We start from the raw sequence: 112,724 nt of genomic DNA, 5'->3' as shown, positions 1-112,724 counted from the left end.
CCGCGTCCTGGACGACAGGGCCGACCTGCCGCCGCAATTCTTCCGCGCGCGGTGTCGCCACCAAGCCGCGCCCGGCGCGAACCAGCAGGGGATCGCCTGTTGCCTCGCGCAGCCGTGCCAGTGTCCGGCTCATGGCCGAAGGGCTGAGACGCAAACGGCGCGCGGCTCGTGCCACGCTGCCTTCCGCGAGCAGAACGTCTAGCGCAAAGAGCAGATTGAGATCGGGTGACGTCATCGGCCAATCATAGCACATGATATGGCGTTTGGTGCACGAATATGATGCAAATGCTGCGCCTTCCGCCATATCAGCCGCAGGACTAGATCTCCGACAGCTCCGGTACCGGAGCCGACAAAAGGAGATCGTCATGGCTGTCGCCGAGCAAAATGGGCTGATATCAGCGCCGCAACTGAAAGAATCCGCCGGCTGGGCGCTGGCAAGCCTGTCGCTCGCCACGCTTTTGTCGTCACTCGGAACCAGCATTGCCAGTGTCGGGCTGCCGTCGCTGATGCAGACGTTCGGGGCCTCGTTCCAGGCCGTGCAATGGGTGGTCCTGGCCTATCTCCTTGCCATCACCACGCTGATCGTCAGCGCCGGACGGCTGGCCGACATGGTCGGGCGCCGGCCATTGCTGCTTGGCGGCATCGCGCTGTTCACAGCGGCGTCCGTGCTCTGCGGCCTGGCGCCGACGCTGTGGCTGCTGATCGCCGCGCGGGCCGTGCAAGGGCTGGGGGCGGCGCTGATGATGGCGCTGACCCTGGCCTTTGTCGCCGAAACGGTGAGCAAGGACCGGACCGGCAGCGCCATGGGCGTGCTCGGCGCCATGTCCGCGATCGGCACGACACTCGGCCCTTCGCTCGGCGGGTTGCTGATCGCCGGCCTCGGCTGGCGGGCGATCTTCCTGGTCAATGTCCCGCTGGGCCTCCTGACCTTCGCGCTCGCCTGGCGTGCCCTGCCCGCTCGCAGCAATGGAACGCAAGCTGCTGGAGGCAAGTTCGACGCGACAGGCACGGCGCTGCTCGCCCTGACCCTGGGCGCCTATGCGATGGCGATGACGCTTGGCCGGGGCAGTTTCGGCGCGCTCAACATCGGCCTGCTGACCGCGGCCGGCATCGGCGTCATCCTGTTTGCCGTTGCGCAGGCGAGAGTGAAAACACCGCTGGTCCAACTCGCCAACTTCCGCGACCTCCAGCTCGGCGCCAGCCTGGTCATGAGCCTGATCGTCGCCACGGTGATGATGGCGACCCTGGTGGTAGCCCCGTTCTATCTGTCGCGCGGTCTCGGGCTGGATGCCGCGATGGTCGGCCTGGTGCTTTCCACCGGGCCGCTGGTCTCGACCCTGTCGGCGCTGCTGGCGGGACGTCTTGCCGATCGCTTTGGAGCTCACAGGATGATGGTCGCCGGCCTGCTCAGCCTCGCCATGGGCACCTTCCTGCTGTCGCTCGCGATGACGAAGCTTGGCATTGCCAGCTATGTCGTTCCCATCACCGTCGCCTGCTTCGGCTACGCCCTGTTCCAGACATCCAACAATGCAGCCGTCATGGGCGGTGTCGGCGCCGGCGAACGCGGCGTCGTATCAGGCTTGCTCAACCTGTCGCGCAATCTCGGCCTGATCACAGGCGCATCCTTGATGGGGGCGATATTCGCGGTCGCGTCGGGGCAAGGCGCTGCGGACACGGCGATCCTGTCACCGGCCGCGGCCGCGCAGGGAATGCAGACCACTTTCGAAGCGGCAACCGGCATGGTGCTAGCTGCGCTGGTCCTGGCAGTTCTTTCGGCCCGTTTTGCCAGCCGGATACCTAGCACGTTGGCCTCACAATAGTGGTGGTTTCCGGGAACCGGAGCGGTGCGTACTGAAGTATGTGAGCACCGGAAGCGCAGGAAGCCAGCGTTTGCAGGCCGGCCTCACCCGAATATGGATATACTCTCAGGCCCCTGCCCGTTTGCGGCGCTCGTAGAGCAAGACCAATGTTTCAGCGGTCAGCGCCGGCTTTTCCTCGCCTTCGATCTCGACCGTGTTGGCGGCCTTCATCAGATACTGGCCGGGCCCCCTGTCTTCCATGGACAGCAGCACCGTGCGCAGCCTGATGCGCGCGCCGACCTTGACCGGCGCCAGGAAGCGCACCTTGTCGAAGCCGTAGTTGAACGCAGCCTGCGTATTCTCCGGCACGATGCCCATGCCGAGCGCCAGCGCGCCGATGATCGACAGCGTCAGGTAGCCATGCGCGATCGTGGTGCGAAACGGGCTTTGCCGCCGCGCCCGTTCCGGATCGACGTGGATCCATTGATGGTCGCCGGTGCATTCGGCGAACTGGTCGATACGGTCCTGGTCGACAGTGGTCCATTCCGAGACGCCGAGTTCCTGCCCGGACATCATCCTTAACTGCTCGTAGGTCGGCGGCGTTTTAGGCCGTATTTCTGTCATTCCTGCTTTCCCGATCGCTTTCAGCGCCTCCGGACCACGAACTGACGGCCTCTGTCAATTCGCCCTGCGCGAATCCGTTCCGCCGAATTCCAGCGGAATCGTGCCATGTCTTGTGACTCAGTGGCAGGGTCGAATTCGGATTTTCGGGCCTCCCGGCCCTGCTGGTGCTTATTCCATGGCGTGGATGCAACTACGCGCAAGGTTGCGGAACTGCGAGCCGGAGTGCCCGGATGAAGGCGGAGCGACAGGCCTCAGGAGCCTATTTTTGCCCATAGCCGGCGCGGATTTCCTCCATCGCCTCCTTGATGCGCGCGCGCAGGATATCGATCGATTCGGTGCCGGATTTCCGGGCCAATTCAGCCACTTCCCCGGCATTTTTCAGCGCGGCCTCGAAGGATTTCTTGGCGAACTCCGTCTGCTTGGCCATGATCTCCTGCGGATTGCCCGGCGCCCGGTAGCCCTGCGCCATGTCGGCAACCTCGCGCAGCGTGTCCTGCAGCATCTCGCGTTGCCTCGACAACAGCAAGGTCGCGCCCGCGGCGCCGGCTCGCGCCGATTTCTCCAGGGCTTCGAGGTTCTTGCGATGATGGGCAAGGATCGCCTCGACATCGACATTGGGCACCTTCAGGTCGCGGCCGAACCTGCCGAACATGTCCATGAAGGAATCGGATTCCGGTTGTTTGGCCATGATGTCTGCTCCCCTGTGCCGCGGATGCGGGTGCCTCGTCGGGAGCATAGCACTCGGCTGCCGCGTGTCCATTTCGAACACGGGCATGGCGACCGATGCGCATCAATTGACCGGGAGCAGCAGTTCGATCGTGTAGAGCGCGATACCCGCCAGCCCGCCGATGATCATGCCGTTGAAGCGGATGTATTGCAGGTCCCTGCCGATGTTCATCTCGATCAGCCGCGTCAGTTGGGCAAGGTCCCAGCGCTTGACCTGATCGGCGATGAATTTCGACACGCCGCTCTTCTGGCTCTCGACGAAGGAGGCGAGCGCCACGACGAACCCCTGGTTCATGTCGGCCCGGATCTGCGCGTCGCCGGCAAGATGGCGCCCGACCTCGACGAACATGTTGGCGAGATGCGCGCGGATCATCGAATTCGGCGCCTTGGCGTCCTGCTCGATGAACAGGCTGAGGCTTGCCCACATGTCGCCGGCCAATCCCTTGACCTCCGGCCGGGCCAGAAAATCCCGCTTCATCTGCTCGGCGCGCTTGGCGTATTGCTTCGATGTTCTGAGTTTTTCGATGAAGCCTTGGGCGAAACGGTCGAATTCGGCGCGCATCGGATGCTCGGGATCGGCCCGCACCTCGTCGAGCAGCGAGCCGGCCGAGGCGACGATCTTCTTCAGGAGATAGGCGTCGGCCCGGAACAGGTTGAACAGCGACGGCAGCTCCTCGCGGATTTTTTCGCGCATCGTCGCCAATGCCTGTTCGTCATTGAGGAACCGCCCGATCACCTTGGTAAATTCGTCGAACAGTTTCTGGTGGCGGCGGTCGTCGGTGAGCGCGGACAAGAGTTCGGCGGCGAGCGGCGCCAGCGGCACCTTCTCGATCTGCTCCAGCATGCGGCTGGTGACGAAGCCACGCAGGCCGGATTGTTCTACGGCAGCCAGCGTCTGCGGCACCAGCCGCACAACGAAGCGCGACAGCCCGGCTGCGCGTTCGCCGTCGGCCAGCCAGTCGGCGACCAGCGCCGAAAAATCGACCTCGGCAAGCTTTTCACGCACCGGTTCCGGGGCGAGGAAGTTCACCTCGATGAAGCGGCCGAGATTGTCGGCGATACGGTGCTGGTTCTCGGGAATGATGGCTGTATGCGGGATCGGCAACCCGAGCGGCCGCTTGAACAGCGCCACCACCGCGTACCAGTCAGCCAGACCGCCGATGGTCGCCGCCTCGGCGAAGGCCGCGACGAATCCCAGCCACGGATAGGAGTGTTCGAACGATTTGGCCAACGCGAACACCAGCACGCAAAGCGCCAGCGCGGCCGTGGCGACGAACTTCGTCCGCCGCAGCGCGGAAAGCTTGGCGGCAGCGTCGGCATCGAAACGGACCGGCGCCAGGGACGAAGCCGATTGTGCCATGGATGAACTGCTCCTCATCGAACTCGCAGGGCGATCCCGAGCCTATCTAGTGTTGCGGCCGCCGAAATGCCCGTGACAGCCACATCGCACCGCGTTTTGCCCGGCTCCGCACATAAAGTTGACGCGAATATTCATCTATAATGCCCGGCTAGTCTGGAATTATTCCAAGGTATAGGCCATATTCGGCCGAGGCCAGCGTGGCGAATCCCAAATTCGGGTGAGAGCCGCGCCGGCAAATCTGGCGCGTTGCACCGCACCAGCGCTGAGTGAGGACGAAATGCGGCTTACACGCCAGACCAACTATGCCATGCGCATCCTGATGTATTGTGCCGCCAACAACGACCGGCTGAGCCGCATTCCGGAGATCGCGGCCGCCTATTCGGTGTCGGAACTGTTCCTATTCAAGATCCTGCAGCCGCTGGTCGAGCACGGCCTTGTCGAGACCGTGCGTGGTCGCAATGGCGGCGTCAGGCTTGGCCGCGCGGCCGAAGCGATCAGCCTGTTCGACGTCGTGCGGGTGACGGAAGAGAGCTTCGCCATGGCCGAATGCTTCGAGAACGATGCCGCCGAATGCCCGCTGGTCGACAGCTGCGCGCTGAATTCGGCGCTGCGTGAAGCGCTGAACGCGTTCTTCGCGGTGCTGGAGCGCTACACGATCGCCGATATGGTGGCGGCGCGCCCGAATGTCCGCAGCCTGCTTGGCATCGACATGCTGGAGCGCCGCGCCCCGGCCGCCTGAGCTTCTTTCTCCCCGTTCTACGGGGAGAAATGCCCGGCAGGGCAATGAGGGGCGGCGCCAACTTCCACAACTAGCGTCAATGTTGGAAGCGCAGGAAACCTGCCGTTCGCAGGCCGGCCTCACCTGACTGTCAACCGACCGACGATTGCGGCAGCACGAACGGCATGTTGCCGGCCGGCAGCACGCCGACCCGGAGCCGGCAGTCGAAAACCTTCTCGATCAGATCGTCGCTCAGCACATCCCGTGGCGAACCGGTCGCGGCCAGCCGGCCGCGATGCATGACGAAGATGCGGTCGGCATACATGGCCGTGAGATTGAGGTCGTGCAGGATAGCGACCACGCCGCCGCCCCTTCTGGCGAAATCGCGGGCGATGTTCATGATGATCAGCTGGTGCTTGATGTCGAGGCTGGAAACCGGCTCATCGAGAAACAGATAGCGCGGTCTGCCGTCGAGCACCGGCGCCCAGACCTGGCACAGCACACGTGCAAGCTGGACGCGCTGCTGCTCGCCGCCCGAAAGCTCCTGGTAGAAACGCCCGGCAAAGCCGTCGAGATCGACACGCGCCAGCGCCCGCTCCGACAGCCGCGCATCCTCGCCCGGCAAGGCACCCGAGCGGCCAACGACAAGGCCAAGCTTGACCACCTCGCGCACGGTGAACGGAAACGACAGCGTCGTCGCCTGCGGCAGCACCGCCCGCTGGACGGCGATCTCGACCGGCTTCATGGCCGAGAGATCGCAGCCGTTGAGAACGACGCGTCCGGTAAAGGCAAGTTCGCCCGACAGGGCCTTGAGGAAGGTCGTCTTGCCCGACCCATTGGGACCGACGATCGCCGCCACCTCACCTGGCCGTGCATCGAAATCGACACCGCCGACGATGCGCTTGCCGGCGATATCAACCGAAACATCCCTCGCCTCGATCATAAAAACCTCACAATCCCAACCCTCATCACCCAAGCCTCACAAATCAATCACGCCGCGCTTGCGCAGCAGGATCCACAGGAAGAACGGTGCACCGGCTATCGCGGTGACGATGCCGATCGGTAATTCGGCCGGCGCCACGATGGTGCGGGCGACAGCGTCGGCGAGCAGCAGCAGCGAGGCGCCGAGCAGCGCCGAAGCCGGCAGCAGGTAACGATTGTCCGGGCCGATCAGCAGGCGCAGCAGATGCGGCACCACGATGCCGACGAAGCCGATGCCGCCGCTGACGGCGACCGATGCGCCGACCGCCGCCGAAACGCCGACGATGGCCGTGTACTTCAACCGCTGCACCGGAATGCCGAGATGGCCGGCGGTCGCCTCGCCCAGCGCCAGTGCGTTGAGGCCGCGCGCCAGGAACGGCATCGCCGCCAATGCCAGCACGATGATCGGCCCGACCGAAGCGATCTTGCCCCAGGTCGCGCCGCCGAGCGATCCGAGCGACCAAAAGGTCAGGTCGCGCAGCTGGCGGTCGTCAGCCGTGAAGATCAGGATGCCGGTCAGCGCCATGGCAAGGGCTGCCAGCGCGATGCCGGCCAAAAGCATGGTGGCGACCGAGGTTTGCCCGCGCCGGGTGGCAACCTGATAAAGCACCAGCGTCGTGGCAAGGCCGCCGAAGAACGCCGCCAGCGGCAACGCAAGCGTGCCGAGCAAGGCCGTCACTGGAGCTAACATTGTCCCACCGAGCACGATGATGGCCACCGCGCCGAGACTGGAGCCGGCCGAAACGCCGATCAGGCCGGGGTCGGCCAGCGGATTGCGGAACAGGCCCTGCATGACTGCGCCGGACACCGCGAGTGCCGCACCAACCAGCATGCCGAGAATGACGCGCGGCAGGCGGATGTCGTAGACGATCAGGCTGTCGCGCGCGCTCAGCGTCGCATCGCCTGGAACGGCTCCAGTCAGCCAGTCCCCGATGACGTTGACGGCGGATGCGTCCGACGCGCCCGATGTCAGCGACAGGAACACGGCAGCCGCGAGCCCCACGCACAGCAGCAGGATGACGATGCGGGCGCGACCCGAGCGGTCGCCTTCGGATGCATTCGCCATCATCTTTACCGGGCCGGCGATCGACTGATCGACCATGATGCTCAGTCCGTGACCTGCGCGCCGTAGAACGAGACGGTGAGATCGTGGATGGCATCCGCGGTGCGCGGCCCGAAGCCGAGCAGATAGCCGCCATCGATGCGGATCAGCTTGCGCGCGGCACCCGCCGGCGTCGAGGCGATCGACGGATTGCCGAACAATTCGTCGTCCGACACCGGCGGCCCGGCATTGCTCATCATCAGGATCACGTCCGGCCTGGCGGTGATGATCGCTTCGTCGGACATTTGCTTGTAACCGGAGAAGCCCTCGATTGCATTGACCCCGCCCGCCAGCCTGACCATGCCATCCGCCGCGGTGTCGCTGCCGGCCGCCAGGATCTTGCCGCCCTGTATGGACAGCACGAACAGGACGCGCTTGCGCTCCTTGATCGAGGCCGTCCGCCTTTCGGCGGCGGTGAGCTTGGCATCGAGCTCCTTGGCCAGCACCTCGGCCTTGGCGTCGACGCCGAGTGCCTTGCCGACAATGCGGACCTTCTCGAGAATGCCTTCGTGACTATAATGCTCGGGCACTTCGATGAACGGAATGCTGGTCTTCTTCAGCACATCGACGGCTTCCCTGGGGCCGCTGCCATGCAGCGCCAGGATGCCGGTCGGATTGACCGACAGCACACCCTCGGGCGAGAGCGCGCGCATATAGCCGACATCGGGCAGGTCGAGCGCAGCCTTTGGATAATTGCTGGTGGAATCGCGAGCCACCAGACGTTCCTCCTCGCCGAGCGCATAAACGATTTCGGTGATCGAACCGCCTATCGCAGCGATCTTCGACCGATCGGAGAAGACCGCGATGCCTTCGGCGGCGCCGGCCGGCTGCAGCGCGGCAAAAGCAAGGGAAAGGCCGATCATCGGCGCAAGGATTGATCCGCGTACTGCCGGCAGGCTCAGGGCCGGCATGTTCAGGAAAGAGCGCATCACACTGTCCTCAGGCTGCTGTGGGGTTTGGGATGCGCGGCAGGTTCTCGGCCAGGAACCGCCAATCGTCGCGCTCGCTTTCGCCTTCGTGGCGCTTGCCGAAGAACTGGATGATCATGCTGCCGTCGGCGGCGTAGACCTCGAGCGATGTGACATGGCCATCCCTGGTCGGCTTGCGCACCGCCCAGACCTCATGAATGTGGTCGGTCCGCAGGTGCAGGTGGAAGGTCTCGTCCAGCACGTTGATCCACGGCCCCATCGGCTTGATCGACTTGACTGGCCCGGAATGGATCTGGATGCAGCCGCGGTTTCCGACAAAGCACATGATCGGCATCTCGCCTTGGGCGGCGTGATGGAACATGGCCTGGACCGCGTCATTGTCGAGCAGCCAGGCATAATCCTGGCCGACCATGCGCACCGCCTGGCGGCGGCTGAGCTTCAGCGTCTTCAGCATGCCGAAGAACTGGTGCACATCCGTCAGCCGGCTCCAGCGGTCGCGCAGATCGTCGAGACTGGCGGTGGCCGCCGAGGCCTCGCTTTCTTCGGAGATTGGTCCTGAAATGTCGATCGTCGGCTCCTGGTTCGAAGATTCCAGGGAGGCAACCAGCTTCTGGTAGGCGTAGAGGCTGGAGGATGGCCGCAAATGCACCTTGTGCACCGCCTCGCCCGCCGCGTCGAAGAACTGCAGGCTGCGGCGGATCTCTTCGCCATCGCGCTTTTCAACGGCAAAGCCGTGCGCCCAGATTTTCGGGAAGATGCGCAGATCGATGTTTTCGCCAAGCACCATGGCATTGTGGTTGCCGGTGACGACCTTGTCGTAGACGCCGATCTTTTCATGCACGGCGCTTTCGTTGCGGGTCAACGCCATTACCTCCCCGACGGCCTCGAGACCGGTCAGTATATCGTTGACGCGCGGCTCGATGCGGACCACGCCGTCGCCGCAATGCGCGGCGACCAGCTCGGCCTCCGAAATGCCGAGCTGTCTCGCCAGGTCACGCTCGCGCGTTTTCGGATTCTCCATCCGTGCCCGCCGGATTTCATGTGGGGCGGGTTTTACGCGCTGGTCCATGTCTTACCCCTGATAGCTTGTTACTTGTTCAAAATGAGCTTGCCCTGCCGGGTGATCTTCAGCCTGTAGAGAGCACCATGGTGCTCGATGCCGATCTCGTGCTCGCCCTGGAACAGAGTGTTGCTGGAGAGCGTTCGCACCGCCAGCGGGATCCGATCGAAACGGACTGCGGTGTCGTCGGAACGGCGGACGCGATGGCGAAAGTCATTGGGATTGTGCGTGTTCATCTGGGTCGATCCCTTTCCTGTGCCGGGCATCTGGCTAGGCGTTGGATAATTACCGATTCATTTCTTGACTCGAATAATCATGTTTACTAGTCAGTGCAATACCGGAGCAAACGAGTCAAGATTTAAGACGCCGGACACGATCAAAAATGCCAGCCAGCCCCGGGCGAGCCAGCATCGAACCTGGATTTTGGAGTTGGGGCATGGGGTTGGTGAATTGGGAACGGCGCGGCAGGTTGGCGGCGAACGGTGCGGCGGTTTTGCTGGCAGGCGTGGCGGCGATCGCGTTATCGGCGCAACTTGCCAACGCTCAGCAGGCAACACAGCAGACGGACGAGGCGAAGAAGGCCGACCAGGAAAAAGCGGGACAAGCGGGCGCCACGCTGCTCGACAAGGTGCTGGTCATCAGCCGCACCGGTGAAACGGCGATCGAATCGCTGGCCTCGGCGAGCCATGTCGACCAGGAACAACTCGACCGCCGCATGGCGACGACGCCGAACGAGATGCTGCTCGGTGTTCCCGGTGTTGCGACACAGGCCGACGCCAGGCGCGTCAGCACCAGCATCAACATACGCGGCCTGCAGGATTTCGGCCGCGTCGCGGTCATCGTCGATGGCGCGCGGCAGGATTTCCAGCGTTCGGACCACGGCACCCAGTCGACCTTCTATATCGACCCGGAGCTCGTCAAATCCGTCGACGTGATCCGTGGTCCGGTCGCCAACACCTACGGCTCGGGCGCCATCGGCGGCGTCGTCTTCTTCGACACCAAGGACGCCGTGGACTTCCTCAAGCCGGAGGAAACATGGGGCGCTTCGGTAACCGGGCGCTTTGAAAGCAATGGCAAGGGCTGGACCACCAGCGCCTCCGGCGCCTACCGTTTCAACGATAATTGGGATGCGCTCGGCAATATCGTCTACCGCAACCACGACAACTACAAGGATGGCGGCGGCGATACCGTCAACGGCACCGGCTTCGACGTGCTGAGCGGCCTGCTCAAGACCACCATCCGTCCGACCGACAACAGTGAATTGAAGCTCGGCTGGGTCGGCTCCAGCGACAGTTGGGACGAAACCAGCGGCGGCGTTCCGGTCAACGATGTCGACCTGAAGTCGAACACCTTCACGGCCCGTTACAACATCACGGATGAGGACAAGAGCTGGCTCGATCTCCACATCAACACCTCCTACAACAAGACCAATCTCGATTTGACCAGCCTCGTTGCGCAAAACCGCTTCGATCCGGTGACCGGCCTGCCCGTGGTTCTCCCGGCAGGATCGCAGTCGACATTTGACGTCGGCACGAGCGGCATCGACATCTGGAACACGTCCCGGTTCGAAACGGGCGGCGTCGCCCATGAACTGACCTATGGCGGCGACTGGGTCGGCGACAACGTCAAGACCGGCGGCGCTGCCGGCGGCGACAGCTTCTATACGCCTTCGGGCAAGCGCAACGTGTCCGGCGCCTATGTCCAGGACAAGCTCACCTGGGAGTGGCTCGAGGTGATCGGCGGCCTGCGCTACGACAGCTACAGCCTGAAGGACGATACCCACGACATTTCCGGCGACAGGGTATCGCCGCGCATCACCGTCGGTGTCTCGCCGTTCGAATCGGCCGGGCTTGCAGGCCTTCAGTTCTATGGCACTTATGCGGAAGGCTATCGCTCGCCATCGATCACGGAGACGCTGATCAGCGGCAATCATCCGGCCGGCGTGAGCTTTCCTTTCCTGCCCAACCCCAATCTGCGGCCCGAGACAGGCAAGACCACCGAATTCGGCGTCAACTACAAGCAGAATGACATCCTTGAGGCCGGCGACGCGTTCCGTCTCAAGGCGGCCTATTTCAACAACGACGTCGATGACTATATCGATGGCGTGACGCTATCGCCGTTCGACCCGACCAGCGGCTGCCCGTTTGGGCCGGGCCCGATCTGCTTCCAGTACCAGAACTTCGCCAAGGCAAAGATCAACGGCTTCGAATTGGAAGGCGTGTACGACGCGGCATGGGGTTATGCAGGTCTCTCTGCCTCGATCACCAACGGCCATACCACATCGTATGAAGGCGACCGGGCGGACCTCGCCACCATCCCCTCCTCGCAGGTCACGGCGCAGCTCGGGCTGCGCTTCCTCGAAGACAGGCTAACCGTCGGCGGCGAAGTGCAGTACAATGGCAAGCCGAAGGGCAATGCGGTGGCCGAGGACTATACGCTGGTCAATGCCTTCGCCAGCTACCAGGCCACCGACAATCTCAAAATCGATTTCCGCGCCGACAATCTGTTCGATGTCAAATACGTCAACCCGTTGAACGGCAGCACGACAGTCGCCGTCTACGAGCCCGGCGTAACGTTGAAGCTGGCGGTAACCATGCGCTTTGGAGGCTGATGACCATGACGGGCTTGACGACATCCCTTCGTCTGCTGACCTCGATGCTGGCGATGTCGCTTGCGACGGCTCCGGCGTGGGCTGAAGAGCCCGCGCCGGTTCCCGCGCTCACCCTCGAACTCAACGCCGCGCAGCCTTCCGACAAGGGCTGCCGGCTGACTTTCCTGGTCAACAACAATCTCGGCGCCGACCTCTCCAAGGCGGCGTTCGAGATCGCGCTGTTCAACGAGGCCGGTGTCGTCGACCGGCTGACCGTGCTCGACTTCAAGGACCTGCCGGCCGGCAAGACCAAGGTGACGCGTTTCGATCTCGCCGGCACCGACTGCGCCAAGATCAGCCGCGTGCTGATCAACAGCGCCACGGAATGCGCCGGCACCGGCGTCGAACCGAACGCCTGCATGCGCAAGCTGAAGACAGGCACCAAGACCGGCATCGCGTTCGGCGTCTGAGAACGGCGTTGGGACTGCATCCCGCATTCACGCGAAATACCGTGGCCTGGCCGATGGCTGCCTATGACCAGCAGCCGCCGTCAGCGAACGAACTTGATTTGACAATTCTGCTCAGGTCGCTGCAGGTCTCGTCGCGAGACATGCAGGACATCAGCTCGCTCCCCGACGCCAGCGCCGAGCTGGCTATAAAACCAATCGAACCGCTTGCGTTGGTGGGGCCGACCGCTGGCACCGGCAAGTGGGCGACGGCGATCGTCATCTCCGGCCTGCTTCATGCCGCCGTGGCGGCGGCTTTTCTGATTTCATCCTCGGGATCATTCGATTCCAAGGATGCGGTGCAGCCGGAAGGCAGCGATCAGGTCGGAGACAAGATAGCTGGCAGCGCACTGGACAAGAATCCGGCGGCAGTGAATGTCAAGCTGGTGCCGAGCCCGCCGCCGGCCAAGCCAGAACCCCCAAGGGCAGCCAGGCCGGTACCGCCCACAAAACCTTTGCAGCCTGAGCAAGAAATCGTGAAGCATGCTCCCGAGCCTGTCCGGGACGCGGCGAAGCAGGCATCGGAGCCCTCGCCGGAACCAGCCAAACAGTCTGTGGCCACGCCGGACATACTGGTGGCGGCAACGCCGCGCCCTGATAACCAGAGCGTCGCCGCTGAGAATATGACTGCCAAGACCGAAGCGCCGGCACAGCCGGGCGTCCAGGCCGAAACCGTCGAAATGCCTGTCGCCGTTCCAGACCAACCGCCGATCCCCAGCGCCAGGCCAACCTCGGCTGCCGCCCCTTCAAAAACAGCGGACGAGAAGCGCGGCACGGCGGATGGCCGGGATGAGCTGGCGCAGGCGGCCAGCAAGGGCAAAAAGCAGAAGGAAGCAGGCAGCGACGCGGAATTCAGCTATCGCAGTGACGTCGTCAGAAAGCTTAGCCGTGTCAACCGCAGCGTCCCGCCTTCGGTGCAACTGACCGCACGCAACAACGCCGTGGTGACGTTCGTCATCGGCAGCCGAGGCGGCATCGATGAACTGCGCATCCTGCAAAGCTCAGGATCGCCCAACTTCGATCAGACCGCCCTCGGCATCGTGCGCAAGGCCGCGCCCTTCCCTCCAATTCCGCCGCAGGCCGCGAGCTCGAGTTTGGAGTTCGAGGCTGAAATCGGCCCATTTTGAATACGCCCCGAACGAACTGCCGCGGCGCCAACCATCAACGTACGCATGAAAGGAACCCCATGTACATCGCCATGAACCGCTTCAAGGTGCAGGCCGGCTCGGAGGCCGATTTCGAAGCCGTCTGGAAGAACCGCGATTCCAGCCTTGCCGGGATGAAAGGCTTCCGCGAATTCCATCTGCTGCGCGGCCCAGTCAACGAGACCGAGGGCTACACGCTGTTCGCCTCGCACACGGTGTGGGCGAGCCACGACGATTTCGTCGCCTGGACCAAGTCGGAGAACTTTCGCGCTGCCCACAGGAATGTCGGCACCACGAAATTCCACTATCTCGGTCACCCGCAATTCGAGGGCTTTTCCGTCGTCGAGGGTGCCTGACGACGGAAAAGTCGTGCAAGCCGCCTGAAGTCTCGTCCTGCTACATCAAGGCGGCGAAGTGCCGTCGCTGCATTTTCGGTTGCGCCCCGGAAGAGGCGTAGGTCCCAGCGACCACGACACCAACTTTTAGGCTTGGCCGAACAAGCGCCGCAGATGCCGGACGGCACTCTTGCGCCACCATCGCCAACGGTTTCTTGGGCTGAGAAAGGGCGCTATGCGTGGATCGTCAAACAGCCTGCCAAATCGCCTTAGATGATGGGCAAGCACCTCTGACACGAAGCCCTTGCCGTGTATCGAGTCGAGGCGTTCGGCATCGGCCAGGACATAGTCCAGGACTTCGGCGCCCAGCTTGATGTGGCTGGCGTTATGCGCCGGCGTCTGCTGGACATGTCCACCCGCGTAGGCATCGTTGGTGGAGGCGTTGGCCCCGTGCAGCCGGTAGAGGCCCAGACATTCCGACAGGAGCAAGCTGCCGGCCGCCAAATGCGCGCAGGTCGCCGTAAGATAGTCGGTGCTCATGCGGGACTGGAACGGGAAGGCCAGAACCGGTTCCAGCGCTCCGCGTCGGAAAACCATCGAGGATGTCGGCGCCCATAGCCAACCATAGGTTCGGGGTCCGAAGTAGGTGATCGCGTGTTCCGTGGAATAGCCGATGTCTGCGGCTATTTCGCCGAGCCGACTGGTGGGCGGCACGGCGACACCGCGTGGGTCCATCTCCGAACGTGGCTTGCGCATCATAACGTAGGTGCCACCAAGGACGACGCGATCGCGATCGACCACAAGGACGTCGGAACTCGACAGAGATGCCGGGTGTACCAAGTTCAGATGAGCCGACAGATGCGCGACGAGAAAATTCGGTAGCCAGACATCGTCAGCATCGAGGAAAGCCACGAACGGCTGATCGCCGGCGGCAAAACCGTCACGGAACGCTGCGATCTGGCCGCCATTTTGCGGCCGCACCAGTAGACGCAGGCGTGGGTCGCCAATCGTTTCGAGAAGCTGGCGCACATGTTCGGCCGAACCATCCGTCGAGGCATCGTCAACGATGACGCAATCCCATTTCTGATAGGTCTGCGCCAATACCGAGCGGATCGCATCCCCGACATAGGCGCGATAATTGTGACAAGTGATGATGACGCCTACTCGAGGAAGCTCGAATAGCACGGTCGTGCTTGGCATGCGTGGCTTGCCCCGATGGACGCCCAGGTTTTCGGGCTCTTGCCCTTTGCACCGGCCCGAAGCCGATGACAAGGGACCCGAAGCCGATGGCAAGGGAAAGCCTTCCTCCTACGCCGCGGCGAGCAGGCTCGCATTGCCGCCCGCCGCCGTCGTGTCGACGCAGACGGCCCGCTCATGCGCATAGGCCGCCGGATTGAGCACCTCGCTGACCAGCGGTACGATCGGACCAGCCCTGTCGGCAATGACCTTGCGCACGATGCGCGCGGCTTCAGCCGTGCCCGAAAAAGCGACGACATCGACGCGCAGCGAGCGCGCCTCGACTGGATCCGGCCGGCCGTCGATCGCGGCCAGCGGCAATCCCTTGCCGGTCAAAGCCGAGAGTGCGGCCGGTGCGCCCGGCGCCACGGCCAGGACCGCATTGCCGGCGGCAAGCGCCTGGATCGTCTGGGCAAGCAGCGTATCGGCGTCGGGACCGAGGCACAGCACGCGTCCGCGCGGCGACAACGATAGCGTGTTGGCCTCGCCGGTCGGCCCGGGAAGGTCGACCTGGCCGAAGTCGATACCGGCGGCGGCTCCAATGGCGGCCGCGCCCTTGCCGCGCAGATGCTTCCTCAGGATGGCGATGCGATCAGGCCGCGTCGACCAGCCGCCGAGTGTCGGATCGGGAAGGTTGTCGGCCAGTTCGGTCGCCGTCACCTTGTGGCCCTCGCCAACTTCGGTGCCGGCTTCCGGCCCCCTGCGGAAGCGCCGGAGATAGTGCGGTCCGCCGGCCTTTGGCCCGGTGCCCGACAGCCCCTCGCCGCCAAACGGCTGCGAGCCGACGACGGCGCCGATCTGGTTGCGGTTGACGTAGATGTTGCCGGCATGGATGCCGTCGACGAAATGTTGGACACGGCCTTCTATGCGGGTGTGCAGGCCGAAGGTCAGGCCATAGCCCTTGCGGTTGATGGCGGCGATCACCGTATCGATCTCGTCGGCGTCGAAGCTGGCGACATGCAGCACCGGGCCGAACACCTCGAGCTGCATCTCCTCGATGCCTTTGACCCGGAAGACATGCGGCGCGACGAAGCGTCCGTCTTTCGGCGCCTCGAGCTTGGCGATCAGGCGGCCCTGCAGGCCCATCGTGGTGCAATAATCGCGGATCGAAGCCTGCGCCTCGTCGTCGATGACCGGGCCGACATCGGTCGAGATCCGCCAGGGGTCGCCGATGTTGAGCGCTTCCATCGCGCCCTTCAGCATCTCCAGCATCTTCTTCTCGACGTCCTTCTGCACATAGAGCACGCGCAGCGCCGAGCAGCGCTGGCCGGCACTCTGGAAGGCCGAGGCCAGGATGTCGCGCACCGCCTGCTCGGGCAGCGCGGTGGAATCGACGATCATGGCATTGAGCCCGCCGGTCTCGGCGATCAGCATCGCGTCGGGTGCGGCGGTCTCGGCCAGCAGTTTCTCGATCAGCTTGGCGACCTCGGTCGAACCGGTGAAGCAGACGCCGGCGATGCGTGGATCAGCAGTCAGCGGCCCGCCGACCGATGGGCCGTCGCCGGGCAGCAACTGGATCACATCTTCCGGCACGCCGGCCTCGCGCAGCAGTTCAACGGCGCGGAAGGCGATCAGCGGCGTCTGCTCGGCCGGCTTGGCGATCACCGAATTGCCGGTGACCAGCGCTGCCGCGATCTGGCCGGTGAAGATGGCGAGCGGGAAATTCCACGGCGAAATGCAGACGATGGCGCCACGCGCCTGCGTGCCCGGCTCGGCATTGGCCGCCTCGGCCGCGTAGTAGCGCAGGAAGTCCACGGCCTCGCGCACTTCCGCCACGCCGTCGGCCAGCGACTTGCCGGCCTCGCGGGTGGCGAGCGCGAAAAACTCGACGGCATTCGCCTCATAGAGATCGGCGGCGCGGTTGAGGATGGCGGCACGCTCGGCCACTGGCCGCCTGGCCCAGGCCGGCTGCGCCTCGACCGCGATGCGCACGGCGGTCGCGACTTGCTTGGCGGCGGCCTCGTGAACCGTTCCGACCACTTCGTCAGGCTTCGCCGGATTGACGATCGGACGCTGCTTGCCGTAGCCGGCGGCGCGCGTGATCGGCTTGGCATGCCAGCGGTCGGGACCGGCAAAGGCCGCCCTGGCCTTGTCGATCGCCGCCAGCGTCTCGGTGTCGGAGATGTCGAATCCCCTGGAGTTGCGGCGGCCGGCCCCAAAAATCTGGGATGGCCGGGCAATCGCTGGATTGGCGGCAGGGCCCTGGCTCTCGACGGTTTCCAGCGGATCGCGCGCGATGTCCTCCGGCTCGACGTCCTCGTCGGTCAGTTGGTGCACGAAGGAGGAATTGGCACCGTTCTCCAGCAGTCGGCGAACCAGATAGGCAAGCAGATCCGAATGCGCGCCGACCGGCGCATAGATGCGGCAGCGCGTGCGTTCGGACCGGCGCACCGTCTCGTGCAGCGCCTCGCCCATGCCATGCAGGCGCTGGAACTCGAAGGCGTCGCGGTTGTCGGCCATCGACAGGATGGCGGCGACGGTGTGGGCATTGTGGGTGGCGAATTGCGGGTAGATCCGGTCTGTCATGCCAAGCAGCTTTTTTGCGCAGGCGATGTAGGAGACGTCGGTGTTGGCCTTGCGGGTGAAGACGGGATAGCCCGATAGTCCGAGCGTCTGCGCCCGCTTGATCTCGGTGTCCCAATAAGCGCCCTTGACCAGCCGCACCATGATGTTGCGGTCGTATTTCTTGGCCAGCGCGTAGAGCCAGTCGATGGCAAAGGCCGCACGCGGCCCATAGGCCTGGACGACGACGCCAAAGCCGTTCCAGCCGGCGAGCTCCGGCTCGGCCAGCACCCGCTCGATGACGTCGAGCGACAGGTCGAGCCGGTCGGCTTCCTCGGCATCGATGTTGAGGCCCATGCGAGAATGCCGTGCGGCCAGCGCCAGCGACAGCAGCCGCTCGGCCATCACCGGCAGCATCTCTTCCTTCTGCGCCACCTCGTAGCGCGGATGCAGCGCCGACAGCTTGACCGAGATGCCATGGTTCTGGCGGATGTCGGGGCCGTTCGAACCGCTGTCGAGCGAGGAAATGGCGTCGGCATAGGCCTTGTGATAGCGCAGCGCGTCGGCCTCGGTGCGAGCCGCCTCGCCCAGCATGTCGAAGGAATAGAGATAGCCCTTCTGCGTCATCGGCCGGCCGCGCTTGACTGCCTCGGCGATGGTGCGGCCGAGCACGAATTGTTCGCCCATTTCGCGCATCGCGGCCGCCACCGCCTTGCGGATGACCGGCTCGCCCAGCCGCCGCACCATCGATCGCAGCGTGCCTTCGATGCCGCCCTCGCCCTCGTCGAGGACGCGGCCGGTCAGCATCAGCGCCCAGGTCGAGGCGTTGACGAAGATCGAGCTCGAACCGCCCGAATGCGACGACCAGTCGTGCGGTGCGATCTTGTCGGCGATGAGATCATCCATCGTCTCGGTGTCCGGCACGCGCAGCAGCGCCTCGGCCAGACACATCAGCGCCACGCCCTCTTTGGTGGAGAGGCCATAGGCGGAGAGAAAGACTTCCATCAGCCGCGGATCGGACGAGCCGCGCACCGCGCGCACCAGATCGGCCGCGCGGGCCGAGATCGCCTTGCGGTCCTTCGCCGAAAGCCCCGTCACCTCGGCCAGCCGCTTCACGGCCTCGTCCTCGTCGGGCAGGTAGTTGGCACGGATCTGCTGGCGGATGGTGTGGAGCGGCATGGCGGTCCTGCGGAGCGAGCATCGGGGAGCGGGCCGGCGGTCACCGGACCGAATGGCGCAAGCTAGCACAGGCGCGGAATTTCAGCCGGTCCAAAGAAATCGACATGGCAGGTCATTTGATCTATCATTGCGGCCAAAATCTAACAAACAGCCTGCCACTTTAATGACAGAAGACCAATTGGACCGCATCGACAGGAACATCCTGTCGGCACTGGCGAGCAATGGCCGGCTCTCCATGTCCGAACTGGCGGCAAAGGTCGGTCTGTCCAAAACGCCGGTGCAGGCACGGGTGAAGCGGCTGGAGAAGGACGGCTATATCAGGGGCTATCAGGCAATCGTCGACCGCGAGCGCATGGGCGAAGGCCACGTCGCCTTCGTGCAGGTGAAACTGTCCGACACCCGCTCCGCGGCGCTCGACGCCTTCAACCGGTCGGTGCAGGGCGTAGCCGAGATCGAGCAGTGTCATATGATGGCATCGAGCTTCGACTATCTGCTGAAGGTCCGCACCAAGGACATCGCCGCCTATCGCCGCGTGCTGGGCGAGCGCATCTCGGCCCTACCCCATGTCGCCCAGACCTCGACCTTCGTGGCGATGGAGACGGTGAAGGATCGATAGAGTTCAATGACCGATACGCGATTTCGACTTTTCAGGCTCGAAGCTGATGCGAAGCTTCGAGCCTGTCGCCTTGGCGAAACGCTGCAGGGTTCGGGTCGAAGGCATGTTTCGACCGCTCTCCAGGCGAGCAATCACTGCCTGCGTCGTTCCCATGGCGGTAGCGACCTCTTCCTGCGTCATGTCGGCCTCACCTCGGGCCTTGATCAGAGCTTCGGCGATCGCGAACTCCTCCTCTAACGCCTCGTATTCCGCAACGAATTCCGGATCTCTGAACCATTCCTTGGCGACATCCTCAACAGGGATTGTTTTCCGGCTCATAGAACCTCCTTTGCTCGTTTAAGAGCCAACTCGATCTCGCTTCGTGGTGTCTTCTGGGTCTTTTTAGCGAACACACGCACCACAATCACACGGCGTTCGGCCGCAGTCACATAGACCGCACGGCCGATGCCATCCCGGCCCTTCATGCGCATTTCCCAAAGCTTGCCTTCCAGATGCTTTACATAGGGCTCGTGGACTTTTTGCAGTCCATGCGCCTCAATCAAACGCGATATCCGGAGAAAACTGGCCAAGATATCTTTCGGTTGGGCCTCAAGCTCCCGCCTCACCTCGATATTGAGAAATGCGACTGACCAACTCATCCCGCCCAGTATACCTTTTTTGCAATATTTTTCAATCGCCGATATTCTCGGCAACCTCACTCCGACAGCGTCTTCAGGAAAGCCACCAGCGCCGCGCGCTCTCGGTCGGACAGCTCCAGCGGGTGAATCTCGGATATCCCCTCCACGCTGGGCGCGGCCTTGGCATAATGCGCCACCCCTTCGTCGAGCGACGAGAATTGCCCGGCATGCATGTAGGGCGGCCGCGTTGCAGCGCCGCGCAGCGAGGGCGTCTTGTAGGCGCGAACCAGTTGCGGCGCATCCTTGACCATGAAGCGCAGCTCGCCGCAGGCGCCGGCACCGCCGTCGCGATAGGCGCCGAAGCAATTGAACGGATCCGCCTCGACCTGTGTCACCGCGTCGACGCGGCCGCGATCCGGCGGCAGGCCCGTCACGGGCGGCACGCCAGTGTTGTGAAAACTGTTGTCGGTGAAGCGCGGGCCGTCGTGGCAGGTCACGCAATTGGCCTTGCCGATGAACAATTTCAGCCCGAGGATTTCCTCCCGGGAAAAGACAGCATCGCCCTTCGGCTCTGCGCCGGTGGCAAGGTCCAGTGCAAAGCGATCGAAGCGCGTCTGTGCCGGCTCGATCGACCGCTCAAAGGCGGCGATCGCTTTGCCGATATTGGAAAAGACGCGGTTGATCGCGTCGCGCTGCGTGTCGCTCATCGCGCTCCAGGCCGCCTTTTCGGCATCGGTGCCAAGCGGACTGGCATTCGCCGGAATGCCGGAAAAATCGGGCAACGGCCCGAAGATGCGCTCATAACGCTCGCCGAAGCGCGCCTTGATGTAATGGGCGTAGGCGGCGCGGTTTCCCGCTTGCTCCAGCGGGTTTTCAAGCGGTGTCAGCGCTTGCGCCCAAAGGCTGTCGCGGCGGCCGTCCCAGAAGAACCAGGGATCGCGCGCCACGCCGGCCAGCGGCATGGTGCGCCGGTTGGTGCGGCCGACACCGACGGCTTGCGGCAGATCGTCCTGGAACTGGCGGTCGATCTTGTGGCAGGTCGAGCAGGAGACCGTGCCGTCACGGCTCATGCCGAGGTCGAAGAACAGTGTCGAGCCGAGCGCGGCTGCCGCCGGCACATCGGCAAACCGGTTCGTCGTGTCGGGCTTCAGTGGCGGCAATGTGTTCAGCGCCAGCGAAGCGATCTTCTTCTTCTCAGCGTCGGAAAAATCCGGCTTGCCGCAGCCCGCGAGGGCGACGGCCACCATCAGCGCCAGAAAATAGAAAAGGCGCCTCATCGCTCGCTCACAGCACCACGTTGAACAGCACCGTGTCGGAACCGGCGGTGGCCGATATGGCGAAATGCAACTGCCACCAGCCGCTCATGGTGAACTTGACCCCTTCGATCCGGTAACGCCCGTCGCCGAGATAGTCGGTCGCTTGCGGGCTGGTCGGCAGGCCGTGATTGTGCAGCGGCATGCCTCCGGAGATCGCGATCGCGGCCCCTTCCACCGGCGCGCCTGCCTTGGTCTTCAGGGTCAGCAGCCAGGATTCCAGCTCGCCCTGCCGCACGACGCCCCGCTCCGGCGAAAAACTCGCCGTGAACAGCCCGTTGTCGCTGTTCCTCGTGCGCGACACATCCGGGCGGGCGGGCAGCGCCGAGTGCGGCGCGGTCAGGTAGACGACCGCCAGGATGCTGACCAGCAAGGCAGCCAGACCAAGCCCCGCCAAGAGATAACGCCATAACGATGCCAAACCGGTTCCTCTTCTGCAGACAACGTTTGCCGGGCGGATCGCATCCCGTCGGCTGTGGGAAAACGCTGTGGCGCAAAAAAGCCTGCTTGCCAAGCATGGCGCTGCCGGTGGCAAAAAGCTACAGCACCGAAATCACTGGAGGATTCTGGATGGCTGGAAACGGTGTCGCCTCGATCGGCGAATGCATGCTCGAACTGTCGGGTCAGACGGGTCCGAACTGGCGCATGGGTTTTGCCGGCGACACATTCAACACGCTGTGGGCGCTGCATGCGCTGAGCGGCGACCGGCCGGCAACCTATGTCTCGGCCTTCGGCGACGATCCCTTCTCGCAAGGACAGATCGGCTTCTTCGCCGAAAACGGCATCGGCATCGGCTCCAGCCCGGTCATACCCGGTGCACGGCCCGGCCTCTACGCGATCACGCTGACCGGCGCCGAGCGCTCCTTCACCTATTGGCGCAGCGACGCCGCTGCCCGGCAGCTTGCTTCGGATCCCAAAGCCCTTTCAAAAAACCTTGAAAATCAGTCTCTTGTGTACTTTTCCGGAATCACTTTGGCAATTCTGGACGATGCCGCGCGCGCCACATTGCTGGCGGCCATCGCCAAGGCGCGGGCGGCAGGCTCGCTGATCGCCTTCGACCCCAACTATCGGCCACGGCTCTGGCGCCGCCGCGAGGACGCCCAGGCAGCGATCGTCGAAGCCCTTGCCGCCACCGACATCGCATTGCCGACCTTCCCCGACGAGCAGATGCTGTTCGGTGACGAAACCCCGCGAGCGACGGCGGACCGCCTCGGCAAATTGGTCGGTGAGGTGGTTGTCAAGAACGGCGAAGCGCCGGCGCTGATTGCCGGTAAAGGGACACGGCACGACGTGCCGGCGATCCATGTCGCGGCCCCTGTCGACACGACCGGAGCCGGCGATTCCTTCAACGGCGGCTATCTTGCGGCGCGCCTTGCCGGCCATGAGCCGGTGGAAGCCGCGCGCCGCGGCCACCGCGTCGCCGCCGCCGTGGTGCAGGTGCGCGGCGCGCTGGCGCCATTCGGGACACTAAGAGCGGCCTTCGACGGCTGAGGTCTGCTGATCTTAGGGCAGTCTGAAACGATATTCCGTCACGTGGTGATAAATAGCGCCCGGCCACAGCGTCGCCTGCGGGAAATACGGCCGGTTCGGCGCATCCGGCCATATCTGCGGCTCGAGGCAGAAGCCGGAAAAGGCCTTGTAGTCCCGCCCTTCCAGGCCAGTGCGCGGCGTCACATACTGGCCGGTATAGAGCTGGACGCCTGGTTCCGTGGTCCAGACTTCCATCTCGACGCCGGAACTCGCCCCTTGCGTCCATGACGCTTGCCGCAGCGGCCCGCGCGTCGCACCGAGGCAGAAATTCTGGTCATAAGGCAGCTGTTCGCCCTCGGTCTCCATGCGTAGCGGCCGTGCCTGGCGGAAATCGAAGGGCGTGCCGTCGACCGGCTTGACCACGCCGGTTGGAATCATATCGCTGTCGACAGGCAGATAGGCGCCGGCGTTCAGCATCATCCTGTGGTCGAGAACGTCGCCGGCACCGCCATCATCCAGGTTGAAGTAGGAATGCTGGGTGAGATTGCACAATGTCGGCTCCTCGCAGGTCGCCGTCAGCTCGACGCTGAGCGTGCCGGGGATCTTCAGCCGGTAGGTGCAGGTGACATCGAGCGCGCCGGGAAAGCCCATCGCGCCGTCGGGATCATGTAGCGTCAGCGTAACGAAGTCCCTGCCATGCAGCGAAACCGCCCACGAGCGGCGCGCATAACCTTGCGAGCCGCCATGCAGCGTGTGCTTGTCGAGGAAATTCTGCTCGGTCTGGTAGCGGTTGCCGCCGATGGTGAAGCGGCCGTCGCGGATGCGGTTGGCATAGCGGCCGACAACCGCGCCGAAAAAGGCGTTGTCGGCCTCATAGGCTTCCAGGGTGTTGTAGCCGAGCACCAGCGGTGCATCATGCCCGGTCAGCCGCAAATCCTGGATGACGGCGCCGAGTCCGATGATGTTGGCGGTGAGACCGCCACCCCTGATCGTAAAGCGGCGCACCGGTTCGCCCGCCTGCGTCGTACCGAAAACCTCGCCGTCTTTCATCGCCATGCCCGCAAATGCCAAATTGATCCAGAGGGCTTCGGCTGGTTTTCTTAAGCCCAGGTGGGCAGGTCACCGACCCGCCCGTCTCAGAGCAGTCTATCAGAGGCCGAGGCCGCCGATGCAGACATATTTGGTATCGAGGTAATCCTCGATGCCCTGATGCCCGCCTTCCTTGCCGAGGCCGGATTCCTTGACGCCGCCGAACGGCGCTTCCGGCGTCGTGATCAGGCCCTCATTAACGCCGACCATGCCGTATTTCAGCCCTTCCATAACCCGGAAGGCACGGCCGAGATCGCCGGTGTAGAAGTAGCAGGCAAGGCCGAATTCGGTGTCGTTGGCGAGCGCGACAGCCTCTTCCTCGGTCTCGAACTTGAACACGGGTGCTACCGGCCCGAAGATCTCTTCCTTCATGAAGCGCATCTTGGGCGTGGCGTTGGCGATGACGGTCGGCTGGAAGAACGAGCCGCCCAGCGCATGGCGCTTGCCGCCGGCGACGACCTTGCCGCCCTTCGATGTGGCGTCGGCGATCAGTTCCTCGACCTTCTCGACCGCTTTCTCGTCGATCAGCGGTCCCTGCTGCACGCCCTCTTCGAGGCCGGAACCGACCTTCAGCCCGTTGCTGGCGGCGGCGAGCTTCTCGACGAACTTGTCGTAGACGCCGGCCTGAACCAGGAAGCGGTTGGTGCAGACGCAGGTCTGGCCGGAGTTGCGGTACTTGGCGGTGATCGCGCCGGCGACCGCACGCTCGATGTCGGCATCGTCGAAGACGATGAACGGCGCGTTGCCGCCCAGTTCCATCGACACCTTCTTGACGGTCACCGACGACTTCTGGATGAGAAGCTTGCCGACCTCGGTCGAGCCGGTGAAGGTGATCTTCGATACCAGCGGGTTGGCACAGATCTCGTCGCCGATCTCGCTGGCCGAACCGGTCAGGATGTTGACGACGCCCTTGGGGAAGCCGACTTCCTCGGCCAACGCACCCCAGGCCAGACCCGAATACGGCGTCTGCGAGGCCGGCTTGACGACCGCGGTGCAGCCGGCGGCAAGGGCCGGGCCAAGCTTGCGGGCCAGCATCGAGGAGGGGAAATTCCACGGCGTAATGGCGGCAATGACGCCGACCGGTTCCTTGGTCACCAGGATGCGGCGGTCCGCCCACGGCGACGGCACGACGTCGCCATAGGTGCGGCGGCCTTCCTCGGCGAACCACAGTATGTAGGCCGCGGCCGAGCCGATCTCGCCTTTCGATTCGAACAGCGACTTGCCCTGCTCGATGGTGAGCAATTCGGCCAGCACATCCTGATTATCCATCATCGCGTCATGCAGCTTGCGCAGCAGCTTCGAGCGCTCGAGCGCGGTGGTCCTGCGCCAGCTCCTGAAAGCTTCGCTGGCGGCTTCGATGGCGCGGCGGGTCTCGGCCTTGCCCGACTTCGGCACGGTGCCGATCTTGAGGCCGGTGGCCGGGTTGTTGACGTCGACCGTCTGGCCGCTGTCGGCCTGCACCCAGTCGCCGTTGATGAGATTGGCCTGCCGCATGAAATGGCTGGTTTTCTGAAGCATGGTCTATCCTCCGTTCGGCGCACTGACGGGCCGGCCTGTGAATTCTTCGGTGAGCGGGCGCCACGCCTCTGGAAAAGCCGGCACGCCGGAGCCACTGCTCTTTACCTAGGGCAAGGCCCGCAAGCAATCGCAAGATGGCATATAGGGCTTGGGCCAGCGCGAGACGAGAGCTACCCGAAAACGTGCAAGACAACCGTCAGCCAGAAAGCCGTGGTGACAGCGGCGCTGGCCGTGGCGATGGTCATCTGGTTCGACGCCAGCGCCTGGCCAGTGTTGAACTGAACGGCGATGAGATAGGAATTGATGCCGGACGGCAAGGCGGCAACCACGACAGCGACCTTGGCCGTCAACGGCGGCAGCCCGAGCAACCAGACCAAAGCAAGAACCAACGCCGGCATCAGGAACAGCTTCAGCACCGAAAGCGCCAGTGCCGGGCGGACATTGCCGGATATGCCGAAGCGGCGCAGGCTGAGCCCCATGGCAAACAGCGCTACCGGCCCTGCCGTGTCGGCCAGCGCATCGACCAGCCGCATGACGAGGTCGGGCAGCGGCACGCCGCTCAGCCGCCATGCCAGCCCCAGGAGAATGCCGATGATCAGCGGATTGATGAACAACCGCCGCAGGAAACTGCGCAGCACCCGCAGCGGATGCACATGCTCGCCACCGCCGCGGCCGAACATCTCGAACAGCACGATCGATGACATCATCATCACAGGCAAATGAACGGAAACCAGCAGTGACAGCACTTCGAAGCCGCTCGGGCCGAATATGCCGAGAATGAAGGGCGCGCCAAGCAGCACCACATTGGAATAGGCCGACGATACGCCCCCGACGACGCCAGCGCGTGCATCGCGCCCGAAAACCCGTGCGGTGACGACATGACCCGCCGCCCAGGTGATCGCCACGGCGGTGAAGTAGGCGCCCCACAGCGGCCATGGCGCCACGCCGTGGAAATCGGCGTTCACCATCGTCTGGAACAAAAGCAGCGGCATCGCCACCGAAACGGCGAAATCGGCTATCCCCTCGCCGCTCGCCGGTCTGAGATACCCCGTGAGCCCGGCGAGATAGCCGAGCGCCGCGAGACTGAAGACAAAAAGCACGGTTTCGGTAAGCGGAGACATTTTTCAGGGATAGGCGAGCAAGGCCGGTGGCGCAATCGCGCCCAAATTTGATCATGGTCCGCTGGCAGCGTTATACAGGGTTTGGAACATCAGGGCGGACGCGGGCGACAAATGGGCTTTGTCGAGATCTCGAGGCGTAATCTTTTCCGGCAGACATGGCGGACGGCTTTCGCCGCCACGCTGTTCTGCCTTGCCGCGACCACGCTTTCACTTGCCGAGACCAAAAGCCTCAAAGGCGTGGCGCTGATTATCGGCCAGTCGCAATACGAGCACATCGCCGCCCTCCCCAATCCGGCCAACGACGCCCGCGACATGGCCAAGATGCTGACCGACCTCGGCTTCGACGCCCGCAATGTCAGCAATCGCGATGCCGCCAAGCTCAAGCGCGACCTCGAGCGTTTTACGGAAGATGCCGAGGGAGCCGACGTCGCCCTCATCTATTATTCCGGCCACGGCATCGAGGCCGGCGGCGAGAACTACCTGGTTCCGGTCGATGCGGACGTGTCGTCGCTCGCAGATGCCGACCAGGCGTTGGTGCCGATATCGGCGGTCATGGATGCGTTGAAAAAGACCGTGCCGGTGACGATCGTGCTGCTTGATGCCTGCCGCACCAACCCGTTCCCGGCCAACGCCATGGTCCGGCGGGCGCCGACCGCCTCCGCCGAGCCGATTGGCGCTGGCGGACTGGAGCCGGTGCGTGGCGCCAAGGCGCTCGGCAACGCGCCGGCGGCCGACGCCAGCCTCGGCACGGTGGTCGGCTTCGCCGCCGAACCCGGCCGCCCGGCGTTGGATGGCGCTGCTGGCGAAAACAGCCCCTACGCGGCAGCGCTGCTGCGCCATCTCGCCGCGATGAAGGGCACCGAGTTCGGCTCGGTGATGCGCATGGTGACCGAGGAGGTCTATCTCGACACCAAGGCAAGGCAGCGCCCCTGGGTCAATGAAAGCTTGCGCCGGCTGCTCTATTTCGGCGTGGCGCCGCCGGAACCGACGGGCGACGATGGGCTGATCACCGGCGAACGGCGGCAGCTGCTTTTGACCATATCCGACCTGCCCGACCCGAAGCGGGCGCAAGTGGAATTGGCCTCGCTGCAGGAAAATGTGCCGCTCGACGCGCTCTACGGCGTGTTGAGGGCACTTGGCACGGAAAAGATCCCCGAGGATCCGACCGACTTGCAGAAAGTGCTCGACGCGCAGGCCGAGCGGCTGAAGAAGATGATGTCGGAGCGCGCCGCGCTGCGCACCGACGATCCGGAGATCAAGCGCCTGGTCGCCTCCGCCGACAAGGCCATTGGCCAGGGCGCGATCGTGACTGCGCGCAAGTTCCTCGACGACGCGGTCGGCCGGGTCGAGCGGACCAGCGATGCGGTCGACGAGGCCGAGGATCTCGTCAAGCAGAAGCGCCTTGCCGACGCTGCGATCTATGCCAGGCGCGCCGATGCCTCGGCGCTGGTGTTCGACTACAAGTCCGCCGCCGGCGATTACGCCAAGGCGTTCTCGCTGGCGCAGAAATGGGACGACAAGCTGCGCTGGAACTACAAGAACCAGGAGGCGGAGGCGCTCAACGCCTATGGCTATGCCACCGGCGACCTCGACGCGCTGCAGCATTCCATCGAGGCCTATCGCGTCATCCTGAACTTCATCCCCAATGGCGAACAAAATCGCGACTGGGCGATCACCCGCAACAATATGGCGGTGGTGCTGCAGACCATCGGCGAGCGCGAGACCGAGACCGCGCGCCTCGAAGAGGCAGCGCGGATCTTCCGCGATTCGCTTGTGGTGTTCGATCGCGTGAAGGACGATCTCAACTGGGCCGCCGCGCAGAACAATTTGGCCAATGTGCTGCTGAAGATCGGCGAGCGCGAAAGCGACCCGAAGCGGCTGAACGAAGCGGTGGCGGCGATGCGTGCCACACTGGAGAAGCGCCCGCGCGACAAGGTTCCGCTCGACTGGGCCTCGTCGCAGAACAATCTCGGCCTCGCGCTTTATGCGCTCTCCGAGCGTGAACCCGCCGGCGAGCATCTCAGCCAGGCGGAAGCGGCCTATCGGCTGGCGCTTGAGGAATACACGCGTCAAAAGGCACCCGTGGAATGGGCGATGGTCGAGAACAATCTCGGCAACACGCTTGTGACGCTTGGCATCCAGCTCAACGACAAGGCCAAGATCAACGAGGCGGCCGACGCCTTTCGCGCCGCGCTCGAAGTGCGAACCCGTGAAACCTTCCCGGTCTCGTGGGCCACCAGCCGCCTCAACCTCGGCAATGCGCTGAGCGGCGTCGCTCGCTTCGACATGGGAACCGGCACGCTCGAAGAGGCAGCGGAAGCTTATGACGATGCGCTGACGGTATTTACCCGGCAAAGGTTCCCGATGGACTGGGCGTCAGCCCAGAACAATCTCGGCTCGATCTATCAGACGCTTGGCCAGCGCACCCGCGACGCAGCCAAGCTCGAGCAGTCGGCAGCAGCGTTCCAGGCCGCCCGGCAGGTCTATGTCAGGCGGAAATTCCCGCTGGACTGGGCCATGAGCTACTACAATCTCGGCAACACGCTGCAGCTTCTTGGCGGCGTGACCGACAAACCCGGGCATTACAGCCAGGCGGTCGACGCCTACCGCGATGCTTTGCGCGAGTACAAGCGCGAGACGAACCCTCGGCAGTGGGCGCTGACCCAGGCCGGCATCGGATCGACGCTGCACTGGCTGAGCATGAGCAATGCCGATCCCAAGACCTTGCAGGATTCGATCGCCGCGCGGCGGGCGGCGCTTGAAATTCTCACCATGGAAACGGCACCCATCGACTGGGCCAATGCCCAGAACGGCATCGGCATGAGCCTGCTCAACCTCGGCAACATCGAACGAACAGGCAAATATCTCGACGATGCGGAAGCGGCCTTCACGGCGACGCTGAAAGTGTTCACCAGGGAAAGCCAGCCCATGCAATGGGCCTTCGAACAGAACAATCTCGGCGACATCCACTGGAACCGCGCCAGCTATGGCGGCGGCAAGCCGGAATATCTCAAGGCGATCGAATTCTTCGAGAACGCCAAGCAGGGCTTTACCGAGGCCGGCTACACCATGCCTATCCCGCTTACCGACCAGAAGATCGACCTGGTGAAGAAGCAGATCGCCAAAAAGTGAGGGGGAGACGCGGCAGGAGACTCAGGCGGCAGCTCCCGGCTTGTCTTTGTACCCGCTTTCCAATCCCTATATGCGAATGACCGGAGCGTGATGCCACGCTTGTGGAAGGTTGCGATGATTCGATTTGCCTTGGCGTTGTTTCTGCTCGTCGTTCCCGTCGCTGCCCACGCCACGGATGCCGGCTGGGCACTGCTGCGTGACGGCGGCCATGTCGTGCTGCTTCGCCATGCCATGGTCACTGGCATCACCGACCCCGCCAATTTCGACATCGACAGCTGCGCCACCCAGGTCAATCTCTCGGCGCGCGGCAAGCAGCAGGCGAGCAAGATCGGTGCCTTGTTCGCCGCGCGCGCCGCTCCCATCGAGCGCGTGCTGTCCAGCCGCTATTGCCGCTGCCTCGACACCGCGCGCATCGCCTTCGAGGCCGAACCGGAGCTTTTTGCGCCACTCGACCTGCTGAAGGGCGACGATGCGCAGAAGGCAGAGCAGGTCGCCGCGATCATGAAGGAAATCCGCGCCTATTCCGGCTCCGACAATCTGGTCATGGTCACCCACCTGGAAGACATCGTTGCGCTGACCGGCATCTCGCCGCGCGAAGGCGAGGCCGTGGTCGTCGAACCGCAAGGCGACGGCCTGCGGGTGCTCGGCCGCGTCACGTTTTGAGATGCCGGCAGTGTTGCCGAAATACCACTACCCAAAGAAGCCGCGAATTCGCCGCGACAATGCCGCTTGCGACAACCCGTCGCAGGCTTTATAGCCGCGCTCCCGGTCACGAAAACCGAAGCGAGCACAACGGTTGGAGCTTTTGCCTCCGCCCGTGCAGGCGGCTTTGCCGCCCTGTATACGGCGCCGCTTCGGGTGTTGGGATTGCGGGTGTAGCTCAGAGGTTAGAGCGCCGGATTTGGGTCCGGAGGTCGAGGGTTCGAGTCCCTTCATCCACATTACGGATAGCTCAGATTGGTTAGAGCATCAGACTCATAATCTGATTGTCGAAGGTTCGATTCCTTCTCCACTGGCCTGATAAGCCATCTGAAAAACGGTCCGGGGACTGGAATGCTGAAGACCTGACGGACGGCCGAAGCCTTCGGGCCAAGGCCGTATCGAAAGGTTTGACGCCATCGGCTCGCGGCCAGGCCCGCGGTGACGATCAAGGCGCAGCGTCGCCGGCAAGGGAGGCCAAGGCCTCCGGCGCCCGCTTCGTTGCCCCCGCGATCCGCTCCCGAAGGCCCGCCGCGGATCGATGCCACCAGTCCCCGGATCATTCGTGCCCGGACCATGACGACGTGAAACGAGAAACGAAGGGAAGATCGACGCATGACGTGACGCCTCGCATGGGGCCATGCCCGACAGGAGTAAGACAATGACTGTTCTCGATAAGGTTCTTGGACGCCAGCGCGTCCTCGTGAAGGAAAATGAACGTGCCCTCACCCTCTACAAGGGTGAGATCAAGGCTGTCCTGCTGCCGGGCGAGCATTGGCTCGCCAACCGGGGTGGAAGCCTTGAAGTGTCGCGGCACGATCTGAAGAACCCGGAATTCGTTTCGGCGTACGAGAAGGCGTTGTTCGACAAGCTCCCGGATGTGGCCGCACGTCATTTCACCGTCATTCGCACCGGTCGCGCGGATGTCGCAATCATCGAGCGTGACGGCAACCTGCACGCCGTTCTGGCGCCGGATCGCAAGCTGGTGCTGTGGACGGATGCCGGTCCGTGGAAGGTGACGCTGGTCGACACCTCGGCCGATCTCGCCATCGATCCGGCGGTGATGCGCCGGCTCGGCCAGGCCCGGAAGGCGGAATTGATGTCCGTCCACCCGGTCCTCGACGGCCAGGCCGGGCTGCTGTTCATCGACGGTGTGCTGGTGCGCACGCTCGCCGCTGGCGTGCATGGCTTCTGGAATGTCGGACGCATGGTGCAGATCAAGGTCGTCGACCTCAAGCGCCAGTCGCTCGATGTCGCTGGGCAGGAAGTGCTGACCAAGGATCGCGTCACGATCCGCGTCAACATCGCCGCCGAATACCGGGTCGTCGATCCGGTCAAGGCAGTCAGCGCTGTGAAGGACTTCTCCGAGGCCCTCTACCGCGCCCTGCAGTACGCCTTCCGCAAGACGCTTGGCTCGCTCACCCTCGACCAGATCCTGGAAAAGAAGGTGACGATCGACGAGGAAGCGGCGGCCAAAGTCCGTGCCGATATGGCCGAGATCGGGGTCGAGGTCAGCGATATCGCGCTCAAGGATGTCATCCTGCCGGGCGAGATGCGCGAGATCCTGAACCAGGTGGTGTCGGCCGAAAAGCAGGCCGAGGCCAACGTCATCCGCCGTCGCGAGGAGACGAACGCCACGCGTTCCCTGCTCAACACGGCCAAGGTGATGGCGGAGAACCCGGTGATGCTGCGGCTGAAGGAGCTCGAGGCTCTGGAAACCATCGCCGGCAAGGTCGAGCGGCTGACCGTCCACAACGGGACGAGCGGGCTGCTCAACGACCTTGTGAAGCTCCGCGAAGATTGATGCATGTCGCCCAAAAGTGGGGCCGGTTTTGGGATAACGACATGCATCCAAACAAGGCTGACGCAACGTCAATGGGAAGGGCCGCAGGTTTGACCGGCGGCCCTTCTTGCCTTTCCTGGGCACGCTTCCCATCTGCGCCCGGCTTATCAGGCCTTTTCCTGTCGGGAAAAACCGATTAGACAGCGCCCAAACGAATGCGGACAGATTCCGCCCGCAAAGAAGGAAAAGCCCTTGTCCACCACGTTCGACAAAGTCGCCAAGATCATTGCCGACACCAGCGAGATCGATATCGACACCATCACGCCCGAGAGCCACACGATCGACGATCTCGGCATCGACAGCCTCGATTTCCTCGACATCGTCTTTGCCATCGACAAGGAATTCGGCATCAAGGTGCCGCTGGAAAAGTGGACCCAGGAAGTCAACGACGGCAAGGCATCGACCGACGACTACTTCGTCATGAAGAACCTGTGCGCCAAGATCGACGCGCTGGTTGCCGCCAAGACCGCCTGAGATCGGGCAAGCGCGCGGCCTTGACGGGCTGCGCCTCCTGACCCACAAAGCCGCTCATGAGCAGCCCCCACGACGTCGTCATCACTGGCATCGGCCTTGTCTCCTCGCTGGGAGAAGGCCCTGACGCACACTGGCAGAAGCTCTCGCAGCCAGGCCTGCAGCCGGTGCTCGAAGCCGCGCGCTTTGCGCCCTACACCGTCCATCCACTGCCCGAGATCGACTGGAACCTGCAGATCGCCAAGCGCGGCGACCAGCGGCAGATGGAAACCTGGCAGCGGCTCGGCACCTACGCCGCGGGACTTGCGCTGGATGACGCCGGCATCAAGGGCAATGACGAACTGTGCACGACCATGGACATGGTGGTGGCCGCCGGCGGCGGCGAGCGCGATGAGGCGGTCGATGCCGCCATTCTGGCCGCTTCGGAAAACCGCAACGACCGCGATGTGCTGCTCAACGAGAAGCTGACGACGGAATTGCGGCCGACTTTGTTCCTGGCCCAGCTCTCCAATCTGCTCGCCGGCAACATCTCCATCGTCCACAAGGTGACGGGCTCGTCGCGCACCTTCATGGGCGAGGAAGGTGCCGGCGTCTCGGCCGTCGAGACGGCGGCCGCGCGCATCCGCTCGGGCCAGTCGACGCATGTCCTGGTCGGCGGCGCCTTCCAGACCGAACATTCCGACATGCTGCTCGGCTATGAACTTGCCGGCTATCTGCATCGTGGCCCCTGGAAACCCGTCTGGCAAAGACAGGGCACCGAGGGCGGTGGCGTGGTGTCGGGCTCCGGCGGCGCCTTCCTGGTGCTGGAGCAGCGCGAGCACGCGGCAAGCCGTGGGCGCAAGATCTATGCCGAGCTCGGGCCGGTCGTCTCCGGCCGCGCGAGACGTTCGCGCGGGGAACTCGACGCCGAGATCGCAGCCCTGCTCAGCCGTGCGGCCTTGCCGAATGGCAAGTTGCTCGCAATGTCCGGCGCCTCTGGCGCGCATGCGGCGACCATCGCCGAGAAAGCGGCCCTCGATGCTGTCGAGGCAATCGCGGCGCGCGGCTTCTCGACACTGACCGGGCATATGAAGGAAGCGCAGTTTCCGTTCGCCGTGGCCCTGGCGGCACTGGCCGTCGACCGCAAGGCTGGCTACCCTGTCTTCGATGCCACAGCCGAGAAGCCGTTCGAAGGCATTCCCGCAAGCGTCCTTGCAACGGCGATCGGCTATCACCAATTCGAGGGCATGGCGCTGGTCAACGCCGCGTAACGCGGCTCCGCGATCCATGCTGCAACGACAAGAGGGCTCCCGAATGGCCAATCTCAGAGATCACATGGGCAGGCCAATCGTCGCCGTCACCGGCATCGGCGTGGTGACCTCGCTTGGCGTCGGCAAATCAGACAACTGGGCGGCATTGACCTCCGGCAAGTCAGGCATCCATCCGATCACCCGCTTTCCCATCGATCAACTGAACACCCGCATCTCCGGCATGGTCGACTTCCTGCCGTCGAGTTCGAAAGGCGCGAGCCCCCTCACCTACGAGTTGGCCGAGCTTGCGGGTATCGAAGCCGTGGCCGAAGCCGGTCTTGATTCCAACGACTTCGGCGGACCGCTCTTCCTCGCCTCGCCGCCGGTCGAACTTGACTGGGCCGAGCGCTTTTCGCTCTACAATTCCGACAAGGACAAGGATGACACCGCCGCCGAAAGACTGCTCCGGGTGGCGCGCAGCTTGAAAGAGCTGGATATTTTCGAGACTACCCAGTTCGGTTCGATCGCCGACCGCCTTGCCGACCGCCTTGGCACACGCGGTCTTCCGATCACGCTGTCGACGGCTTGCGCCTCGGGCGCCACCGCGATCCAACTCGGTGTCGAGGCGATACGCCGTGGCGAATGCAACCGGGCGCTTTCGATCGGGGCCGACGGCTCGGCGACCGCCGAGGCACTGATCCGTTTCTCGTTGCTTTCGGCCCTCTCGACGCACAACGACATTCCCGAAAAAGCATCGAAGCCTTTCTCCAGGGATCGCGACGGCTTCGTGCTGGCCGAGGGATCCGGAGCGCTGGTGTTGGAATCGCTTGAGGCGGCTTTGGCTCGCGGCGCCACCATCCTTGGCATCCTGGGCGGTTGCGGCGAGAAGGCTGACGACTTCCACCGCACCCGCTCGAAGCCGGACGCTTCGCCGGCCATTGCCGCGGTTCGCGCCGCGCTGGCCGATGCCGGCCTGGGTGAAGACGAAATCGACTATGTCAACGCCCACGGCACGTCGACACCGGAGAACGACAAGATGGAACATCTGGCGCTGTCGACGGTGTTCGGCGAGCGCATAAGCTCCATGCCGGTCTCGTCGAACAAGTCGATGATCGGCCATACATTGTCGGCGGCCGGCGCTGTCGAGGCCGCTTTCTCGCTGATGACGATGCGCGAAAGCGTCATTCCGCCGACCATCAACTACGACAATCCGGACCCCGCGATCGTGCTCGACGTGGTGCCGAATAAGAAGCGCAATGCCGAGGTTCGCAGCGTTTTGTCGAACTCCTTCGGCTTCGGTGGCCAGAACACTTGCCTTGTCATGGCGCGGGAACCGGTCTAAGCGACCTTTTTCAGCCATACAGAACCGACAGGCCTCATGCGCGCACTGCAACTTATCGAGGACCGCCGTCTTGAAACGGTGGACCTGCCGCCCCCGCCGCCACCCGCACTCGGCGAAGTCACGCTGCGCATCAAGGCGGTGGCCCTGAACCATATCGACGTCTGGGGCTGGCGCGGCATGGCCTTCGCCAAGCGCAAGCTGCCGCTGGTCGTCGGCGCCGAAGCCTCCGGCGAGGTCGAGGCGGTCGGTCCCGGTGTTTCCAGCCTGCTGCCCGGACAGTTGGTGTCGATCTACGGGGCGCGCACCTGCGGCCTCTGCCGCGCCTGCCGCGAAGGTCGCGACAATCTCTGCGAGCATGTCTCGGGAGTCCACGGCTTCCACCTCGACGGCTTCGCGCAGGAGAAGATCAACCTGCCAGCGCGCCTGCTCGTCCCCGCTCCTCCCGGCGTGACCGATATCGGGGCCGCAGTGGCGCCCGTGACCTTCGGCACCGTCGAGCACATGCTGTTCGACAACGCCAGGCTTCAGCCCGGCGAGACGATCCTGGTCCATGCCGGCGGATCCGGCATCGGCTCGGCGGCGATCCAACTGGCTAAGCGCATGGGCTGCACAATCATCACCACGGTCGGCTCCAACGACAAGATCGACAAGGCCAAGGCGCTCGGCGCCGACCATGTCATCAACTACCGTGACGACCGTTTCGAAGGCGTCGTGCGCAAGCTGACCAAGAAGAAGGGCGTCGACGTCGTCTTCGAACATGTCGGCGCCGACACTTTCGCCGGCTCGATGCTGTGCCTGAAGCGCGGTGGCCGCTTGGTGACCTGCGGCTCGACGTCGGGCGTGTCGACACAGATCAATTTGATGCAGCTGTTCCAGCAGCAGCTGAAACTGCTGGGATCCTTCGGCTGCCGCATGGAAAACATGGCCAACGCCATGCAGAAGATGGCGGCGGGCCAAGTCTCGCCGGTCATCGACACCGAGGTCGGCTTCGATGACATCGATGCGGCGCTGAAGCGCATGGAAGGCCGCGACGTCTTCGGCAAGATCATCCTGCGCGTCGTCTAGAGCCTTGATTTCGGTGCTCAAGAAGTTTCGCCGCGATCTCAGGTTTCGCTACGGCAGACAGCTGCGCCAGGTGAACTACTGGCTGGTTGCGCGCGCCGCGATGATCATCATCTCGATACTGCGCCTGCTGCCGGTCGACGCCGCGCTGAATTTCGCCGACCGCGTCGCGCGCCGTATCGGCCCCTGGGTCGGGCGTCATCAGGTCGCCATCGACAATCTGCGCAAGGCCTACCCGCAAAAGAGCGAAAGCGATATCCAGGCCATTGCGTCGGACATGTGGGGCAACATGGCCCGGCTGGCCGCCGAATACATCTTTCTCGACGCCCTGTTCGACTACGACCCCGCCTCGAGCAAGCCGGGCCGCGTCGAGGTCAAGGGAACGGAGCACTTCGTCGAGATAGCCGCCGAAAAGCAGCCGCATATCGTCTTCACCGGCCATCTCGGCAATTTCGAACTGCTGCCGGTGGCCGCCGCGACCTTCGGCATGAACATCACGGCGCTGTTTCGCCCGCCCAACAACCCTTACCTTGCCGATTACATCCTCTCGACGCGCCGCTCGACCATGGGTTCCCTGCTGCCGTCGATGGCCGGTGCCTCGTTCGCATTGGCGGGCATCCTGGAGAACGGCGGTAATATCGGCGTCCTTGTCGACCAGAAATTCTCCAACGGCCTGGAGACGACCTTCTTCGGCCGTCCCTGCCAGAGCAACCGCGTGCTGGGCACGCTCGCCCGCCACTACGACTGCGATGTCTATCCGGCGCGCTGCGTCAGGCTGCCAGGCAACCGCTTTCGGCTCGAGATCGAGGACAGACTGGTCCTGCCGCGCACCGCCAACGGCAGCGTCGACGTCTACGCCACCACCCAGATGCTGAATGACGTGGTCGAGCGCTGGGTGCGGGAGGATCCCGGCCAGTGGATGTGGTTCCACAAAAGGTGGGAGATCAGCAACTGGCGTCGCAAACAGCGCCCGAAGCCGACTCCAGTCGCAAACACCTAATGCATGTCGCCCAAACTGATCTGGTTTTGGGAGAACGAGATGCATAAGCAAAGACTTAAAGCGCGTCGCATGAATCTGTTTCGTCGCGACGCGCTTTAAGCAAGGCCTATGGCAAGAAAACGCGTTTTACGCCAGCCGATCATGTACCGGCGAAATCAGGCGCTCAGTTGGAGACGACAATGCGCGTGTTGCCGAATCCCACTTCCCGCACCATCGAATAGAAGGCCGCGGCATTGGCAGTGTGCAACCGCACGCAGCCATGCGAAGCCGGGCGGCCGAGCTGCCTGACGGCGCCGGTTCCGTGGATGGCATAGCCGCCATGGAAGAACACGGAATATGGCATCGGCGACATATGGTATTTGCGCGAATACCACATCCGGGCCGTGCGTTGCGGCCGATAGTTGCCACGCGGCGTGAAATAGCCGGTGCGCGCGGTCGACACGCTCCACCTGTAAACCGACAGCCCATACCGGACCGTCATCGTCTGCGAAGATACGTCTATGTTCGCCTCGAGGCTGGCTGCCCAGCCCTGCCCCGAAGCGCCGAACAGCATCGCGACAAATACGGCCGCCATGAGAATCGTCTTTTTCATGCGATCAAACCCCTTTGATTGCCCCTTGCTTGCCTGCCTGCCATCACGATGTTTTTCATCTTTTTAATGGCAGGTGAATGAAGTAACACACACTCATTGACCAATTGGCCAATCCAAAGCAGAGAATTTGAACGATTTCCCGCGATAGTTGCCGCATCGACACGCCGCACCGGCCTGATCACCAGCGGGCTTGCAAAACCGCCGATATCGCTGCTCAACTCGTCGTATGAACGAGCGACTCCTCAAGGCAATCGACAGCAAGCGCGACGATGTCGTTGCGCTGACCGCCGACCTCATCCGTTTTCCGACCATCAATCCGCCTGGCGAAGCCTATGGGCCATGCGCCGAATACATCGGTGCGCGGCTGAAGAAGCGCGGCTTCGAGACGGAATTCATCCGCGGCGAAGGCACGCCCGGCGATACGGATCGCTATCCGCGAATCAATGTCGTCGCGCGATTTGACGGACGCTCTCCAGGCGCCTGCGTCCACTTCAACTCGCATATCGACGTCGTCGAAGCCGGCGATGGCTGGACCGTCGATCCCTTCGCCGGCGTCGTCAAGGACGGCAAGGTCTACGGCCGCGGCGCCTGCGACATGAAGGGTGGGCTCGCCGCCTCCATCATCGCTGTCGAGGCCTTCATGGAAGTATTCCCCGACTTTCCCGGCGCCATCGAGATATCGGGCACGGTGGACGAGGAATCCGGCGGCTTCGGCGGCGTCGCCCATCTGGCCGGGCTCGGCTACTTCTCGAAGCCCAGGGTCGATCACGTCATCATCCCCGAGCCGCTCAACAAGGACCGCATCTGCCTTGGCCATCGCGGCGTCTGGTGGGCGGAAATCGAGACCAAGGGCGAGATCGCGCATGGCTCCATGCCGTTTCTCGGCGACAACGCGGTGCGCCATATGGGCGCTGTACTGCAAGCTTTCGAGGACGAGTTGTTCCCCGCGCTTGACCGCAAGATGACGCGCATGCCGGTGGTGCCCGAAGGGGCGAGGCGCTCGACCATGAACATCAATTCGATCCATGGCGGCCAGACCGAGGATTTCCGGCCCGGCCTGCCCTCGCCCAACGTGCCCGATTCCTGCCGGCTGACCATCGATCGCCGCTTCCTGCTCGAAGAGGATCTGGCCACGGTCAAAGGCGAGGTGACCGGCATTCTCGACCGGCTGAAGCGCGAGCGCAAAAAGTTCGACTACGAGATACGCGACCTGATGGAAGTGCTGCCGCTGATGACCGAGCGCGACGCACCCGTGGTCAGGGCCGTGGCGCAAGGCATTCATGCGATCTTCGACCGCGAGCCGGACTACGTCATTTCGCCCGGCACCTATGACCAGAAGCACATTGCCCGCATCGGCCACATCTATGATTGCATCGCCTATGGACCCGGCATTCTCGACCTTGCCCACCGGCCGGATGAGTGGGTCGGGATATCGGACATGGTGGAATCGGCCAAGGTGATGGCGATCGGGCTGAACATGCTGCTGCGCGGCACGGCCGCAGGCTGAGGCCCGCCGCCAGGCAAGCTTCGACCGATCGAAACGGCCGCCAGGAGAAAAACTTTCCCAACCACGACGCCCGGCAGCACGAAACGCAATTTACTCCCGCGCGAAATCACGCTTCTATCACCCGGTTTGAGCACGTGTCTGAACGCATGGGAGTGCACGATGAGATTGTGGAAAACCATTCTGGCCGCGGCCGTCCTGGCGCTGGCCGCCGGAAGCCCGGCCTTTGCCGCGCGCACCGACCTTGTCATCGGCATTCCGCTCGAGCCGCCGCATCTCGACCCGACCGCCGGTGCCGCAGCCGCCATCGATGAGGTGCTCTACGCCAATGTGTTCGAAGGCCTGACACGCATCGGCCCGAATGGCGAAGTGCTGCCGGACCTGGCCGAAAGCTGGACCATTTCCGACGACGGCAAGGCCTATACTTTCAAGCTGCATACCGGCGTGAAATTCCACGACGGCGCCGACTTCAGCGCCGACGACGTGAAATTCTCGCTGGACCGCGCCCGCGCCGACAATTCGGTCAATGCTCAGAAGAACCTGTTCGCGGCCATCGACAAGGTCGATGTCATCGATCCGGCGACGATCAAAGTTACGCTGAAGAACCCGCAAGGGTCTTTCCTTTACAATATGGGCTGGGGCGACGCGGTGATGGTGTCGCCAAAATCGGCTGACACCAACAAGGAGAACCCGATCGGCACCGGTCCGTTCAAATTCCAGGGTTGGGCCAAGGGATCGTCGATCACGCTGGTGAAAGCCGATCATTATTGGGGCACGCCGGCATTCCTCGACAAGGTCGAGTTCCGCATCGTGCCCGATGCCGCCGCCAACGTGCCAGCGCTGCTGTCTGGCGACATCCAGGCCTTCCCGTTCTTCGATCCCGACAGCCTGGCGCAGGTCAAGGACGACCCGCGTTTCAAGGTGGTGATCGGCTCGACCGAGGGCGAAACCATCCTGTCGATCAACAACAAGAAGCCGCCTTTCGACAAGCTGCAGGTCAGGCAGGCGATCTCCTACGCGCTCGACCGCAAGGCAATCATCGACGGCGCCTCGGCCGGCCTCGGCCAGCCGATCGGCTCGCACATGTCGCCGGCCAACAAGGACTATGTCGACCTCACCGGCCGCTATCCGCACGATGTCGCCAAGGCCAAGGAATTGCTGAAGGAGGCAGGCCTGGAGAACGGCTTCAAGGCGACGCTGAAGCTGCCGCCGCCCGGCTATGCGCGGCTTGGCGGCGAGATCATCGCCTCGCAGCTTCGCGACGTCGGCATCAACCTCGAAATCTTACCGGTCGAATGGGCGCAGTGGCTGGACCAGGTGTTCACCAAGAAGGACTACGACCTGACCATCGTCTCCCACACCGAGCCCAACGACATCGATATCTATTCGCGCAAGGATTACTATTTCAACTATGACAATCCGGCCTTCGACAAGGTGATCGCCGACCTCAACCTCACCTCCGACGCGGCCAAGCGCAAGGAGTTGCTCGGACAGGCACAGAAGATCCTGGCCGACGACGCCGTGGTCGGCTTCCTCTATGAATTGCCGAAGGTCGGCGTCTGGGACGCCAAGCTGCAAGGGCTGTGGGAGAACGCACCGATCCAGGCCAATGACCTGACCAAGGTGAAGTGGAGCGAGTGAACACTCAGGCTGTCTGGCGGAACTTGCGCTCTGTCACACCCCCCTCTGCCCTGCCGGGCATCTCCCCCGCAAGGGGGGAGATTGCGTCCTCCTTTATGCTTTCGCCAATCGCCGACGTTGAACACTGGTCGACGATACAGAAACTGCTGATCTCCCCCCTGTTTGGACCGGGGACATCGCGAACAGGTGTGCGAGGACATCGCGAACAGTTTTGTCACTTATCGTCTGCAGAGGTTGAGGTCGACTGTTTCTATTTTCTGATGTCTGAAGAAGGCTTGGAAGACGCCGTCCTTTCCGGTGGGGATGAAGGCCACGGCTTTTCCGCCAAATGCCTTGGAGAGGCGCAGGATGTAGCCACACAAGGCGACGCGGCCCTCTTTCTGGACCTTGCGAACGATGGCGGCTTTTGGGTAGTCGAAGGCTTCGACGACCTCGCTGAAGGAGCGCGGGGAGGGTGTGTATCTGTCGAGGGGGACGCAGCCGTTGAGGCCATCGTGAGGTCTCTCGGCGTTGTAGAGGTCGCGCCAGGCATCGAAGGCATTCTGCGCGCCCTCGATATTTTCGAAGGCAGGTCCGGCCATCGCCTCGGCCTTGAGCGAGCGGTGAAAGCGTTCCTCCTTGCCCAGCGTCTGCGGGTGCAGGGGCCTGGAGTGGGAGACGGCGACGCCGTGTTCGATCAGCCAGACGGTGAAACGTGTGAAGTTGCTTCGTCCACCATCTCCCCATGGCGGACCGTTGTCGAAAGCCATGCGCTGCGGCTGTCCATAGCGGCGAAAGGCGGCAATCAGGTGGGCTTTGACCGTTTCGCCGGTCTCGTTGATGCAAGCCTGCAGCACGACAGAGAAGCGCGAATGATCGTCGAGCGCGGTCAGCGGATGCAGCCGGCCGCCCTGCCGCAATGCCACATGGCCCTTGAAGTCCATCTGCCACAGATCGTTGGGGGCGGCATGCTCGAAGCGCCCGAACGGCTTGGCTCCACCCCCCAGCAAGCCCAGCTCGACGCCGTTGCGATGCAGGATCCCGGTCACCGTGGAGGGTGCAGGCGAACCGGTTCCTTCGCGCCGCAGCACCTTGGCGATCTTGCGTCCGCCCCAGGCCGGGTGTGCCCGGCGCATGCCAAGAACCGCCGCCTCGACCGCATCGACGCTGCGCGACGGGCTCGTCGCCGGGCGGCGCGACTGCTCCGCGAGCCCGGCCTCGCCATGGGCGCGATACCGCGCAATCAACTTGTGACCACAGGTGCGGCCGATCCCGAAACGACGACAAAGCGCACTGACATTGCTGCCGTCCTGCGCAGCAAGACGCACAAACTCCAACTTCCCATCCATCACACTGGTGTCCCCAAATGGCATCGCGAACCTCCCGGCGCAAAGCACGCCAAACTGTTCGCGATGTCCTCGCACACCTGTTCGCGATGTCCCCGGTCCAAACACCCCCTTGCGGGGGAGATGTCCGGCAGGACAGAGGGGGGTGCGCAGGAACTCGACCTTCGCCCGTTTGCAACAGGGCTCCGCCACCGCCCATGACCGCCTACCTCCTCAAGCGCCTCGCAATAGCGCTCGCCACGCTGGTGCTGGCTTCCATGGTGGTGTTCGCGGTGCTGGAAATCCTTCCCGGCGACCCCGCCCGGCTGATGCTGGGCATGAACGCCAGCGCAGACCAGGTCGAGTTGCTGCGTAACCAGATGGGCCTCAACGCACCGCTGCCTTGGCGCTACCTGCACTGGGCCGGCGGCCTGCTCAGCCTCGATTTCGGCCGCTCCTATACCTATTCGGTGCCGGTCATCGATCTCGTGCGCGAACGGCTTGCCGTGTCGCTGCCGCTGGCGCTGATCGCGCTTGTGCTGTCCACGGTCATCGCCATTCCGGTCGGCCTGTTTTCCGCCAGCCGGCGCGGACGGGCCGGCGACACCGTGGCAATGGGCGCGGCGCAGCTTGGCGTCGCCGTGCCCAATTTCTGGTTCGCGCTGATGCTGATCTATGTCTTCGCGGTCTGGCTGCGCCTGGTTCCGGCCGGTGGCTTTCCCGGCTGGGGAGCCGGTGTCTGGCCGGCGCTGAAATCGCTGCTGTTGCCGGCGGTCGCGCTTGCCTTGCCGCAAGCGGCGATCCTGGCACGTGTCACCCGCTCGGCGCTGATCGAGGTGCTGAACGAGGATTACATCCGCACCGCCCGCGCCAAGGGCCTGCCCTATCGCGCCGTTCTTTGGCGGCACGCACTGCGCAATGCCATGATCCCGGTGCTGACCATACTCGGACTGCAATTCGCCTTCCTGCTTGCCGGCACCATCATCATCGAGAATGTTTTTTATCTCCCCGGCCTCGGCCGGCTGGTGTTCCAGGCCATCACCCAGCGCGACCTGATCGTCGTCGAAAGCGTCGTCATGCTGCTGGTCGCCGCCGTCATAGCCGTCAACCTCATCGTCGACCTTTCGTATGCGGTCGTCGATCCGCGCCTGAGAAGCCGGCAATGACCCTGCACATCGACATTCCCGAGGAAACGTTCGGCAGCATCCTGGCCAAGGCATTCCGGAACACCGCTTTCGTCACCGGCTTCGTCATCACCTTGCTCATCCTGGTGATGGCCATCATCTCCTATGTCTGGACGCCCTACGATGTAACGAAGCTGCTCATAGCCGACAAGACGCAGGGACCCTCGCCGGCGCATTGGTTCGGCACCGATCATTTCGGCCGCGATATCCTGTCGATGATCATGGTCGGCGCCCGCAATTCGATTGCGGTGGCTTTTGTAGCGGTCGGCATCGGCATGGGCGTCGGCGTGCCGCTCGGCGCCTTTGCCGCTGCGCGCGGCGGCCTCGTCGACGAGGCGCTGATGCGCATCAACGACCTCGTCTTCGCCTTCCCCGCCCTGCTGTCGGCGATCATGATCACCGCCATCTTCGGGCCGGGCGCCGTCAACGCCATCATCGCCATCGGCATTTTCAACATTCCGGTGTTCGCACGGGTCGCCAGGGCCGGCGCGCTGGCGATCTGGCCGCGCGAATTCATCCTGGCCGCGCGCGCCGCGGGAAAAAGCAGCACGCAGATATCGATCGAGCATGTCTTGCCCAACATCGTCACGCTGCTTCTGGTGCAAGGCACCATCCAGTTCGCGCTGGGCATCCTGGCCGAAGCCGGGCTTTCCTATCTCGGCCTCGGCGCGCAGCCGCCAATGCCAAGTTGGGGCCGCATGCTGTTCGACGCCCAGACCCGCATTGTGGTGGCGCCGTGGATGGCGATCTTTCCCGGCATGGCGATCGTCGTCACCGTGCTCGGTCTGAACCTCCTGGGCGACGGCATCGCCGACATCCTCGACCCGAAATCGCGGCGGCGGCGATGAGCCTGCTGGAGATCGAGAACCTGTCGCTCGCCATCGGCGACACGCCGATCCTGAAAGGCGTGGAGCTCTCCCTTGCATCAGGCGAAGTCATGGGGCTGGTCGGCGAATCCGGCTCCGGCAAATCGATGACCGCGCTGACGGTGATGCGGCTCCTGCCCCACGCCGCGCGCGCCACCGGGCGCGTCACATTCGATGGTATAGATATCCTCGCCGCGACGGAGGACCAGATGTGCGCGCTGCGCGGCGACGACATCGGCATGGTGTTCCAGGAGCCGATGACGGCTCTCAATCCGGTCAAGACCATCGGCGAACAGGTAGCCGAAGGCATACGCTGGCACACCAAGGCCACACGCGCGGAAGCCGAGGAGCGAGCGCGAAAAATGCTCGACCGCGTCGGCCTTCCCTCGGCCAAATTTCCACTGTCGCGCTATCCGCACGAGTTGTCCGGCGGCCAGCGCCAGCGCGTCGTCATCGCCATCGCCTGTGCGCTGAAGCCGAAGCTGCTGATCGCCGACGAACCGACGACGGCCCTCGACGTGGTGCTGCAGGCGCAGATCCTCGACCTCCTGCGCGATCTCGTGGCGGAGAGCCGCATGGGCCTGCTGCTGATCTCGCACGACCTCGCCGTGGTGACCGAGATGGCCGACCGCATCACCATCCTGCGCCATGGCGAGGTGATGGAGGCCGGCGATACTGCACGCACGCTGTCCGAACAGCTCCACCCCTACACGCGCCAACTGGCGCAAGCCTCGATGCATGTGCCGGCGCGCGCCAAGCCGCATGGCGCTGGAACAGGCAAGCCCCTGCTTCAGGTCGAGAACGTGACCCGTGACTATGCCGGCCGGCGCACCGCGCTGTTCAGGCGCGCGCCCGACATCCGCGCCGTCGACGATGTCTCCCTGTCGATGGCGCCGGGTCAATCAATGGCGCTGGTCGGCCGCTCCGGCTGCGGCAAGTCGACGCTTGCCCGGATGATCCTGGCACTGGACCGGCCAAGCGCCGGCACGATCCGGTTTCGCGGCGACACCATCACCGGCAAGCGCGAACCAGAACTGAAGCCGGCGCGACGCGACATGCAGGTTGTCTTCCAGGATCCCTATGGCTCCTTCGATCCGCGCCAGAAGGTGGAAAGGCTGGTCGCCGAGCCGCTGCATGTGCTGGAAAAGAAACCGACCCGCGCCGAGCGTCGCGAGATGGTGGCGCATGCGCTGCACGAGGTTGGCCTCGGCATCAGCGACATGGACAAGTACCCGCACGAATTTTCGGGTGGCCAGCGCCAGCGCCTGTCGATCGCCCGCGCCATCATCACCCGCCCCAAGCTGGTCGTTGCCGACGAGCCGGTCTCGGCGCTCGACGTCTCGATCCGCGCCCAGATCCTCGATCTGTTCGCCGAACTCAACCAGAAGCTTGGCATAGCCTATCTCTTCATTACCCATGACCTGACCGTCGCCCGAGCCATCACCGACGAGGTGCTGGTCATGCATGACGGCAAGATCGTCGAGCGCGGCAGGACGAACGAGGTGCTCGATCATCCGCAATCCGAGGCCGCCAAGGCGCTGGTTGCCGCCGCCCCGGACCTGCACAGGGCAATCGCGCGCCGGATGCGGGAGCAAGGTTAAGAAGGCGGTTCGCCCTACTCTTCCGCCTTCACCACATCGACTGGACTGATGTCGAGCAGATCGAGTGTGCGGCGCAGCAGGCGCACCTCGGTCTCTGCCAGTTGCGAATCGGCCTTGGCGATCTCCGCCATATGCTGCGCCAATTGCTTGCGCCGTTCGACGTCGAGATCGCGGAACAGTGCAATCGCCTGCGAGCCGTTGGTCTCGTAGCCGAACTCGTTGAGATATTCGATAACGCTGTCGATGCTGCTTTCCTGGATGCCGAAGGCGTCTTTGCAGATGCGCCGGAAGGCCACCATCTCGCTCTCGCTGACTGTGCCGTCGGCCAGGATCATGCGGAACAGCATCAGAAGTTCGGCCGACAGGACGGGATCGTCCGCCACCTTGCGCACACCGGGATCGCCATCGAAGATCGAGCGTATCTGGTCCAACAATGCGAATGCCATCGGTGCCCCTTTCCGATTCCTCTCCCCTAGAGTTAGCGCGGAATCGGCCTTGCGCAAATGGGGTGGTCGTGATCGAACGCCCGCTATCTCAGCCGACCGACGCTCCCACGGATCAGATGATCGATCTCAGCATCCAGACAGTTGCCATGCTCGCCTTCGCCGCCTTTGCGGCGGGCTTCGTCGATTCGATTGCCGGCGGCGGTGGACTGATCACCATTCCGGCGCTGCTGCTGGCCGGCTTCTCGCCGGTCGAGGCGCTTGGGACCAACAAACTGCAAGGCATGTTCGGCTCCGGATCGGCGACAATCCATTATGCCTCCAAGGGCCATGTCGATCTGCGCCGGCAATTGCCGTCGGCGCTGCTGGCGCTCGCCGGAGGCGCCGTAGGCGCGTTGCTGGCCACCATCGTCCCGGGTGATCTCCTGCGCGCCCTGCTGCCGCTGATACTGATCGCCATCGCCCTCTATTTCGCGCTCAAGCCCAACATGAACGACGTCGACCGCGCTGAACGCCTGTCGCCATTCCTGTTTGGACTGACCCTTGTGCCGGCAATCGGCTTCTATGACGGCCTGTTCGGGCCTGGAACCGGCTCTTTCTACATGCTCGCCTTCGTCGCCCTGGCCGGCTACGGCGTGCTCAAGGCGACGGCGCATACCAAACTGCTCAACTTCACCTCCAACATTGGCGGCTTCATCGTCTTTGCCGCCGTCGGCGTCATCTCCTGGAAGATCGGCCTGATGATGGGCGTCGCCCAGTTCCTCGGCGCCCGCGTCGGCGCCAGCCTGGCCATGCGCATCGGCGCCAGACTGATCAAGCCGCTGCTGGTGGTCGTCTGCGTCGCACTGGCGGTGAAGCTGCTGGCCGATCCGGCCAACCCGCTTCGCGTCATGATTGGTGTGTGACCACACGCCCTGATAGAATGCCGCTGTTCGAATCATGTTGGAGGAGCCAGACATGAATCTCAGCGCGCCTACCCAGATTGTTTTCATCATTTCCCTTGTCATCGCCATCATCGGCATTCTTGCCGCGCTTGGCGTCCTTGCGTTCATTCCAATCGCATCGGTGTGGATCGTTCTCATCGCCTACATCGTGCTTGCCGCCGGCTGCCTGATGCGCGGCGCCTGACAAGTTTCCCTTGAAGTGGGGACCGAGAGCGCCCGGCCAAAAGCCGGGCGCTTTTGATTCCAATCAAGGCTCTGCTAGATTTGCCTTGGCGGAAGGATGACCGATGCCAATCGAGATGCAGCGCCGGAAGGAACAGGACCGCTCGGTCGCCGGCCGGTTGGCCGAAGGCGGGAGAAAATGCGTAGCGCCGCTCTACCGAGCCAGCCCAAAAATCGCGTCACAGTCGAGATGGGTCTCCAACTCGGCCGCGACGTCGTCCAGCGCCCGCTCGACGTCGGCGCGATAATCGATGCCGCCGCCTTTGACGCCCAGGCTTTCGAGGAATTTTCCGCGAAAGCCGTCGGCGCCGAACAGGCCATGCATATAGGTGCCCAGCACCTTGCCGTCGGTGGAAACAGCACCATCCTCGACGCCGTTGATGATTGCCGACGGTCGCATCGTGTCCGGGCCGGTGGTCCGGCCGAGATGGATCTCATAGCCTTCGAGCGGCACATCGAACGGGACGGATCGCGCGCTGACATTGCGCACGGTCTTCTCCGGCTCCATCACCGTTTCGATGTCGAGCAGGCCGAGCCCTTCGGCCTCGGTGACGCTGCCCTCGATGCCCTCGGGATCACGCACCATCCGACCAAGCATCTGAAAACCGCCGCAAATGCCGACGACGTGCCCGCCGCGCTTGCGATGCACCGCAATATCCCTGTCCCAGCCGTTTTCGCGGAATTTCAGGAGATCGCCGATCGTCGATTTGGAGCCGGGAATGACCACCAGCCCGGCATCGGCCGGCAACGGCTTTCCCGGCGGCACGAACACCACTTCGACCTGCGGTTCGGCTTTCAGCGGGTCGAGATCGTCGAAATTGGCGATCCGCCCAAGCATCGGCACCGCGACCTTCAGCGCACGTTTCCCGCCGGACACGAGCCGTTCCAGCACGACCGAATCCTCCGAAGGCAGCCGCGCCGCCGCCGTCAGCCACGGCACGACGCCAAAGCTGCGCCAGCCGGTGAATTTTTCGATCGCCTTCAGGCCGTCATCGAACAGCGAGACATCGCCGCGGAACTTGTTGATGAGGTAGCCGACGATCATGCGTCGGTCTTCTTCCGGCAGGATCAGATGCGTGCCGGCGACCGAGGCGATGACACCGCCGCGATCGATGTCGCCGACCAGCACCACCGGCACGTTCGCACGCGTCGCAAAGCCCATATTGGCGATGTCGCGGCTTCTGAGATTGATTTCGGCCGGTGAGCCGGCGCCCTCGACGATGACCAGATCCGCATCTTCGCCGACTTTGCCCCAGGAATCCAGAACGGCATCCATCAGCCGGCCCTTCAGCGCCTGATAGTCGCGCGCCCGCGCCTCGCCGAACACCTTGCCCTGGACAATGACCTGCGCGCCGACATCGGTCTGCGGCTTGAGCAGCACCGGGTTCATGTGAACTGATGGCGCGACGCCGCAGGCGATCGCCTGCAGCCACTGCGCGCGGCCGATCTCGCCGCCGCCATGGTTGCCGTCGCCGGGAATGTCGGCCACAGCAGCATTGTTCGACATGTTCTGCGGCTTGAACGGCCGCACCTTCAGCCCGCGCTTTTTCGCGGCACGGCACAGGCCGGCGACCAGCACCGTCTTGCCGACATCAGAACCCGTGCCCTGCAGCATAATGGCTTTGGCCATGGTTCAGCCCCTGCCTTGCGCTGTGGTTCCGGTGATCTCGGATTTCTGCGCCAGAGGCCCACCGCGCCAGATGTAGAGTGCCAGCAGCGGCTCCTGGCCGGTGCGCATGGCGTGGTTGACACTGGAAGCGTGGTGGACGACCTCGCCGGCTTCTCGCATGCGAAAGCCACCCTCGCCCATGCGCCACTCGGTGCCGCCGGTCAACGGAATGTAGATCTCTTCGGCGATGTGGTGATGGTCAGGATAGACGATATCCGGCCCAAGGATCAGCAGGCCGGACGCGGCCTCGTCATTGGCGAAATGGCCACGCGTGCCGAACACCTCCAGCCAGCCGTAATTATCGACGAATGCGCTGCCGAAGTCCGATTCGCTGTAGGTCTGCCCCCAATGCAGATTGCCGCGCTGCCCGGCAAGACATCGCACCAGAGGCTTCGCATCCGGGAGCGCCAGTTCGACGGCGCGATCGAGATGGCGAAGGCAAGCGAGCGGATGTGCCTCCAGTGGGCGAGTCGGCATGTCCCAGCCGATGCGCGCCACGGCCTCGCGCACCAGCGCATTGTCCACGCAACCAAGATAGGCGTGGAACCGCCCCAGCAGTTCGTCGAATTTTGTCGTCACATCTCACTCCGGACATGCATTGGCGCACAGCCGCTCCGCGGCGGGTCGGGTTGCGCGGCGGCATCATTGGTCTAGATTGGTGCGCGCGCAAAGCCAAAAACGACAGGCCAGCAGGTCGAAACCATCAGGGAGAACGCCATGGACGCCGCGGTCGATGCGAGCACCAGCCAGTTCGAACTCAACGAGGAACAGCGCGCCATCCAGGAGATGGCACGGGCCTTCGCCACCGACCGCGTCGCGCCGAATGCGCTCGACTGGGACCGCAAAAAACATTTCCCCGCCGATGTGATCCGCGAGACCGGCCCGCTCGGCCTCGGCGGCATCTATATTAGTGACGATGTTGGCGGTTCCGCACTCGGCCGGCTCGATGCCGTGCTGATCTTCGAGGTGCTGTCGCACGCCGATCCGGCCTTCTCGTCCTTCATCTCGATCCACAACATGGTGGCCTCGATGATCGACCGCTTCGGCAATGAAGAGCAGCGCCAGCGCTTTTTGCCCAAGCTCACCTCGATGGAATGGCTGGCAAGCTACTGCCTCACCGAACCGGGTTCCGGCTCCGATGCGGCGGCGCTGAAGACGCGCGCGGTGAAGAGCGGCGGCGACTACATCCTCAACGGCACCAAGCAATTCATCTCGGGCGCCGGCGACAGCGATGTCTATGCTGTCATGGTCCGCACTGGCGCCGATGGTCCGAAAGGCATTTCCACGGTCATTGTGCCGAAAGATGCGCCCGGCCTTTCCTTCGGCGCCAACGAGCACAAAATGGGCTGGCACATGCAGTCGACCCGCCAGGTTATCTTCGAGGACTGCAAGGTGCCAGCGGAGAACCTGTTGTCGGGCGAAGGCGCCGGTTTCGGCATCGCCATGGCCGGTCTCGACGGCGGCCGGCTGAACATCGCCGCCTGTTCGCTGGGCGGTGCGCAGTCGGCGCTCGACAAGGCGCTGTCCTACACCGCCGAGCGCAAGGCCTTCGGCTCGAAGATCAACCAGTTCCAGGCGCTGCAGTTCCGGCTGGCCGACATGGAGACCGAGTTGCAGGCGGCGCGCATCTTCCTCTATGCGGCTGCCTCCAAGCTCGACCGCAAGGCGCCGGATGCCGGCAAATGGTCGGCGATGGCCAAGCGCTTCGTCACCGACACCGGCTTCAACGTCGCCAACGATGCGCTGCAACTGCTCGGCGGTTACGGCTATCTGCACGACTACGGCATCGAGAAGCTGGTGCGCGACCTGCGCGTCCACCAGATCCTCGAAGGCACCAACGAGATCATGCGCGTCATCATCGCGCGGGCGCTAATCGGACGGTAAGTAGGCAGTAGGCAGTAGGCAGTAGGCAGTAGGCAGTAGGCAACGAGATGGCCGTCAAGATCAATTCTTACAAGGATCTTATCGTATGGCAGCAGGCGATGGATCTGGCCGTCGCCACCTATTCTCTGACCAAGACATGGCCGAAAGAAGAACTGTACGGGTTGACCAGCCAAATCCGTCGCTCGGCAAACTCTATCCCTGCAAACATCGCGGAAGGCTATGGCCGAGACAATAGAGGCTCCTATCAGCAATTCCTCAGGATAGCCCAAGGCTCACTGAAGGAGTTCGAGACACACCTCCTGATCGCTGAACGCATTGGCCTTGCAACGCACGATCAAGCTTATCAGACACTGTTGGCGACCGAGGGCATCGGAAAAATGCTTCGCCAGCTTATTCTCAAGCTTGCACCCGAATAGATCACCTACTGCCTACTGCCTACTGCCTACTGCCTACTGCCTACTGCCTACTGCCTACTGCCTACTGCCTACTTACCCAAATCACGGAGCGCCACTATGACCACCATCGCCTTCATCGGCCTCGGCAACATGGGCAATCCGATGGCTGCCAATCTGGTCAAGGCCGGGTATACCGTAAGCGGTTTCGATCTCGTGCCCGAGAACTTGACCCTAGCGAAAGAGCACGGCGTCGTCGTCATGGCGAACGCCTTGGCCGCGGTGAAGGATGCCGATGTGGTCATCACCATGCTGCCGGCCGGCAAGCACGTGCTGTCGGTCTATGAGGACATCGCGCCTAAGGCAAAAAAGGGCGCGCTGTTCATCGATTCGTCGACAATTGACGTCGAATCGGCACGCAAGGCGCATGCGACAGCCGCAAGGAATGGCTTGTTGTCGATCGATGCGCCCGTTTCGGGCGGCACCGGCGGTGCGGCGGCCGGCACGCTGACCTTCATGGCCGGCGGTTCAGACGATGCCTTCGCCGCCGCCGAGCCGATCCTGAAGCCGATGGCCGGCCGCATCGTCCATTGCGGCGGCGACGGCGCCGGCCAGGCGGCGAAGATCTGCAACAACATGATCCTCGGCATTTCGATGATCGGCGTCGCCGAAGCCTTCGTGCTGGCGGAAAAGCTCGGCCTGTCGCATCAGGCGCTGTTCGACGTCGCCTCGACATCGTCCGGCCAGTGCTGGTCGCTGACCACCTATTGCCCCGTGCCCGGCCCGGTGCCCACTTCGCCGGCCAACAGTGACTACAAGCCAGGCTTTGCGGCCGCATTGATGCTGAAAGACCTGAAGTTGTCGCAGGAAGCCGCCCAGGCTTCCGGCGCCGTGACGCCGCTTGGCGCCGAGGCGGCCCAACTCTACGCCCTGTTCAACGCTCAAGGGAACGGCGGCGCCGATTTCTCCGGCATAATTAATTTTTTGCGCGGGAACCCCGCATAACCAACTGATATAATTAGATGTTCTGAATTCTACAGCCAGAAAAATTGCAAATTTAGATTTGCTTAAGCTCTCGATAACTCCGCGGTAACGATGTCCCTATAAAACGGATGGCGAGGCGGACATATCACATCCGCCCGGCGCTCCGGATCAGGTCTCGCGTACCGGAGCCCGTAAGTTCGACAAGTGCCCATAAAGTTTCGCAAATGTTTGCGTAGCGAAGCGCCTGCGTATCTGGCAAAGCCGCGTTCCCGATGGAGCGCGGTTTTTGCGTTTCTGCCGCTTCAGAGGTTCATATTCCGATTGCCGCGTTCGGGATTGGAACGTGATCTTCGTTGGTCAGTACGATCGGCGCATCCTCCCCGTCCACCCTGACGACGAGCAGGCGCGTGCTCCATGTGCCGGCGTTGCGAACCAGGTGCGAATACACCGTGCCCTTGCCCTTGGCGCCATGGACCGGAATGCTGAACTGGGCATCCCCCGCGCCATTCGCATTGACGTCGAGATTGCCTCCGACCCAGAAATTGTCGGTCACGTCCTCGCCGATGGCGGCTTTCACGCGCGTGTCGGCGCGAATGGCATCCATGGCCATGTGATAGGCGTCGCTGCTTTTCAGAACGAAAGGAATGCTGCCGACCATCGTCGCGCAGCCGCCGATCCCAACCCACACGGCCAGCCCGGCGATCGCCAAGTTGCGCTGCGTCTTGCGGAACTGTTCGGCGTCGCGCCAGGCACGATTCCGCCAGGCCCAGCGGCTGCCGCGCGCGCCGAGCACGATGATCATGACGATGTTGACCAATGGGATCAGCGCCAGCAGCGCGATGAAGGTGCTGTTGCCGATGCCCCAGATCCAGTTGAGGAAGAAGGCGCCCCAGTTCCAGCGGTCGAGCTCGGCCGGAATTTCAGCCGGCTGGTTGAGCGGTTGTCCTGCCATCAAGTCTCCCTTCGGCGAACGGCCTCGACGGCTTGTAGCCGATAGCGCCGACGACCGGAACCCTTGGCCCATCGGCGAAAGACGAACAAGAGACCGGCTCAGGACGGATGGCAGGCGTCCCGAACCACGGGACGCCTGCAATATCTTATCGCTTGCGAAGATCCGCTTGCGCCAGGTCCAGCGCCTTGCCGATACGCTCGCAAGCCATGTCGATCGTGTCGCGGGTCCAGATCAGCGGCGGCGACAGGATCATCGTGTCGCCGGTGGCGCGCAGCATCATGCCATTGGCGATCGCATGGTCGCGCACGGTCACCGCGGCACTTCCCGACGGCAGGAACCGCTCCTTGGTCGCCTTGTCCTTGACGATCTCGATCGCGCCCATCAGGCCGATCGAGCGAACCTCGCCGACGAGATCATGCCCGGCGATGCGTTCCTGCAGGGCCTTGGCGAAATAAGGCCCGGTGTCGTTCCTGACGCGCTCGACCAGGCCTTCCCTTTCGATGATCTCCAGGTTCTTCAGGGCCACGGCGCAGGCCACCGGGTGCCCGGAATAGGTGTAGCCGTGATTGAACTCGCCGCCCTTCTCGACCAGCGTCGAGGTGATGCGGTCGCCGACCAGCAGCGCCGACAGCGGCTGATAGCCCGATGTCAGCGCCTTGGCCGTGGTGATGGTGTCCGGCTCGATGTCGAAAGTCTGGGCGGCGAACCACTCGCCAGTGCGGCCGTAGCCGGTGATGACCTCGTCCAGCATCAGCAGCACATCGTATTTGCGGCAGATGCGCTGCACTTCCGGCCAGTAGCTCATCGGCGGTATTTTCACGCCGCCCGCCCCCATCACCGGCTCGCCGATGAAGGCAGCGACCTTGTCGGCACCGGCCTCGAGGATGGCATCCTCCACGGCCTTGGCCGCGCGCAGGCCGAAATCGTGATCGCTTTCGCCCGGCAGCGCCAGCTCGTAGGCATAGGGCATCATCACATGCACGATGTTGGGCACGGCGCCGCCGAGCTGCTTGTGCATGGCATCCATGCCGCCGAGCGAGGTGCCGGCTATGGTCGAGCCGTGATAGGCCATCTTGCGCGAGATGACGCGGTTCTTCTCCGGCTTGCCTTCCAGCACCCAGTAGTGACGGGCAAGTCGCAGCGCCGTATCGTTCGCCTCCGAGCCAGAGGAACCATAGAAGACCTGGTTGACGTTCTTCGGTGCGATTTCAGCCAGTTTCTTGGACAACAGCACCGGCGTCGGCGTCGAGCATTTGAAGAAGGAATTGTAGTAGGGCAGCTCCTTCATCTGCGCGTAGGCGGCCTCGGCCAGTTCGTCGCGGCCATAGCCGATGTTGACGCACCATAGGCCGGCCATGCCGTCCAGCAGTTCCGTTCCTTCGGAATCGTAGATGAACGGACCGTTGGCGTGGGTGATGATGCGCGCACCGGCCTCACGCAATTCCTTGTGGTCGGTGAAGGGATGCAGGTGGTGCGCGGCGTCAATCTGCTGAAGCTGCTTCAGCGAATAATTCTGATAGGTCATGGATTTGATCTTTCCTCTGGATTCAATCCGGCTGGCGCCGGGGCGAAGTCGTCAGAGGATGGCAGGCGGCGAATAGCCGATGCGGGCACAAAGCCGCAAAAGCTCGGCGCGCAGCGTGCGCGATGACGGTGTCACCGCCACCCGGAATGCGCGAGCTGATAGCCTAGCGAGAGTCATGGCAGGCACCTTAGAGCAATTCCAGGAAAAGTGTGAAACGGTTTTCCGTGCGGAATTGCGTCAGAACAAGGATTCAGGGCAAAGGGCGGTGAACCACCCTTTGCTTGGCCGATGACGGGATGTGGCTAGGCCTTGCTGCTTAGCGCCCTCTGCAGGAACACATATTTCATCGCCGTCTGCATCGCTTGAGGCCGGCGGTCGCCGCGCCCGCCATGCCCGCCCTCGGTTTCCTCGAAGAACAGCGTCCTGGCATGGCCAGCCTCCTGCAGCCGGGCCGCCATCTTGCGCGCATGGCCAGGATGGACCCGGTCGTCGGCGGTCGAGGTGGTCAGCAGCACCGGCGGATAGGCGACGCCGGCATCGACATGCTGGTAGGGCGAATAGGCGGAAAGCCATTCGGCGTCTTCGGTCTTCGACGGATCGCCATATTCGGCCATCCACGAGGCGCCCGGCGGCAATTGCGTGTAGCGCAGCATGTCGAGCAGCGGCACCTCGACGATGACGGCGCCGAACAGCTCCGGGTGCTGCGTCAGGGAAACACCGGTCAGCAAGCCGCCATTCGAGCCGCCCTGGATGCCGAGCGAGGCAGCCGTGGCGATGCCGCGGCGGACGACGTCCTCGGCCACCGCGGCGAAATCGTCAAAACCATTCTGGCGTTTGCCCTTCAGCGCCGCCTGATGCCAGGCCGGGCCGAATTCGCCACCGCCGCGGATGCAGGCCTGCACATAGGCATTGCCCTTCTCCAGCCACAGCCTGCCACGCACGCCGGCATAGCCGGGCAGCAGCGGCACTTCGAAGCCGCCATAGCCGTAGAGCAGCGTCGGCACAGGCCCCTTCTGGTCGCGCCGGCGGACGACGAAATAAGGGATCATCGTGCCGTCCTTCGAGCGCGCCTCGAACTGCTCCGAAATCAGCGGCGAAGCATCGAAGCGCGCTGGCTGCGACTTCACGGTTTCAAGCGTCGCGCCATCATCATCGGACCAGATGATCGAGCTCGGTGTCAGGAAATCGGTGAAGGAGAAGGAGATGCTGGAGCCGAAATGTTCGGCATGGCTGATACCGACGGTGCCGTTTTCAGGCAGGGCGACCGGTTTCATCGACCAGGCGTCGCCCTTGCGTTCGCAGACGACCACCTTGCCGCGCACATTGTCCATCAGGCTGACGAACAACCGGTCCTGCGTGCGGGCAATGCCGGCGATCGAGACGCGATGCGCCGGCGCGAGCAAGGTCTCGATGGCGCCAAGGCTGCCGGTTTCGATCCAGTGCGCGAAATCGAGCGAATAGAGCCCGTCCGGCTGGCAGGCCGTGCCATCCGGCGCCGTCCATGGGGTGCGCACCCCGAACACCAGCTGGTCCTTGAAGAGCGCGGTGTCGGTGACATCGTCGGGCAAAGGGATGCGCCTGTTTTCACCTGACGGGAGATGCAGGAAACTGTGCGATGCGAAGAAATTGAGCGTCCGCGCCAGAAACAGATGGCGCTTGTCACCGTCGAACTCGACACCGGCGCCGACGGCGAGATCCTCGGTCTTTGCCTCGAAGATCGGCGTCGCGTCTTCGAGCTTGGTGCCGCGCTTCCAGAGCTTGATCACGCGCGGATAGCCGGACTCGGTCTTGTCAGCTTCCTCGAAGGCCGCCGAGACGATGACCGTGTCCTTATCCAGCCAGCCGAAACCTGATTTCGAGGCCGGCGCGCGGAATCCGCCGTCGATGAACGATTTGGTCTCGATGTCGAACTCGCGCATCTCGCTGGCGTCGCCGCCATCCGGCGACATCGAGAGCAGGCAGCGGCTGAACTCCGGATAGAGCCGGCTGGCGCCGCTGAACACCCATTTGATGCCCTCCTTCGCCGCAAGCTGGTCGAAGTCGATGATCGTTTCCCACTTCGGCTTCTCGGTCTTGTAGGAAGCGACCGTGGTGCGGCGCCACAGGCCGAGCGCATTGGTCTTGTCCTGCCAGAAATTATAGACATGACCGGCGATGGCCGCGCCGACGGCGATGTTGTCCTCCGCCGTCATCAGGTCGAGCGCGGTCTGGAACGATGCCTGGTAGGACGGATCGCCCTGCAATTGCCCAACCGTGACTTCGTTCTGACTGTGCACCCAATCCAGCGACTGTTTGCTGGTCCTGTCCTCCAGCCAGAGGAAGGGATCGTCAGTGCTGGAGTCTGGCTTGGCGAGAGGCTTGGTCATGGAATCTCCGATAGGCATGCTTCGGCGTGCAACATCGACATGCTTTGTCCGATATTCAATAGGCGCTGCACTTGGGCCAAGGATACCTGACTAAGGAATCAGGCTTTCCCGCGACCAACGAGGCTCGCAACCGCCAGCGCCAGGCACAGCAGGCCAAGCGTGAGCGGCAGGCCGCCCGCGCCCAGCACATCCATGACGCTTCCCGCCACCGGCGGCACGGCGATGCCGCCGACTCCCCACATCAGCGAAAAGGCTGCATTGCCGGCGACCAGTGTCGAGCCGGTGAAGCGCTCGCCGAGTTCGATGATCGACATCGTGTAGATGCCGTACGAAACCGCGCCCCAGATGAAGATCATCGGCCAGACCAGCGGTGTCTCGATGAGAAACGGCAACAGCGCGCATCCGAGCGCCGTAACGCTTATGCAGACCAGCCGCACGAACCGCGCCGTCAGCCTTTCCGCCAGCAGGCCGAGCGGCACCTGCATGGCGATGTTGCCCGCAATCATCACCGTGAGCAGCGCCGACATCCGGGCTTCGGCGATGCCGTAATGCGTGCCGTAAACCGGCAGCAAGGCCAGCGCTCCCTGTTCGAAACCGGCGGCCACGATGACCGCAAACAAAAGCAGCCAGGCCAATGGCACGAAGCCAAGAACGGAAACCTGGTGCCCGGCCTCGTCCACCTTTGGCAGGCGCGGCAGCACGGACGCCAGGCAGATGCCGCACAGCACGAAGGCACAGATGCCGACGAGGAATGGCGGCCATCCCTGCGTGCCGACGGCAAGCAGGCAGAGCGGCCCCGCCGCGAAACCGGCCGAAATGATCGTCGAATAGATGCCCATGATGCGGCCGCGCCGGGCCGGCGGCGCCAGCGCGATCACCCAGATTTCGCTTAAGACATAGAGCGGATTGGTCACGACGCCGATCAGGAAACGCAGCGGGAACCACAGATAGACATTCTGCGTCCAGCCGATCAGCGCCAGCACCACGGCCGAAAGTGCCGCACAGGTGAGCGCCGTGCGCCCTGCTCCGAACCGGCGTGCCAGCGCCGGAATAAGCGGCGACGAGACGATGAAGCCGATTGGCGTCATCGCCGCCGACAGGCCGATCATCGCCGGCGAGACGCCCTGCCGCTGCAGGATGAAGCTCAGCAAAGGGTAGGACAGCCCTTGCGCGATGGCGAACACCGAGACGGTTGCGATCACGCCGGTAATCGCCGCCCATTGCATCCCTGCCTCGCCGTTGCCGGAGCTGGCCGCGATCATGCCTGCCCACTCCGGCGCACGGACGATCGATACAGCGCGAAAACCACCAGCAAGGCATCAAGGCCGATGATCACGATCGGCAGGCCGAGCGGACCGATGCCCTGCATCAGCAGGCCGGCGCCCGGCGGGCCGACAATACCGCCAACGCCCCACATCAGCGCGAAAGCGGCGTTGCCGGTGACCAGCAGCGTGCCCCTGAACCGGCTGCCGAGTTCGACCAGCGCCATCGTATAGACGCCGTAGCCGACCGCGCCCATCACCAGCAGCACCACCCAGATCAGCGGTGTCATGATCAGCAGCGGCAGCAGAAGCGCACAGGCGGTGGTCGCCATCGCGCAGGCCAGGATCATGGGGCGGCCACCGAAGCGCTCCGCCAGCAGGCCGAGCGGGATCTGCAGCAGGATGTTGCCGAGGGAAAGCGCCATGACCAGCGCGGCAAGCACGGCTTCCGGCAGGCCATAGCCGGCGCCGAACACCGGGACAAGCGCATAGGTGCTTTGCTGGACGGCGGCCGAGACCAGCACGGCCAGCAGCAGAGCCGGCGCCAGGCGGGCAAAGCTGAAAAAACTGCCGGAAGGCTGGCCGTCATCTTCGAAACCGGTGAGCCTCGACGAGACAAGACGCAGAATGACCGCGCAAAGCATGAAGCCGCCGACACCGACGCTGAAAGGAGCCCAGCCCGACGTACCGACCAGGGTCAAGGTGAAGGGCCCGGCCGCATAGCCGGCACCCATCAACGTGTTGAACACGCCCATGACCCGACCCCGCCGCGATGGCGCCGCCAGCGACAGCGCCCACACCTCGCCAAGGATGTAGAGCGGATTGATGACCAAGCCGATGATGAACCGGATGACATACCAGGCCACCCAGTTCTGCAGATAGCCGACGCCCAAGAAGCACAGCGCTCCGATCAGGGAACAGCCGACCGCGAGGTTGCGCGCCCCGACCAGCCGCACCGCCGCCGGCACGAACGAAGCCGACAGGATCAGACCGAGCGGCATCATCGCCGCCGACAGGCCGATCAACCCGGGCGACATGCCCTGCTTCTGCATCAGGAGCGTGAACAGCGGCGAGCTCAGCCCCTGCGCGGCGCCGAACATGGCAAGCGCTGCGGTGACGCCGGCGAGCGCTGCCCACTGCGTCCCCGCTTCGACCTCGCTCGAGCTGGTTGCGACCATGCCGTCATCCATGTGAGCTGCCGGCTGACCTCCCGGCCGGCAAGCGTCACTAGCTACTGGTTCGGCCGGGGGAAAGAAAGGGCCGGCAAGGGAATTCCGCTTGCGCCAATGGTCGGATGATCGAGGCGATGTCGCGGCCACGCCGCTGCCGTCCGGTCATGTCGCTTCCCTCGCCCTAGTGGTCGCCGCCTCCGCAATGGCCGGCGGGTCGCCGGTCCATTATGCCGCCCGCTATCGCATCCTACGAGGACCATCATGACCGCCGCCCTACAATCTGCAGAACCGGCTTTGGCGCCCGACCGTGCCCGCCGTGGCGGCCGCGCCGGAAAGCGCGCCGGAGGTTCGGCCGCGTTCGAGCAGCCGCCTTTCCGCCAGCTGAAAAACCCGCTGGCGCCGACCAGGCTGGTTTCGGACGACGAGCTGGAATCGATCCACCTCGCCTCCTTGCGTGTGCTCAGGGAAATCGGCGTCGACGTCCTGCATGACGAGGCCCGCCGCATCATGAAGGCGCATGGCGCGGATGTACGCGAAGGCAGCGAGCGGGTGCGCTTCGACAGCGACATGATCCTCGAACTGGTGTCGCACTGCCCGTCTGAGTTCACCATGCATGCCCGCAATCCCGCGCACAATCTCCGCTTCGGCGGCAACAATGTGATCCTGTCGATGATGGCGTCGGCGCCGAACTGCTCCGACATCGATCGCGGCCGTCGCCCGGGCAATCAGATTGACTACCGCAATTTCCTGCGCCTGGCGCAGATGCACAACATCCTGAACTGCACCGGCGGCTATCCGGTCGAGCCGACCGACATCCACCCGTCGGTCCGCCACCTCGAATGCGTACGCGACCTCGCCACGCTGACCGACAAGGTGTTTCACATCTATTCGCTCGGCAAGGAGCGCAACGTCGACGGCATCGAGATCGCCCGCATCGCCCGCGGCATCAGCCATGAGCAGATGCTGGAGGAGCCATCGGTCTTTACCATCATCAACACCAACTCGCCGCTCAAGCTCGACGTGCCGATGATGGAAGGCATCATCCAGATGTCGAGCAAGGGCCAGGTCGTCGTCGTCACGCCCTTCACCCTGTCGGGCGCAATGGCACCCGTCACCATCGCCGGCGCGCTGGTGCAGCAGAATGCCGAGGCGCTGTCCGGCATCGCCTTTGCCCAGATGGTGCGCAAAGGCGCGCCTGTCGGCTATGGCGGCTTCACCTCCAATGTCGACATGAAGTCCGGCTCGCCGGCCTTCGGAACGCCCGAATACATGAAGGCGCAGTTGGTCGGCGGCCAGCTTGCCCGCCGCTACAACATCCCCTACCGCACCTCCAATACATGCGCGGCCAACACGGTCGACGCGCAGGCGGCCTATGAAAGCGTGTTCTCGCTGTGGGGCGCCATCCAGGGCGGCGGCAATCTGATGATGCACGGCGCCGGCTGGCTCGAAGGCGGCCTGCGCTGCTCCTACGAGAAGACCATTCTCGACATCGACCTGTTGCAGATGGTGGCGGAGTTTTTGACCCCGCTCGACCTGTCCGATGAAGCGCTCGGCTTCGACGCCATCCAGTCTGTCGGACCCGGCGGCCATTTCTTCGGCACCCAGCACACGCAGGACCGCTACAAGACTGCCTTCTATTCGCCAATTCTCTCCGACTGGCGCAACTTCGAGACCTGGGCGGAAGCCGGATCACCAACGGCATTGGAAAAGGCCAACAAGGTCTGGAAGGAACGGCTGGCATCCTACGAAGATCCCTACATGGACCCGGCGATCCGTGAAGAACTCAACGCCTTCGTCGAAAAGCGCCGCTCCGAGGGCGGCGCGCCGACCGATTTCTGATCAATGTTGTTGATGAACGGTCGACCCCCACTCCGTCGAGCTGCGCTCGCCACCTCTCCCCCGATCGACGGGGGAGAGGAAGGGCACGAGCTTATGCAGCCTGGCACCTTTCCTCTCCCTCCGGAGGGCGGAGAGGTGGCGCCGCGAAGCGGCGACGGAGTGGGGGAAGCCGTTGACGAAGCGCCCGGCCGCCGCAAGACGGGCACCGCTCAACGCGCGCGAGAGCTTAGGCAGTCAGGCAATCAAGCGGATCTGATGAACGGTCGACCCCCACTCCGTCGAGCTTCGCTCGACACCTCTCCCCCGATCGACGGGGTAGAGGAAAGGCGCGAGCTTATGCCGGCTGGCTCCCTTCCTCTCCCTCCGGAGGGGGGAGAGGTGGCGCCGCGAAGCGGCGACGGAGTGGGGGAATCCGCCCGTGAAACCCGCAGCCGCCGCAAGATGGGCACCACTCAACGCGCGCGAAAGCTGAGGCAAGGCGGCAATCAGGCTGAAGCATTGCTCTGGCTCGAACTGAAAGCCCGCAAGCTTGCGGGCTATCGTTTCACCCGCCAATTCTCCATCGGCCCTTTCTTCGCAGACTTCGCTTGCCGCGAAAAATGGCTCGTCGTCGAGATCGACGGCTCACAACACGCCGACAGTTCCTCTGACCGCCGGCGCGACGATTTCATGCGCGCTCAGGGCTATTCGATCCTGCGTGTCTGGAGCCGCGACGTCCTGAAATATCGCACTCCCGTCTGTGAAACCATTCTTGCCGCGCTTGATGGCAGGCTGGCGGAAAACGTCGCCGTATCCGACCTACGCTTTGTCTTCACGCCGCACTCACTCGATTCAATCTCTCTAAAAACGGACCTATCTTCATGAAATCCCATGTAAAAGCGGTTGTCATCGGCGGCGGCGTCGTCGGCTGCTCGGTTCTTTACCATCTGGCCAAGGCCGGCTGGACCGACATCATGCTGATCGAGCGCTCGGAGCTCACTTCCGGCTCGTCCTGGCACGCGGCGGGCGGCTTCCACACGCTGAACGGCGATCCCAATGTTGCCAAGCTGCAAGCCTACACCGTGCAGCTCTACAAGGAGATCGAGGAAATATCCGGCCAGTCCTGCTCGCTGCATCTGACCGGCGGCGTGATGATGGCCGATACGCCCGAGCGCATGGACTTCCTGCGGCTGGCCCACGCCAAGGGCCGCTATCTCGGCATGGACACCGAGCTGATCACCCCTTCCGAAGCCAAGGCGATGTTCCCGCTGATGGACGAGACCAACTTCGTCGGCGCCATGTGGGATCCGGTCGAAGGCCATCTCGATCCGTCGGGCACGACGATCGCCTATTCCAAGGCGGCCAAGAAGCTCGGCGCGGAGATCGTGCTGCGCAACCGCGTCGTCGACCTGACGCAGCAGCCCGACGGCACCTGGAACGTCGTCACCGAACAGGGCACGGTCCACGCCGAGCATGTCGTCAACTGCGGCGGCCTGTGGGCGCGCGAGATCGGCCGCATGGTCGGCGTCGAACTGCCCGTGCTGGCCATGGAGCACATGTACCTGCTCACCGAGCCGATGCCCGAGGTCGAGGAATTCAACAAGTCGACCGGCCGCGAAATGATCGGCGTGCTCGACTTCAAGGGCGAGATCTACACCCGCCAGGAGCGCAACGGCATCCTGCTCGGCACGTACGAAAAAGCCTGCAAGCCGTGGTCGCCGGTCAACACGCCCTGGGATTTCGGCCATGAACTGCTGCCGCCCGATCTCGACCGCATCGCGCCGTCGCTGGAGATCGGCTTCAAGCATTTCCCCGGCATCGAAAAGGCCGGCATCAAGCAGATCATCAACGGCCCCTTCACCTTCGCGCTCGACGGCAACCCGCTGGTCGGCCCGGTGCAGGGCCTGACCAATTTCTGGTGCGCCTGCGCCGTCATGGCCGGCTTCAGCCAGGGTGGCGGCGTCGGTCTCGCTCTGTCGAACTGGATGGTCCATGGCGATCCCGGCTTCGACGTCTGGGGCATGGATGTCGCCCGCTTCGGCGAGTGGGCTGGCCTGCGCTACACCAACGCCAAGGTGCGCGAAAACTATTCTCGCCGCTTCTCCATCCGCTTCCCCAACGAGGAATTGCCGGCGGCACGCCCGGCGCAGACGACGCCGCTCTACGACACGATGCTCGCCAACAACGCCGTCATGGGTGACTCCTGGGGCCTCGAGACGCCGCTGTGGTTTGCGCCGAAAGGCAAGGAGCCCAAGGATATCGTTTCCTTCCACCGCTCCAACGATTTCGGTCCGATCGGCGAGGAAGTGCGCGCCACGCGTGAGCGCGTCGGCGTCACCGAGATCGCCAATTTCGCTAAATACGAAGTTTCGGGCCCGGGCGCGGAAGAATTCCTCAACCGGCTGATGACCAACCGCATGCCGAAAACCGGCCGCATCGTGCTCACCCCGATGATCAACGAATTCGGCAAGCTGATCGGCGACTTCACCATCGCCAAGGCGGGAGACGACCGCTTCATGATCTGGGGCTCGTCGGCCGCGCAGAAATACCACATGCGCTGGTTCGAGAAGCACCTGCCGAAAGATGGTTCGGTGCGGATACACCGCTTCGACCAGACGCTGGTCGGCCTGTCGATCGCCGGGCCAAAATCCCGCGACTTGCTGCAGAAGCTGGTCGATGTCGACATCTCGACCAAAGCCTTCCGCTTCATGGATTTTCGCGAGATGGCGGTCGGCGGCGCGCCCTGCATGGTCAACCGCATCACCTACACCGGCGATCTCGGCTACGAAATCTGGATGGCGCCGGCCTATGAGCGGCTGGTCTACAAGGCGATCAAGGACGCCGGCGAGGAATTTGGCCTGGTCGATTTCGGCATGCGCGCCCTGCTTTCCATGCGCCTCGAAAAGAACTTCCCGACCTGGTTCCGCGAGCTGCGGCCGATCTACGGACCGTTCGAAGGCTCGATGGACCGCTTCATCAAGCTGGAGAAGAACGACTTCATCGGCCGCGAGGCAGCCGCCAAGGAACAGGCGGAGGGGCCAAAACTGCGCCGTGTCTCCTTCATCGTCGATGCCGCCGATGCCGACGTGATGGGCGACGAGCCGATCTGGGCCAAGGTCAGCAAGGATTTTGGCACTGTGGAAAAGCCGCATGGCTACGGCGCGCCGCGCTTCGACGACAAGGGCAAGGAAGTGCGTGGCTCCAAAGCCGCGGAAGGCGCTTCCGCCGTGCGCGGCATTGTCGACGGCGACTGGCGCGTGGTCGGCTGGGTAACGTCGGGCGGCTATGCCCACTATGTCCGGAAGTCGATGGCCCAAGGTTATGTGCCGGCAGCGCTTGCCGAGGACGAAAGCGCCGGGCTGTTCGAGATCGAGATCCTCGGACACCGCCGGCCGGCACGCATCAATGTCGAGGCGCCGTTCGACCCGAGCGGCGAGAAGATGCGGAGCTGAGGTTCGACCATGGACAGCGCGGGGCCAAAAGGCGGCTTCGGCCGCCATCGCAAGATCATGCCCTTCGAGCCGGGCTCGATCGATGCCCTGCGCGACGGCTCCCGCCAGAAGGCGGCTTCACTCAACCAGCATCTGCTGGGCTATGGCGCCCAGGCAGAGGCTGAATGGGCAGCGGCAGGCATTGCCGCGCCAGACCTGCCGGCGATGCGCCAATACCGGCTGGAACGCATCCGCGCCGAGTTGAAGCGCCGTGGCTATGCCGGCGCCCTGCTCTACGATCCGGTCAACATCCGCTATGCGACCGACTCGACCAACATGCAGCTATGGGTCGCGCACAACCCGACGCGGCATTGTTTCGTTGCCACCGAAGGTCCTGTGGTGCTGTTCGACTATTTTTCCTGCGAGCATCTGTCCGACCATTCCGGCGTCGTCGACGAGGTGCGGCCGGCGGTGTCGTGGATCTATCTTTACGGCGGCGAGCTGACCGAACAAAAGGTCCGACGCTGGGCCGCCGGCATCGCCGACCTGGTCAGGGAACATGGCGGCGGCAACAGCCGCATCGCCGTCGACCACATCAATCCGGAAGGCACCGAGGAACTCGCCCGCCTCGGTATTTCGATCGGCAATGGCGAAGCGGTGATGGAAAACGCGCGGCAGATCAAATCGCCTGACGAAATCCTCGCCATGCGCCGCGCCATAGTCGCCTGCGAGGCCGCGATGGGCGAGATGGAACAGGCGCTGATATCAGGCATCTCCGAGAACGAACTGTGGGCGGAACTGCATCGCGGCAACATTGCGCGCGGCGGCGAATGGATCGAGACACGGCTGCTGGCTTCAGGCCCGCGCACCAATCCCTGGTTCCAGGAATGCTCCTCGCGCAAGATCGAGGCGGGCGACCTCGTCGCCTTCGATACCGACCTGATCGGGCCCTACGGCTTCTGCGCCGACCTGTCGCGCACCTGGCTGTGCGGCGACGTAGAACCTTCGAACGAACAGCGCGACCTCTTCCGTATCGCTGCCGATCAGATCCAGCACAACACCGAATTGATGCGTCCTGGCATCTCGTTCCGAAACCTTGTCGACCGCTCGGCGGTGCCGCCGGGAGACTGCTTCCCGACCCGCTATGGCGTGCTCTATCACGGCGTCGGCCTTGCCGACGAATACCCGACCTTGCCGCATGCCAGCGACTGGACTCCGGACACGCCGGATGGCGTTCTGGAACCAGGCATGGTGCTCTGTGTCGAAAGCTATATCGGCAGGCTCGGCGGCCGCGAGGGCGTCAAGATCGAGGAGCAGATCCTGATCACCGAGACCGGGAACGAGCAGCTCTCAACCTACCCGTTGGATGCGAGGCTGCTCGGCTAACCCTACAAGGGCCTCACGCATTGCTTTGATCGTTTTTTCCGGTGTTGTCCTGGCGGTGATAAAGGGCAGGCCCTTGCGCCGTGCCGTCCAGCCGACGATCACGACCTTGCGCGCCGCCGGCTCGAAACGCTGCGCCAGCGCCCAGCTTTCGCAGTCGATCGCTGCTATATCCGCCCTGCCCTCGGCCACAGTGACGATCGAGCCGCGATGGCCGCCGCTTTCATTGCGCGAGGAAAAGATATCGAGGCTTTCGCCAGCTGCTTCCAGATCACGCGTCGGCGCGATGATGCCCGACATGGAATCGAGACTGTTGAAGGTGAAGCGCTTGCCACGGATCAAATCGAGCGGCAGCAAGGCCCTGCCATCCGCCGGCGATCGCACTTCCGGCCCTTCGCCTGTCCGCATCACCAGCGCGCTCGAATAGAGCTCGCCCTGTCCGCCCTCATAGGCGTCGTAGCTTGGCTGGCCGACCACTTGCACATGGCGGGACAGGCCAAGCTCCATGGGACCCCAGCAGGTTTGCGCGAAGAGCAGCGCCGGATGCAGCCAAAGCTTGTGAAAGTCCAGTTTGTCAGGTGGCAGTGTCGCCGGATCCGGCGCGATCAGTTTTCCCTCGGCGTCGCGGATGCCGCCTGGTACCGCCGGCAACTCGCCATTGCGACGAACGATCGTCGACGGCGCGTCGATGCCCCTCTGCCGGAAGACATCGCGCAATCCTGCCCACTGCGCGTCGACTTCGCCACGCACTTCCGGCCAGTCATACATCGGCAAGGCCGCAACCAATTCACTCATGCCGACACTCAATCATGGTGTATCGAGAAAGGATCGCAAAAACACGGCGCCCAATCAGAATTGGCCGACACGGGTTTCCAGGATGCCCGGAATTATTCCTTGGGCGGCTCGGCGGGCACCGGCGCGGTGCCGAGCCCATTGATGTTGCGCGCCCGGATACGTGGCTTGAAGGCCCTGCCCGGCTCCGGCGCGCGCCGCAGCACCGGGTGCACGATCGGCTCCTTGGCCTTGAAGGCATAGGCTTTGATCAGCGTGAAATAATTGGGGTAGGCATAGCCATTGTTCATCCGCAGCCATTCGTCACGACGCTCGCGGAACAGCTGAGGCAGTCTGTACCAGGCCACTGTCGGGATCTTGTGGTGGACGAAGTGCAGATTGTTGTTGAGGAACAGGAATGACAGCGGCGAGCGCTCGATGATGACCGTGCGGCCTTCCGGGTGCTCGGACCATTGATGCTCGGCGAAAGTGCGGATCGCGATCAGCGACTGGCCGAGCCAGACCGGCGCAAGGATGTAGAGCCACAGCGGAATACCGAAGCCGAATTGCACGATGGGCATCACGATGGCGAGGCCGACCGCATGCAGCAGCCAAGCTTTGCGGATCGCTTTGTCGCCGGCAATCATACGCTTGGCGTCGTCGATGAAGAAGCCGATGCAGGACAGCCACGGACCGAGGAAGAAACGGCCGACCATCGTGTTGTTGATCTTGAGCAGGAACTTCATCGTCGGCGGCAGGTCGTCATGATGCCACAGCGCCTGATAGTAGCTTTCCGGATCGTCGAGCGGATCGGTCAGCCGCTCATCGGCGTGGTGGCGCAAGTGAAGCGTCTTGAAGCGGCGGAACGGCCAGACCAGACCGATCGGCAGGAAGACGAAGGCCTCGTTGATCGATGCGCTGCGCGTCGGATGGCCATGCAGGACTTCGTGCATGATCGACGACTGCAATGCCAGGATGAAGCCAAGGATGGCGAGCGCCAGGATGGGATAAGACGGCCAGAGCAGGAAACCGATGGCGAGCCATGTTCCGTAACAGAAGAAAGCGAGGACCACGGTTGGCCATTCGATGGCCGGTGCGTTGCGTCGCTTGATGCTCTTGCCTGTCATGCTATCGACCACTGCCCCTCAGTCGCCGGAACCCCCAATGGTTCCTGACAGCATAGTGTCAGGAGACGTGATTCCACTCAACGAGACAAAGTGTACAAAATGTTGCGATTGCGCATTTTTGACCGCACATGTTATACATTGTAAACAGCATTACGGATTCATTTACGCCTGAGACGCCGGTTCGGCCACTTCAGCGCAAATTTTTCCTCATGATTCGGGGAACGAAGCGATGGACAAACGGGACCTGTCAGCAATCTTTCGGGAGCGTCTGAAGCTGCTCCTGACACGCTCCGACCTGAACCAGTCGGCTTTCGCGACCGCTGTCGGCATTGATCGCTCGGCGTTGTCGCAGCTGATGTCGGGCGCCTCGACGCGCCTGCCGCGGGCCGAGACGCTGCTCAACATCGCCGCCGAATTCAAGGTGTCGCTCGACTGGCTGCTGGGCTTAAGCCAGGACGAAGGCGTCACCGGTGAAATCCGCGAAAGCCTGGAGATCGAGGAGGCACCCGACGGTTTCGACCGAACGCTGCTCGCCAAATGGTTCGCTGAAGCTGCAGGCACCAAGATCCGCTACGTGCCGGCCGGCATCCCCGACCTCCTGCGCACGCGTGCGCTGGTCGACTATGAGGCCAACATCACCAACAGGAGCCGTCTGGCGCAGGCCAGCGAGACCCAATACCGCATCGAATACAACCGGCGCCCGGAAACCGACATGGAAGTCTGCATGCCGCGCCACACGCTGGAGATCTTTGCGCGTGGCCTCGGCGTCTGGGACCGCTTTCCGGAGGCCGACCGCCGGCAGCAGCTCGCCCATATGGCGACGCTGCTTGACGATCTCTACCCGACCTTCCGCCTGTTTCTCTATGACGGCCGCATGCGCTATTCGATCCCGCTCACCATCTTCGGCCCCTATCGCGCGGCCATCTATGTCGGCGACATGTATGTGGTGCTGAACGCCACACAGCCGGTCCAGGCGCTGACCCGGCATTTCGACAATCTGATCCGAGCCGCCGACGTCAACCCGCATGAGGCAGCAAGTTTCGCGCGCAATCTGGCCGGCATGGCGTTCCCGTCTGGCATTGTCTGATTGCCGCGACGCCGTGAGAGGGCCCATCGCCACCAGCAATCTCACCGCTATTTCATTGACTAGACATAAAGACTTCTTTATATCCTTATTCGAATTCGAAACACGAAAGCCAATCCGATGACGACGACCAACCCGATCGATGCGCTGCTGGCTGAAAAAGGCGTGCTGCTGGCCGATGGCGCCACCGGCACCAATTTGTTCGCCATGGGTCTGGAAGCCGGCGAGGCGCCGGAGCTGCTGAACGAGACGGCGCCCGACACCATCACCAGCCTGCACCAGAACTTCGTCGATGCCGGCGCCGACATCATCCTCACCAACTCGTTCGGTGGCACCCGTCACAGGCTGAAGCTGCACCATGCGCAGGACCGCGTGCATGCGCTGAACAAGCGCGCCGCCGAGATCGCCCGTGCTGTCGCCGACAAGGCCGGCCGCAAGGTGATCGTCGCCGGCTCCGTCGGCCCGACCGGCGAATTGCTGATGCCGCTTGGCGCCATGACCTATGACGAAGCGGTCGACGCCTTCGCCGAGCAGATCGAGGGTCTCAAGGAAGGCGGCGCCGAAGTCGCCTGGATCGAAACGATGTCGGCCCCGGACGAGATCCGCGCCGCCGCCGAAGCGGCGATCCGCGTCGGACTGCCCTATACCTACACCGGCTCGTTCGACACCGCCGGCCGCACCATGATGGGCCTGCTGCCGAAAGACATCCACGGCGTCACCGACGGCCTGTCGCAATCGCCGCTCGGCGTTGGCGCCAATTGCGGCGTCGGCGCTTCCGATATCCTCGCCTCGCTGCTCGACATGACCGACGCGAAGCCGGAGGCGACGGTGATCGTCAAGGGCAATTGCGGCATTCCCGAATTTCGTGGCGCCGAGATCCACTATTCCGGCACCCCGGAGCTGATGGCCGACTATGTCCGTCTCGCCGTCGATGCCGGCGCGAAAATCGTCGGCGGCTGCTGCGGCACCTCGTTCCAGCACCTTGCCGCAATGCGCAAGGCGCTCGATGCGCATACCAAGGCGGATCGTCCGACGGTTGAGAAAATTGTCGAGCGCATCGGCCCGATGCGCAACAAGGTGGCGACGGAAAACACCGCCGAGACCAGCGAAGCCCGTCGCGAGCGTCGCCGCAGTCGCGCCTGACTTTGTCGGGTTCGGTTACTCGCTATTGTCGGCGTAGCTCGACTGCGCCGACTTGAAATCAACCACATTGTCGCCGTGCATCGTCATCAGCGCGCCGGATGCAGCCGGGTCGGTGATCTGCTCCAGCATGACGCGGAAGCGGTCGTTGGTCAGCGCCGACATGGCGGTGTTGCGCGCCTGCGCGACATCGTCGCTGATGCGTCTGGATTCGGATGATGGGGCTAATGAAACCGCCGAAGCGTCCCGTGCCGGCGGTGTCGAGTTGGCGATAGTCCTGATCTGCAATTCCGGCTCCCTCAAGCCCCGTAGACATGGCCGGTGTAACGTGAGGGGAGTTGCGATCCGGTACCGGAAATCGAGTGCAATTTAACGATCCGGGAAAATTCAAAAAAGGCCGGCAAGGGAATGGATCCCTCGCCGGCCTGCCTCACCCGCCCGTAGGCCGGTTCCCCGTATCAGAACGACCCCCGTCTGAGAGGAACCGGCGTATTGCCACTACCGGTTACCGCCCAGCGCCGAGGCAAGGCGCACAAGCGAAAGGAACTCGGACCTGTACCCAAACGGGTCGGCTCCTCGGGCGGCGGTGGCAATCTCCATGATCTTGTCGTAGCCGAACTTCGCTGTCGCATCCTCGTCGCGCAGTTTTTGGCCGAAGGCCGCGACGGCGACGGAGAAACGCTGGTCGGTGCTGGCCTGGTCGAAGGACGCGACCTCGTTGGCCGAGGTCACCGGCGTGGTGATCAGCTTCGAGACGTCCTCGTTCGGCAACTTGTAGCGGATCTTGACGAAGGCATACTCGCCCGCATTGGCGACGCCGCCATTGTTCACCCCCGCATGGCCATAGCGCAGCGGATCGATCTGCTCGCCGCCGCTCCCCTTGGGCGTGATCTCGTAGATCGCGGTGACCGAGTGGCCCGACCCGATATCACCGGCATCGACGCGATCATTGTTGAAATCCTCGCGGTTCAGCGCCCGGGTCTCGTAGCCGATCAGCCGGTATTCCGAGACCTTGTCTGGATTGAACTCGACCTGGATCTTCACGTCCTTGGCGATGGTGAACAGCGTCGAGGAGGCATCCTCGACCAGCACCTTCTCGGCCTCGGCCAGCGTATCGATGTAGGCGGCCGTGCCGTTGCCGTTCTGAGCGATGGTCTGCATCATCTCATCGTTCAGATTGCCGCGGCCAAAACCGAACACCGACAGGAAAACCCCGGTCTTGCGCTCCTGCTCGATCAACCGCTTCAGATCGTCATCATCGGTCTGGCCGACATTGAAGTCGCCGTCGGTGGCAAGCATCACGCGGTTGACGCCGTCCTTGATGAAGGACTGCTGGGCAAGCTTGTAGGCTTCCTTGATGCCGGCCTCGCCTGCGGTCGAGCCGCCCGGCTGCAAATTGTCGATGGCATTGAGGATCTTGTCCTTCTCGGCAATTTTCGTCGGCATCAGCACGGTGCCGGCATCGCCCGCATAGGTGACGATCGAGATGGTGTCGTCGGCCTTCAGCTTGCTGACCAGCAGCCGGAACGCGGACTTGAGCAGCGGCAGCTTGTCCGGTTCGTCCATCGAGCCCGAGACGTCGATCAGGAACACCAAATTGGCCTTCGGCTGTTCGGTCGGCTTGACGTCAAAGCCCTTGATGGCGACGTGCATCAGCTTGGTGTGCGTGTTCCACGGCGTCGGCATGACGCTGACAGTCGAGTTGAACGGAGTCGACGCGGAGTCCGGCCCCTTCCAGTCATAGGGGAAGTAGTTGATCATCTCCTCGACGCGCACCGTGTCGGCCTGCGGCACGAAGCCTTCCTTCAGCGAACGGCGCACGAAAGAATAGGATGCGGTGTCGACATCGATCGAGAAGGTCGAAACCGGATCCGCCAGTGCCGCATGCACTGGATTGGTCTTGAAATCCTGCACGCGGTCGCGGTTTTCTTCCTGGGGCGCGATCTGATCGGCCGGTGCGGTGGCAGGCTGTTGCGGCGCCATCAGCTTGGACTCGGCGGCAGGCATGCGTGCGACCCGCGATGTGCTGGGCGCGCTAGTGCTATCCAATGCGAATTCGCCCGTTGGCGCCGCCGGTGCCGGTTCAGCCGGCGCAACCTGTCCCTGCGCATTCTGCTGCGCCAAACCTCCAGCAACAGTGGGTTCGGATTTCGGCGGCGAGGCCGGTGCCACAAGGGCATCCGTCGCATCGCGGCTTTCCACATCCGCGTCCGCCTTCTTGTCTTTCTCCGGCAAGCTCGTTGCGAGCGGCCCGTTGACCGCCTGATCTCCCGGCGCCTGCTTGGCCAGCGGCTTCACGGTCGCTGGCTTGTCGGCCAGCGTCTCGGTGATCTTCTCGTCGCCGCCGAATTCAGGCGGCTGTTCCCTTAGGAGATGGAAGGTGGCGTATCCGGCGATCGGCAGGGCGACGAGCCCGGCAAGGGCCGGCGTGGCAATGAGTTTCTTTTGCATGATCTCGCTCCAGAGCTTTTGTGCTCGCTCTGTGAGACGAAGACCGCCAACCGATCCTTGGGTGACAGCGGAAATATTTTCCTGATCATAGGCACGCATGGCGGCTTCGAAGGCACGCGCCTTCGCGCTTTCGCCAGGCGCCGGCGCCCTGATGCCGCGCAGTTTGCTGAGTTCGTTGTCGTCGACCATGGTCACACTTCCCCGGCCGAACGCATCAGCGTCTTCAGCCGTTTCTTCGCTTCATGGATGTGCCAGGAAACCGTCGTCTCCGAGATCGCCATCGCCTCCGCGGCGGCCGCGTGGTTCAATCCCTCGCCATAGACCAGCAGCACCGCGTCGCGCTGCTTGTCCGGCAACTGCCGCACCGCTGCCCACAGGACCTCGGCGGGATCCTCGCTCTCGGCCAAGGCCTCGCCGGAAATCAGCGCATGAACGCCGTAGGCCTCGGTCTTGACCGTCTCGCGCGCGGTCTTGCGCATCATGTCTCGCGCGGCGTTCATCGTCACGGAATAGAGCCATGTCGTGAAGGCGCCGCCGCCGCGATAGTCGCGGATCGCCTTGCCGAGCCGCACGCAGACTTCCTGGGCGATGTCTTCGGCATCCGCCTTCTTGCCGCACCAGCGATAGGCGGCACGATAGACGAAGTCGTAGTGACGCTCCAGCAATGTGCCGAAAGCCCCCCTGTCTCCGCCCTTCGCCCGCCCGATCAGTTCGGCGTCGGAGGCTTCGCTCTCATCCAGCATCATCGCCATCATTTGCCTGTAGGACGAAGGCTAATGGCTGATCCTTGGGGTGATGCAAAGATTTTTTTGGCCGCGGTCCTAGCCCAGCGTTTCCGCAAGCAGGGTAATCAGCCGTTTCCAATGCCGCTCCGCGCCGGCAGCATCAAAGACGCTGTGGTCCGGCACGCACCAGCCATGCGCCATGCCGACATAGTTCTCGATCGTGTGGTCGACTTCCGCTGCTCTGAGCGCCTCCTCCAGCCGCCCCGACTGTTCCGGCGGGAAACTCCTGTCGATACCGGCCGTGCCGACATAGACACGAGCCTTGATCGAGGCCGCCTTGCGATGCGGGCTGTCGGCGGCGTCGCTGGCCAGATTGCCGCCATGGAAGCTCGCTGCCACGGCGATGCGATCGGGGTAGCTCGCGGCCGCGTTCAGCGCTCGCGCGCCGCCCATGCAGTAGCCGATTGTCCCGACCGGCCCGGTGACGCCCTCCATGGCGAGCGCATCAAGGAAGGCGCCGCTGTCGCGGATCGTCATCTCCTGCGTCGTGCCGCTGATCAGCGCCGTCAGTGCGGTCTTGGTATGCTCCACGGCAAAAGCGGTCTTGGCATCGAAGGGCCCGTAGGGCACTTGCGATAGAACAGGTCGGGTACCAGCACCGCATAACCTTCGTTCGCCAGCCGCTCGGCCATGCCGTCGAGCGTCCGCCGTGGCCCGAACGCATCCATATAGAGCACGACGCCGGCCTTGGCCCGAGAAGCGTCCGCCGGGCGGAACAGCCCTGCCTTGGCAATGCCATCCCCGGTTTTGATCTGAAGGTCCTGCTTCGTCATCGCCTGCTCCGCTCAGTGTCGAGCGATACATATCGGCGCCGGGCGGATGGGCAAGGCGCAAGGCGCGTTCAAGATTTCGTGCGGCATGCCGCCTGGATCTACAGGCGTGCAAAGCTCGCCATGTGGAAGGCCTGGACTTCAGGAGGATAGCGATAGGACGTGCCATAGGGGCAGGCATTGCGGTCCAGGCACCCGCCGCCGCGGCACGGCCCGCCATTCGCGCCCCGCACATGCGCCAGGCAGGCCTGGTAGGCGAACCCTTCAGTGGAATAGGCGTCGACCGGACAGGATTTCAGGCACGGTTTCTCGACACAGCCATCGCAAAGATGGATCGCCTCATTATGCTCCGGAAGCGCGATCTCGTCCTCGAACAGCAGCGCGCCGCGATAGGCATGCCAAAGCCCGTATTGCGGGTGCATGAGGATGCCGAGCGGCGACGGCTTCAGCCCCTCCGCCCGCATTGCCCATTGCTGGAATGGCAAATAAGGCTTGTCCGAGGGCGAAACCGCGCGTGCGCCGAATGCCTCCGCCACCGCGCCGATGACCTGGCGCGACCAGTTGTCGAGCGGATTGGCGATTTGCTGCGGCTGCTGCTCGCGCCAGCGCAGGAAAAGCGGCCAAGGATCCGCCCCCGCCTGCCCCACCAGCAAGACGGATTTTGCCGGCGCGCCCGAGACGCCATCAGGTGCCTCGTCGCTGTTCGCAAACGCAAAGCCGCCACGCAGGATGAGGCCATTGGCGCCAAGCGCGGCCGTGATCTCCTCGATCATGCCGCGCACAACATCATCCCTTCTTGACCGGATCGGAGAACGCGCTCCGCCAGACTTCCTTGTGGATGATGTTGGCGACTTTAGCCCCGCCTGACTCGGGCTCCTTTCACGTGAAGGCGTCGGGCATCGACCCCTTCTTCTTGGCGATGAAGTCTTTCAGCGCCTCGTCGATGCTCGGATCGAGATGCGGCGCCTCGTAGCTTTCCAGCCAGCGGCGCGCGAGTTCGTTGGCGCGCTGCGGCGCGGTCTTCTCACCCTCGGCCAGCCACTGCTCATAGGAATTGTTGTCGGCGATGTTGGAGCGGTAGAAGGCGGTCTGGAAATTCGCCTGCGTGTGGTCGCAGCCAAGATAGTGGCTGCCCGGCCCGACCTGGCGGATGGCGTCCATCGCCTGGCCGTTCTCCGACAGGTCGACACCCTCGGAGAATTTCTGCGTCATGCCGAGCTGGTCTATGTCCATCATGAATTTTTCGTAGCAGGACGCCAGCCCGCCTTCGAGCCAGCCGGCCGAATGCAGCACGAAATTGGTGCCGGCCAGGATGGTCGAGTTCAGCGTGTTGGCGCTCTCATAGGCCGCCTGCGCGTCGGGGATTTTCGAGGCGCAGAGCGAACCGCCGGTGCGGAACGGCAGGCCGAGGCGGCGTGCGAGCTGGGCCGCGCCGTAGGAGACCAGCGACGGCTCCGGCGTGCCGAAGGTCGGCGCGCCCGACTGCATGGAGATCGACGAGGCGAATGTGCCGAACAGCACCGGCGCGCCCGGCCGGATCAGCTGCGTGAACGATGCGCCGGCGAGCACCTCTGCCAGGACCTGCGTCAGCGTGCCGGCAACCGTCACCGGGCTCATCGCGCCGGCCAGGATGAACGGCGTCACGATGCAGGCCTGGTTGTGGCGCGAATAGACCTTGAGCGCGCCCAGCATGGTCTCGTCGAACACCATCGGCGAATTGGCGTTGATCAGGCTGGTCAGAACCGTGTTGTTCTCGACGAAATCGTCGCCGAACACGAGCTTGGCCATGGCCACCGTATCCTCGGCGCGCTCCGGCGCGGTCACCGAGCCCATGAACGGCTTGTCGGAATATTTGATGTGGCTGTAGATCATGTCGAGGTGGCGCTTGTTGACCGGCACGTCGACAGGCTCGCACACCGTGCCGCCCGAATGGTGGATCGACGGCGCCATATAGGCGAGCTTCACGAAATTCCGGAAATCCTCGATCGTGGCATAACGCCTGACGCCATCGAGATCGCGCACGAAGGGCGGGCCGTAGACCGGCGCGAACACCGTGGCATTGCCGCCGATCTGCACCGAGCGCTCGGAATTGCGGGCATGCTGGGTGTAGACAGAGGGCGCGGTCTTCAGCAGCGAACGGCAGAGACCTTTCGGGAAATGCACGCGCTCGCCTTTGACGTCGGCGCCGGCCTCTTTCCAAAGCTGCAGCGCTTCGGCGTCATCGCGAAAAATGATGCCGATCTCTTCCAGCACCGTGTCGGTGTTCTTCTCGATCAGCGCCAGGCCCTCTTCGTTGAGCACCTCATAGACGTTGATCTTGCGCTTGATGTAGGTGAGCTGCGTGCCGGGGCCGCCGCCGGAGCGCGCCGCGCGCCTGGCCGCCGCTCCACCGCTGGCGCCTCGCCCACGCCGCGCGTTTGACGCTTCCTGGTCGACTGCCGCGTGTTCGCTCATGATCGCTCTTCCCTGAATATGGCCGGGCCTCGATATGGACCGGTCCGTAACCGTTGCGGCCGCATGGCGCGGCTTTCGCCGGATCGTAGCCATGCACCCTATTCGAAACGGCCCGTCCGCGCCAACGCCTGTCGCAAAATCGACAAGAAAACCAATAGATTTTCCAGTCGCTTTCCTTTTGCGGGAAGTCGCAAATCAGCTATGGATACCCGCCCCTAGCGGGTTAGGTATGGACGCAAATCTGTTGTGCCTTGCGACGCAGTCGCGATGCCGTGAGGAGTTGGATCAAAATGGCCGACGACGAGATCATCCTTTCCGAGCTTTCCGACGAGGAGTTGGTGCAGCAGATGCACGACGATCTTTATGACGGGCTGAAGGAAGAGATCGAGGAAGGCACGCGGATCCTGCTCGAGCGCGGCTGGGTGCCCTACAAGGTGCTGACCGAGGCGCTGGTCGAAGGCATGCGCATCGTCGGCGAGGATTTTCGCGACGGCATCCTGTTCGTTCCCGAAGTGCTGTTGTCGGCCAACGCCATGAAGGCCGGCATGTTCATCCTGCGTCCGCTGCTGGCCGCCACCGGCGCGCCCAAGCAGGGCAAGATGGTGATCGGCACCGTCAAGGGTGACATCCATGACATCGGCAAGAACCTGGTCGGCATGATGATGGAGGGCGCCGGCTTCGACGTCATCGATCTCGGCATCAACAATGCGGTCGAGAAATATCTCGATGCCATCGAGCAGCACCAGCCCGACATCATCGGCATGTCGGCATTGCTGACCACGACCATGCCCTACATGAAGGTCGTCATCGACACGATGAAGGAAAAGGGCATCCGCGACGACTATGTCGTGCTGGTCGGCGGCGCGCCGCTCAACGAGGAATTCGGCAAGGCCGTAGGTGCCGACGCCTATTGCCGCGATGCCGCCGTGGCGGTCGAGACCGCCAAGGACTACATGAAGCGCAAGCACAATGTGCGCGCTGCGTCCTGATTGGCCAATCCGGCATGAACAGTGGCCGGCATGGCCGATGGAAAGAGCCGCGCCTTGCAGCGCGGCTTTTTTGTTCCCAAATGACGGGCGAGGCTGCCGATCAGTTGACGGTGTCCTTGACCGCCCTGGCCGTCGACTTGACGTCCTTGCCGACGCCGCGGACAGTGTTCGCGCAAGCTGTAAGGGCCAGCGCACAGGCAAGAATGGCAATTGGTGCGATGCGTAGCAGTTTCATGGATGGTGTCTCCCTCAAAAGATAAAAATTAACCCCACAGCAACGAAGGCCGGCTCGGCTGGTTCCATGGCCAAAACACTGAAAACGAAACCGAATCAAGACGACAGGCTGCTCGTCATCGCCTGCGGGATGATTGCGCGCGAGGTGTTGGCCGTCAAGGAACAGCTCGGGCTCGATCACCTCGAATTGACCTGTCTGCCGGCGGAGTTTCATTTCTATCCCGACCGCATCGCGCCCGCCATGGACAAGGCGATCGAGAAGGCCAAGGCGGAGGGCCACAAGCACATCTTCGTCGGCTATGCCGATTGCGGCACTGGCGGCCTGCTCGACCGGATCTGCGAGAAGCACGGCGTCGAGCGCATGGACGGCCCGCATTGCTTCGCCTTCTACCAAGGCATGGACGCCTATGCGAAGGTCGCCGACGACGACATGATGTCCTTCTACATGACGGATTTCCTGTGTCGCCAGTTCGACGCCTTCTTCATGAAGCCGCTCGGCCTCGACAAGCACCCGGAGCTGATCAAGGACTATTTCGGCAATTACGAGAAGCTGATCTATCTCGCCCAGACCGACGATTCGGAGCTCGACAAGGTTGCGGAAAAGGCCGCCGCCCTGCTTGGCCTCGCCTATGAGCGGCGCGCGACGGGCTATGGCGACCTGACGGCCGGAATGGCACAAGCCGCGGCTTGCGCCGCCCCGCGCCAGCGATAATTTAAGCCGGACTCTCTTCCACCCGCAGCGCCGCCAGCACATCGGCGAAGCTCGTCTTGCAGACGAAACCCAGCCTGTCCCGCGCCCGCGACGCATCGTAGATCCGGTCGATGGAGGAAAACATCGTCCAGCCCTTTCGCGCGTAAAGCGCCGGAAAGTCAGGGAAATAGCGCGCGACGACCGATGGCGCATCCCTGATCAGCGCGTCGCAGTCGCCGGGCTGAAACGGGGTCGGCGCCGAGACGATGAATATATCGAAGCCAAGCTGCGGCGCCTTCTCCAAGGCAGCGACATGAGCCTCGGCCGCGTCTTCGACGGTCAGCCGCCGGAACAGCAATTCATTCGCCTTGGTGTTGGCATCAGACTGTTCGATCGCATGCGCCATGTCGTCGGCCTCGGGAAAGAAACGGGCGGTGCGCAGCACGACCACCGGCAGGCCATGCTGAAGGTGATAGAGGCGGCAGAGATGTTCGGCCGAAAGCTTGGTGACGCCATAGATGTTGCGTGGCTCGGGCGACATCGCCTCCGTCAGCCAGGCGGCCTTGCGCGCACCGCCCCTGAACCCGTCGCGTATCCCCTGCGAGATCATTAGCGAGGTCGTCGACGTGAAGACGAAACGCTCCACACCGGCCGCCACCGCCGCATCGAGCAGGTTCAGCGTGCCCTGTACGTTGGTGTCCACGAAATCGCTGTTGGCGCGGCTTTCCATGTTGGGCTTGTGCAGCGCGCCGCTGTGGATGATGGCTTCGATGCGGTTGTCGCCGACCGTGCGCAGGACAAGGTCACGGTCGGCGATCGAGCCGATCATCTGCGTTTCAACAGATGGAACCGGGTCAAGACCTATCACCCTATGACCAAGGCCTCGCAGCCGCGGTGCAAGCGCGCCGCCCAGCCAACCCGACGATCCCGTGAGCAAGATTCGCATGCGTCACACCATGATTTTTGATGGTGACGCTGTTAAGCACGGATGACAGGCGCGAGCGACCCGGTAAAGTCAGGCATCGGCTGGCAGCGGCACCGCTCCAGACATTAACTGCCATTTCTATCGATTGCCATTTTATCCAGGGAGTTCCAGATGATGCTTCGTCCCCTTTTCGCCGCCATCGGCCTGCTCTGCTGCACCCTGCCCGCCCTTGCCGACGGCGAGGTGCAGAAGTTGATCACGCCTGCCGACAAGGCCCGCCTCGACAAATATGGCGAGACGCGCAAGGCGGCACTTGCCGAGGCGAAGGCCGGCAACCCGGCCGAGGTCAAGCAGCTCGACGCCTTGGTTGCGAAGCCCCTGGTGTCCTTTTCCGACAAGGACCTGACCGGCAACTGGCAGTGCCGCACCATCAAGGCGGGCGGAACGTCGGCGCTCGTCATCTATGGCTGGTTCAAGTGCAAGGTGACCGATGACGGCTCCGGCTGGCGGCTGGAAAAGGTGAGCGGTTCGCAGCGCACCAAGGGCCGCTTCTTCGACGACGGCGAAAAGCGTGCCATCTATCTCGGCTCCTTCACCGTCAACGAGGATCCGGCAAAGCCTTACGGCAGCGGTCCGCAGAGCGACCAGGTCGGCTATGCCTTCCGCACCGGCGCCAGCGAATGGCGCATCGAATTTCCCGCCCCCTACTATGAATCGAAGCTCGACATCCTCGAATTCAAGCGCTGATCAGGTCCTTTCATGTCTTGCCCAGCGAGCTTTGGACACACCAACAATTAACCCGCCCCGCCTAGCATCCGGCCCATTGTCGAGAACGGGTCGCTTGGAGGGTGGCAAGATCCATGGCAGCATCCCAGTCCAGTCCGCGTCCGATCGTGGTCGTCACGGGAGGAGGCCAGCATGTCTGGGCCATGATCAACGCGATCGCGGACCGCGTCGGCCCTGTAAGCGTCGTCCTCGAAACCCCTGAATCCAAAAAGCAATTGCTCATTGGCCGGGCTCGTCGCCAAGGCTGGATCTCCGCCATCGGCCAGCTTGGCACGATGGTGCTGAGCAGGCTGGGCAAACGGTTCCTCGTCAGCCATGCCGCACGGTTGATCGCCGAGGAGAAACTCGAGACCGAACCAAGGCGGGACCAGGAGATCATCCATGTTGCCTCGGCAAACGGGCCGGAGTGCCTCGAGGCGATCCAGAAGCTCCAGCCTGGCGTCGTCCTGCTCAACGGCTGCCGGCTGTTGTCGAAGGACATGTTGGCCAGGATGCCTTGCCCGGTGCTCAACTATCACGCCGGTATCACGCCGAAATACCGCGGCATGAATGGCGGCTACTGGGCCCTGACGTCGGGCGATCACCAGAATTTCGGCACCACCGTGCATCTGGTCGATCCCGGCGTCGACACCGGTGCGGTGCTGAAACAGGTGCGCGGCCAGCCCAAGCGGGGCGACACCATTTCCAGCTATGCGCTCCGGCAGACAGCATTCTCGCTCGACATCTGTGTCGAGGCCGTAAGCGACGTGCTCGCCGGAAAACTCGCCACCTTCGACCCCGGCCTGCCGTCCCGGCAATGGTACCACCCGACGATCTGGTTCTACGTCTGGACAGGCATCAGAACCGGCATCTGGTAGCGTATTCTTCGTCCGGAGCCACGTGCCGCACGCCGGCTTTTCCGTCGGGCTGGGTCTGCCGCTGCCCGTGCCGGAAACGAATAAACGCACCTTTCATTTTACGACATCGAAATGCGTCGCTTTTGAATGCGCGCGCGTCGTCCCATAACAAGCGGGCCCACTGCGCATGCGGCAATGCTCGATAGTTCGAGGAGTGAGAATTCATGGCCGATCTGATCGTCGTCTACTGGCGCGACATCCCTGCCCAGGTCATCGTCAAGAAGGGCCGGCAGAATGCCAAGCGTGAGCTGCCTTTGCGCTTCACCGAGGCGATCGACATGTGCGCCATGCGCACCGGCGCCGGCGGCACGGACGACTATCTGGCCGAATGGCGCAAGGCCGATCCGGTTCCGGTCGGCGACGACCTCGAAGCCGAGGTCGAAAAGGCATTCAACGATATCGACGCGAAGTATGACCGTGAGCGGCTGGTCGCTCTGGTAAAGGCGGGCGGCAAAGAAAATGTCTGAGACCACTCCCGTCAACAAGGAAGGGGCGGCGGTCACCCAAGCCACGCTCAATAAGAAGGCAGCGCCGAAATCCGACTACAAGCCGGCCGACGTGTCGCCGCAGCGGCGCGTGCAGCGCTCGTTCGCCGTCAGGCTGTGGTCGATCCGGCACTCGCGATTGCTCGAATGGTTCTACTCCAGGTTCGCCGACATGTTCCTGCTGCTGCATCCCTTGTGGAAAGGCATCGGCTACGGCCGCGTCGAGGCCCCGATCAAGTTCGTCGAGAAGCGCGTAAAAGGCTTCATGTTCGACTGCCGCATGTGCGGCCAATGTATATTGTCCTCGACCGGCATGTCGTGCCCGATGAACTGCCCCAAGCAGTTGCGCAACGGCCCCTGCGGCGGCGTGCGCGCCAACGGCAATTGCGAGGTCGAGCCTGATATGCCCTGCGTCTGGGTCAAGGCCTGGGAAGGCTCGCAAAACATGGTCAACTCCGACAAGATCCTGGCCGTGCAGAAGCCGGTCGACCAGTCGCTGCGCGAAACCTCGGCTTGGCTGCGCGTCACCGCGCAGGCGGCGGCGGCCCGTCAGGCCGCGGCGGATGCCAAAACCGGAGATGCCAAGACCGGAGCCGCCGCATGATCGGTCGCCAGCGTGACGAGAACCCGGCCGGCATTCACCTGCCGCTCGACCCCCTGCCCGGCCACACCTCGCGTGGCCGGCTCGAGCGCGTGCTGCGGCGCGGCGAATTCGCGGTGACCACCGAGCTCAATCCGCCCGACAGCGCCGACCCGGAAGACGTCTACAACAGGGCGAAGATCTTCGACGGCTGGGTCGACGCCATCAACGCGGTCGACGCGTCCGGCGCCAACTGCCACATGTCTTCGGTCGGCATCTGCGCGCTGCTGACGCGCATGGGCTACGCACCGATCATGCAGATCGCCTGCCGCGACAAGAACCGCATCGCCATACAGGGCGACGTGCTCGGCGGTGCCGCCATGGGCGTCGCCAACATGCTGTGCCTGACCGGCGACGGCGTCCAGGCAGGCGACCAGCCCGGCGCCAAGCCGGTGTTCGACCTCGATTCCATGTCGCTGCTCGAGACCTGCCGCATCATGCGCGACAACGGCAAGTTCCTGTCCGGCCGCAAGCTCACCACGCCGCCGCAGCTGTTCCTGGGTGCCGCCGTCAATCCGTTTGCGCCGCCCTTCGACTTCCGCCCGATCCATCTCGGCAAGAAGATCGCCGCCGGCGCGCAGTTCGTGCAGACGCAGTATTGTTTCGACGTGCCGATGTTCAGGACCTTCATGCAGAAAGCGCGCGATCTCGGACACACCGAGAAAGTGTTCATCCTGTGCGGCGTCGGCCCGCTCGCCTCGGCCAAGACGGCCAAGTGGATCCGCTCCAACGTGCCGGGCATCCATATCCCGGACGCCATCATCAAGCGGCTGGAGGGCGCCCAGGACCAGAAGAAGGAAGGCAAGCAGCTCTGCACCGACATCATCAACGAGGTGAAGGAAATCCCCGGCGTCTCGGGCATCCATGTGATGGCCTACCGCCAGGAGGAATACGTCGCCGAGATCGTCGATGAATCGGGCGTACTCAAGGGCCGCCAGCCATGGAAGCGTGAGATTCGCCGCGACGACCAGATGGTCGCCGACCGGCTCGACCACATCCTGCACGACGAGATTACCGAAACCCAGGTGGACATGGTGAAGACCGCGCATTGATCCGTGCGGAGAGCGACCATTCACTTGATCGAGAAGAGATAACGATATAAAGAACTCTTTATATCACGACGGAGAGATTTCATGACCCGGACCATCGTCGCCTCGGCGACACGAGAAATCATCATCGGCTTCGACCAGCCCTTCTGCGTGATCGGCGAGCGCATCAACCCGACCGGCCGCAAGAAGCTCGCCGCCGAGATGATCGCCGGCAACTTCGAGACCGTCATCAAGGACGCGCTGGAACAGGCCGCTTGTGGCGCCACCATGCTCGACGTCAACGCAGGCGTGACCGCCGTCGACCCCAACGCGACCGAGCCGGCGCTGCTGGTGCAGACGCTGGAGATCGTCCAGGGCCTCGTCGACCTGCCGCTGTCGATCGACTCCTCCGTCACCGCCGCGATCGAGGCGGCGCTCAAGGTCGCCAAGGGCCGCCCGCTGGTCAACTCCGTCACCGGCGAAGAGGAAAAGCTCGAAGCCATCCTGCCGCTGATCAAGAAATACAACGTGCCGGTCGTTGCCATCTCCAATGACGAGACCGGCATCTCGATGGATCCGGACGTGCGTTTCGCCGTCGCCAAGAAGATCGTGCAGCGCTGTGCCGATTTCGGCATTCCGGCGCATGACGTCGTCGTCGACCCGCTGGTCATGCCGATCGGCGCGCTGGGCGATGCCGGCCGCCAGGTGTTCGCGCTGCTGCGCCGCCTGCGTGAGGAACTCAAGGTCAACACCACCTGCGGCCTGTCCAACATCTCGTTCGGCCTGCCGCACCGCCACGGCATCAACGCCGCCTTCATCCCGATGGTGATCGGCGCCGGCATGACCTCGGCGATCATGAACCCGGTGCGTCCGCAGGAAATGGAAGCCGTGCGCGGCGCCAATGTGCTCAACGGCACCGATGAGAACTGCACCAACTGGATCCGCACCTACAAGGATTACAAGCCGGCCGAAGGCGGCCATGCGGTCGCGGCGCCGACGCAGGTCAATGCGCCGGGCGACGGCGCCGGCAATGGTGGCCGCCGCCGTGGCGGTCGTGAGGCCCGGATGGGCCGGGGATAAGCGCGCAATCGTGAATTCACCTGCAAACATCACCGATCCGCTCGTGCTGTTCATGCCATCGGGCAAGCGCGGGCGGTTTCCTGTCGGCACGCCGGTTCTGGATGCCGCGCGCCAGCTTGGCGTCTATGTCGAAAGCGTGTGCGGCGGACGCGCCACGTGCGGGCGCTGCCAGGTCGAGGTGCAGGAAGGCAATTTCGCCAAGCACAAGATCGTCTCGTCCAACGACCACATTTCGCCCAAGGGCCCCAAGGAAGAGCGCTACGAGCGCGTGCGCGGCCTGCCCGAACGGCGCCGCCTCTCCTGCTCCGCGCAGATCCTCGGCGACCTCGTCATCGACGTGCCGCAGGACACGGTCATCAATGCGCAGACCATCCGCAAGGATGCCGACACCCGGGTGATAGCCCGCGATACGGCGATCCGCATGTGCTATGTCGAGATCGAAGAGCCCGACATGCACAATCCATCAGGCGACCTCGATCGGCTCAAGATCGCGCTGATGAAGGACTGGGGCTTCAAGAACCTCGAATTCGATTTCTATTTGCTACCGCAGGTGCAGGGTATCCTGCGCAAGGGCAACTGGACCGCGACCGCGGCCATTCACAAGGATGCCGAAAGCGACATCGCGCGGGTCATCGCACTGTGGCCGGGCCTCAAGAACGAGGCCTATGGCCTTGCCTGCGATATCGGCTCGACCACCATCGCCATGCATCTGGTGTCGTTGCTGTCCGGCCGTGTCGCCGCTTCGTCGGGCACGTCGAACCCGCAGATCCGCTTCGGCGAGGATCTGATGAGCCGTGTCTCCTACGTGATGATGAACCCGGACGGCCGGGAAGGCATGACGGTCGCCGTGCGCGAAGCGATCTCCAGCCTTGTCGACAAGGTCTGCGCGGAAGGCAACGTCCAGCGCAACGACATCCTGGATTCCGTCTTCGTCGGCAATCCGATCATGCACCATCTGTTCCTCGGCATCGATCCGACCGAACTCGGCGGCGCGCCCTTCGCGCTCGCCGTCTCCGGAGCGGTGCGCATCAAGGCCTCCGACATCGGCCTGAAGCTCAACCAGGGCGCCCGGCTCTACATGCTGCCTTGCATCGCCGGCCATGTCGGCGCCGACGCGGCGGCGGTGACACTGTCGGAAGGTCCGCACCGCCAGGACGAGATGATGCTGATCGTCGATGTCGGCACCAATGCCGAGATCGTGCTCGGCAACCGCGCGCGGGTCGTGGCCGCCTCTTCTCCGACCGGTCCCGCCTTCGAGGGTGCCGAAATCTCCGGCGGCCAGCGCGCCGCCCCGGGCGCCATCGAGCGCGTGCGTATCGATCCGGAGACGCTGGAGCCAAAATACCGCGTCATCGGCTCCGAACTGTGGTCCGACGAACCGGGCTTCCTCGACAGTGTGCAGGCGACCGGCGTCACCGGCATCTGCGGCTCCGGGATCATCGAGATCGTGGCGGAGATGTATCTCGCCGGCATCATTTCCGAGGACGGCGTCGTCGACGGCTCGCTTTCCGCGCGCTCGCCGCGCGTCGTCGCCAATGGCCGCACCTTCTCCTATGTGCTGAAGGAAGGCTCTGCGTCAAAGGAGGATGGGCCCAAGATCACCATCACCCAGACCGACGTGCGCGCCATTCAGCTTGCCAAGGCGGCCCTTTATGCCGGCACCAAGCTGTTGATGGAAAAGCAGAACACCGAGCATGTCGACCGCATCCACTTCGCCGGCGCCTTCGGTTCCTTCATCGATCCGAAATACGCCATGGTGCTGGGGCTGATCCCCGATTGCGATCTCGACAAGGTCTCGGCCGTCGGCAACGCCGCCGGCGCCGGTGCGCGCATGGCGCTGCTCAATCGCGGCTATCGCCGCGAGATCGAGGAGACGGTGAGCCAGATCGAGAAGATCGAGACCGCGCTGGAGCCGAAATTCCAGGAGCATTTCGTCTATGCCATGGCGCTGCCCAACAAGGTCGATCCGTTCCCGAAATTGTCGGCGGCGGTGAAATTGCCGCCACGCAAGACGGTCAGCGAGGATGGCGTCGCCGGCGACGCCACACCGCGCCGGCGTTCACGCGAAGGTCACGCGGCAAGGCGCGGCCGGGAATAGGCCGCGCCCTTACGCATTCAATTTCATTTGTATGCAAATGTTTCCGGATCGCCCGATCCGGAAACCAAAACGCTGTTTTCGCGAAATCCATCCGATACATGGCAGGCGCATTTACCCGGCATTGCACGGCGACCACGAATAAACCCTCGGCCGCCGCTGCTCTTCAAGGGAGATGAAAATGTCGATGTTCGAAAATCTCGGCCGCTTCGGTGCGACCATCAGGCAGGCCCACGCCAGGAACAGGGCGACCCGCGCGCTGAACAGCCTGCCGGCACATGTCCAAAAGGACATCGGCTGGCCGGCATCGCCGCAGAATGATCCGCAGGCCGCGCTCACCGCGCTGCTTCTGGGTACGTCACGCTGATGACCTTCGCCGACAAATGCAAATTGCTCGGCATCCGCCGGGGACCTCGCACGTCCCCGGCGATCACCAGCAATCGATTGGGCGCCGCACTCTTGCCGCGCCGCTGACCGCCGCAGTATGTCGGATCCATGCGGCGGATCACACCACCGTGTTGCACACGGCGTCAATCTTGACATTTTCGGCCAGTACACGATCTTCAAAAAAGAAGGGGAGTTCTTTTAGTCGGCTGTCGCCGAAGCTCGTGTATGCGCATGCCAAGTTTGAAAAGCCACTTCGTTTCCTTCGTGCTCAGGTACAGCCGGAAAAAGGCGTTTTCCAGCCCGGAGAACCTGCAACGCTGGATTGCCGCCGCGCGCAGGACCGAAGATCATCATCCGCCGGTCTCGCTGCAGCAGCGTTTCGACATCCAGACGCGCGCAGTCGACGGCTTTCCGGTCTACGAGATCGCCCCCAGGGCCGGCGAGCGCAAGCGGATTCTCTACCTGCACGGCGGCGCCTATGTCTTTGAAATCACGCCCTATCATTGGCACCTGATTGCCGACATGGCCGACCGTCTGGGCTATGCCGTCACCGTACCGATCTATCCCATCGCTCCCGAGCATGACTTCCACGCCATGTTCGGTATGGTTGGCGACGTCTATCGCCAAATGCTCGACGAGACCGACCCCGAGGACATCGTCTTCATGGGGGATTCCGCCGGCGGCAACATGGCCGTCGTGCTGACCATGATGGCGGCCGAACAGGGTCTGCCGCCGCCATCGCGCCACGTTCTGATTTCACCAGGGCTCGACGTTTCGCTTGCAAACCCCGCAGTGTTCGAAGCGGAGCGGAACGATCCCTGGTTGGGCATTGCCGGCGGACGGGAGGCGATCCGGCTCTACAGTGCCGGAATGCTTCCCACCGACTGGCATATCAGTCCGGTCTATGGCGATCTCTCGGTGTTGCCCAAGACATTGCTTCTGACGGGCTCGCGCGATCTCCTCACACCCGACAATCTGATCTTCGCGCAAAAAGCGCGCAGCGCAGGCGTGGAGGTCGAGCTCGTGTACGAGGAAGGCATGTTCCACGTCTGGCCATTGATCGACATGCCGGAATCGCGCCGCGCGCGCCAGCACATCGTCACGTTCCTAAGCAGTGAAAAACTGACGAGTCAGGACAGGAGCGAGCCGATCACCTGGTCAGCCAACGCTTCGTCAAGCGACCCATACAAGACCGGGTTGGCGAGCACGTAAATTGCCTGCAATACTTCTTCATGGCGATCTGACTGATAGTCGATATCTTCCCTGCATTCGATCAAGTCCGCCCATCCTTTCACATCGGCTGCGGTGATTTCTCCTGCTCGGAACCGTTGCAGGACTGTCACGATCTGATCGGCGGTCAGAATAACCACCCCAGTCTCGGACCAGCCCAGCCCGCTGATCGCTTCAGCCATGCGATCAACCGGCTCTGTGAACGCGATGAGACCGCTGAGCACCGAAACCCGGTCCATAACGTCCATCAAAACTTGCCGGTTTCCCGGAACACTTCGAAGGTCGCACGGATGTGGTCGGCGACAGCCTTGACCGGAGCGCTGGCGTCCGGCGCCACCACCATGGCCAGATTGTAAGTGCCGATGTCGGGCATGCCGTCCTTCGGGCAGAGTTCGACCATGTCGTTGCCGAGGAAGGACTTCGGCAGCGGCGCTACGGCGAGGTCGGACATGATGGCGGCCCGCTGGCCGGCCGTATGGGCGCTCATATAGGCAATGCGGTAATTGCGCCCTTCGCGGCTCAGCGCTTCGAGCGCGCCGGCCCGCCAGGCGCAGCCCTCTTCCCATAGCGACACCGGCAAGGGCTCACGCAGATGCGCGCAGCCGCCCTTGGCGCCGGCCCATACGATCGGCTCGGTCAAGAGCACCTCGGCGCCGAGCGCGCTGGTCTTGTAGGAATTGGTCAGCAGCGTGATGTCGAGCGCGCGGTCGTCCATGCGCCGGCGTAGGTTGCTGCTCTGGTCGATGGTGACGTCGACCGCGATCGAGGGATGCGACTGCGCGAAGCGCTTCAGCACATGCGGCAGCACGCGCTCGCCATAGTCATCCGGCGAACCGAGCCGCACAACGCCGACGATATCGGGGATGATGAACTTCGACACCACCTCGCGGTTGATCGACAAGAGCCGGCGGGCATAGCCGAGCAGCATTTCGCCGTCCGTGGTGAGCGTCACCGAACGCGCGTCGCGCGCGAACACCGAGCGGCCGAGAATGTCCTCCAGCTTCTTGATCTGCATCGACACCGCAGACGGCGTGCGGAAGACGGCGTTGGCGGCGGTGGTGAAGCTGCCGGTCTCGGCAATCGCCACGAAAGTGCGCAAAACGTCGAGATCGAGCAGCGGCAGCGGATGATTGAGTGGGGCGTTCATGGCGATCGACCTTCAATTTTTCTGATACAAAGCATCATTCAATTTCGTTTGATTGAACATCAGTTTGGGAGGATAGTCAATCTTGTCGAAGCAGGATGCTGCCAAATGCAGCCCATGAAACCAACATGACACAGACCCGCATTCGACATGAAATGAAGCTGAAACAGACATGACGTAACCAGCCACTGCCTGGCATCCCCGTCAGGCACAGAAGGGAGAATGAAATGTCTATCCTGTCGTCCATCGGCCGCATCGCGACCGAATTCAGCGAGGCCCGTGCCCGCTACCAGACCGAACGTGCCATCCGTTCCCTGCCGATCGAACTGCAGAAGGATATTGGCTGGCCTGAAGCCTCCGACGCCAAGGCCGGTATTCGCAACGGCATCGGATCCTGGGCTGGAGCAAAGTAAACCGTGTGTATCAAATGCTGAAGGCCTGCCGCGCCACCCGCCCGGCAGGCCTTCTCTATTTTATTTGCATTCAAATGAATTCACGAGCCATGCTGCCGCTGCATGGCGCATATGAACAAGCCGCATAGCATCCCGATTTTTGAACTAACCGGCTGTAAACAATAATGGATTCTGAGCATCATGCCCAAATTTGTCGCATCTGATGTCGCTTTTCATATCAAGCGCTTCGCTTTTGCGATTTAGTTTCTGCTTACACAAGCCTATATCACCGCCAGCAAACGAGCTGCCCCACTCCATCAAGCGAAGGCGACCCGTCTAAGCAACCGAATGGAGATGATCATGAAGCTTTTTGCCCGCCTCTTCGCCCGCCGCGAAATGAACCTGACGACCGCCCTCGAGCGTCAGCGCCTCGCCAACACCATGCCCGGCCAGACCGGCGCCATGGCTGCTGCACGCCTCGGCTTCGTCGCCTGAAGATTTCTTCGGGGCAGCGCGTCCCTGCCGCTGCTCCCATGACTGCAACGCCGCCCGGCCTTGCCCGAGGCGGCGTTTTTGTTTCGACCTCACCCGCTCCCGCGGGGTTCATCGATCGCATTGCCCATTTGCGACCCATGTCGCAAATTTAATCGCGTCCAGGCGGCGTAGCCGATTGACAAGCATGGCTTTTCCTGATGACGCTATGCTATTCGCGACATCCTGTTCGCGTCATGGCCGTGTGAGGTTCCCTTGAACGCCGTAAAGCATCCGATCAAGCGATCGTTTGTGTTCTTTCTTGTCCCCGACTTCACCATGATCGCTTTTGCGACCGCGCTCGACCCGCTGCGTTCGGCCAACCGCATGCTCGGTTACGAGGCCTATCGCTGGCGCCTGGCCAGCATCGACGGCAAGCCGGTGCGCGCCTCCAACGGTGTCGAATGCGCCGTCAACACCTCGCTCGAGGAGGAGCGCAGGAAGATGGCCGGCCCTGAACGGCCCAACATGGCCATCGTCTGCAGCGGCATCGATGTCGAGCGCTACCATAACAAGTCGGCCTTCGCCTGGCTGCGCGAGGAGTACAATCGCGGTGTCGCCGTCGGCGGCCTGTGCACCGGCGCGCACATCCTCGCCGCCGCCGGTCTGCTGTCCAACAAGCGCTGCGCCATTCATTGGGAAAACCTGCCGGGCTTTTCCGAGGCGTTTCCCAAGGCCAATGTCTTTGCCGATCTCTTTGAGATCGACCAGAACATCTACACCTGCGCCGGCGGCACCGCAGCACTCGACATGATGCTGAAGCTGATCGGTGACGATTTCGACGAGAGCCTCGTCAACCGCGTCTGCGAGCAGGTGCTGACTGACCGCGTGCGCAGCCCGACCGACCGCCAGCGCCTGCCGCTGCGTGCCCGCCTCGGCGTGCAGAACTCGAAAGTGCTGACCATCATCGAGCTGATGGAAGGCAACCTCTCCGAGCCGCTGTCGCTGATCGAGATCGCCGACCATGTCGACCTGTCGCGCCGCCAGATCGAGCGCCTGTTCCGCACCGAGATGGGCCGCTCCCCTGCCCGCTATTACCTGGAAATCCGGCTCGACCGCGCCCGGCACCTGCTGATCCAGTCGTCGATGCCGGTGGTCGAGGTGGCTGTCGCCTGCGGCTTCGTCTCGGCCTCGCATTTCTCCAAATGCTATCGCGAGCTTTACGCCCGTTCGCCGCAGCAGGAGCGTGTCGACCGCAAGCAGCTGCTGGCCGCTTGATCCGCAATTCCGCCGGTCAGGCCTCGGTCGGCTGTGCCTGCGCCGTCCGCATCGCCTCGACGCGGATATCCTCGGTCAGTCGCGCCTTCAGCGCGGAGAATTCCGGACTGGTTTTGAGCGTGTAATGGCGCGGATGCGGCAGGTCGATGGCGACATCCGACTTGATGCTGCCGGGCCGCGCCGTCATCACGATCACGCGCGAGGCCATGAAGATCGCCTCCTCGATATCATGGGTCACGAACAGCACCGTCTTCTTGCGCCGTTCCCAGATGCCGAGCAGCAATTCCTGCATCAGCCCGCGCGTCTGGTTGTCGAGCGCGCCGAACGGCTCGTCCAGCAACAGGATCTCGGGATCGTTGGCCAGCGCTCGGGCAATCGCCGTGCGCTGCTGCATGCCGCCGGAAAGCTGCTTCGGCCAATGGTTCTCGAACCCTTTCAGCCCGACGAGATCGACATAGGAAGCGACGACCTCGTCGCGCTCCTTTTGCGCCATGCCGCGTTCGCGCAGTCCGAAGGCGATATTCTCGGCCACCGTCAGCCACGGAAACAGCGTGTAGGACTGGAAGACCATGCCGCGATCCGGTCCCGGTCGCGTCACCGCCTTGCCGTCGAGCAGCACGCGGCCTTCGCTCGGGGCTTCGAGGCCGGCGACGATCCTGAGCAGTGTCGACTTCCCGCACCCGGACGGCCCCAGAATGGTGATGAAATCGTTGGCGGCGACCGCCATGTCGACCGGCATCAGCGCCCTGACCGGCTGTCCGCCGCGCACGCCGGCAAAGGTGCGCGAAACGCCCTCGATAAGAAGCTTGCTCACGCCAGGCTCCACGGAAAGAGCCAGCGGTTGAACGCCTTGAAGGCAAAATCGGACAACAGCCCGATCAGTCCGATGACGATGATGCCGAAGATGATCTGCCCGGTCGCCAGCCGCGACTGGCTGTTGATGATCATGTAGCCGATGCCCGACGACGAGCCGATCAGCTCGGCGACGATGACATAGGTCCAGGCCCAGCCGAGCACCAGCCGCAGCGTCTCGGCGATTTCTGGCGCATTGGCCGGCATGATCACCCGTTTGACGATGCCGTTGTTGGTCGAGCCCAGCGTATAGGCGGCCTCGACCAGGTCGCGCCGCGTCGACCCCACCTTGACGGCGACGATCAGGATGATCTGGAACACCGAGCCGACGAAGATGACGAGCAGTTTTTCCAGTTCACCGATGCCGGCCCACAGGATGAGCAGCGGAATGAAGGCGGATGCCGGCAGGTAGCGGGCGAAGGAGACGAAAGGTTCGAGAAACGCGTCCACCGGCTTCCAGGCGCCCATCGCGATGCCGATCGGCACGGCAACGACCGACGCCAGCACAAAACCGCCGAAGACCCGCCACATGGTGATCAGTATGTCGAGCCAGAAACGGTCCTCGACCAGCAGCCGCCAGCCGTCTCGCAGCATCGACAGCGGGTCGGCGAGGAAGATGCGATTGACGTGCCCGCCAAGCGTGATCCAAGCCCAGAACGCCACAAACAGCACGAAGAAGGAAATGCCGAGCACGGTTCGGAGGCCCGGCGCGACCGGATGCAAGGGGCGCATCGTCAGATCGTCCGCATCGTCATTTCGTCCCCATGCTCAAATTTGTCCCTGGGAAAGCGGCGGCGCCAGGCGCCGCCGCTTGTTGGGCAAAGGCTGGACGGTCAGTTCGCCACCGCGCTGGTGTCGGCCAACGTGCTGACGTCGGGCGCCTCCTTGATCAGCCCCATCTGCAGCAGCAGATCGCCGGCGGTCTTGGAAAAATCCTGGAATTCCTTGGTGAAGAACTGCTTGTTTTCGGCCTTGTCGGTCCATTTCAGGTACTTCGCCGAATCCTCGAATTCCTTGGCAGACTGTTTCACATCGGCGCCCATGATCTCGTAGGATTTCTGCGGATCCTTCTTGATCAGGTCGAGCGCCTCGAAATAGCTGTCGGCGAGCGCCTTGGCGGCATCCGCGTTGGCCTTGAGGAATTCCGGCGTGCAGCCGACCGTGTCGAGGACCATCGGATAGTCGATCGTGGTCGCCAGGATATGGCCTTGGTCGGCCTTGTGGCGCACGGCCGAGATGAACGGTTCATAGGTGACCGCGGCATCGTTCTGGCCGGCGAGGAAGGCTTGCGCCGCCGCGTCCGGCTCGAGATTGACGACCGTCACATCCTTGGTCGACATGCCGTTCTTGTTCAGCACCCAGGCGAGCATGAAATAGGGTGACGTGCCCGGCGCCGAGGACGCGACATTCTTGCCCTTGAGATCGGCGACCGTCTTGATGTCGTTGCGCACGACGATGCCGTCGGCGCCGTAGGATTTGTCGAGCTGGAAGATCTGCTTGGTTGTCACCCCGCTGGCGTTCCACACCAGCCACGTCTCGACCGTGGTGGCGGCGCATTGCAGGTCGCCGCTGGCGATGGCGAGCGGACGGCTGGCCTGCGGCACCTTCTTCAAGGTCACGTCGAGGCCGTGTTTCTCGAAGAGGCCTGCCTGCTTGGCAAGCGTCAGCGGCGCGAAGCCGGTCCAGCCGCTGATGCCGATGGTGACCGACGTGGCGGCCATCACCGGCGCGGACAGGCCGGCGACAAGTGTCAATGTTGCGGCGAAAATGGCGATTCTGTTCATGTCGGTTCCCCTTTTGTTTCTCTTGGGGGAAATAGTTCACAGACACCGGCGACCTTGTCAATCAACAGCATGGTGAAGCGCATGCCGGGTTGGCCGCAGACAGCAGCCGGCCCGGCAACCAAATGACCCAATGGTTACCGGCCGCCTGAATCCAGGATATTTTAACCGTCGCAGACGCACTCGGCGGACGAGATGCGATCGTTCCAGTTGCCTCCGAGATAGCGGGCTCTGCGGCTGATCTCGATCGAACGGCCGCCCATCCGCGTATCCTCATAGGCCACGAGCGTGCAGCCGCGGCTGACGAACACCGACGAAACACGATCGTTCCAGAACTGACCACCGCGAAAACTCACCGAATCGTCGGGCGCCATTTCGATCGACCGGCCGCGAAAATTCGCGTGCTCGAACATGACGCAGGCAGGCTGGTCGTTGTATTGGGCGCTGGCGCCATCTGCAAAAAGCACGGAGGCGACAGCTGTCAGGACGGCAAGGCGTTTCATCTGATGTTTCCTCGGTTCGACCGTGGCCCCCACCGGCTGGATAGCGCGGGCCGATCAGTTTGCCAATGCCTCCTCTACCCGCGCCAGGGTCTCTAGCGGCTCTCCGGCATCCAGCTCCGATTGCGCCACATTTTCTCGCCGATCTGGCAATCGCTGGCGGGCTTTTCCTGCGCCAGCACGACTGGCGGACGATCCGCCTCCTCGGCCGCCCATTGCGGTGACGCCGGGCCGGCAAGCTCCAGCACCAGCTTGCGGCGGATGGCTTCGGGGAATTGCGTCCAATCGTTGACCGGGATCATGAAGGCTCCAGGGCCGCCGATGACGCAGTCGCTGTAGTAGCGGTCGAGATCGTTGACGTCGTAGGCGCTGGAAAAGCCGCCGCGGGTCATCAGCGGCAGGCCATTGATGACGATGCCTTGCCTGACCACACCGTCACGGGTGAGGTTGACCGGCGCGCCCTGGTTGTTGGGCCCGTCGCCGGAAATGTCGATGACCCGCTTGGTCGCCTGGTAGCCACTTTCGGCGAAAAGGTCGCTGCCGAACTCCAGGGCGCCGGAAATCGAGGTGCGTCGCGCGCTGTCGGGCGGATGCGCCGACATTTGTGCGACCACCTGCTCGGCATCGTCACGGTTGGCGATGACCGTCCATGGCACGATGACACGCTGCCAGCTGGTGCCGGCCCATTCGACATAGGTGACGGCGATCTTGCCATAGGAGCCATTGGCGATCGCCTGCAAAACATTGTCATGCGTCAGCGCCGCCGCGTAGCCATGGCGCTGGATTTCGAGCTCGTCCGCCGACATCGAGAGCGAAACATCGACCGCCAGCACCAGCTCGACATCGACCGGCTCGTCCGCGCGCGATCCCGGCGCCAGCCAGAGCGTCAGTGCCAGCGCGGCGCAGCCGGAAAGCAGATGTCTTGCACACGGGAAAGCAGACATGCCGCAAGGGTAAGCGAAAACCATCCGGTTAAAAAGACAAAAGCCCGGCTCGAGGCCAGGCTTTTGCGATCGCTCCGCTGCTCCGCCGGCGCTCAGCTGCGCGGCTTGAGGTTCTCCGGATCATAGAGCGGCTTGTAACCGACAGCCGCGACTTCGACCGGATATGTCTCGCCGAAATACTCGACAGCCAGCTTGCGGCCTTCCTGGGCATATGCCCACGGCAGATAGGCGAGCGCAATGTTCTTGCCGATGGTCGGGCCGTAGGCGACCGAGGAGGTGAAGGACCGGCGGCCGAGTTCGTCGACCAGCGTTTCGCCCGTCTTGGGGTCCATCACCGGCATGATGCCGACGGGATAGCGGGCGACGCCCTTGGCATCGGTGTTCTCGGTCATCACCAGCGTGCACAGCATGGCCGGCTGGTGCTCGCGGGCGCGGTATTCCAGATGCTTGGCCTTGCCGCAGAAATCGTTCTCCTTGACCTTCGGACGCGCGAGATCGGCTTCGAGCAGATTGTACTCGGTCAAGAGGTCGGCGTTCTGCAGTCGCAGGCTCTTTTCCATGCGGCGCGTGTTGGCATAGGTCTCGACGCCGAACGGCATCACGCCGGTCGAGCGCAGCGCATCCCATACGGCGAGACCGTCCTCGTAGCGCATGTGCAGTTCCCAGCCCTGCTCGCCGACATAGGAGATGCGGAAGGCGGTGACGTCCTTGCCGCCGATCCTGACCGGCTTGATCGCCGCGAACGGAAAATTCTCGAGCGAAAGACCCTCGGGATTCTCGACCACTTTCTGCAGGGTGGCACGGGCATTCGGACCCCAGATGCCGATGGTGACGAATTTCTCCGTCACGTCGGTGATGGTGACATCAAAACCTTTGTCCTGCGCTGTGCGGCGCATGTACTGGAAGTCGCGCGGGCCGGCGTCCGCGCCGTCGATCAAACGACAGCGGTCCGCCATGCGGATGACGGTGAAGTCGGCGCGCACCATGCCTTCCTCATCGAGGAAGTGGGTGTAGATGCCCTTGCCGATATTGTTGTCACCGCCGATCTTGGCCGCGCAAAGCCACTCCAGCAATGCAACGTGGTCGGGTCCCTCGATGTCGTACATCGAGAAATGCGACAGGTTGACGATGCCGCAATCCTCGCTCATCGCCAGATGTTCGGCGTTGGAGACACGCCAGAAATGGCGATTGTCCCATTCGTTCTCACGCACCGGTACGCGGTTGCCGTATTTCTCCAGCAGATGCTCGTTGGCGGCATAGCCGTGAGCACGCTCCCATCCGCCCAGTTCCATGAAGTAGCCGCCGAGCTCCTTCTCGCGCTCCCAGAACGGCGAACGCCTGATGTTGCGGGCCTTGGAAAACGGCTCGCGCGGATGCACCGCGGGATTATAAACCTTCATCGCCGTTTCGGTGCAGCGGTCCCAGATGAACTGTTCCTTCGTCTGGTGCGGATAGAAGCGCGCATAGTCGATGGCGTGGTGGTCGATTTCCGTGCGGCCGTCCGTCATCCAATCGGCGATCAGCTTGCCCATGCCGGGGCCGTCCTTGACCCAAATGGCGACGGCATACCAGAGCCCCCTGACCTTCTGGCTTTCGCCCATCGACGGTCCGCCATCGGCCGTCACCTGCAAGAGGCCGTTGAAGGAATGGCTTTCGTTGTAGCCGAGCTCGCCCAGGATCGGCGTCAGTTCCATGGCGCGCTCGAGCGGCGCCAGGATCTGCTCCATGTCGAGGTCGCGCTGCGACGGCGACAGCCGCGCCTGGTCTTTCTCAAGCAGGTCGCGCGGATGGCAGAGGCGCGGATTGTTTTCTTCGTAGTAGCCCCACTCGATCTGGCCGCCTTCGGCGGTCTTGGGATCGCCGGTGTCGCGCATATAGGCCGAGTTGCCCTGGTCGCGCAGCAGCGGCCAGCCGATCTCCTTGCCGGTCCCGGCGAACTCATTATAGGGGCCGAAGAAGGTCAGCGGATGGTCGATCGGCATGACCGGCAGATCCTCATCGACCATTTCCGCGATCAGACGGCCCCAGATACCGGCGCAAACGATGACATGATCGGCTTCGATGGTGCCGCGATCGGTCACCACGGCGCTGATCCGGCCGTCCTTGACGACGAGCGACCTGGCAGGCGTATTGGCGAAGGATTTGAGCTTGCCCGAAGCTTCCGCCTGGTCGACCAGCTTGCCGGCGACAGTCTGCGAACGCGGGATCACCAGGCCCGCATCGGGATCCCAGAGCCCGCCCTGCACCATCCCTTCTTCGATCAGCGGGAATTTTTCCTTGATCTCGGCGGGTTCGATCAGGCGTGCACGTGTGCCAAAAGCCTTCGCCGATGCGATCTTGCGCTTGATCTCGTCCATGCGGCCGTCGTCGCCGACGCGCGCGACTTCAAGGCCGCCGATGCGCGCGTAATGGCCCATCTTCTCGTAGAAATCGATGGAATAGAGCGTCGTCCAGCAGGACAGGAAATCGTGGCTGGTCGTGTAGCAGAAGTCGGAGGCATGCGCGGTGGAACCGATATCGGTCGGGATGCCCGACTTGTCGATGCCGACGATGTCGTCCCATCCACGCTCGATCAGATGATGGGCGATCGACGCGCCGACGATGCCGCCGAGGCCTATGATGACGACCTTCGCCTTTTTCGGAAACTCTGCCATTGCCCGCGACTCCAGATGCTATTGCGGGCAGCGTCGGCGCCCGTTTGATCGGCGCACAATATGCAGGCGACAGCGACCACGCTACCGCCTGTTTGCGACACGCCGCTGGTGCAGCGCGACCCTGCATGGTCAGGAGAATCGTAACCCTCAGGCGAAGGCCCAGACGTCCTCGGCCTGGAACCCGACCTGGTAGCCCGCCGTCTTCAGCTTCACCACGACCTGGCCGATCTCCGAGGCCGGCAGTGCGCCGACCTCGACCTTGATCATGCCCGGACGATAGCGCTTGAGGTCGAGCTGTTCGAAGACGATCCAGTCGGCGCCTTCGCAATCGACGAGGAAGGCGTCGATATGGCTGATGCCGTTGCGGTCGAGCAGCGTCTGCAGCGTTTCCGACGGCACCTCGATATCCCGAAGGTGCGGTGCGAACTTGTTGAAGTTGGCGTCGGCCTCGCCCCAGGCGTTCTTGCCCGACATCAAATTGGTGTCGGTGACCGACGAGCAGCCGATGAACTCGATCGGCAGCGTGCCGGCCTCGAGCGCCGCGGCATCAAAAGTGTGGACGGTGATCGTGCCCTTGGTTTTTGTGACAGCCACGGGCTCGATGATGAAGCGGCCCGTGTCGGGATAGTTGGCGCGCAGCCGCTTCTGATTGTACGGGATCGGCTCGACCAGCATGGCGCGCGCGCCGGCAATCTTGTGCAGCCACGGCGTGACGTCATCGAACAGCGCGCCGTCGCAGGCGCCGACATTGACCATCTGGAACGGCCGTCCTGCCCCGCCGAAGCGTGCTTTCAGCGCCGCCTTGGCGAGGAATTTGGTGCCGCGCAGCGACGGTCCGCGATCGAGCAGGCCTGCCGGAAGACCGAGCGACAGCGCGGTCCGCGCCAGGCTGGATAGCGAATTCATGGCTTGTCTCCGGGAATGATTTGCAGCGCCGCGCGATGCTGGCGGGCAATAGCTGCCCGCAGTGCCATGAACGGCGTTGCCAGCAGCAGGAAGAGCGGGATCAAATGCGGGAAATAGATCCGCGTGTCGTGGATCGGGAAAACAGTGAACTTCGCCAGCGCGCCAAGCACCAGTGCGGCGAACAGGATGCCGGCACGCCGGTCGAGGCGGAAGCCGGCGCGACCGGCAGCGTACCAGCCGGCCAGCGCCAGCACCGAAACGCCGACCCAGCTGTTCAAATTGACGGCGCGCAGCAGCGACGCGGCGAACGCCCTGAGATAGGCGATGACCGAGAAGGCCGGCTCGAACCCGTCCATATTATAGTGCTGCTCGATGCTGGAGAACCAAAGATGCGGCCACCAGCCGGGATGATGGGCCCAGTGCGAAATGGCGAAATAGGCAATAAAGGACGCGGCAAAGCCGGCCAGCGCGCCCCATGCCTTGTGCCGGAAGACGACCAGCAGCACCGCGAAAACGGCAAGGAAAACAATATTGTCCGGCCGCACCATGAAGGCGAGAAAGAGCAGGATCGCCGTCGCCGCCTCGCGGCCCCTGATGTAGGCGTAGAGCCCGCCGAGCAGCAGCGCCGACGTCAGCAGGTCCGGCGTCGAGGCGCGCGCCGCATCGGCGAAATCGGCCATGATCAGCACCGCGCCGACCAGCGGCGCCATGGCCAATGCGTTTTGAGAACGCAGCCAGAGCAGCGTGATCGCGCCGAACAGCAGCACCGAGAACACCTGCACCAGGCGCATCGCCTCGACCGGGGACATCACCGAGCTCATCGTCGACAATATCTCGGCATAGAGGAACTTGATCCGGTACATGCCGAGCAGCGAATGGAAATCGGCGGCATTCTCCGTCATATGGCTGCGGAAGCCGCCGCCATCGTCGGTCAGCGTCTGGTAGTCACCGGCCGACACGCCGGATTTGACGGTGCTGTAGGCGTAGTCATGCAGCGCCTGCGCATCGGGATAGGTGCCTTCCTCCGATATTGCGAGATAGGGCAGCATGTCCCAGTTGGCGTCCGGCATCACCCAGGCCGTGAACGCCGTCAAAAGGATGTAGAGCGCGAAGGCCGCCGCGCCGATCGGGGCTGCCAGCCTCGCATAAGACCCCTCGCCCCACGCCAGGCCGGCCTCGGTGAGCCGGTCGATCTGGTTTTGCGTAGCGGGCGACTTGGTCAGCATGATCTACTCAGCGAGCTTCATTTTAACGAACTTGGCTTTTGACGAAATCCTTCACAATTCCGACAATGCCGCGCGACAACAGGCTGTCGAAGGCATCGACGAAACGATCGACATGTTCGCGCTGGCAGATCAGCGGCGGCTCGAGCCGGATGACGTTGCGGTTGTATTCGGTGAAGGCGACCAGCACATCGTAGTCGCGCAGCAACAGCGCCCCGACGAAACCGGACAGCGAGCCCTTCAGCTTGTCGTCGAGCACGCTGACGATCGGGCGCAGCACCATTGGCAGGGTCTGCGAGAAGTCGTGGAACTCAAGCCCGACCATGAAGCCCTTGCCACGCACATCCTTGATGATCTTGGGATATTTGTCCTTGAGCGCTTGCAGGCGCGCGAGCAAATAATCGCCGGTGACGGCGGCGTTGTCGATCAGCCCCTCGTCATAGAGCACGTTGAGGCCTTCGATCGAGGTGACGCAGGCTTCACCCATGCCGCCGAAGGTGGCCATGGCATGGATCATTGCCGTCTTCGGCGTGCCGTAGGCCTTCATGTAAACCTCCCGGCGCGCGATCATGGCGCCGACCGCCGCCTTGCCGCCACCGAGCGACTTGGCCAGCGCCGTCACGTCGGGCACCACGCCATAATGTTCGAAAGCATAGAACCGGCCGGAGCGGCCATAGCCGCACTGCACTTCGTCGGCGACCCACAGCACGCCGTACTGGTCGCACAGCGCGCGCAGCTTCTGCCAATACTCGGCAGGCGCCTGGATGATACCGCCTCCGCCCTGGATGGTTTCGAGCACGATGACGCCGACCTCCGGATCGGAGCGGAACAGGCGCTCGACCGCATCGATGTCGGCAAAGGGAATGCGCACCGTATTGTCCGCCATCTTGAAGTCGGCGCGGTAGAGCTGCCCGTCGGTAATGCCGAGCACGCCCTTGGTCTTGCCGTGGAAGGAATTCTCGGCATAGACGATCTTCGGCCGCTTGGGGCCCGCGGCGCGCTCGGCGAGTTTCACCGCCGCTTCCATGGCCTCCGAGCCGGACGAACCCAGGAACACCATGTCGAGATCGCCGGGCGAGCATTTGGCGAGGTTGTGCGCCAATGCCGCCGCATATTGCGACATGAAGGCGATGGCGATTTCCTGGCGCTTCTCCTCCTGGAACTTTTTGCGCGCTTCCAGGATGCGCGGATGGTTGTGGCCGAAGGCCAGCGACCCGAAGCCGCCGAAGAAATCGAGAATCTTGCGGCCGTTCTGGTCGATGTAGAACATGCCCTCGGCACGCTCGATCTTGATCTTGTGGAAACCGAGCAGCTTCATGAAATGCAGCTGGCCGGGGTTGAGATGCGCCTTGAACAGGTCGGTCATCGCCGCGACATCCATCGCCTTGGCCTGCTCGACGCTGATCAGGTCGGGCTTGGCGATGGTGGCGGGTGACAGCGCCGGCGCATTGACCATGGTGCGCGCATTCGCCTGTTCGGGCTTGGCCATGACGGTCATCTCAATCTCCTGTCCGCGCTGACGACCAGAGTCGTGCGCCATAAGCTGTTGGCAAACCCGCTATTCGGCGGGCACATGGTTGGTGGCGACGGCATGCCCGGCCTTCTTGGCGCGGTACTCGCTGTAAGCAGCAATCAGCATGTCCTCGTCGCGATATTGCGGCACCCAACCGAGCTGCCGCTCGGCCTTGGACACGTCGAGCACGCACTCCTCGTCCGCGATCAGATACTGCTCCGGATCCATGATCGGCATGTTCATGAGATCGAGCAGGTCGAGCGTGCGCTTGACCGCCCAACCCGGCGTCGGGATCAGGATCGATTTCGAGCCGGCATGCCTGATCAGGTCGCCAAGCAGCTTCTTGACCGGCGGAGGATTGAGCGAGCCGAGATTGTAGGCCTCGTTTGGCACGCCGGCTTTCCAGGCCGCGCGGGCAGCTTCCGCACAATCGAAAACCGAAATAAACTGATAGGGATTTTTGCCCGAACCGATCATCGGCACCGGCAAGTTCCAGTCGATCAGCTTGAACAGTTTTTCCAGGATGCCGAGCCGGCCGGGCCCGATGATCAGGCGCGGGCGAAACAGCGAGATCGACATGCCGCGCTTGCGCCAAACGGCTGCCAGTTCCTCGGTCTTCTGCTTCGACCAGCCATATTCGCCGAGCGGCGCGACCGGATGCTCCTCGGTCATCGGCTGGGTGACCGTGTGGCCGTAGATCATGTCGGTCGTGTAGTGGACGAGCTTGGGCGCGCTGGCTCTGTCCATGGCCTGCATGATGTGTTCGGTGCCGTGAAAATTCACCGGAAAGAAGAAATCGTGCCGCTTGGCGCGCACCTGGAGCGGCGACAGCATCTTGGCCGACAGATTGTAGACCATGTCGTCGGCCTTGAGCCCGACAGCGGCGACGGACGCAGGATCGGTGACATCGCAGGTGACAAAGCGGACGTTGCGGTAGTGCGCAAGGTCGCTCCTGGCGATGTCGGCAACGACGACCTCTTCGCCATCGGCCACAAGCTTCGGGGCAAGGTGGCGGCCGACGAAGCCGTCACCACCGAAAATAACATGTCTCATCGAACGGTCTCATGGTGAATCTTGTCGGACGAAAGGGAAGCCGTTTCCTCTTCGTGCCCGCGACCACTCTGCGCGATCAGCACCGTGCCGACGCAGATGAAGGCGATGCCGGCGATGCGCCAGCCATTGAGATCCTCGCGGAAGACGAAATAGGCGAAGATGGCGACGGCGACATAGGCGAGGCTGAGGAATGGATAGGCAAAGGAAAGCTCGACCTTGGACAGCACATAGAGATGCGAGGCCATGGAAATCACGAAGGTGCAAAGCCCCAGGAACACCCACGGGCTGAAGACGATCTGCAGCAGCTTGACCAGCGGGTTGGCACCTTCGAACGAGATCGGCCCAAGCGACATCATGCCCTGCTTCAGCATGAGCTGCGCAGCCGCATTGGTCATCACCGTAAATAGAATGAAGACGATATATTTCATGTCAGTGCGCCCGCCCCGTGACATCGAGTAATACAAACCCCAAAAGATTTCGTGAACTCAGAAGAATGTTTTGAGTAAACCTTGGCGTTAAGCGTTCGATAACCATGAATCATTTCAATTTTAGCTATTCGGCAGCCTCGGCGCGGCGTCGCCGCAGGTAGATGCTCCCAGCCGTGCGCGCCCAGAAATCAGACATGAAGGCAGGGTCGCGCAGCGCTTCCAGCCGCGGCCAGTCCGGGAAGGAGGCGGCGAAGGTCGCAGCCGCCATGCGTGCATCCTTGTAAGGGTTGACCGCCCCTCCGGCCGCGATGGTGATGCGGTCGAGCTCGCCGAGCAGCGCAAGCGTCGCCGCCCCCCTGTTGGGGAAATCCAGCGTCAGCGTATAGCCCAGCCGCGGAAACGACAGCAGTGCCGGCGAGCGGACCCCGCCGAAGCGCTTCAGCACGGTCAAGAAGGATCCCTGCCCGGCCCGCCTGGCGGCGGCGAGCAATTCCGGCACGACGATCCGCGCGGCCTCCTCCGGCACCACGCTCTGGTGCTGGAACAGTCCATTGGGGCCATAGAGCCGGTTCCAGTCGCGCACGCCATCGAGCGGAAAGAAGAAACCCTGGTAACCGCTCTGGCGCGGCACTGTCGCCCGGCCCTTCTTCCACCGGTAGGCGGCGTTGAAAACGGTCAGGAACGACCGGTTGAGCACGTTGAAGGGCGGCTGGAACGGCACCGACAGATTGCCGCCGGCCCGCGCGGCCGTATGCGAGCCATGTTCGGCGTGGTTGCCGGTAAACAAAAGGCCGCGCCCGCTGCGGCGGCCGCCCGCGAGCTGATCGATCCAGGCCACGGCATATTCATTGGCCTGATCCGCCGCCTCGGCGATATCGAAGAATTCGCCGAGGTCGCGAAACGGCGTTGCCTTCTCGACGATGTCGAGCGAAGGAACCCGCATCAGCCGGATCGAGGCCGACAGGATCAGGCCGGTGAGCCCCATGCCGCCGATGGTCGCCGCAAACAGGCGCGGATTGTCGGTGGCCGAGCAGCGATAGGTCTTTGCGTCGGATCGCAGCAGCGTGAAACTCTCCACGTGGCAGCCGAACGTGCCGCGCCGGTGATGGTTCTTGCCATGCACGTCATTGGCGATGGCGCCGCCGAGCGTGACGAATTGCGTTCCCGGAACCACTGCCGGAAAGAAGCCGTGGGGTGCTGCGTGCGCGATAATGTCGGACAACAACACGCCGGCATCCGCTTCGAGCACACCGGTCATGGCATCGAAGCCGCGAATGCGGTTCAGGGATCGCATGTCGACCACCGCGCCGGCCTGGTTCTGGCAGGAATCGCCATAGGAACGGCCATTGCCATAGGCAAGCAGCGAGGTTTCGCCGGCCTGACCAGCCTTCAGCAACGCGATGGCATCATCGGCCTGGATGGCCCTTGGCGCCGGCGGCGTGGCAAGGCCAAAGCTGCGGAAGCGTTCAGCCATGCCTACCAGCCCCCGATGACCAGCAGCACCGCGCCGATCAGCACCACGATCTGGCTGCGCCAGTCGCGGATGATGAAGACGACCGGATCGTCATGCATTTCGTCGCGACGCGCCAGGATCCAGACCCGCATGGTGAGATAGAGCACGATCGGCGCCAGCGGCCAGATCAGCCATGGATGCGGATAGAGTTCGCGCACCGCGACGCTGTCCATGTAGAGCGCCAACACGAGTGCCGAGGAAAAGGCTGACGCCATGCCGGCCTGAGCGACGATCTCCTGATCCTCGGTGCGATAGCCGCGGCCAGCGATGCGCTCGCCGGGCGGAATGGCGGTGGTGCGCAATTCCACAAAACGCTTCACCAGCGCCAGCGACAGGAAGAAGAAGATCGAGAAGGCGAGCAGCCAGAACGAGACGTCGACGCCGGTCGCGGCCGCGCCGGCAATCACCCGGATCGTGTAGAGGCCGGCAAGCGTCAGCACGTCGACCAGGAGCATGCGTTTGAACGACAGCGAATAGGCAGTCGTGACCACCATGTAGCCGCCAAGCACGGCGAGGAATTCGAGCGGCAGAAAGAGCCCGGTGCCGATGCCGATCGCCAGCAGCACCGCGATAGCCCCGAGGCCGAAGGGGATCGACAGCGCGCCACTGGCGAACGGCCTGTTGCGTTTGGTGACGTGCTTGCGGTCGAGCGCCAGGTCGAAGAAATCGTTGAGGATGTAGATCGCCGACGCCACCGCGCTGAACGAGACGAACGCCAGCAGGCATTCCCAGATCATATTGGAGTTGAAATATTCGTGCGACAGCACCATCGGCACCGCGATCAGCGAGTTCTTCAGCCACTGGTGCACGCGCAGCATCTTGACGACGGTCCGCAATGTCGGCTTCGGCGCCGGCATCGTTTCGGCGCCATGCGCCGCCTGCCAGCGCGCGGCGTGGCGGTCGGGTGCGACGACGATCGCATTGCGCGCGGCGTCGAAGACCTGGAGGTCATGGCGACTGTTGCCGGCATAGTCGAAACCGCCATCGCCATAGGCTGATATCAGCGAGGCACGCTTCCGGCTCGCGGTGAGATTGTCGAAGCCGTCGGTGGCCAGCACCCGGTCGAAAATGCCGAGATGGGCCGAAATGGCGTCGGCGAACTTGCGCGGCGTGCCGGTCGCCAGCACGATCTTGCGGCCCTCGGCATGTTCGGCGCGGAGGCGGTTGAGCAACGCCTCGCGATAAGGCAGCGACGCGGGATCGATATCGATGCGCTGCGCGATCGCCTGCTTCAGCCGCGCTGGCCCGCCAGCCGCCCAGAACGGCACGATGAAGATATAGAGCGGGTTCTTCTTGAGAAGGATGAACAGTCCTTCCCACAACAGGTCGGTCGCGATCAGCGTGCCGTCGAGATCGACCGCAAGCGGTATTGCGTTCCTGTCCGACCGCGCATCCATGTACGTCCTGCCCCTGCCGCCGTTTGATCCGGGAAACCGGAATCTCGTTGCGCGCCGTGTTTCGGCGTCTTGGGGCTGGTATAGCGGGGTATGGCGTAGCGAACGTTAAAACGCACGGTTGTGGGCGGCTGTCGCGGTGGTATTTCCGGCGTCATTGTTAAGCAACCGCTACCGAAAACAATAAAAGGCCGGACAAATGCCCGGCCTTTCCAATCATGCCGCCAGGATTACTTGATGCGGGCGACGCCGCCGGAGATCTCGACGGTTTCCGAACCGGTCAGCGCTTCGAGATCGCCATTGGGCAAGGTGACGAAGCAGCCATTCTGGCAGAATTCGACGGTTTCACCGCCGGCCAGCGCAAGGTCGGTCTTGCTGCCGCCTTCCGTCACGATCAGCGTGCGGGTCTCGGCGTCCTTGTTGACCGCGCTTGCGGAATGGGCCGAGCCGCTCACGGCGAGCAAGGCGACGGCAGCGACGAGAGACTTCCACATTTGCAATATCGGTGTTCCCACCGCCTCTGTTGCATTACGCAAGGCATTTTCGCCTTTGCATGGGAGCTTATATGAGATGGAAGCTGAACCGCAACTGAATGCCGCATTCATGCCGCAATTGGCTTCGGCTTGCCGGCTTCCGGTCTAGTCGGGATCCGGCTTGCGCAGCTTGCGTCCTGATTTGGCGAGCTTTTTTGCCACGGCCGCGGCCTCAACCTTGGCTTGTTCCTGTTCGGCGAAGTCGGCCTCGATCTTGTCGTCGTCGGTCGGCCAGGCCTTGGGCTTGTGGGCCTCGACGACGGCGCGCGGCGTCGAGGGGATCTCGATATGCTGATCGCTGAACTTTTCCAGCACGGCGAAGCGGACATCGTTCTGAACGATGTTGCCGTTCATCACATCGGCCAAAAACACGCGGATCTCGAATTCGAGCGCGGCAGGTCCGAAATTGGAAAACAGCACGAAGGGCTCGGGGTTCTTCAACACCAGCTGATGACTGCGGGCGATGTCCAGCAGGACGGCGTGAACCTGCTTGACGTCGCTGCCATAGGCGACGCCGACCTTGATGTCGATGCGGCCGAGCTTGTTGCGGTGCGTCCAGTTGCCGACGGCGTTGTTGATCAGGTTGGAATTGGGCAGGATCACCGACTGCCGCTGGAAGGTTTCGATCTCGGTGGCGCGCACGCTGATCTTCTTGACGGTGCCGCTGACATCGCCGGCGACGATCCAGTCGCCGACCTTGAACGGCCGCTCGGCCAGCAGGATCAGGCCGGAGACGAAATTTGACACAACATTCTGCAGGCCAAAGCCGATACCGAGGGAAAGCGCACCCGCGACCAGCGCCAGGCTGGAGAGGTCGATGCCGGCGGCCGAGATACCGACCAGCGCCGCCAGCGCGACGCCGGCATAGCCGACCGCCAGCCGGATCGAGTTGCGCACCCCGGTATCGACCTTGCCGCGCGCCATGACCGAGCCGTCGAGCCAGCCCTGGAACCAGCGCGTCAGGAAATAGCCGATGACGAAGACGACGATGCCCGAAAGGATGCCGGTGACCGAAATGGTCACCGAACCGATGTTGATCCCTGTCGCCAGCTTGTAGGCCCAGGCCTGGATGTCGCCGGGCTGGAACCCCCACATCAACAGGATCAGCGGCAGGAACACCAGCACGATCAACAGGTTGATGGCGATGCTGACGACGAGGCCGAGCTGGTCGAGCGCGGTGTCGTCATAGCTGGAATTGGCCGACAGCCAGCGGCCGACGAACGTATTGGCGAAAGCGCCCTCCTCGCCGATCGCCTGCGCCGACAGGAAGCCGATATAGGCGGTGATCAAGGCTGTGCCGGTGACCACCACCTGCAGTGAGACGAACAGCGCAAGGCCGATATAGCCGAGCAAGGCGGCTATGATGGTGAACAGGCCAAGGCCCAGCGACAGGTAGCGCAGCCATGCCGGCCAAGGCCGCCAGCTTCCGTCGCGCGCCTTGAACGGCCGCAGCATCGCCATCAGGATCAGGATGATGCCGACGACAATGGTGGCGACAAAACTGCGCGCGATGGTCAGCGACAGCGGCGAGCCCATCTTGTCGTTGATCACCGACAGGAAGGTGTTGACGCTGATGACCACGGCCATGGCGGTGGCCAGGCGCACCAGCCAGCGCGCCGGCCCGGTTTCGACCGGGATCAGTCGCCAGTTCGGCAGCCGCGGCTCCAACGCCGCATTGGTCAGCCGGTTGACGCAGAACACCACGCCAATGACGGTCGCCAGCGCGTTGAGGAAGAGCCCAATGTCGCCGCGCAACACATTGTAATAATTGAAAAAGAAAATTGTCGATCCAAGAAAGGCGGCGACCGCCAGCGTCGGCAGCAAGGTCGACCAGAAGGCCACCGACAAGCGGCTGAGATAGGATGGGTCCTCATTGGTGGGGTCGGCTTCGAACACCCGCCCGAACAGGCGCCTGCCGCCGACCAGCAGCACCAGCGCCAGGCCGAGCGCCACGAAGGTTGCCGCCAGGATCGCCTGGAACTTGAACTTGAAGGCAAAGCTCAGCCAGGACGACACCGCCTTGTAGAAATTGCCGAACTCGTCGCGGGCGTCGGAAAACACCTGCGGGCTCAGCGCGTCCGACAGCACGTAGCGCTTGGTCAAAAGATTGCGGAACAGCTCGCTTCGCATGTTGCCGATCTTGTCGATCAGCCCGCTGATGCGGATCGACAGGGCCTGGGCCTGCGAGATGACAGCGTTGATCTCGGCCTTTTCGGATGTCAGCGCCTGGCGTTCGGCACTGACGATATCGGGCTCTTCCGGCTGGCCGGCGGCGGGGGCCGGGCCAAGCTGCTCCAGACGGGCGTTGATCTCGCCAAGACGTGTGCGGAAGGCCAGCGCGCTGTTAAGCGATTGCCGTGACAATTCCTCCAGCTGCAGGCGGATATCGACCAGGCTGCTATCGTCCTCGCCATTCTGCTGGGTCTGCTTTTCGAAACTGTCGGTCTTGGTGGTCAGGCCCTGGATGATCTTCTGCTGGTCGGCGACCAATCCGGCGGGCGCCTGGCCGACGCCCTGAGCCGCCGCGTCGAACGTCGGCGGCGCCGAGACGACCAGCATGAGAACCATGATGAGGCGAAGCAATCGGAAAAGCATGATTTGTGGGCGACTCATGGACGGCAAAGGCAATTTGAAAGCCTGTCCTTGATAAAGACGGCCATATCATGGGGCAAGCCGTCGCGTCGGAGCGTTGACAAAGGCGTCGGCCAGTCGAAAGGCCATGGCGCAATATTGGCTTTGCGCGTGCGGCCTGCTCTATAGTCTGCCGCATCGCCCGAACCGGACAACATGCACATGGCAGAGTACTCGGCCCTTTCGCTGCTCGCGAACGCGCTCAAGGGAAACAAGGACTGGAAACCGGCTTGGCGTAAGCCGGACCCTAAGGCGTCCTATGATGTCATCATCATCGGCGGCGGCGGCCACGGGCTGGCAACCGCCTACTACCTTGCCAAGGAGCACGGCATCACCAATGTCGCGGTACTGGAAAAGGGTTGGCTCGGCTCCGGCAATGTCGGCCGCAACACGACGGCCGTGCGCTCGAACTACCTGCTGCCGGCCAACACCCGTTTCTACGAATATTCGATGAAACTGTGGGAGAACCTCTCGCACGAGCTCAATTACAACGTCATGTTCTCACAGCGCGGCTGCCTGAACCTGGCGCACACGCCGGCCCAGTTCGACGACTACGCACGGCGCGGCAACGCCATGCGCCATCTCGGCGTCGATGCGGAGCTGATGACGCCGACCGAGATCAAGCGCCTAATCCCGGCGCTCGACATCTCCGGCGATGCGCGCTTCCCCGTGGTTGGCGGCCTGATGCAACGGCGCGCCGGCACCGCCCGCCACGACGCTGTCGCCTGGGGCTATGCGCGCGGCGCCGACCGGCGCGGCGTCGACATCATCGAGAATTGCGAGGTCACCGGCTTCCTGCGCGACGGCGACCGCATCACCGGCGTCGCCACCTCGCGCGGCGACATCCGCGCCAGGAAGGTGGCGGTCGCGGTGGCCGGCAGCACGGGCCGGGTCATGCAACTGGCCGGCGTCGAGACGATGCCGATCGAAAGCCATGTGCTGCAGGCCTTCGTCACGGAATCGCTAAAGCCCTTCATCGACACCGTCGTGACCTTCGGCATGGGGCATTTCTACATGTCGCAGTCGGACAAGGGCGGCCTTGTCTATGGCGGCGACATCGACGGCTACAACAGCTACGCGCAGCGCGGCAACCTGCCCGTCGTCGACGAGGTGATGAGCGAGATGCTGGCGCTGTTCCCGGGACTTGCCCGCGTGCGCATGCTGCGCTCCTGGGGCGGCGTCTGCGACATGTCGATGGACGGCTCGCCGATCATCACCACCGGCCCCCTGCCTGGCATGTATCTCAATTGCGGCTGGTGCTATGGCGGCTTCAAGGCGACGCCGGCCTCTGGCTGGACCTTTGCCTGGACCATCGCCAAGGATGAGCCGCACGACTTCAACGCGCCGTTCACGCTCGACCGTTTCCACCGCGGCCTCGTCATCGACGACAAGGGCCAGGGTGCGAACCCCAGGCTGCATTAGGTAGAATTGAATGTTGATCACCTGCCCTTATTGCGGCCCGCGCGACGTCATCGAATTCACCTACCAGGGTGATGGCAACCGCGAACGCCCCGATCCCGCCTCGCAGAATTTCGAGGCGTGGAACGCCTATGTCTACGACCGGCTGAACCCGGCCGGCGACCACAATGAGATCTGGCAGCATTCCGGCGCTTGCCGCGCGCATCTGCGGGTCGTCCGCAACACGCTGACACATGAGATTTCGAGTGTCGCCTTCGTGCGCGGCGACCACGGTTCGGCTGCCCGCCGCAAGACGGAGGACAAGGCATGAGCCCGCGCCGCACCGACACGGGCGGCCGCATCGACCGGCTGAAGACCATCCGTTTCACCTTCGACGGCGTTGCCTATACGGGCCATGCCGGCGACACGCTGGCTTCCGCGCTGCTGGCCAAGGGCGTCACGCTTTTCGGGCGTTCGTTCAAGTACCACCGCCCGCGCGGCCTGCTGACCGCTGGCGTCGAGGAGCCCAACGCGCTGGTGACGGTGCTGAAGGGCGAGGTGCGCGAGCCCAACATCCCGGCCACCATGGTCGAGATCCATGACGGCCTCGTCGCCGTCAGCCAGAACCGCTTCCCCTCGCTCGCCTGGGACATCCACGCCGTCAACCAGCTCGGCGGCAAGATCCTGTCGGCCGGCTTCTACTACAAGACCTTCATGGGACCGGTGGTCGGCCCGCTCAAGGGCACGCGCTTCTGGATGTTCTGCGAGCACTTCATCCGCCGTGCCGCCGGCCTCGGCAGCGCCGGATCGGCGAAGGACCCGGCCCGCTACGAACGCATGAACGCCTTTTGCGACGTGCTGGTGGTCGGCTCCGGCCCTGCCGGCCTGATGGCCGCCAAGGCAGCCGCCGATCAGGGCGCCCGTGTCATGCTGGCCGATCTCGAGCCGCGTCTCGGCGGTTCGGCCAACTGGTCCGATGAAATCATCGATGGCGCGCCCGCCGCCGATTGGGCGCGGCGCACCGTCGCCCAGCTCGCAGGCCGCGACAATGTCCGGCTTCTACCGCGCACCACCGTCTGGGGTTACTACGACAACAACACGCTTGCCGCGCTCGAACGGGTCAGCGACCACAAGGAGCAGCCCGCCAAGGGCGAGCCGCGCCATCGCTACTGGGCGATCCGCGCCAGGTCCGTCGTGCTGGCCACGGGTTCCTTCGAACGGCCGCTTGTCTTCCCTGGCAATGACAGGCCGGGCGTCATGCTGGCGCATGCGGCCGAGCGCTATGCCAATGAGTTCGGCGTGCTGCCGGGCGAACGGGTCGCGCTGTTCACCAACAATGACAGCGCCTATCGCGCGGCGGTCGCCTTAAAGAAAGCGGGCGCCGCGATCATCGCCATCGCCGACGTCAGGTCCGAGCTTTCGGCCGAGATGCGCAAGCTCGCCGCGGAAGCCGAGGCCGAGCTGTTGACGGGCCATGCCGTCGTCGCCACCGAAGGCGGCAAGGCGCTCTCGGGCATCAAGGTTCAGCGTTTCGACATGGTCACGGGCACGCTGAGCGACGATGCGCGCTCGATCCATGCCGACTGCCTGCTGATGTCGGGCGGCTGGTCGCCGA

105 protein-coding genes, 2 tRNA genes and 1 pseudogene (2 of these 108 only partly in view) are annotated in these 112,724 nt (G+C 63.3%); 51 read left to right on the top strand and 57 right to left on the bottom strand.

The window, feature by feature from the left end:
- A protein-coding gene (locus tag AC0NIH_RS17975; protein WP_473467241.1) for a LysR family transcriptional regulator crosses the window boundary here: on the bottom strand, positions 1-235 show its 5' end (the start). 656 nt of this gene lie to the left of the window's left edge; the window shows 235 of its 891 coding nt (coding positions 1-235); it begins with the start codon at positions 233-235; its stop codon lies off the left edge, out of view.
- Between the two features lie 130 nt (positions 236-365).
- On the opposite strand from AC0NIH_RS17975, the gene AC0NIH_RS17970 reads away from it, so the two are divergent.
- Positions 366-1,820, top strand: a complete 1,455-nt coding sequence (locus AC0NIH_RS17970) for an MFS transporter (protein ID WP_473467243.1) — start codon at positions 366-368, stop codon at positions 1,818-1,820.
- Positions 1,821-1,925: 105 nt separating this feature from the next.
- Here the strand turns inward: AC0NIH_RS17970 and AC0NIH_RS17965 are convergent, their stop codons facing one another.
- The 3 genes from AC0NIH_RS17965 to AC0NIH_RS17955 all read right to left on the bottom strand — a co-directional run bounded on the left by AC0NIH_RS17965 (position 1,926) and on the right by AC0NIH_RS17955 (position 4,509).
- Positions 1,926-2,423 carry a MaoC family dehydratase gene (locus tag AC0NIH_RS17965; RefSeq protein ID WP_013895050.1) on the bottom strand — a complete coding sequence of 166 codons (498 nt, stop codon included), beginning with the start codon at positions 2,421-2,423 and terminating at the stop codon, positions 1,926-1,928.
- 259 nt (positions 2,424-2,682) lie between these two features.
- Positions 2,683-3,111, bottom strand: a complete 429-nt coding sequence (locus tag AC0NIH_RS17960; RefSeq protein WP_473467246.1) for a phasin family protein — start codon at positions 3,109-3,111, stop codon at positions 2,683-2,685.
- A gap of 102 nt (positions 3,112-3,213) precedes the next feature.
- Positions 3,214-4,509, bottom strand: a complete 1,296-nt coding sequence (locus tag AC0NIH_RS17955; RefSeq protein ID WP_287275980.1) for a DUF445 domain-containing protein — start codon at positions 4,507-4,509, stop codon at positions 3,214-3,216.
- A 277-nt stretch (positions 4,510-4,786) separates the two neighbouring features.
- Here AC0NIH_RS17955 and rirA point away from each other — a divergent pair, with 277 nt between their 5' ends.
- The gene (gene rirA / locus AC0NIH_RS17950) at positions 4,787-5,248 is read left to right on the top strand and encodes an iron-responsive transcriptional regulator RirA (RefSeq protein WP_013895047.1); all 462 of its coding nucleotides are present in this window, start codon (positions 4,787-4,789) and stop codon (positions 5,246-5,248) included.
- A 130-nt stretch (positions 5,249-5,378) separates the two neighbouring features.
- Here the strand turns inward: rirA and AC0NIH_RS17945 are convergent, their stop codons facing one another.
- The 5 genes from AC0NIH_RS17945 to hemP are packed head-to-tail and all read right to left on the bottom strand — an operon-like array spanning position 5,379 to position 9,535.
- Entirely contained in the window at positions 5,379-6,170 is a 792-nt protein-coding gene (locus AC0NIH_RS17945) for a heme ABC transporter ATP-binding protein (RefSeq protein ID WP_473467249.1), read from the bottom strand.
- A 36-nt stretch (positions 6,171-6,206) separates the two neighbouring features.
- A complete protein-coding gene (locus tag AC0NIH_RS17940; RefSeq protein ID WP_352711049.1) occupies positions 6,207-7,310 on the bottom strand; it encodes a FecCD family ABC transporter permease in 1,104 nt (367 codons plus the stop codon).
- A 5-nt stretch (positions 7,311-7,315) separates the two neighbouring features.
- Positions 7,316-8,239, bottom strand: a complete 924-nt coding sequence (locus AC0NIH_RS17935) for a heme/hemin ABC transporter substrate-binding protein (RefSeq protein ID WP_352711051.1) — start codon at positions 8,237-8,239, stop codon at positions 7,316-7,318.
- A 10-nt stretch (positions 8,240-8,249) separates the two neighbouring features.
- Positions 8,250-9,308 (bottom strand): hemin-degrading factor, encoded by a 1,059-nt coding sequence (locus AC0NIH_RS17930; RefSeq protein WP_473467251.1) that lies wholly within the window; start codon positions 9,306-9,308, stop codon positions 8,250-8,252.
- A 20-nt stretch (positions 9,309-9,328) separates the two neighbouring features.
- Positions 9,329-9,535 (bottom strand): hemin uptake protein HemP, encoded by a 207-nt coding sequence (gene hemP, locus AC0NIH_RS17925; RefSeq protein WP_224689439.1) that lies wholly within the window; start codon positions 9,533-9,535, stop codon positions 9,329-9,331.
- A gap of 200 nt (positions 9,536-9,735) precedes the next feature.
- Between hemP and AC0NIH_RS17920 the strand changes: the two genes are divergently transcribed.
- From AC0NIH_RS17920 to hmuQ, 4 genes are read left to right on the top strand one after another with little or no spacing between them, the layout of a single operon-like run.
- Positions 9,736-11,910, top strand: coding sequence for a TonB-dependent hemoglobin/transferrin/lactoferrin family receptor (locus AC0NIH_RS17920; protein WP_352711055.1), 2,175 nt, complete (start codon positions 9,736-9,738; stop codon positions 11,908-11,910).
- 5 nt (positions 11,911-11,915) lie between these two features.
- Positions 11,916-12,359, top strand: coding sequence for a hypothetical protein (locus AC0NIH_RS17915; protein ID WP_352711058.1), 444 nt, complete (start codon positions 11,916-11,918; stop codon positions 12,357-12,359).
- 8 nt (positions 12,360-12,367) lie between these two features.
- Positions 12,368-13,522, top strand: coding sequence for an energy transducer TonB family protein (locus AC0NIH_RS17910; RefSeq protein WP_474025003.1), 1,155 nt, complete (start codon positions 12,368-12,370; stop codon positions 13,520-13,522).
- Positions 13,523-13,581: 59 nt separating this feature from the next.
- The gene (gene hmuQ / locus AC0NIH_RS17905; protein ID WP_352711062.1) at positions 13,582-13,896 is read left to right on the top strand and encodes a heme-degrading protein HmuQ; all 315 of its coding nucleotides are present in this window, start codon (positions 13,582-13,584) and stop codon (positions 13,894-13,896) included.
- Between the two features lie 126 nt (positions 13,897-14,022).
- On the opposite strand, the gene AC0NIH_RS17900 is transcribed toward hmuQ, so the two are convergent.
- Both AC0NIH_RS17900 and putA read right to left on the bottom strand, forming a co-directional pair.
- Positions 14,023-15,075: a glycosyltransferase family 2 protein gene (locus tag AC0NIH_RS17900; protein WP_352711064.1), complete on the bottom strand. Its 1,053-nt coding sequence runs from the start codon at positions 15,073-15,075 to the stop codon at positions 14,023-14,025.
- 108 nt (positions 15,076-15,183) lie between these two features.
- Positions 15,184-18,792, bottom strand: coding sequence for a bifunctional proline dehydrogenase/L-glutamate gamma-semialdehyde dehydrogenase PutA (gene putA, locus AC0NIH_RS17895; protein ID WP_473467256.1), 3,609 nt, complete (start codon positions 18,790-18,792; stop codon positions 15,184-15,186).
- Positions 18,793-18,955: 163 nt separating this feature from the next.
- Between putA and AC0NIH_RS17890 the strand changes: the two genes are divergently transcribed.
- A complete protein-coding gene (locus AC0NIH_RS17890; RefSeq protein WP_023763443.1) occupies positions 18,956-19,408 on the top strand; it encodes an Lrp/AsnC family transcriptional regulator in 453 nt (150 codons plus the stop codon).
- A 3-nt stretch (positions 19,409-19,411) separates the two neighbouring features.
- Here the strand turns inward: AC0NIH_RS17890 and AC0NIH_RS17885 are convergent, their stop codons facing one another.
- From AC0NIH_RS17885 to AC0NIH_RS17870, 4 genes are read right to left on the bottom strand one after another with little or no spacing between them, the layout of a single operon-like run.
- A complete protein-coding gene (locus tag AC0NIH_RS17885) occupies positions 19,412-19,726 on the bottom strand; it encodes a helix-turn-helix domain-containing protein (RefSeq protein ID WP_023763442.1) in 315 nt (104 codons plus the stop codon).
- Entirely contained in the window at positions 19,723-20,100 is a 378-nt protein-coding gene (locus AC0NIH_RS17880) for a type II toxin-antitoxin system RelE/ParE family toxin (protein ID WP_352711070.1), read from the bottom strand. The genes AC0NIH_RS17885 and AC0NIH_RS17880 overlap by 4 nt, the downstream gene beginning before the upstream one ends.
- 2 nt (positions 20,101-20,102) lie before the next feature.
- Positions 20,103-21,302, bottom strand: a complete 1,200-nt coding sequence (locus AC0NIH_RS17875) for a cytochrome-c peroxidase (protein ID WP_352711073.1) — start codon at positions 21,300-21,302, stop codon at positions 20,103-20,105.
- A 7-nt stretch (positions 21,303-21,309) separates the two neighbouring features.
- Positions 21,310-21,759, bottom strand: a complete 450-nt coding sequence (locus AC0NIH_RS17870; RefSeq protein WP_352711074.1) for a FixH family protein — start codon at positions 21,757-21,759, stop codon at positions 21,310-21,312.
- 149 nt (positions 21,760-21,908) lie between these two features.
- On the opposite strand from AC0NIH_RS17870, the gene AC0NIH_RS17865 reads away from it, so the two are divergent.
- Complete coding sequence (locus AC0NIH_RS17865) at positions 21,909-22,829, top strand: sugar kinase (RefSeq protein WP_473467259.1); 921 nt, start codon at positions 21,909-21,911, stop codon at positions 22,827-22,829.
- Between the two features lie 12 nt (positions 22,830-22,841).
- On the opposite strand, the gene AC0NIH_RS17860 is transcribed toward AC0NIH_RS17865, so the two are convergent.
- The 3 genes from AC0NIH_RS17860 to AC0NIH_RS17850 all read right to left on the bottom strand — a co-directional run bounded on the left by AC0NIH_RS17860 (position 22,842) and on the right by AC0NIH_RS17850 (position 26,536).
- Positions 22,842-23,864 carry an aldose epimerase family protein gene (locus tag AC0NIH_RS17860; RefSeq protein ID WP_023763438.1) on the bottom strand — a complete coding sequence of 341 codons (1,023 nt, stop codon included), beginning with the start codon at positions 23,862-23,864 and terminating at the stop codon, positions 22,842-22,844.
- A gap of 93 nt (positions 23,865-23,957) precedes the next feature.
- Complete coding sequence (locus tag AC0NIH_RS17855; protein WP_473467261.1) at positions 23,958-25,415, bottom strand: NAD-dependent succinate-semialdehyde dehydrogenase; 1,458 nt, start codon at positions 25,413-25,415, stop codon at positions 23,958-23,960.
- Positions 25,416-25,585: 170 nt separating this feature from the next.
- A complete protein-coding gene (locus AC0NIH_RS17850; RefSeq protein WP_473467263.1) occupies positions 25,586-26,536 on the bottom strand; it encodes an AEC family transporter in 951 nt (316 codons plus the stop codon).
- A gap of 111 nt (positions 26,537-26,647) precedes the next feature.
- On the opposite strand from AC0NIH_RS17850, the gene AC0NIH_RS17845 reads away from it, so the two are divergent.
- From AC0NIH_RS17845 to AC0NIH_RS17800, 10 genes are all read left to right on the top strand, one after another.
- The gene (locus AC0NIH_RS17845) at positions 26,648-29,668 is read left to right on the top strand and encodes a caspase family protein (RefSeq protein ID WP_473467266.1); all 3,021 of its coding nucleotides are present in this window, start codon (positions 26,648-26,650) and stop codon (positions 29,666-29,668) included.
- Between the two features lie 114 nt (positions 29,669-29,782).
- Positions 29,783-30,331 carry a histidine phosphatase family protein gene (locus AC0NIH_RS17840; protein WP_287275945.1) on the top strand — a complete coding sequence of 183 codons (549 nt, stop codon included), beginning with the start codon at positions 29,783-29,785 and terminating at the stop codon, positions 30,329-30,331.
- A 206-nt stretch (positions 30,332-30,537) separates the two neighbouring features.
- Positions 30,538-30,609: transfer RNA gene (locus tag AC0NIH_RS17835), tRNA-OTHER, on the top strand.
- Positions 30,610-30,614: 5 nt separating this feature from the next.
- Positions 30,615-30,684, top strand: a tRNA-Met gene (locus AC0NIH_RS17830).
- A 344-nt stretch (positions 30,685-31,028) separates the two neighbouring features.
- Positions 31,029-32,171 (top strand): slipin family protein, encoded by a 1,143-nt coding sequence (locus AC0NIH_RS17825; RefSeq protein WP_023763433.1) that lies wholly within the window; start codon positions 31,029-31,031, stop codon positions 32,169-32,171.
- A 231-nt stretch (positions 32,172-32,402) separates the two neighbouring features.
- Positions 32,403-32,684 (top strand): acyl carrier protein, encoded by a 282-nt coding sequence (locus tag AC0NIH_RS17820; protein WP_010909964.1) that lies wholly within the window; start codon positions 32,403-32,405, stop codon positions 32,682-32,684.
- Positions 32,685-32,740: 56 nt separating this feature from the next.
- Entirely contained in the window at positions 32,741-33,931 is a 1,191-nt protein-coding gene (locus AC0NIH_RS17815) for a beta-ketoacyl-ACP synthase (RefSeq protein WP_023763432.1), read from the top strand.
- Between the two features lie 43 nt (positions 33,932-33,974).
- Positions 33,975-35,252: a beta-ketoacyl-ACP synthase gene (locus AC0NIH_RS17810; protein ID WP_473467269.1), complete on the top strand. Its 1,278-nt coding sequence runs from the start codon at positions 33,975-33,977 to the stop codon at positions 35,250-35,252.
- 36 nt (positions 35,253-35,288) lie between these two features.
- Positions 35,289-36,317, top strand: a complete 1,029-nt coding sequence (locus AC0NIH_RS17805; protein WP_013895022.1) for a zinc-binding dehydrogenase — start codon at positions 35,289-35,291, stop codon at positions 36,315-36,317.
- A gap of 13 nt (positions 36,318-36,330) precedes the next feature.
- Positions 36,331-37,314, top strand: coding sequence for a lipid A biosynthesis lauroyl acyltransferase (locus AC0NIH_RS17800; protein WP_473467271.1), 984 nt, complete (start codon positions 36,331-36,333; stop codon positions 37,312-37,314).
- Between the two features lie 163 nt (positions 37,315-37,477).
- Here the strand turns inward: AC0NIH_RS17800 and AC0NIH_RS17795 are convergent, their stop codons facing one another.
- Positions 37,478-37,906, bottom strand: coding sequence for a L,D-transpeptidase (locus AC0NIH_RS17795; protein ID WP_023763430.1), 429 nt, complete (start codon positions 37,904-37,906; stop codon positions 37,478-37,480).
- Entirely contained in the window at positions 37,903-38,124 is a 222-nt protein-coding gene (locus tag AC0NIH_RS17790; protein WP_473467274.1) for a hypothetical protein, read from the bottom strand. The genes AC0NIH_RS17795 and AC0NIH_RS17790 overlap by 4 nt, the downstream gene beginning before the upstream one ends.
- An 8-nt stretch (positions 38,125-38,132) precedes the next feature.
- Here AC0NIH_RS17790 and AC0NIH_RS17785 point away from each other — a divergent pair, with 8 nt between their 5' ends.
- Together AC0NIH_RS17785 and AC0NIH_RS17780 are read left to right on the top strand one after the other, a co-directional pair.
- The gene (locus tag AC0NIH_RS17785; RefSeq protein WP_473467276.1) at positions 38,133-39,413 is read left to right on the top strand and encodes an acetylornithine deacetylase/succinyl-diaminopimelate desuccinylase family protein; all 1,281 of its coding nucleotides are present in this window, start codon (positions 38,133-38,135) and stop codon (positions 39,411-39,413) included.
- Positions 39,414-39,572: 159 nt separating this feature from the next.
- Positions 39,573-41,051 (top strand): ABC transporter substrate-binding protein, encoded by a 1,479-nt coding sequence (locus AC0NIH_RS17780; protein WP_473467277.1) that lies wholly within the window; start codon positions 39,573-39,575, stop codon positions 41,049-41,051.
- Positions 41,052-41,269: 218 nt separating this feature from the next.
- Here AC0NIH_RS17780 and AC0NIH_RS17775 read toward each other — a convergent pair whose 3' ends face one another.
- On the bottom strand, positions 41,270-42,403 hold the full coding sequence (locus AC0NIH_RS17775; protein ID WP_473467279.1) for an IS481 family transposase: 1,134 nt from the start codon (positions 42,401-42,403) through the stop codon (positions 41,270-41,272).
- A 170-nt stretch (positions 42,404-42,573) separates the two neighbouring features.
- Between AC0NIH_RS17775 and AC0NIH_RS17770 the strand changes: the two genes are divergently transcribed.
- Genes AC0NIH_RS17770 through AC0NIH_RS17760 form a run of 3 tightly spaced genes read left to right on the top strand, consistent with a single transcriptional unit; the run spans position 42,574 to position 46,006 of the window.
- Positions 42,574-43,521 (top strand): ABC transporter permease, encoded by a 948-nt coding sequence (locus tag AC0NIH_RS17770; protein ID WP_473467282.1) that lies wholly within the window; start codon positions 42,574-42,576, stop codon positions 43,519-43,521.
- Positions 43,518-44,387, top strand: a complete 870-nt coding sequence (locus AC0NIH_RS17765; RefSeq protein WP_473467285.1) for an ABC transporter permease — start codon at positions 43,518-43,520, stop codon at positions 44,385-44,387. The genes AC0NIH_RS17770 and AC0NIH_RS17765 overlap by 4 nt, the downstream gene beginning before the upstream one ends.
- Positions 44,384-46,006 carry an ABC transporter ATP-binding protein gene (locus tag AC0NIH_RS17760; protein WP_473467287.1) on the top strand — a complete coding sequence of 541 codons (1,623 nt, stop codon included), beginning with the start codon at positions 44,384-44,386 and terminating at the stop codon, positions 46,004-46,006. The genes AC0NIH_RS17765 and AC0NIH_RS17760 overlap by 4 nt, the downstream gene beginning before the upstream one ends.
- A 14-nt stretch (positions 46,007-46,020) precedes the next feature.
- Here the strand turns inward: AC0NIH_RS17760 and AC0NIH_RS17755 are convergent, their stop codons facing one another.
- The gene (locus tag AC0NIH_RS17755) at positions 46,021-46,452 is read right to left on the bottom strand and encodes a TerB family tellurite resistance protein (RefSeq protein WP_023763424.1); all 432 of its coding nucleotides are present in this window, start codon (positions 46,450-46,452) and stop codon (positions 46,021-46,023) included.
- A gap of 116 nt (positions 46,453-46,568) precedes the next feature.
- Between AC0NIH_RS17755 and AC0NIH_RS17750 the strand changes: the two genes are divergently transcribed.
- Together AC0NIH_RS17750 and AC0NIH_RS17745 are read left to right on the top strand one after the other, a co-directional pair.
- Positions 46,569-47,354, top strand: coding sequence for a TSUP family transporter (locus AC0NIH_RS17750; protein ID WP_023763423.1), 786 nt, complete (start codon positions 46,569-46,571; stop codon positions 47,352-47,354).
- Between the two features lie 52 nt (positions 47,355-47,406).
- Entirely contained in the window at positions 47,407-47,577 is a 171-nt protein-coding gene (locus tag AC0NIH_RS17745; protein ID WP_023763422.1) for a hypothetical protein, read from the top strand.
- 192 nt (positions 47,578-47,769) lie between these two features.
- Here the strand turns inward: AC0NIH_RS17745 and AC0NIH_RS17740 are convergent, their stop codons facing one another.
- Positions 47,770-49,245 carry a cobyric acid synthase gene (locus AC0NIH_RS17740; RefSeq protein WP_023763421.1) on the bottom strand — a complete coding sequence of 492 codons (1,476 nt, stop codon included), beginning with the start codon at positions 49,243-49,245 and terminating at the stop codon, positions 47,770-47,772.
- Positions 49,246-49,248: 3 nt separating this feature from the next.
- A complete protein-coding gene (locus AC0NIH_RS17735; RefSeq protein ID WP_023763420.1) occupies positions 49,249-49,863 on the bottom strand; it encodes a dimethylsulfonioproprionate lyase family protein in 615 nt (204 codons plus the stop codon).
- A gap of 138 nt (positions 49,864-50,001) precedes the next feature.
- Between AC0NIH_RS17735 and AC0NIH_RS17730 the strand changes: the two genes are divergently transcribed.
- From AC0NIH_RS17730 to mmsB, 3 genes are all read left to right on the top strand, one after another.
- Positions 50,002-51,168 carry an isobutyryl-CoA dehydrogenase gene (locus AC0NIH_RS17730; protein WP_473467290.1) on the top strand — a complete coding sequence of 389 codons (1,167 nt, stop codon included), beginning with the start codon at positions 50,002-50,004 and terminating at the stop codon, positions 51,166-51,168.
- A 47-nt stretch (positions 51,169-51,215) separates the two neighbouring features.
- Positions 51,216-51,584 (top strand): four helix bundle protein, encoded by a 369-nt coding sequence (locus AC0NIH_RS17725; protein ID WP_352711117.1) that lies wholly within the window; start codon positions 51,216-51,218, stop codon positions 51,582-51,584.
- A 96-nt stretch (positions 51,585-51,680) separates the two neighbouring features.
- A complete protein-coding gene (gene mmsB / locus AC0NIH_RS17720) occupies positions 51,681-52,565 on the top strand; it encodes a 3-hydroxyisobutyrate dehydrogenase (RefSeq protein WP_473467292.1) in 885 nt (294 codons plus the stop codon).
- A gap of 289 nt (positions 52,566-52,854) precedes the next feature.
- On the opposite strand, the gene AC0NIH_RS17715 is transcribed toward mmsB, so the two are convergent.
- The 6 genes from AC0NIH_RS17715 to AC0NIH_RS17690 all read right to left on the bottom strand — a co-directional run bounded on the left by AC0NIH_RS17715 (position 52,855) and on the right by AC0NIH_RS17690 (position 59,827).
- Positions 52,855-53,496: a cytochrome c oxidase assembly factor Coa1 family protein gene (locus AC0NIH_RS17715; RefSeq protein WP_473467294.1), complete on the bottom strand. Its 642-nt coding sequence runs from the start codon at positions 53,494-53,496 to the stop codon at positions 52,855-52,857.
- Between the two features lie 145 nt (positions 53,497-53,641).
- Positions 53,642-55,021 carry an aspartate aminotransferase family protein gene (locus AC0NIH_RS17710; protein ID WP_023763416.1) on the bottom strand — a complete coding sequence of 460 codons (1,380 nt, stop codon included), beginning with the start codon at positions 55,019-55,021 and terminating at the stop codon, positions 53,642-53,644.
- Between the two features lie 51 nt (positions 55,022-55,072).
- Positions 55,073-55,198, bottom strand: coding sequence for a hypothetical protein (locus AC0NIH_RS17705; protein WP_023780401.1), 126 nt, complete (start codon positions 55,196-55,198; stop codon positions 55,073-55,075).
- Between the two features lie 125 nt (positions 55,199-55,323).
- Positions 55,324-57,387, bottom strand: coding sequence for a prolyl oligopeptidase family serine peptidase (locus tag AC0NIH_RS17700; RefSeq protein ID WP_473467296.1), 2,064 nt, complete (start codon positions 57,385-57,387; stop codon positions 55,324-55,326).
- Positions 57,388-57,485: 98 nt separating this feature from the next.
- Entirely contained in the window at positions 57,486-58,649 is a 1,164-nt protein-coding gene (locus tag AC0NIH_RS17695) for an MFS transporter (RefSeq protein ID WP_473467298.1), read from the bottom strand.
- Positions 58,646-59,827 carry an MFS transporter gene (locus AC0NIH_RS17690; protein WP_473467299.1) on the bottom strand — a complete coding sequence of 394 codons (1,182 nt, stop codon included), beginning with the start codon at positions 59,825-59,827 and terminating at the stop codon, positions 58,646-58,648. The genes AC0NIH_RS17695 and AC0NIH_RS17690 overlap by 4 nt, the downstream gene beginning before the upstream one ends.
- Before the next feature lie 255 nt (positions 59,828-60,082).
- On the opposite strand from AC0NIH_RS17690, the gene AC0NIH_RS17685 reads away from it, so the two are divergent.
- The 4 genes from AC0NIH_RS17685 (at position 60,083) to AC0NIH_RS17670 (ending at position 66,456) form a co-directional block, all read left to right on the top strand.
- Positions 60,083-61,660, top strand: coding sequence for a trimethylamine methyltransferase family protein (locus tag AC0NIH_RS17685; RefSeq protein WP_473467301.1), 1,578 nt, complete (start codon positions 60,083-60,085; stop codon positions 61,658-61,660).
- A 378-nt stretch (positions 61,661-62,038) separates the two neighbouring features.
- On the top strand, positions 62,039-62,524 hold the full coding sequence (locus AC0NIH_RS17680; RefSeq protein WP_473467302.1) for an endonuclease domain-containing protein: 486 nt from the start codon (positions 62,039-62,041) through the stop codon (positions 62,522-62,524).
- A complete protein-coding gene (locus AC0NIH_RS17675; protein WP_473467304.1) occupies positions 62,521-65,091 on the top strand; it encodes a GcvT family protein in 2,571 nt (856 codons plus the stop codon). Before AC0NIH_RS17680 ends, AC0NIH_RS17675 begins: the two co-directional genes overlap by 4 nt.
- Before the next feature lie 9 nt (positions 65,092-65,100).
- On the top strand, positions 65,101-66,456 hold the full coding sequence (locus AC0NIH_RS17670; RefSeq protein WP_224689913.1) for a M24 family metallopeptidase: 1,356 nt from the start codon (positions 65,101-65,103) through the stop codon (positions 66,454-66,456).
- Here the strand turns inward: AC0NIH_RS17670 and AC0NIH_RS17665 are convergent.
- Together AC0NIH_RS17665 and AC0NIH_RS17660 are read right to left on the bottom strand one after the other, a co-directional pair.
- A complete protein-coding gene (locus tag AC0NIH_RS17665; protein WP_023763407.1) occupies positions 66,421-67,248 on the bottom strand; it encodes a phosphate/phosphite/phosphonate ABC transporter substrate-binding protein in 828 nt (275 codons plus the stop codon). The two genes, AC0NIH_RS17670 and AC0NIH_RS17665, sit on opposite strands and share 36 nt — an antisense overlap.
- 92 nt (positions 67,249-67,340) lie before the next feature.
- The gene (locus AC0NIH_RS17660) at positions 67,341-68,351 is read right to left on the bottom strand and encodes a fatty acid desaturase (RefSeq protein WP_473467306.1); all 1,011 of its coding nucleotides are present in this window, start codon (positions 68,349-68,351) and stop codon (positions 67,341-67,343) included.
- Between the two features lie 229 nt (positions 68,352-68,580).
- Here AC0NIH_RS17660 and AC0NIH_RS17655 point away from each other — a divergent pair, with 229 nt between their 5' ends.
- Both AC0NIH_RS17655 and bmt read left to right on the top strand, forming a co-directional pair.
- On the top strand, positions 68,581-69,438 hold the full coding sequence (locus tag AC0NIH_RS17655) for a helix-turn-helix domain-containing protein (RefSeq protein WP_473467308.1): 858 nt from the start codon (positions 68,581-68,583) through the stop codon (positions 69,436-69,438).
- 117 nt (positions 69,439-69,555) lie between these two features.
- Positions 69,556-70,578, top strand: a complete 1,023-nt coding sequence (bmt, locus tag AC0NIH_RS17650; RefSeq protein ID WP_023763404.1) for a betaine--homocysteine S-methyltransferase — start codon at positions 69,556-69,558, stop codon at positions 70,576-70,578.
- 15 nt (positions 70,579-70,593) lie between these two features.
- On the opposite strand, the gene AC0NIH_RS17645 is transcribed toward bmt, so the two are convergent.
- The 6 genes and pseudogenes from AC0NIH_RS17645 to AC0NIH_RS17620 all read right to left on the bottom strand — a co-directional run bounded on the left by AC0NIH_RS17645 (position 70,594) and on the right by AC0NIH_RS17620 (position 77,035).
- Positions 70,594-70,863, bottom strand: coding sequence for a hypothetical protein (locus tag AC0NIH_RS17645; protein ID WP_473467310.1), 270 nt, complete (start codon positions 70,861-70,863; stop codon positions 70,594-70,596).
- 210 nt (positions 70,864-71,073) lie between these two features.
- Positions 71,074-73,215: a vWA domain-containing protein gene (locus AC0NIH_RS17640; protein WP_473467312.1), complete on the bottom strand. Its 2,142-nt coding sequence runs from the start codon at positions 73,213-73,215 to the stop codon at positions 71,074-71,076.
- 2 nt (positions 73,216-73,217) lie between these two features.
- Positions 73,218-73,778 carry an RNA polymerase sigma factor gene (locus tag AC0NIH_RS17635; protein ID WP_473467314.1) on the bottom strand — a complete coding sequence of 187 codons (561 nt, stop codon included), beginning with the start codon at positions 73,776-73,778 and terminating at the stop codon, positions 73,218-73,220.
- 69 nt (positions 73,779-73,847) lie between these two features.
- Positions 73,848-74,584, bottom strand: a pseudogene (locus tag AC0NIH_RS17630) (dienelactone hydrolase family protein).
- Between the two features lie 98 nt (positions 74,585-74,682).
- A complete protein-coding gene (locus AC0NIH_RS17625; RefSeq protein ID WP_473467316.1) occupies positions 74,683-75,363 on the bottom strand; it encodes a hypothetical protein in 681 nt (226 codons plus the stop codon).
- 97 nt (positions 75,364-75,460) lie between these two features.
- On the bottom strand, positions 75,461-77,035 hold the full coding sequence (locus tag AC0NIH_RS17620) for a trimethylamine methyltransferase family protein (protein ID WP_013894985.1): 1,575 nt from the start codon (positions 77,033-77,035) through the stop codon (positions 75,461-75,463).
- Positions 77,036-77,325: 290 nt separating this feature from the next.
- On the opposite strand from AC0NIH_RS17620, the gene AC0NIH_RS17615 reads away from it, so the two are divergent.
- The gene (locus AC0NIH_RS17615) at positions 77,326-78,024 is read left to right on the top strand and encodes a corrinoid protein (RefSeq protein ID WP_013894984.1); all 699 of its coding nucleotides are present in this window, start codon (positions 77,326-77,328) and stop codon (positions 78,022-78,024) included.
- 100 nt (positions 78,025-78,124) lie between these two features.
- Here the strand turns inward: AC0NIH_RS17615 and AC0NIH_RS17610 are convergent, their stop codons facing one another.
- Entirely contained in the window at positions 78,125-78,259 is a 135-nt protein-coding gene (locus tag AC0NIH_RS17610; protein ID WP_013894983.1) for an entericidin A/B family lipoprotein, read from the bottom strand.
- Between the two features lie 66 nt (positions 78,260-78,325).
- On the opposite strand from AC0NIH_RS17610, the gene AC0NIH_RS17605 reads away from it, so the two are divergent.
- Entirely contained in the window at positions 78,326-78,970 is a 645-nt protein-coding gene (locus tag AC0NIH_RS17605) for a DUF1638 domain-containing protein (protein WP_473461743.1), read from the top strand.
- A gap of 1 nt (position 78,971) precedes the next feature.
- On the opposite strand, the gene AC0NIH_RS17600 is transcribed toward AC0NIH_RS17605, so the two are convergent.
- Entirely contained in the window at positions 78,972-79,895 is a 924-nt protein-coding gene (locus AC0NIH_RS17600; protein WP_473461746.1) for an NAD-dependent epimerase/dehydratase family protein, read from the bottom strand.
- Between the two features lie 150 nt (positions 79,896-80,045).
- Here AC0NIH_RS17600 and AC0NIH_RS17595 point away from each other — a divergent pair, with 150 nt between their 5' ends.
- The 9 genes from AC0NIH_RS17595 (at position 80,046) to AC0NIH_RS17555 (ending at position 88,483) form a co-directional block, all read left to right on the top strand.
- Complete coding sequence (locus AC0NIH_RS17595) at positions 80,046-80,621, top strand: DUF4893 domain-containing protein (protein WP_224689923.1); 576 nt, start codon at positions 80,046-80,048, stop codon at positions 80,619-80,621.
- A gap of 113 nt (positions 80,622-80,734) precedes the next feature.
- A complete protein-coding gene (locus AC0NIH_RS17590; protein WP_473461749.1) occupies positions 80,735-81,517 on the top strand; it encodes a formyl transferase in 783 nt (260 codons plus the stop codon).
- A gap of 203 nt (positions 81,518-81,720) precedes the next feature.
- Complete coding sequence (locus AC0NIH_RS17585) at positions 81,721-82,023, top strand: virulence factor (protein WP_023763393.1); 303 nt, start codon at positions 81,721-81,723, stop codon at positions 82,021-82,023.
- Positions 82,016-82,645, top strand: coding sequence for a methylenetetrahydrofolate reductase C-terminal domain-containing protein (locus AC0NIH_RS17580; protein ID WP_473461752.1), 630 nt, complete (start codon positions 82,016-82,018; stop codon positions 82,643-82,645). Before AC0NIH_RS17585 ends, AC0NIH_RS17580 begins: the two co-directional genes overlap by 8 nt.
- A complete protein-coding gene (locus AC0NIH_RS17575) occupies positions 82,642-83,733 on the top strand; it encodes a methylenetetrahydrofolate reductase (RefSeq protein ID WP_013894976.1) in 1,092 nt (363 codons plus the stop codon). Before AC0NIH_RS17580 ends, AC0NIH_RS17575 begins: the two co-directional genes overlap by 4 nt.
- An 81-nt stretch (positions 83,734-83,814) precedes the next feature.
- Complete coding sequence (locus tag AC0NIH_RS17570; protein WP_023780425.1) at positions 83,815-84,789, top strand: methyltetrahydrofolate cobalamin methyltransferase; 975 nt, start codon at positions 83,815-83,817, stop codon at positions 84,787-84,789.
- Positions 84,740-86,887: an ASKHA domain-containing protein gene (locus AC0NIH_RS17565; RefSeq protein ID WP_473461754.1), complete on the top strand. Its 2,148-nt coding sequence runs from the start codon at positions 84,740-84,742 to the stop codon at positions 86,885-86,887. Before AC0NIH_RS17570 ends, AC0NIH_RS17565 begins: the two co-directional genes overlap by 50 nt.
- A gap of 178 nt (positions 86,888-87,065) precedes the next feature.
- A complete protein-coding gene (locus tag AC0NIH_RS17560) occupies positions 87,066-87,251 on the top strand; it encodes a hypothetical protein (RefSeq protein ID WP_023763389.1) in 186 nt (61 codons plus the stop codon).
- A gap of 251 nt (positions 87,252-87,502) precedes the next feature.
- A complete protein-coding gene (locus AC0NIH_RS17555) occupies positions 87,503-88,483 on the top strand; it encodes an alpha/beta hydrolase fold domain-containing protein (protein WP_473461758.1) in 981 nt (326 codons plus the stop codon).
- On the opposite strand, the gene AC0NIH_RS17550 is transcribed toward AC0NIH_RS17555, so the two are convergent.
- Together AC0NIH_RS17550 and AC0NIH_RS17545 are read right to left on the bottom strand one after the other, a co-directional pair.
- Positions 88,402-88,749 (bottom strand): hypothetical protein, encoded by a 348-nt coding sequence (locus AC0NIH_RS17550; RefSeq protein ID WP_473461761.1) that lies wholly within the window; start codon positions 88,747-88,749, stop codon positions 88,402-88,404. The genes AC0NIH_RS17555 and AC0NIH_RS17550 overlap by 82 nt on opposite strands.
- Positions 88,749-89,648, bottom strand: a complete 900-nt coding sequence (locus AC0NIH_RS17545; protein WP_013894970.1) for a LysR substrate-binding domain-containing protein — start codon at positions 89,646-89,648, stop codon at positions 88,749-88,751. The genes AC0NIH_RS17550 and AC0NIH_RS17545 overlap by 1 nt, the downstream gene beginning before the upstream one ends.
- Before the next feature lie 224 nt (positions 89,649-89,872).
- Here AC0NIH_RS17545 and AC0NIH_RS17540 point away from each other — a divergent pair, with 224 nt between their 5' ends.
- The 3 genes from AC0NIH_RS17540 (at position 89,873) to AC0NIH_RS17530 (ending at position 91,786) form a co-directional block, all read left to right on the top strand.
- A complete protein-coding gene (locus AC0NIH_RS17540; protein WP_023763386.1) occupies positions 89,873-90,058 on the top strand; it encodes a hypothetical protein in 186 nt (61 codons plus the stop codon).
- 339 nt (positions 90,059-90,397) lie between these two features.
- Positions 90,398-90,532 carry a hypothetical protein gene (locus AC0NIH_RS17535; protein WP_013894968.1) on the top strand — a complete coding sequence of 45 codons (135 nt, stop codon included), beginning with the start codon at positions 90,398-90,400 and terminating at the stop codon, positions 90,530-90,532.
- Between the two features lie 315 nt (positions 90,533-90,847).
- The gene (locus AC0NIH_RS17530) at positions 90,848-91,786 is read left to right on the top strand and encodes a GlxA family transcriptional regulator (RefSeq protein ID WP_348625706.1); all 939 of its coding nucleotides are present in this window, start codon (positions 90,848-90,850) and stop codon (positions 91,784-91,786) included.
- A 16-nt stretch (positions 91,787-91,802) separates the two neighbouring features.
- On the opposite strand, the gene AC0NIH_RS17525 is transcribed toward AC0NIH_RS17530, so the two are convergent.
- The 15 genes from AC0NIH_RS17525 to AC0NIH_RS17455 form a co-directional block, all read right to left on the bottom strand.
- Entirely contained in the window at positions 91,803-92,600 is a 798-nt protein-coding gene (locus tag AC0NIH_RS17525; protein ID WP_023763384.1) for an ABC transporter ATP-binding protein, read from the bottom strand.
- Positions 92,597-93,370, bottom strand: coding sequence for an ABC transporter permease (locus AC0NIH_RS17520; protein ID WP_473461765.1), 774 nt, complete (start codon positions 93,368-93,370; stop codon positions 92,597-92,599). The genes AC0NIH_RS17525 and AC0NIH_RS17520 overlap by 4 nt, the downstream gene beginning before the upstream one ends.
- A 101-nt stretch (positions 93,371-93,471) precedes the next feature.
- Positions 93,472-94,422 carry an ABC transporter substrate-binding protein gene (locus tag AC0NIH_RS17515; protein ID WP_473461768.1) on the bottom strand — a complete coding sequence of 317 codons (951 nt, stop codon included), beginning with the start codon at positions 94,420-94,422 and terminating at the stop codon, positions 93,472-93,474.
- Between the two features lie 161 nt (positions 94,423-94,583).
- Positions 94,584-94,922, bottom strand: a complete 339-nt coding sequence (locus AC0NIH_RS17510; RefSeq protein WP_023763381.1) for a peptidase inhibitor family I36 protein — start codon at positions 94,920-94,922, stop codon at positions 94,584-94,586.
- A 92-nt stretch (positions 94,923-95,014) separates the two neighbouring features.
- A complete protein-coding gene (locus tag AC0NIH_RS17505) occupies positions 95,015-95,863 on the bottom strand; it encodes a DUF1194 domain-containing protein (protein ID WP_473461770.1) in 849 nt (282 codons plus the stop codon).
- A gap of 92 nt (positions 95,864-95,955) precedes the next feature.
- Positions 95,956-98,517 carry a GcvT family protein gene (locus AC0NIH_RS17500; RefSeq protein ID WP_473461773.1) on the bottom strand — a complete coding sequence of 854 codons (2,562 nt, stop codon included), beginning with the start codon at positions 98,515-98,517 and terminating at the stop codon, positions 95,956-95,958.
- A 147-nt stretch (positions 98,518-98,664) separates the two neighbouring features.
- A complete protein-coding gene (locus tag AC0NIH_RS17495; RefSeq protein WP_473461776.1) occupies positions 98,665-99,423 on the bottom strand; it encodes an FkbM family methyltransferase in 759 nt (252 codons plus the stop codon).
- Complete coding sequence (locus AC0NIH_RS17490; protein WP_473461779.1) at positions 99,420-100,649, bottom strand: hypothetical protein; 1,230 nt, start codon at positions 100,647-100,649, stop codon at positions 99,420-99,422. The genes AC0NIH_RS17495 and AC0NIH_RS17490 overlap by 4 nt, the downstream gene beginning before the upstream one ends.
- 22 nt (positions 100,650-100,671) lie before the next feature.
- Positions 100,672-102,102, bottom strand: a complete 1,431-nt coding sequence (locus AC0NIH_RS17485; protein WP_287272543.1) for an aspartate aminotransferase family protein — start codon at positions 102,100-102,102, stop codon at positions 100,672-100,674.
- A 102-nt stretch (positions 102,103-102,204) separates the two neighbouring features.
- The gene (locus AC0NIH_RS17480; protein ID WP_473461782.1) at positions 102,205-103,212 is read right to left on the bottom strand and encodes an NAD-dependent epimerase/dehydratase family protein; all 1,008 of its coding nucleotides are present in this window, start codon (positions 103,210-103,212) and stop codon (positions 102,205-102,207) included.
- A complete protein-coding gene (locus tag AC0NIH_RS17475) occupies positions 103,209-103,676 on the bottom strand; it encodes an EamA family transporter (RefSeq protein WP_473461785.1) in 468 nt (155 codons plus the stop codon). The genes AC0NIH_RS17480 and AC0NIH_RS17475 overlap by 4 nt, the downstream gene beginning before the upstream one ends.
- 88 nt (positions 103,677-103,764) lie before the next feature.
- Positions 103,765-105,114: an FAD-binding oxidoreductase gene (locus AC0NIH_RS17470; RefSeq protein WP_473461788.1), complete on the bottom strand. Its 1,350-nt coding sequence runs from the start codon at positions 105,112-105,114 to the stop codon at positions 103,765-103,767.
- A gap of 2 nt (positions 105,115-105,116) precedes the next feature.
- Positions 105,117-106,550 (bottom strand): UbiA family prenyltransferase, encoded by a 1,434-nt coding sequence (locus AC0NIH_RS17465; RefSeq protein WP_473461791.1) that lies wholly within the window; start codon positions 106,548-106,550, stop codon positions 105,117-105,119.
- 227 nt (positions 106,551-106,777) lie between these two features.
- The gene (locus tag AC0NIH_RS17460; RefSeq protein ID WP_023763371.1) at positions 106,778-107,041 is read right to left on the bottom strand and encodes a hypothetical protein; all 264 of its coding nucleotides are present in this window, start codon (positions 107,039-107,041) and stop codon (positions 106,778-106,780) included.
- A 144-nt stretch (positions 107,042-107,185) separates the two neighbouring features.
- The gene (locus tag AC0NIH_RS17455; RefSeq protein ID WP_473461793.1) at positions 107,186-109,675 is read right to left on the bottom strand and encodes a mechanosensitive ion channel family protein; all 2,490 of its coding nucleotides are present in this window, start codon (positions 109,673-109,675) and stop codon (positions 107,186-107,188) included.
- A 198-nt stretch (positions 109,676-109,873) separates the two neighbouring features.
- On the opposite strand from AC0NIH_RS17455, the gene AC0NIH_RS17450 reads away from it, so the two are divergent.
- The 3 genes in view from AC0NIH_RS17450 to AC0NIH_RS17440 are tightly spaced (at most 10 nt apart) and all read left to right on the top strand, a layout consistent with a single transcriptional unit that may run on beyond the window.
- A complete protein-coding gene (locus tag AC0NIH_RS17450) occupies positions 109,874-111,133 on the top strand; it encodes a sarcosine oxidase subunit beta (RefSeq protein WP_473461796.1) in 1,260 nt (419 codons plus the stop codon).
- 10 nt (positions 111,134-111,143) lie between these two features.
- Positions 111,144-111,440, top strand: coding sequence for a sarcosine oxidase subunit delta (locus AC0NIH_RS17445; RefSeq protein ID WP_023763368.1), 297 nt, complete (start codon positions 111,144-111,146; stop codon positions 111,438-111,440).
- Positions 111,437-112,724, top strand: partial view of a sarcosine oxidase subunit alpha gene (locus tag AC0NIH_RS17440; protein WP_473461799.1) — the start only. The gene runs 1,736 nt beyond the window's last position; 1,288 of the gene's 3,024 nt are visible here — the first part of the coding sequence; the start codon lies at positions 111,437-111,439; the stop codon falls past the right edge of the window. The genes AC0NIH_RS17445 and AC0NIH_RS17440 overlap by 4 nt, the downstream gene beginning before the upstream one ends.

The sequence above is a fragment of the Mesorhizobium sp. WSM1386 genome, from assembly GCF_055901595.1.
The sequence above is the reverse complement of the archived record's forward strand: the minus strand, read 5'-3'. Positions and strand labels throughout refer to the sequence as shown.

Bases quoted from the DNA above. Each gene is read 5' to 3' on its own strand.
- AC0NIH_RS17875 (WP_352711073.1), bottom strand. From the start codon at position 21,302: ATGAGGCGCCTTTTCTATTTTCTGGCGCTGATGGTGGCCGTCGCCCTC.
- AC0NIH_RS17770 (WP_473467282.1), top strand. From the start codon at position 42,574: ATGACCGCCTACCTCCTCAAGCGCCTCGCAATAGCGCTCGCCACGCTG.
- AC0NIH_RS17700 (WP_473467296.1), bottom strand. From the start codon at position 57,387: ATGACCAAGCCTCTCGCCAAGCCAGACTCCAGCACTGACGATCCCTTC.
- mmsB (WP_473467292.1), top strand. From the start codon at position 51,681: ATGACCACCATCGCCTTCATCGGCCTCGGCAACATGGGCAATCCGATG.
- AC0NIH_RS17605 (WP_473461743.1), top strand. From the start codon at position 78,326: ATGGCCAAAACACTGAAAACGAAACCGAATCAAGACGACAGGCTGCTC.
- AC0NIH_RS17685 (WP_473467301.1), top strand. From the start codon at position 60,083: ATGACCGCCGCCCTACAATCTGCAGAACCGGCTTTGGCGCCCGACCGT.
- AC0NIH_RS17730 (WP_473467290.1), top strand. From the start codon at position 50,002: ATGGACGCCGCGGTCGATGCGAGCACCAGCCAGTTCGAACTCAACGAG.
- AC0NIH_RS17610 (WP_013894983.1), bottom strand. From the start codon at position 78,259: ATGAAACTGCTACGCATCGCACCAATTGCCATTCTTGCCTGTGCGCTG.
- AC0NIH_RS17550 (WP_473461761.1), bottom strand. From the start codon at position 88,749: ATGGACGTTATGGACCGGGTTTCGGTGCTCAGCGGTCTCATCGCGTTC.
- bmt (WP_023763404.1), top strand. From the start codon at position 69,556: ATGACGACGACCAACCCGATCGATGCGCTGCTGGCTGAAAAAGGCGTG.
- AC0NIH_RS17785 (WP_473467276.1), top strand. From the start codon at position 38,133: ATGAACGAGCGACTCCTCAAGGCAATCGACAGCAAGCGCGACGATGTC.
- AC0NIH_RS17935 (WP_352711051.1), bottom strand. From the start codon at position 8,239: ATGCGCTCTTTCCTGAACATGCCGGCCCTGAGCCTGCCGGCAGTACGC.
- AC0NIH_RS17565 (WP_473461754.1), top strand. From the start codon at position 84,740: ATGGTGGCCGCCGCCGTGGCGGTCGTGAGGCCCGGATGGGCCGGGGAT.
- AC0NIH_RS17760 (WP_473467287.1), top strand. From the start codon at position 44,384: ATGAGCCTGCTGGAGATCGAGAACCTGTCGCTCGCCATCGGCGACACG.
- AC0NIH_RS17825 (WP_023763433.1), top strand. From the start codon at position 31,029: ATGACTGTTCTCGATAAGGTTCTTGGACGCCAGCGCGTCCTCGTGAAG.
- AC0NIH_RS17465 (WP_473461791.1), bottom strand. From the start codon at position 106,550: ATGGATGCGCGGTCGGACAGGAACGCAATACCGCTTGCGGTCGATCTC.
- AC0NIH_RS17585 (WP_023763393.1), top strand. From the start codon at position 81,721: ATGGCCGATCTGATCGTCGTCTACTGGCGCGACATCCCTGCCCAGGTC.
- AC0NIH_RS17615 (WP_013894984.1), top strand. From the start codon at position 77,326: ATGGCCGACGACGAGATCATCCTTTCCGAGCTTTCCGACGAGGAGTTG.
- AC0NIH_RS17865 (WP_473467259.1), top strand. From the start codon at position 21,909: ATGGCTGGAAACGGTGTCGCCTCGATCGGCGAATGCATGCTCGAACTG.
- AC0NIH_RS17445 (WP_023763368.1), top strand. From the start codon at position 111,144: ATGTTGATCACCTGCCCTTATTGCGGCCCGCGCGACGTCATCGAATTC.
- AC0NIH_RS17555 (WP_473461758.1), top strand. From the start codon at position 87,503: ATGCCAAGTTTGAAAAGCCACTTCGTTTCCTTCGTGCTCAGGTACAGC.
- AC0NIH_RS17535 (WP_013894968.1), top strand. From the start codon at position 90,398: ATGAAGCTTTTTGCCCGCCTCTTCGCCCGCCGCGAAATGAACCTGACG.
- AC0NIH_RS17675 (WP_473467304.1), top strand. From the start codon at position 62,521: ATGAAATCCCATGTAAAAGCGGTTGTCATCGGCGGCGGCGTCGTCGGC.
- AC0NIH_RS17580 (WP_473461752.1), top strand. From the start codon at position 82,016: ATGTCTGAGACCACTCCCGTCAACAAGGAAGGGGCGGCGGTCACCCAA.
- AC0NIH_RS17845 (WP_473467266.1), top strand. From the start codon at position 26,648: ATGGGCTTTGTCGAGATCTCGAGGCGTAATCTTTTCCGGCAGACATGG.
- AC0NIH_RS17710 (WP_023763416.1), bottom strand. From the start codon at position 55,021: ATGACCTATCAGAATTATTCGCTGAAGCAGCTTCAGCAGATTGACGCC.
- AC0NIH_RS17590 (WP_473461749.1), top strand. From the start codon at position 80,735: ATGGCAGCATCCCAGTCCAGTCCGCGTCCGATCGTGGTCGTCACGGGA.
- AC0NIH_RS17965 (WP_013895050.1), bottom strand. From the start codon at position 2,423: ATGACAGAAATACGGCCTAAAACGCCGCCGACCTACGAGCAGTTAAGG.
- AC0NIH_RS17885 (WP_023763442.1), bottom strand. From the start codon at position 19,726: ATGAGCCGGAAAACAATCCCTGTTGAGGATGTCGCCAAGGAATGGTTC.
- AC0NIH_RS17575 (WP_013894976.1), top strand. From the start codon at position 82,642: ATGATCGGTCGCCAGCGTGACGAGAACCCGGCCGGCATTCACCTGCCG.
- AC0NIH_RS17520 (WP_473461765.1), bottom strand. From the start codon at position 93,370: ATGCGCCCCTTGCATCCGGTCGCGCCGGGCCTCCGAACCGTGCTCGGC.
- AC0NIH_RS17780 (WP_473467277.1), top strand. From the start codon at position 39,573: ATGAGATTGTGGAAAACCATTCTGGCCGCGGCCGTCCTGGCGCTGGCC.
- AC0NIH_RS17635 (WP_473467314.1), bottom strand. From the start codon at position 73,778: ATGGCGATGATGCTGGATGAGAGCGAAGCCTCCGACGCCGAACTGATC.
- AC0NIH_RS17705 (WP_023780401.1), bottom strand. From the start codon at position 55,198: ATGACTCTCGCTAGGCTATCAGCTCGCGCATTCCGGGTGGCGGTGACA.
- AC0NIH_RS17485 (WP_287272543.1), bottom strand. From the start codon at position 102,102: ATGGTCAATGCGCCGGCGCTGTCACCCGCCACCATCGCCAAGCCCGAC.
- AC0NIH_RS17855 (WP_473467261.1), bottom strand. From the start codon at position 25,415: ATGCTTCAGAAAACCAGCCATTTCATGCGGCAGGCCAATCTCATCAAC.
- AC0NIH_RS17960 (WP_473467246.1), bottom strand. From the start codon at position 3,111: ATGGCCAAACAACCGGAATCCGATTCCTTCATGGACATGTTCGGCAGG.
- AC0NIH_RS17505 (WP_473461770.1), bottom strand. From the start codon at position 95,863: ATGTCTGCTTTCCCGTGTGCAAGACATCTGCTTTCCGGCTGCGCCGCG.
- AC0NIH_RS17775 (WP_473467279.1), bottom strand. From the start codon at position 42,403: ATGCCATTTGGGGACACCAGTGTGATGGATGGGAAGTTGGAGTTTGTG.
- AC0NIH_RS17755 (WP_023763424.1), bottom strand. From the start codon at position 46,452: ATGGCATTCGCATTGTTGGACCAGATACGCTCGATCTTCGATGGCGAT.
- AC0NIH_RS17560 (WP_023763389.1), top strand. From the start codon at position 87,066: ATGTCGATGTTCGAAAATCTCGGCCGCTTCGGTGCGACCATCAGGCAG.
- AC0NIH_RS17915 (WP_352711058.1), top strand. From the start codon at position 11,916: ATGACGGGCTTGACGACATCCCTTCGTCTGCTGACCTCGATGCTGGCG.
- AC0NIH_RS17945 (WP_473467249.1), bottom strand. From the start codon at position 6,170: ATGATCGAGGCGAGGGATGTTTCGGTTGATATCGCCGGCAAGCGCATC.
- AC0NIH_RS17600 (WP_473461746.1), bottom strand. From the start codon at position 79,895: ATGCGAATCTTGCTCACGGGATCGTCGGGTTGGCTGGGCGGCGCGCTT.
- AC0NIH_RS17745 (WP_023763422.1), top strand. From the start codon at position 47,407: ATGAATCTCAGCGCGCCTACCCAGATTGTTTTCATCATTTCCCTTGTC.
- AC0NIH_RS17490 (WP_473461779.1), bottom strand. From the start codon at position 100,649: ATGCTGACCAAGTCGCCCGCTACGCAAAACCAGATCGACCGGCTCACC.
- AC0NIH_RS17480 (WP_473461782.1), bottom strand. From the start codon at position 103,212: ATGAGACATGTTATTTTCGGTGGTGACGGCTTCGTCGGCCGCCACCTT.
- hemP (WP_224689439.1), bottom strand. From the start codon at position 9,535: ATGAACACGCACAATCCCAATGACTTTCGCCATCGCGTCCGCCGTTCC.
- rirA (WP_013895047.1), top strand. From the start codon at position 4,787: ATGCGGCTTACACGCCAGACCAACTATGCCATGCGCATCCTGATGTAT.
- AC0NIH_RS17860 (WP_023763438.1), bottom strand. From the start codon at position 23,864: ATGGCGATGAAAGACGGCGAGGTTTTCGGTACGACGCAGGCGGGCGAA.
- AC0NIH_RS17970 (WP_473467243.1), top strand. From the start codon at position 366: ATGGCTGTCGCCGAGCAAAATGGGCTGATATCAGCGCCGCAACTGAAA.
- AC0NIH_RS17890 (WP_023763443.1), top strand. From the start codon at position 18,956: ATGACAGAAGACCAATTGGACCGCATCGACAGGAACATCCTGTCGGCA.
- AC0NIH_RS17460 (WP_023763371.1), bottom strand. From the start codon at position 107,041: ATGTGGAAGTCTCTCGTCGCTGCCGTCGCCTTGCTCGCCGTGAGCGGC.
- AC0NIH_RS17805 (WP_013895022.1), top strand. From the start codon at position 35,289: ATGCGCGCACTGCAACTTATCGAGGACCGCCGTCTTGAAACGGTGGAC.
- AC0NIH_RS17540 (WP_023763386.1), top strand. From the start codon at position 89,873: ATGTCTATCCTGTCGTCCATCGGCCGCATCGCGACCGAATTCAGCGAG.
- AC0NIH_RS17655 (WP_473467308.1), top strand. From the start codon at position 68,581: ATGGACAAACGGGACCTGTCAGCAATCTTTCGGGAGCGTCTGAAGCTG.
- AC0NIH_RS17750 (WP_023763423.1), top strand. From the start codon at position 46,569: ATGATCGATCTCAGCATCCAGACAGTTGCCATGCTCGCCTTCGCCGCC.
- AC0NIH_RS17570 (WP_023780425.1), top strand. From the start codon at position 83,815: ATGACCCGGACCATCGTCGCCTCGGCGACACGAGAAATCATCATCGGC.
- AC0NIH_RS17455 (WP_473461793.1), bottom strand. From the start codon at position 109,675: ATGCTTTTCCGATTGCTTCGCCTCATCATGGTTCTCATGCTGGTCGTC.
- AC0NIH_RS17765 (WP_473467285.1), top strand. From the start codon at position 43,518: ATGACCCTGCACATCGACATTCCCGAGGAAACGTTCGGCAGCATCCTG.
- AC0NIH_RS17620 (WP_013894985.1), bottom strand. From the start codon at position 77,035: ATGAGCGAACACGCGGCAGTCGACCAGGAAGCGTCAAACGCGCGGCGT.
- AC0NIH_RS17500 (WP_473461773.1), bottom strand. From the start codon at position 98,517: ATGGCAGAGTTTCCGAAAAAGGCGAAGGTCGTCATCATAGGCCTCGGC.
- AC0NIH_RS17545 (WP_013894970.1), bottom strand. From the start codon at position 89,648: ATGAACGCCCCACTCAATCATCCGCTGCCGCTGCTCGATCTCGACGTT.
- AC0NIH_RS17515 (WP_473461768.1), bottom strand. From the start codon at position 94,422: ATGAACAGAATCGCCATTTTCGCCGCAACATTGACACTTGTCGCCGGC.
- AC0NIH_RS17920 (WP_352711055.1), top strand. From the start codon at position 9,736: ATGGGGTTGGTGAATTGGGAACGGCGCGGCAGGTTGGCGGCGAACGGT.
- AC0NIH_RS17660 (WP_473467306.1), bottom strand. From the start codon at position 68,351: ATGACAGGCAAGAGCATCAAGCGACGCAACGCACCGGCCATCGAATGG.
- AC0NIH_RS17595 (WP_224689923.1), top strand. From the start codon at position 80,046: ATGATGCTTCGTCCCCTTTTCGCCGCCATCGGCCTGCTCTGCTGCACC.
- AC0NIH_RS17470 (WP_473461788.1), bottom strand. From the start codon at position 105,114: ATGGCTGAACGCTTCCGCAGCTTTGGCCTTGCCACGCCGCCGGCGCCA.
- AC0NIH_RS17725 (WP_352711117.1), top strand. From the start codon at position 51,216: ATGGCCGTCAAGATCAATTCTTACAAGGATCTTATCGTATGGCAGCAG.
- AC0NIH_RS17640 (WP_473467312.1), bottom strand. From the start codon at position 73,215: ATGGTCGACGACAACGAACTCAGCAAACTGCGCGGCATCAGGGCGCCG.
- AC0NIH_RS17665 (WP_023763407.1), bottom strand. From the start codon at position 67,248: ATGAGTGAATTGGTTGCGGCCTTGCCGATGTATGACTGGCCGGAAGTG.
- AC0NIH_RS17900 (WP_352711064.1), bottom strand. From the start codon at position 15,075: ATGCCAAGCACGACCGTGCTATTCGAGCTTCCTCGAGTAGGCGTCATC.
- AC0NIH_RS17840 (WP_287275945.1), top strand. From the start codon at position 29,783: ATGATTCGATTTGCCTTGGCGTTGTTTCTGCTCGTCGTTCCCGTCGCT.
- hmuQ (WP_352711062.1), top strand. From the start codon at position 13,582: ATGTACATCGCCATGAACCGCTTCAAGGTGCAGGCCGGCTCGGAGGCC.
- AC0NIH_RS17530 (WP_348625706.1), top strand. From the start codon at position 90,848: ATGATCGCTTTTGCGACCGCGCTCGACCCGCTGCGTTCGGCCAACCGC.
- AC0NIH_RS17670 (WP_224689913.1), top strand. From the start codon at position 65,101: ATGGACAGCGCGGGGCCAAAAGGCGGCTTCGGCCGCCATCGCAAGATC.
- AC0NIH_RS17810 (WP_473467269.1), top strand. From the start codon at position 33,975: ATGGCCAATCTCAGAGATCACATGGGCAGGCCAATCGTCGCCGTCACC.
- AC0NIH_RS17495 (WP_473461776.1), bottom strand. From the start codon at position 99,423: ATGAATTCGCTATCCAGCCTGGCGCGGACCGCGCTGTCGCTCGGTCTT.
- AC0NIH_RS17690 (WP_473467299.1), bottom strand. From the start codon at position 59,827: ATGGTCGCAACCAGCTCGAGCGAGGTCGAAGCGGGGACGCAGTGGGCA.
- AC0NIH_RS17940 (WP_352711049.1), bottom strand. From the start codon at position 7,310: ATGGTCGATCAGTCGATCGCCGGCCCGGTAAAGATGATGGCGAATGCA.
- AC0NIH_RS17450 (WP_473461796.1), top strand. From the start codon at position 109,874: ATGGCAGAGTACTCGGCCCTTTCGCTGCTCGCGAACGCGCTCAAGGGA.
- AC0NIH_RS17795 (WP_023763430.1), bottom strand. From the start codon at position 37,906: ATGAAAAAGACGATTCTCATGGCGGCCGTATTTGTCGCGATGCTGTTC.
- AC0NIH_RS17930 (WP_473467251.1), bottom strand. From the start codon at position 9,308: ATGGACCAGCGCGTAAAACCCGCCCCACATGAAATCCGGCGGGCACGG.
- AC0NIH_RS17740 (WP_023763421.1), bottom strand. From the start codon at position 49,245: ATGGCCAAAGCCATTATGCTGCAGGGCACGGGTTCTGATGTCGGCAAG.
- putA (WP_473467256.1), bottom strand. From the start codon at position 18,792: ATGCCGCTCCACACCATCCGCCAGCAGATCCGTGCCAACTACCTGCCC.
- AC0NIH_RS17850 (WP_473467263.1), bottom strand. From the start codon at position 26,536: ATGTCTCCGCTTACCGAAACCGTGCTTTTTGTCTTCAGTCTCGCGGCG.
- AC0NIH_RS17510 (WP_023763381.1), bottom strand. From the start codon at position 94,922: ATGAAACGCCTTGCCGTCCTGACAGCTGTCGCCTCCGTGCTTTTTGCA.
- AC0NIH_RS17695 (WP_473467298.1), bottom strand. From the start codon at position 58,649: ATGATCGCGGCCAGCTCCGGCAACGGCGAGGCAGGGATGCAATGGGCG.
- AC0NIH_RS17715 (WP_473467294.1), bottom strand. From the start codon at position 53,496: ATGGCAGGACAACCGCTCAACCAGCCGGCTGAAATTCCGGCCGAGCTC.
- AC0NIH_RS17955 (WP_287275980.1), bottom strand. From the start codon at position 4,509: ATGGCACAATCGGCTTCGTCCCTGGCGCCGGTCCGTTTCGATGCCGAC.
- AC0NIH_RS17815 (WP_023763432.1), top strand. From the start codon at position 32,741: ATGAGCAGCCCCCACGACGTCGTCATCACTGGCATCGGCCTTGTCTCC.